The following is a 111,301-nucleotide window of genomic DNA, read 5'->3' as shown; positions in this document are numbered from 1 at the left end:
TCGGCTGGGCCTTCGGGAACCCCGCGCGGGAAAGTGACAGCGGCTACGTGGACGCACTGGAGCGCGAGGCCCTGGGGAATGCCCGGGAAACCGCCAAGGCCAAAGGCGTCAGCGTCCTGGCCGGTTCCGAGGTGTTCACCGTCCTCAGCGGCCACGATTCACTGGTGGAACTGGACAACGCCCCCGGCCAGCTCGTGGTCCGCTGCACCGTCCACGTTGAGGGCCCGGGAGCCGAGAAAATGCGGGCCGAAGGGCCCATGAACGGCTGAGGCATGTCCGACGGCGATTCCACCCTCAGCCAGGCAGCCGACGCCGTCGAAGACGCGTCCAACCACAAGGCCCTCGACGTCCTGGCCCGCACTGGATTCGCCGTCATGGCACTGCTCCATGTGATCGTAGGCGCCATCGTGATCGCCATCGCCTTCGGCCACCAAGGGGACGCCGAACCATCCGGCGCCATCGCCCGCCTGGCGGACAACCCCTTCGGCACCATCGTCATGTGGGCGTGCGTGGTGGCCTGCCTGGCACTGGCCCTCTGGCAGGCCAGCGAAGCCACCCTCCGCGCCCGGAGCCTCCCCCGCAAGGAGCGGCTGGCCAAGCTGGTGTCGTCGGGTTTCCTGGCCATCGCGTACGGCAGCGTGGGCCTCAGCTTTGCGGGGTTCGCGGTAGGGCAGCCCAGCGACTCGGGCGACAACACCAGGGATTTCAGTGCCGGCGTGATGGCGCACCCGGCGGGGCCTTGGATCCTGGTGGCCCTGGGCCTGACCGTCCTCGGCATTGGCATCTACTTCATCGCCAAAGGCCTCCGCCGCGGATTCAAGGAGGAATTGTTCCATTTTGAAGGCACCCGGCGGGGGCGGCTGGTCGACAGCCTGGGTGTCACCGGCCACGTGGCCAAGGGCATCGCGCTGGTCCTCACCGGGCTGCTGTTCGTGATGGCCGCCGCCAAGCACCGGCCCGATGAATCCACCGGACTGGACGGCAGCCTCAAGGCCCTGCAGGACCATCCGTTCGGTCCCGCCCTGCTGGTGGCGATTGGCGCCGGCTTCATCGCCTACGGGATTTTCGCATTGATCCGGGCCCGGTTCGGCCGCATGTAGTACCCGGTTTGGCCACGAAGAGAGAAGGAACCCATGTCCACCGTCTCGCAGCTGTTCAAGTGCCCCTCCGCCGATGTCTGGCGGGTCATTGCCGACGGCTGGCTGTATTCCGGCTGGGTGGTGGGCGCCTCCCGGATCAGGGACGTGGATGCTGAATGGCCAGGGCTCGGAGCCCGGCTCCACCACTCCGTGGGCGCCTGGCCGCTGGTGATCAATGACAGCAGCCGCGTCACCGCGGTGGAACCCGGCCGCTCCCTGGAACTCGTGGCGCGCGGCTGGCCGGTAGGCGAAGCCAAGGTGGACATCATGCTCGAGGACCGCGGCGGCCAGTGCCTGGTCACCATGGCGGAGGACGCCATCCGAGGGCCGGGAAAGCTGATGCCGAAATTCCTGCGGGATCCTGTCATCTCCGCCCGGAACCGCGAGACGCTCCGCCGGCTGGAACTCATGGCCATCGGCGGCGCGGGAAGATAGCGCAGCAGGGTTAAATGGCAGGAGCCGCGGAACGGTGGTTCCGCGGCTCCTGTTGCGCCCAAGTCCTAGACCTGGGCGGACACACCGTCACGGGAGATGGATACCATGTCCTCGCGCGGGACCACCTTGATGCGCTCACGCTTGACCTCGACGCCGTGCGAGCCGCCGGCCTCCGTGGCCGCCGCGCCGAGCGCAAGTTCGTGGGCGTCCAGGGCCAGCCAGCCCTCCCAGGACGTGAACTTCACGCCGCGCGCATCGAGGAGTTCGACGACGGCGTCCTCGGCGGGTGCCGCGGCAACGGGCAGGTTTTCGCGGTCCTCGAGGAGGTAGGTCACGGTCTCCAGGGCGTCGCCCTTGGTGTGCCCGATCAAGCCGACGGGGCCGCGCTTGATCCAGCCCGTGGCGTAGATCCCCGGCACGTGGGCGCCCGAAGCGTCCAGCACGCGGCCGCCGTCGTTCGGGATGACGCCCTTCTTGTGGTCGAACTCGATCTCCGGCAGGGCAGAGCCGAAGTAGCCGATGGCGCGGTACACGGCCTGGACCGGGTAGTCCACGTACTCGCCGGTGCCGCGGGCGTTGCCCGTGCCGTCCAGCTCGGTGCGCTCGAACTTGATGCCGGCCACCTTGCCCGGGGTCTCGGCGTCGTCGTAAATCTCCACCGGGCTGTGCAGGAAGTGCAGGTGCAGGCGGCGGGAAGCCTTGAGCTCGGAGAGGTCCTCCGGCTGCTCTGCAATCCAGTTGGTGAGCGTGCCCACCATGGTCTTGGTCTGGTTGTTGGTCTGGATCTGGCGGTCCGATTCCTCGTCGAACTCGAAGTCCTCCGGGTACAGGATGATGTCCACGTCCTTGGAGTGGGACAGCTCGCGGAGCTCAAGCGGGGTGAACTTGACCTGGGCGGGGCCGCGGCGGCCGAAGACGTGGACGTCCGTGACCGGCGAAGCCTTCAGGCCGGCGTAGACGTTGTCCGGGATTTCCGAAACCAGGAGGTCGTCGGCGTGCTTGGACAGGACACGGGCCACGTCAAGGGCCACGTTGCCGTTGCCGATCACGGCGATCTCCTTGGCTTCCAGCGGCCATTCACGGGGCACGTCCGGGTGGCCGTCGTACCAGGAGACGAAGTCGGCGCCGCCGTAGGAGCCGTCCAGTTCGATGCCGGGGATGTTAAGGTCCGCGTCCTTGATGGCGCCGGTGGCGAAGATGACGGCGTCGTAGTGGGTGCGCAGGTCCTCGATGGTGAGGTCTGTGCCGTAGTCCACGTTCCCGAAGAAGCGGATGTCGCCGCGGTCCAGGACCTTGTGCAGGGCGTTGACGATGCCCTTGATCCGGGGGTGGTCCGGGGCCACGCCGTAGCGGATCAGGCCGTAGGGTGCCGGGTAGCGGTCGAAGAGGTCGATGCTGACGGTCAGCTCGCCGCTCTTGACGGCCTCGCTCTTGGTGAGGATGTCGGCGGCGTAGACGCCGGCAGGGCCGGAGCCAACGACGGCGACGCGCAGCGGACGCGCAGCAGTTCCTACGGTGGTGCTGGATGACACGGCTGTGTTCCTTTTCTTCGTTCCGGCCCAACTGGCTCGCATTTGTTGTCGTTTTGACGGCTCAGAACGGCAACAACTGTCAGTCAGTTGGGTGGGTTTAGGTGGTGAGGACGGTCTTGCGGGGGCTGTTCGGGGTGGTGGTGCCGTAGTCGGCGGTTTTGAAGTGCAGCGGAGCGAACGGGCTCACGCGCACCACGTCACCGATGACGATCACGGCGGGGTTGGCAACACCGGCGGCTTGGGCCTGATCCGCAATGGAACCGAGCGTGCCGATGGTGACGCGCTGGTCCGGCAGGTAGCCGTTTTCCACGATACCAACAGGGGTGTCGGCCGGCATGCCTGCTTCGCCCAGCGCGGACGCGGATTCCCGCAGCTGGCCGACGCCCATCAGCAGGACGATCGTGTGGTCCGGGCGGGCAGGAACCTCGGAGAGTTCCTCGTGGCCGGTGACCACGCTGAAGCCCTTGGCCAGCCCGCGGTGCGTCACCGGGATGCCTGCGGCGGCGGGGACGGAGATGGCCGACGTGACACCGGAAACCACCTCAACTTCCACACCGTGCTGGCGGCAGTATTCGGCTTCCTCGCCGCCGCGGCCCAGCACGTACGGGTCCCCGCCCTTGAGCCGGACCACGCGGTGGCCTTGTTGTGCCTCCGCCACCAGGATCCGGTTGATCTCCGCCTGCGGCACGGGGTGGTGGCCGGGAGTCTTGCCCACCTCGATGAGGCGGACGTCCGGGGCCAGTTCGTTCAGGAGGCCGCGCGGGCCAAGGCGGTCAGCCACCACAACGTCGGCCTGGCCCAGCAGGCGGCGGCCGCGGACGGTGATGAGGCCGGTGTCGCCCGGGCCGCCGCCCACCAGGGCAACGGTTCCCCGGTGCGCGCGGCGGCGGCGCAGCGGAAGGTCGCCGGTTTCGAGGGCGGTGGCGACGGCGTCGCGGACGGCCATGGCGCGGCGCGGGTCTCCCCCGGCATTCACGGCGATCTTGACGTCATCCACTTCGGCGACGGCGGGCGTCCAGGCGGCGGAGGCTTCATGGTTGGAGGCGTTGACGCACCAGACCCGCTGCGCCTCGGCGTCGGCCGATACCTGCGCGTCCACCTCCGGGTCGCCGGTGGCGGTCTGGGCGAACCACACGCCGTCGACGTCGCTGGAAAGGTAGGGCCGCGCTTCCCAGGTGAGGAGGCCGGCGTCGGCCATGTCCTTCAGCGCGGGCGAGGCAACCGGGGCCACGACGGTGACCACTGCACCGGCGTCGAGCAGGCCCTTGGCGCGGCGCGCCGCAACGGGGCCGCCGCCCACCACCAGCACAGGGCGGCCGAGCAGCCGCAGCGCCGTGGGGTAAATGTCCTGAATTGCCATGGATCAACGGTAGGGCCGCGTCACATTCGCCAACAAAGGCCGAGCAACACCAGTTCACGCAAGGTAACGCTGCGTCACAAACGCTTCCTAGGTCCGCCCGGCGAGGAACCGGCCCCTGCGGATGATCAGGCGCTCCAGGTAGCGGGCCAGGACAAGCCGTTCGACGGCGGTTCCCAGGACTCCGAGCGGGGCGGTGACCTCCACCCGGTCCGTCATCACGCTGCCCGTTGCTGTTGCCGCGAAGTCATGGACATGCCGGAAGGCCTTGAAAGGGCCCATCACCTGTTCGTCGGTGAAGCTGCGCGGGTAATCCAAACGGGTAATGCGGCTGGTCATGCTGAGCGGGACGCCGAAGTGCCGCGCCCGCCATGTGACCTCCTGGCCCTCCCCGATCAGGCCGCTGGTGACGCCGGCTACCGCGCGCTCCCCGGATGCCTGCTGCGAGTCCACGTGCAGGTCGATGCTGCGCGCCCGGTCGAAGAGCTGCTCCACGGGGAGTGGGGACTCGGTGCGGCACACGAAGCTGGCTGTCATGGCGCCAGTCTGCCATCTGTTTCCGACCCGGATGGGCAGGACAGCAGAAAGCCCGACGGCGGGACTCGCCGTCGGGCTTTCTGCAATGGTTGGGTGCCGGCGCGGGCTAGCGGGTGCTGCCGGACAGGAGGCCCCGGCTGCGGAGGAGCCGCTTCTCGATGGGGCCGAAGACCAGCAGCTCGATCAGGATTCCCACCGCCAGGATCAGCAGGATGGCAGCCATGACCACGGCCATGTCCGAGAGGGTCCGGCCCTGGTCCAGCAGCGAACCCAGGCCGAAGCCGATGGTGCCGCCCACCGCGATGATCTCTGCGGCCATGAGGGAGCGCCAGGAGAAGGCCCAGCCCTGCTTCAGGCCGCCCAGGTAGCCCGGCAGTGCAGCCGGAAGGACAATCTGCAGTGCCATCTGGAGCCGGGAGGCGCCCAGCACGGTGCCCACCCTGCGGTACTGCGGCGGGATCTGGTCCACGCCGGAGATGAGCCCGTTGATGATGGAAGGGATGGCTCCCATGAACACCACGAAGTAGACAGTGGCATCGGTGAGGCCGAACCAGATGATGGCCGCGGGGACCCACGCCACCGAGGGCAGGACTTGCAGGCCGGAGATCAGGGGACCGAAGGCTCGCCGCAGCGGCGCCACCTGGGCCAGCAGCAGCCCCACCGGGGTTGCGACGGCCACCGAGATGAGGAAGCCCACCACGCCCCGCTGCAGTGACGTCCAGACGGACTCCTGCAGCTTGCCGTCGCTCCAGAGGACGCCCAGCTGGCCGAGGACGTCCAGCGGTCCGGGCACCAGGTCGCGGCGCTTGACGCCCAGCGAGACGTAGAACTGCCAGACCAGCACCAGGACCACCAGGGCGGCCACGGGAAGGAGGATCCGGCTCCAGTCGATCCGGTGCTTCCGGTCGGCGTCGGACTGCAGGGAATCCAGGCCGGACTCCAGCTCGCGGAGGTCCTCCTTGCCGGTGGAGGTGCGGGTCAAAGCGGCATGGACGTGCCGGGTTTCAGCAGCTGTGGTTTCGACAGGCTCAACCACCGGCTCCTCCTCAACCAGGGGTGGGTTACTTGGCATGGCGGCGAATCTCCTCCCGCAGCCGGGCGGTGATGACCCCGGTCAGCTGGCCGGCGAGCCCGGCGTCGGTTCGATGTTCCTCGGTGACGGACCATTCCTGGACCACCCGTCCGGGACGGGAGGACAGGAGCAGGACGCGCTGTCCCAGCCGGACGGCCTCGCGGACGTTGTGGGTGACGAACACGATGGTGCGGCCGGTTTCCTTCCAAATCCGCTCCAGCTCATCGTGCAGCAGGTCACGGGTGATGGCGTCCAGCGCGGCGAACGGCTCGTCCATGAGGAGCAGCTGGCGGTCTTGCGCCAGCGAGCGGGCCAGCGAGACGCGCTGCCGCATGCCGCCGGAGAGTTCGTGCGGCCGTTTGTCCCCGGCAGAGCCAAGGTGCACCAGTTCCAGGAGTTCCTGGGCCTTGGTGCGCCGCTCGGCCTTGCCCACGCCCCGGAGCTTCAGGGCCAGTTCGATATTCTCCCGGGCCGTGAGCCACGGGAAGAGCGCGGCGTCCTGGAACATGAAGGCGGCGCCGTCACTGGGCACTTCCAAGGCGCCCGACGTCGGCGCTTCCAGTCCCGCAATGATGTTCAGGAGGGTGGACTTGCCGCAGCCGGAGGCACCGAGGAGGGCAACGAACTCGCCCTGCTTGATGTTGGCGTTGACGTCGTCCAGTACCGGGGCGCCGTCGCCGAAGCGTTTGCCCAGGTGTTCCAGTACGACTGGCATGGTGCCGTCCTTAGGTAGTGGGTGGGTCAGTCCTGGCCGAGGCCGGCCGCGGAGATCTTGTCGGCGCCACCGGTGACCTGGTTGAGCGCACGGAGGTCGAAGAGCCCGTTGATGTCGGCCTTCTTGGTGGTTCCTGCATCCACGCCGTCCTGCAACAGCTTGGGGTAGCTGCCGGCCAGCGGGTCAAGGGTGAAGGTGATGTTTGCCAGCGACCTGGTGAGGACATCGTTGGGCAATGCTGCACCGGCGGATTCCTGCAGTGCGGCGTTGATGAGGTTCGCCTTCTCATCGGCAGGCGCGGAGTTGAGCCAGGCCACGGATTCGGCGTTGCCCTTGAGGAGGGCCTTGACGGTGTCCGGGTGGCTGGCCGCGTACTTCTGGTTGACGATCAGGATGGTGGTGGGAAACTCCCCCGGCTTGCCGGTCCCGGCGCCGTCCCACAGGTCTTTTTCATCCACCAGCACCTTGGCGCCGGCCTGGAGCACCAGGCGGGAGGCCCACGGCTCGGGCAGCCACGCGCCGTCGAGCTTTCCGTCCTGGAACAGCTTGAGCGTCTGCGCGTTCTCGGTGGGGTTGATGGCGACGTCGCCACTGCCGTCCACACTGGTCTTGTAGCCCTGCGATGAGAGCCAGGCGCGGAGTGCGACGTCCTGGGTGCCGCCCAGCTGGGGAGATGCGAGGGTCTTGCCCTTAAGGTCTGCGGCCGAGGTGATCTCCGGCTTGACCACCAGCTGGGCACCGCCCGCTGCCGCCCCGGCAATCACCCGGACGGACTCGCCCTGGCTCTTGACGAACGAGTTGATGGCCGGGTTGGGGCCGATGTAGGCGGCGTCGATGGCGCCCGCGTTCAGGGCTTCGATGGCGGCCGGGCCGGCGTTGAAGGTCTGGGTGCTGAGCTTGGTGCTGCCCAGGGCCTGCTGGAGGAATCCTTTTTTGACGCCCACCAGGGCCGGGGCGTGCGTGACGTTGCCGAAGTAGCCCAGCTTCAACTCGGCCGCGGGGCTCGTCTCTGCGGCCTGGGCCTCGGTGTTGCGGGAGACGTTTGAGGCCACAATGGCGCCGACGGCGATCAGGAGGACCAGCCCGATTGCCAGGGCAGCTTCGATGGCACGCTTGCGCTTGGGAACCGCGCTTTCGCCTGCCACGATGCGGGTCATCCCGGGCTTGGAACTTGTCATTGTTTCACCATAGGGAGTGGCCCAAACCCGTTCAATGACGCGGAAACGGGGGGTCACGCACGTTCATGTAGCGTCACATTCGGCCGCCCGGAGGCCCGGTTTCACAGATCCAGGCGCTGCGGCGTTGACCACCTGCCACGGCATGTGCTCCACCGTTCCGGGCCTTAACCACCAATTCGCCGGAAACCTGCGGGCTCGCCGTTCAGGAACGGCGAGCCCGGCAGTCTTCCGGCGAATCGAAAAAGGACTAGATGCTGTAGCGCTCGTCCTCGTGGTCGCCCGGGTGGTCCTTGACCAGGCCGGCGGCCAAGGTGTTGCCGTCCAGCGGGTCGATGACCAGGAACGCTCCGGTGCGGCGGTGGTGCAGGTAGTTCTCCAGCGGCAGCGGGGCAGCGAGCCGGAGTTGCGCGTGGCCGATGTCGTTGAGCTCCAGGTTCGAGGCGGCCTCCAGCTTGAAGGTGGCCAGGTCCAGCTTCCCGGAGACGTTGCGGACCATCGCCTGCACCGTGCGGGTGCCGTGCTTGACCAGCACCTTCTGGCCTTCGCGCAGCGGCTTCGGGGAGAGCCAGCAGAGGGCGGCGTACAGGTCGGCCGAGGCTTCCCGGACGGTCCCTGCAGCGGCGATGGTGTCACCGCGGGCGACGTCGAACTCGTCCGCCAGCCGGATGGCCACCGACTGCGGGGCAGCGGCTTCCTCCAGCGCGGCACCGGCGAAGTCGATGCCCGCCACGGTGGTGGTCCGCGGCGACTGGCCCGGCGTAAGCACGGAGACCTTGTCTCCCACCTTGACCGAGCCTTCGGTGATCTGGCCGGCGTAGGCGCGGTAGTCGCGGTAGGCCTCCACGTCCAGCCCGGCGGCGACGGCGTCGGGGGCCAGGGCACCCTGCGGCCGGATCACCAGCTGGACCGGGAAGCGGAAGCTTTCCAGGTGGCTCTCGAGCTCATCGGCTGCCGGGAGGGTTTCGAGGACCTCGAGCAGGGCGGGGCCGGTGTACCAGGGGGTACGCTCCGAGCGGTCCACCACGTTGTCGCCGTCGAGCGCCGAGACCGGGATGACCAGGAGGTCGCTGATGCCGTCCGAGCCGAGGCCCAGTTCGCGGCCCACCTGCTGCACGTCGGCTTCGATCCCGCGGAAGACGGATTCGCTGAAGTCCACCAGGTCGATCTTGTTCACGGCCACGATCACGTGCGCCACGCGCAGCAGCTGCAGAACGGACAGGTGCCGGCGGGTCTGCTCCAGCACACCCTTGCGGGCGTCAATGAGGACGACGACGGCATCCGCGGTGGACGCGCCGGTCACCGTGTTCTTGGTGTACTGGACGTGCCCGGGGCAGTCGGCCAGGATGAAGCTGCGCTGGTCGGTGGCGAAGTAGCGGTAGGCCACGTCGATGGTGATGCCCTGTTCGCGTTCGGCGCGCAGGCCGTCGGTCAGCAGGGCCAGGTCGATGCCGCCTTTGTCGCCGCCAAAGCCGCGGTCGGCTGAGGTGCGGGCGACCGCATCGAGCTGGTCAGCCAAAATGGCCTTGGAATCGTGAAGGAGGCGGCCCACCAAAGTGGATTTGCCGTCGTCGACCGATCCAGCGGTGGCGAAGCGGAAGAGCGTGGTGGGCAGGCTGTCGTTGATTGAGCCTGTCGAAATCTCGGAAATCGTGCTCATTAGAAGTACCCGTCCTTCTTGCGGTCTTCCATGGCGGCCTCGGAGATGCGGTCATCTGCGCGGGTGGCGCCACGTTCGGTGAGGGTGGAGGCGGCAACTTCCACCACGACGTCGGACACCGTGTAGGCGTTCGATTCCACGGCACCGGTGCAGGACATGTCCCCGACGGTCCGGTAGCGGACGGTCTTGGTGATGACTTCCTCATCGGGGCGAGGCTGGGACACCTCGCCGACGGCGCGCCACATGCCGTCGCGGGCGAACACCTCACGTTCGTGGGCGTAATACAGTCCGGGCAGCTCGATGTTCTCGCGCTCGATGTAGCGCCAGATGTCCAGTTCGGTCCAGTTGCTGATGGGGAACGCGCGGACGTGCTGGCCCACGGTGTGGCGGCCGTTGTAGAGGTTCCACAGCTCGGGGCGCTGGTTGCGCGGATCCCACTGGCCGAACTCGTCACGCAGGCTCAGGATGCGCTCCTTGGCGCGGGCCTTGTCCTCGTCGCGGCGGCCGCCGCCGAACACGGCGTCGAACTTGTTCTGCTGGATCGCGTCCAGCAGCGGGACGGTCTGCAGCGGGTTGCGGGTGCCATCGGCGCGTTCGGCCAGCTCGCCACGGTCGATGAACTCCTGCACGGAGCCGACCACCAGTTTCAGGCCCAGGCGCTCCACCGTGCGGTCGCGGAAGTCGATGACCTCAGGAAAGTTGTGGCCGGTGTCCACATGCAGCACGGGGAAGGGCACCTTGCCCGGCCAGAACGCCTTGGTGGCCAGGTGCAGCATCACCACGGAGTCCTTGCCGCCGGAGAACAGCAGCGCAGGCTTCTCGAACTCGGCAACAACCTCGCGGATGATGTGGATGGCCTCGGACTCCAGGGTGTCCAGGCTGGACAGGCGGGATGAGACGCCGAATGCCGCCCCCGCCCCTTCGCCGCGCGGCTGATCTTCGATCAGTCCAGCGCGCGGCTCCGACAGGCCCGATGCCACTCCCTGGGCGGCATTCGGCGTCTCAGTAGCGTCAGTTTCCAACACAGACAGCTCCAGATCCTCGTTGGTGGTTTGGGTGCTCATACGTGTAGTCCGCATTCTGTCTTGTCGGAACCAGCCCAGCGTCCGGCGCGGGGGTCCTCGCCGGGAGCCACCTTGCGGGTGCAGGGCTGGCAGCCGATGGAGGGGTAGCCCTGGGAAAGCAGCGGGTTGACGGGCAGGAGGTTGTCGTCGGAGTACTGGACCAGCTGGTCGAACGTCCAGGCGGCCATCGGGTTGACCTTGACCAGGCCGTTCTTCTCGTCCCAGCCGATCAGTGGTGTGTTGGTGCGGGTGGGGGCCTCGTCGCGGCGGACGCCGGTGAACCAGAGTTCGTAGCCGGCCAGGGTGCGCTGCAGCGGAGCCACCTTGCGGAGGGCACAGCACTGGGCGGCGTCGCGGGCAAAGAGGTCCTTGCCGAGCAGCCGGTCCTGCTGCTCCACGGTGTTCTCGGGGAGCACATCCACCACGTTGACACGGAGGTTCGCGGCTATTTCGTCGCGCGTGGCATAGGTTTCCGGGAAGTGGTAGCCGGTCTCCAGGAACAGGACGTCGACGCCGGGCATCTGGTCAGCGACAAGGGCCGGCAGGACGGCGTCGGCCATGGAGCAGGCAACAGCGACGGCGGGCAGGTCGAAGTTGCGCTCCACCCAGGCGATGACGTCGCGGGCGGGAGCGTCCCAGCCGAGTTCGGCGGCGCCGGCTTCGGCCAGGGCCTTCAGCTCATCCTTGGAACGGAGCTTGGGGGTTGAACTTGTCGAAACCGGCTCAACTGCGGGGGTTTCGGCAGGCTCAACCACCGGATCTACCCCTAGTGCGTGCTTGGGCCCACGGCCGCCGGGGTCCCCGGCCGAGCTTGCGAGGTTGGGGTGCGGTTGGGGACTCATTACTGGAGTGCCTCCTCGTCTGCTGCGTGGGCCCATTCGGCGAAGGTCTGGCCTTCAGTGCGGTCCGCGACGAACCGGCGCACCACGCGCTCCACGTAATCGGGCAGGTCGTCGACGTATACCTTCAGGCCGCGGACGGTCCGGCCCAGGCCGGCTTCCTCGCGGGTGTTGTTTGCCAGGCCGCCACCAAGGTGGACCTGGAAACCCGGGGAGGGGTCGCCGTCGGGCGTTGGCAGCATCATGCCCTTGAGGCCGATGTCCGCCGTCTGGATGCGGGCGCAGGAGTTGGGGCAGCCGTTGATGTGCAGGGACAGTGCCTGCGGCAGCTGGCCGGATTCGGCGAGGTCGGCCAGGCGGCGTTCCAGCTCGGCCACGGCGGTGGCGGCCGTCATCTTGGTTTCAACGATGGCCAGCTTGCAGTACTCGATGCCCGTGCAGGCGATGGTGCCGCGGCGGAACACCGACGGCCGTGCAGAGAGGCCCAGGGCGTCCAGTTCGGCCACCAACGGCTCCACCTGGTCCTTGTCGACGTCCAGGACCACGAGCTTCTGGTGCGGGGTGGTGCGCAGGCGGTAGGAGCCGCGGGCCTCGAGGGTGTCGGCGAGCTTGACCAGCGCCGAGCCGGACAGCCGGCCCGCCAGCGGCGTGGCACCGATGAAGAACTTGCCGTCTTTCTGCTCGTGCACGCCCACATGGTCGCCCGGGGTGGACGGCTTGGGGGCGGCGGGACCGTCGGCCAGCTTGTAACCGAGGTATTCGTCCTCGAGGATCCGGCGGAACTTCTCCGGACCCCAGTCGGCCATCAGGAACTTCAGGCGCGCCTTGGTGCGCATGCGGCGGTACCCATAGTCGCGGAAGATGCTGGTGACGCCGAGCCAGACGTCGGCGGCCTGCTCCGGCTTCACGAATGCGCCAAGGCGCTTGCCCAGCATGGGGTTGGTGGACAATGCGCCGCCGGCCCAGAGGTCGTAGCCGATGCCGAGTTCGGGGTGCCTGACACCCACGAGCGCGAAGTCGTTGATCTCGTGCACCACGTCCTGGCTGGGGTGGCCGGTGATGGCGGTCTTGTACTTGCGCGGCAGGTTGGACAGCAGCGGGTTGCCGATGAACCGCTCCCCCAACTCGGCGATGAGCGGGGTGGGGTCGATAATCTCGTCTTTGGCGATGCCGGCCACGGGCGAGCCCAGGATGACGCGGGGCACGTCGCCGCAGGCTTCGGTGGTGGACAGGCCCACGGACTCCAGGCGGTTCCAGATCTCGGGGATGTCCTCCACCTGGATCCAGTGCAGCTGGATGTTTTGGCGGTCCGTCAGGTCCGCGGAGTCGCGGGCGAAGTCCACGGAGATCCGGCCGATCACGCGCAGCTGCTCGGTGGTGAGCGCGCCGCCGTCGATCCGCACACGGAGCATGAAGTACTTGTCCTCAAGCTCGTGCGGCTCCAGCGTGGCGGTCTTGCCGCCGTCGATCCCCTGTTTGCGCTGGGTGTACAGGCCCCACCAGCGGAACCGGCCGTGCAGGTCCTGGCTCGGGATGGCGTCGAAGCCTTCCTTGGCGTAGATGGACTCGATACGCTCGCGGACGTTCAGGCCGTCGTCTTCCTGTTTCCAGGTTTCGTTGGCATTCAGCGGCGTCTTGCCGTCCACCTTCCACTGGCCGTGCGGCTTCGCGGCGGGTCGGGACGGGCGTGCGGGGCGCTTGGGGGCAGCGGAGTCCGCAGACGCTCCGGCTAGAGCTGTATCAGTCATGCATCGACTGTAGGTCGACCCCGATTTACGTCACAAAGGTCCGGAAATGCTGAGTCACCTAGGGAAATATTTCGTCACGAAACGCCGAACGGCCTTGAAGATGCCACCCTGCTGTGCATCGGCGGCCGCCCCGGACACTCCCGCCTCCGGCGCCGCCGGCGCGGATTCCGGGGCAGGTTCGGAGGGGGTTTCGTGCATCGTGGCGACGGCGGCGTCGTACCTGTCCAGCGCGATTTCCGCGAGCGTCGCGGACGGCAGCAAGGGTTCGGTGACGACGTCGGCCCCGGCCTTCGCGAGCTGGTCGTGGAAGAAGCCCGGCGCCAGCAGGTAGGAGGCAATCACCACCCGGCCACCGACGTCGACCGCTCCCGCGGACTCCCCCGCCCCGGCACCTCCTGCCAGCTCCTCCCGAAGCATGGCCACGGCGTCGGGCACGGAGGGCTTGGCCGAGGCACCATACGCGGCCACGATCCGGTTGGACCGGAGCTCCCGGAGCTGGCCCAGCAGCTCCTCGACGCTGACGGCGGCGTTGGGATTGGACGAGCCCGCGGCGGCAAGGACGACGACGTCGTTGTCCGTGGTGCCCGCCTCACGCAGCCGCTGGTCCAGCAGGGCGGCAAGCCGGGGGTCCGGCCCCAGGGGAGCGGCGGCGGCGCTGCCGGGGCGGCTCTTCACGGCCCGCGCAATGTCCACCTTCACGTGGTACCCAACACTGAGCAGCAGCGGGACCACTACAGCAGGCTCCTCCTCCGGCAGGCCAGCCACAACATCCACGAGGTCCGGCTGCTGGACGTCCACGTAGGCTTCCCGGACCTCCAGCCCGGGGCGCAGTTCCGCAATGGCTGCGCGCAGGGCGTTGACCTCCGCGGCTCCCTGTGTGTTGGACGTCCCATGGGCGCAGGCGATCATGATGGGGCTGTTCATAGGGGCTAGCGTAACGTTGGAGCCGCCCTGTCCGCCCTCTTTGAAATACCGGGACGCCCCATGACATTCGCCTTTGACAACTCCCCGGTATGGCTGGATCTGCTGGGTGTGTTCTTCTTCGCCGTCTCGGGGTCGCTGCTCGCCGCGCGGAAGCAAATCGACATTGTCGGCTCCCTATTGCTGGCCTCGCTGGTGGGCCTTGGCGGCGGGGTCATCCGTGACATCATCATCGCCGTGGTCCCGGCGGCCTTCACCAACCCGGCATACCTGTTCCCGCCGGTCTTCGCGACGGCGCTCGTGTATTTCCTGTTCTCCAGCGTCCAGCGCTACACGTCCCTGCTGGTCCTTTTCGACGCAGCCGGCCTGGCCCTGTTCTGCATGACCGGCACCCTCAAGGCCCTGGCCACCGGGCTGAACCCGGTGGCGTCCGTGCTGCTGGGCGTGACGACGGCGGTGGGCGGCGGCCTGCTGCGGGACATCACCGCCAACGAGGTGCCGGAATTGTTCAATCCCAAGGACATTTACGCGTTGCCGGCGTTCCTGGGCTCGTCCTTGACCGCTGTGCTGTGGGTGCTGGGTGTTTTCAACGTGCTGACGGCGGCGGCGATCGCGGCCCTGGTTTTCACGTTCCGGGTCCTGGCCTGGCGGCGGTCGTGGCAGGCGCCGCTTGCCGTACGCGGGTGGCACCGGCGGGCTGGCGATACAGGGCTGTAGTGGCTGTTCCGTGTCATTTTGGGGGGCCCGGGATTGGCTAGGATATGAGCATGACTGACATGTTCCTCGAGAAGTTCCGCGCGCTAGTTCCGAAGTATCTCGAGGATGAATGGCAGGAAGCAGACGGCCTGACCCCCGAGGAGCTGGACAGCGCCCTCGCCGAGCACCAGTTCGAGATCCCGTTGGTCCTGCGCGAGTTCTACCTGGCCCTGGGCGGCTGCGAGGACCTGATGGAGGCCTACCACTACTTCTGGGACCCCGAAGAGCTCGAAGTCGATGACGAGGGCTTCCTGATGTTCCTCGAAGACGAAGAGGAACAGTTCACCTGGGGATTCCGCGTGGGCGACCTCGGCGTCCCGGACCCCATTGTGTACCGGCGCAACAACGCCCGCGGCCAGTGGAAGTCCGAGGAAGGCACCTTCTCCGAGTTCGTGTTCGACATGTTCGAGTGGGCTTTCGAGGACGACGAAGAGGAAGAGTAGGGGTTTCCCGCTCTTTTGGCCGGGCTGCCCATGGCCGGCCCTCGCTGAATTTCCCCGCCTTTGAGGGGTGTCGACGGCGTGTTCCCCGGTTCTGACCGCGAGTCCCCGGCTTTGCGGCTGAAAGCCGGGGAATTTCAGCGGATTACCCTGCCCCTGAGCACCTGCCATACCTCGGCGAGCAGCTTCTGTGGGTTGTGGACGACGTCCGCGTATCCGTATCGCAGCACCGCATAGCCGTTGAGGGTGCTGGCATTGTTCCGTGAGCGGTCTTTCTTCACCTGTCGCGGCTCCAAGTGGCTGGCACCGTCGATCTCGATGATCAGGAACCCCTCCAGCAGGAAGTCGACGTAGCCGATTCCTGGCAATCCGACCTGGGTCTGGGTATGGATTCCCGCCGCGCGAAAGAGGATGCGGGCCACCACTTCAATTGGCGAGTCCGCGCTGCCGTCGACAAGGTCCAAGACTTTGCGGGCGGCTCCATTCCGGTTTCCCGGCAGCCGTTGACGCAGGTACGGCAACGTCGTCACGCCTTGCCGCACCGCGCTCTCCACCATCACAGCGGCCTCCACCCCGGGCCGGCAACGCAATGCGTGGATGAGGATGTCAGTCGTACTTGCGACCGGCTCCGCCGTACCGTGCGGGACCAGGGACCCGCGGTGCACCACGGCACGCGGCGGCCCCGCGTGCCGGCACAGCAGATGCACCTTCTCCGGCGGGTGCAGCAGCCACAGTCCGTGGTACGGAGCCCCTGAGGCGCAAGTAAGCAGTCCGTTGCCGAGCACAGCAGTCACAAAGTCCTGAGGGGCTGCACGGAGGGCCAGCACTCCGTGCCTGAGGCGGCAGAGTTCACCGGAGGCCGCCGCATTGCGGATGTCCCGGTCGGAGAACCCGGCCTTGAGGATTGTTGCTGTGCGGGCCACGGAACCGGCGTTGCGAAGGAACTGAGAAACATCCATGAGGCCAGCACAGCGGACGGACGCCCTCACCGAGGAGCCTGATTCGCGCTATGTGCGTAACCCGCGGGGCTGAAACTCCCCAAGTTCCGGCGGCCGTCCCGGCGCGCCGCCGCAACATGCCGATGCTGGTCATCCTCCGGCGCTGAAACGCGGGCAGACTCAGCGGAAAAACTTTTTGACACAGGCAGTTACACCGGACTTGCGTATTGTGACAAAGCTGTCATAAGCTATTCACGGATCCGCTAAACGCCTCCGGCGGGTCTGATGCGAACGGAGAGATAGCCCCGGTTCACAGCGGCTTCGGTTGTTGAGGACCGGGGCTATCCCGTTAACGCCAGGCAAAGGAAAAGCCCGGCACCTGCTGGCTGAACCAGAGGCACCGGGCTCCACGAGAGATCAGCTGGCGCGGTCAACCACGGCCAGCGCAAAGTTGGACAGCGACTCCTTGACCACGCCGTCGGGCAGCGGCGCCAGGGCCGCGATGGCTTCGTCGGCCCAGCGGCGTGCCACCACCCAGGACTCGGCCGTGACAGGGTGCTCCCGCAACCCGGCAACAGCGGCGGCAAGGGCTTCGTCCGAGGTCAGGTCGCCGTCAATCAGCGTCAGGAGCTCGACGGCGGACTGGTCGCCATCGGCGGCAGCCTTGCGCAGGAGCAGCACCGGCAGGGTGGGGACCCCTTCGCGGAGGTCCGTTCCGGGTGACTTGCCGGACTTGACCTTGACACCGGTGACATCGATGACGTCGTCGGCCAGCTGGAAGGCCACGCCCACCTTCTCGCCGTATTCCACCAAAATGTCCTCGAATGCCTCGTCGGCGCCGGAGAAGATGGCACCGAACTGGCCCGAAGCCGCCACCAGGGAACCGGTCTTGTCCGCGATCACGGACAGGTAGTGCTCCACCGGGTCCTCATCCGGACGCGGACCCACGGTCTCGTGCAACTGGCCCAGGCACAGGCGCTCAAACGTGCGGGCCTGGATTCCCAGCGCACGCCCACCCAGTTCAGACACCAGGATGGAGGCCCGGGCGAAGATCAGGTCGCCGGTGAGGACCGCCACCGAGTTGCCCCAGACTTCGTGGGCCGTGGGAGCGCCGCGGCGGAACGGAGCGGAGTCCATGACGTCGTCGTGGTACAGGGTGGCCAGGTGGGTCAGTTCAACCACGACGGCGGCCTGCACCACGGCGGGCAGCGATGCGTCGCCGAGGTGGGCGCAGAGCAGGGTCAGCAGCGGCCGGATGCGCTTGCCGCCGGCTTCCACCAGGTGGCGGGACGTGGCATCGGCCAGGGGGTCCGAGTTGGCGATGGCCTCGCGCAGCTTCTTCTCCACCTTGGCCAGGTTGTTGGTGATGGCCGGGCCCAGTTCGTCGTCGCCGGCGATGGCTGCAAAACCGGCAGGCAACTGAAGCCCCGTGGCAATGGCGGTGGTATTGAGGCTGGGTTCGGAGTCCGGCAGGCCGTGCCCGGCGTGCGTCCAGCTGTGGTCTGCGGATTTGGTCACGGGTTAACCCTAACTTTTTGTTGCGGATACCGCTGGTTCGTTGCTGGCGGGGCATTGGATGTGGCCGGAACCAGCGATTCCAGGACGCGGATCACCCGGTCCTCGAAGCCCTTGGCTGACGGGTCCGTGAGGTTGGCCAGAAGCCGGACCACGAACCGCATGAGCACCGGGATGGGCATGCCGGTCCGCAGCGCGAGCTTCATGACGGCGGGCTTGCCGATCAACGCGGCGAAGGCCCGGCCGAGCGTGAAGTGGGAGCCCCACTGGCCGCGCACGTAGTCCGCGTACCGGGACAGGTGCGCATCGGCGTCGTACGTTCCGCCCAAGGCAGCCGAACGGGAGGAGGCGTCGATGATGAACTCGGCCGCAAACCGTGCCGACTCCATCGCGTAGGAGATGCCCTCGCCGTTGAACGGGGACACCATGCCGCCGGCGTCGCCCAGGAGGAGCAGGCCCGGAGAGTAGTGCGGGGTGCGGTTGAAGCCCATGGGCAGCGCGGCCCCGCGGATTTCGCCCACCTGGTTCTCCGGCGTGAAGCCCCACTCTGCGGGCATGCCGGCGGTCCATTCTCGCAGCACCTGCTTGTAGTCCAGCTTGCCGAATTCCTTGGAGGAGTTCAGGATGCCCAGGCCCACGTTGGAGGTGCCGTCACCCACGCCGAACGCCCAGCCGTAGCCGGGCAGCAGTTTGCCGTCGCGGCCGGGGAGCTCCAGCCAGCCTTCCATCCAGTCGTCGTCGGTGCGCGGGGAGGTGAAATAGGTGCGGACGGCAACGCCCAAGGGCCGGTCGTCGCGCTTTTGGATTCCGAGGGACACGGCCGTGCGGGTGGAGTTGCCGTCGGCAGCGAGGACGACGTCGGCCGGAAAGTCACGCGTCTCCCCCGTCCTGCGTCCGTTCCCGTCGAGGAGCGCTGCGCGGACCCCGGTGACGCGGCCGGCGTCGTTCCGGACGGCGTCGGTGACGCTGTGCCGCTCAAGGATGGTGGCACCGGCAGCCTCAGCGTGCCGCGCGAGTTCCTCGTCAAAGCCGAGGCGGGTGCGGATCAGGCCGTACTGCGGGAAGTCGGACACTTCGGGCCAGGGCAACTCGATGGTGCGGCCGCCGGCGATCAGGCGCAGGCCCTTGTTCCTGCGCCAGCCGTCGTTCTCGGGGTGCGGCAGGCCAAGCTTCTGGATTTCGCGGACGGCGCGGGGCGTGAGCCCGTCCCCGCAAACCTTCTCGCGCGGGAACTGCGTTTTTTCCAGGACCGTGACCTCAAGGCCGGCCTTGGCGAGGTAGTACGCGGCGGTGGACCCGGCCGGACCTGCGCCGACAATCAGTACCTTCACAGGTCAGCGGACGATGTTGCGGCGCAGCTTGGCCACCGGGCCTTTGTGCGCGGCGATGGCGGCTGCGGTACCCTCGGGGCCGGCGGCAGGCTTGAAGGCCCGGTGCACCGCCACGATGCCGCCGGTGAGGTTGCGGTAGGTGACCTTTTCCCAGCCGCTGTCCTGCAGCCACGCGGCCAGGTGGTCCTGGTCCGGCCAGGCACGGATGGACTCGGCCAGGTAGACGTAGGCGTCCGGATTTGAGGCCACCTTGACCGCGATGGCCGGCAGGGCGCGCATTAGGTATTCGGTGTACATGGTGCGCCACAGCGGCACCACGGGCTGCGAGAACTCGGCGATGACCAGGCGGCCGCCGGGCTTGGTGACGCGCAGCATCTCGGCCAGCGCCTTCTTGGGCTCGTTCACATTGCGCAGGCCGAAGGAGATGGTGGTGGCATCAAACGTGTTGTCCGCAAAGGGAAGATTGGTGGCGTCACCGGCGATGAAGTCGATGTCCGGGCGGCGGCGCTTGCCCACCTTGAGCATGCCAAGGGAGAAGTCGCAGGCCACCACATCTATGCCGGCGTCGGCATATGGTTCGCTGGAGGTGCCCGTGCCGGCCGCAAGGTCAAGGACGCGCTGGCCCTTGGAGACTTCCATCGCGTCCACCACGATCTTCCGCCAACGGCGGGTCTGTCCCATGGACAGGACATCGTTGACGACGTCGTATTTCGGTGCGACGTCGTCAAACATCGTGGCTACTTCGTCCGGACGCTTATCCAAGGATGCTCGGTTCACCATGACATTGTCTCAAATGTTCGCGGCGGTCCGGACCAGCGGCTCCTTCTCCTTTTTGACCCTTCCTGCACCCGGAGATGGCCCCGGCCTACGCGGGAGTAGTGTTGTCTCATCATGACGAGCACGTTCCGCACCCTGACAGTCCCCCTGGATGGCAAAACATTCCCCGGGGGGCTGCCTTCGTTTCTGGTCAGGGACGACGTCCTGTGCTGGACCCGCCGCGAAGCCGGATTGGCCGGGTTTGGCGAGATTTCGCGCTTCACCGCCACGGGTCCGGACCGGTTCCTGGAGGCGGATATCTGGTGGCGGCACCTGGTCCTGGAGGCGGACGTCTCGGATGCCGTGGAGCTGCCCGGCACCGGCCCGGTGGCGTTCGGATCCTTCGCTTTCTCAAAGACCTCCCGGCACGAGTCGCGGCTGATCGTGCCGGAGATCGTGGTGGGCGTCCGGGACAACCAGGCGTGGCTCACCCAATTGACGTTCGACGACGGCCCGCTCACCGAAGAGACGGCGGCCGCCGCACTGGACCGCTGGCTCAGCAGCAGTTCCCCTGCCGGCGAAGGCACGACGGCCGCTCCGGTCCTGGCCGGGGACGGCACCCTTGATGAGGTGCCCGGCCCAGCCCGCGGCGCCGTCGTGCGTCCCCTCCCCCTTGCCGCCGGCGCAACACTGCATACCGGGTCCCTCAGCGAGGACGCCTGGATGGATGCCGTGGCCGCTGGCGTCGCCGAGATCCGCACCGGAGCGCTGGAGAAGCTGGTGCTGGCGCGGGACGTGGTGGCAACCATTCCTTCCGGCGTACATGCAGCCGATGTACTGCGCGAGCTTTCCGCCAGGTACCGCGAATGCTGGACCTACGGCGTGGATGGCCTGGTGGGCGCCACGCCGGAGATGCTGATCCAGGTGGAAGGGCGCACCGCCCAGGCCCGCGTGCTGGCCGGCACCCTTGACCGGCGGGACGCCCACGGTGAGGATGGCGCGCCGATGGATTACGCAACCCGGGTCCTGGCGGGTTCGGAGAAGCAGCGGCACGAGCATGAGATCGCGATCCAGTCGCTGACCAAGCAGCTTGCACCCTTTTCCGAGGCGATGAATGCCCATGACGAGCCGTTCATCCTGGAGCTGCCCAACGTCTGGCACCTGGCCTCGGACGTCAAGGCGGAGCTCACCGAGGTGGAAGGGCACGTACCCACGTGCCTGGCGCTGATCAACGCACTGCACCCTACGGCGGCCGTCTGCGGGACGCCCACGCTTGTGGCCGGCGAGCTGATCCGCAAGCTGGAGCACCTGGACCGTGGACCGTATGCCGGGCCGGTGGGCTGGCTGGACGCCGCGGGCAACGGAGAATGGGGCATCGCGTTGCGCGGCGCCGTCATTGAGGCTGCGGACACCGTCCGGTTGTATGCCGGGTGCGGAATCGTCGACGGCTCGCTGCCGGAGGCCGAATTGGCTGAAACGTGGGCCAAATTCCGGCCGATGCTGGAGTCCCTGGGCATCAACAGCTAGCGCCGGGCGGCCCACGAGTCTGGGATGACAGACAGGTCCTGCTCTGGAAGGCTTGATTTTGTCCCCCCAACAGTTATCCAATAGTGAAACTTAGTTGCGTGTGACGTACCTCTCTTGTTGAGCGTTACACTATAAGCCGCGTTAGTACCTCATAGCCCCTGCAACAAAAGGTAAGAAATGCAGACTCCCCGTACCCTCCTGGGCACCTCCAAGCTGACCGCTGCCACTATGATCGCCATCAGCGCCCTGGCCCTCTCAGCATGCACGAACGCCTCGGAAACGGGTCCCTCCAGCGCGGCCAGCTCGTCAGGCAGCGCCAGCGCCAGCTTTGATCCCACCACCGTCAAGAAGGACGACTCCCTGGCCGCCATGGTCCCGGACGCCATCAAGTCCAAGGGCACCATCACCGTGGGTTCTGACACCAGCTACGCCCCCGCCGAATTCCTCGGTCCGGACGGCCAGACTCCCGTGGGCTACGACGTGGACATCGCCAAGGCCATCGGCGCCACGCTGGGCCTCAAGGTCCAGGTCCAGACTGCCGAGTTCACCGGCATCCTCCCGGCCCTCGGCCCTAAGTACGATCTGGGCATCTCCTCGTTCACCATCAACCCGGAACGCCTGGGTGCCGTGAACATGGTCAGCTACTTCAACGCCGGCACCGCCTGGGCCGTGCAGAAGGGCAACCCCAAGAAGTTCTCCCTGGACGACGTCTGCGGCAAGTCCATCGGCGTGCAGACCGGCACCGTGCAGGAAGACCCGGACCTTGCCGACCGCAACAAGAAGTGCGCCGCCGACGGCAAGAAGCCCATTGACATCGTCACCCTGAAGAACCAGACGGACGTCACCACGCGCCTGGTCAACGGCAGCATCGACGCCATGGCCGCGGACTCCCCCATCATCGGCTACGCCCTGACCCAGACCAACGGACAGCTGGAGAAGCTGGGCGACGTCTACGACTCAGCTCCGCAGGGCATCGCCGTGGCCAAGGCGGACACCGCCTGGGCCGAGGTCATCCAGAAGGCAGTCGCCAAGCTGATGGCAGACGGCTCCTACAAGAAGATCCTGGAAGGCTGGGGCAACTCCGAGGGCGCCATCACCAAGTCCGAGGTCAACCCGGCGGTTAAGTCTTGAGTTTTCGCGTTACCGACGACAAGTCAGGTGTGCACATGGAACACCATCAACAAGGGGACGCACCGGTACTGAACAAGTCAGTGCCGGTGCGCCACCCCGGCCGGTGGATCAGCGCCGTCATCATCCTCCTCCTGGTGGCCGGGCTCGTGCAGAGCCTGTTCACCAACTCCAACTTCCGCTGGGACGTTGTGGGCACCTACATCCTGGACGTAAAGGTCGTCCAGGGCGTGGGGTGGACCCTGCTGCTGACGGTGGCGTCCATGGTCCTGGCCATCGTCCTGGCCATCCTGCTGGCAGTCATGCGGCAGTCCGATAACCCGGTCTTCCGCTGGTCCAGCTGGGTATGGGTGTGGTTCTTCCGCGGAACTCCGGTCTACACGCAGCTGGTGTTCTGGGGCCTGGTTACGGTCCTCTACCCGGCCTTCACGCTGGGGATCCCGTTTGGTCCCGAACTGTTCAGCTATGCCCTGTCCGATCCCAGCAAGGGCCTGATCCCCGCGATCCTCGGCCTCGGCCTGAACGAGTCGGCCTACCTGGCGGAAATCTTCCGGGCGGGCCTCAAGTCAGTGGACAGGGGCCAGCAGGAAGCCGCCGAGGCGCTTGGCATGTCCAAGGGCAAGATCATGTGGCGGATCATCCTGCCGCAGGCCATGCGGATTATCGTCCCGCCAACCGGCAACGAAACCATCGGCATGCTGAAGACCACCTCGCTGGTCCTGGCGGTCCCGTTCACGCTGGACCTGACCTTCGCCACCAATGCCCTGGCTAACCGCATCTACCTCCCGATTCCGCTGCTGATCGTTGCCGCGTTCTGGTACCTGCTCGTTACCAGCATCCTCATGGTGGGCCAGCACTACCTCGAGGCCTACTACGGCAAGGGCGTGGACAACCTCGCTCCCGCAGCCGTGAATCCGGCCGCCGCCAAGGCTGCCGGTGCGGGTGCCGACGCCCAGCGGTCGATGAAGACGGACTTCCCCGAGGAGAGTGCACGATGACGGTCACAGCAGAAAAACCGCTGGTTAAGATCGAGGGCCTGCACAAGTTCTACGGGCCCCACCATGTCCTCCGGGGCATCGACATGACGGTGCAGCAGGGCGAAGTGTCGGTGGTGATCGGGCCTTCGGGTTCGGGCAAGTCCACCATGCTGCGCTGCGTGAACCTGTTGGAATCCATCAGCGCCGGTCGGATCTCCGTGGGCGGACAGCTGATTGGCTACCGCGAGGTCAACGGCAAGCTCCACGACCTCAAGACCAAGGAAATCGCCGCCCAGCGCCGCGAAATCGGCATGGTGTTCCAGCGGTTCAACCTGTTCCCGCACAAGACCGCGCTGCAGAACGTGATGGAAGCACCGGTCCACGTCAAGGGTCAGTCCAAGGCTGCCGCCCAGAAGCGTGCGCTGGAGCTGCTGGACCGGGTGGGCCTCGGCGACCGCGCCGGCCACTACCCGTCCCAGCTCTCGGGCGGCCAGCAGCAGCGCGTTGCCATCGCCCGGGCCCTGGCAATGGACCCGGAACTCATGCTCTTCGACGAGCCCACCTCGGCGCTTGACCCGGAGCTGGTGGGCGATGTCCTGAACGTCATGAAGGACCTGGCAAAGTCGGGCATGACCATGATCGTGGTGACCCACGAGATCGGCTTTGCCCGCGAAGTGGGCGACACCCTGACCTTCATGGATGGCGGTGTGGTGGTGGAATCGGGCGATCCCCGGGAAATCATCGCCAACCCGCAGCACGCCCGGACCAAGGAGTTCCTGGGCCGCGTGCTCTGACGCTCCTGCATTTTCGCGATCCAGATTCCCTGGCGCTGCCGTTATTCCGGCAGCGCCAGGGAATTTTTGCGTCGCGGGCTGGTTCAGACGTCGAAAGGCATACCAACGTGACGGGCGGCGCCTACCGGCCCGCCAGCACCCCTGCTACTGCGGCGGACACGGCGTCCTTGATGCGGGCATGAAGCTGCCTGAGCTGCCGGCGGTCCGTGCGGACTTCCACGATGCTGCGCCCCTGCACGGGCTGGGCGAGCGCTTCGGCGAGTCCCGCCGTCGTACTGACCAATGAATGCCCGACGCCGTACGCCTTGGCGAGTGCCGCGATGTCCACGGAGTGCGGGGTGCCAAAGAGGCGCTCGACGGCGTCCCCGTAGCGTCCGGTTTCCTCCACTCCCCCGTGCTCCAGCAGGCTGAAGATGGCGCCGCCGGAATCGTTCAGGACCACGATCCGCAGGTCCGGCTGTTCCTCCCCCGCACCGAGGAGGAGGCCGCCGGCGTCGTGCAGGAACGTCACGTCGCCCAGCAGGACGGTGGTTTCCTGCCGGCCGCCCAGCGCGATGCCGGTGGCCGTGGAAATGGTGCCGTCGATCCCGGCCAGGCCCCGGTTGGCGTAGACGGTGGCGGCGGGATCCGGTGCCGGCAAACCGGCGAGGTCAACGTCCCGGATGCCGTTGGAGGATCCGAGCAGCAGTTGGCCGCGGGCGTTCCTCCACACCAGGGACGCGACGGACGGGCCGGTGGCGGCAGCCTCGTCGGAGACCACGTGGTCCAGCGCGTGCTGGGCGGCCGACCCGGCGAGGAGCCAGGTATCCAGCCAGGCGGAGGTCCCGCGGCCGGCGAATTCGGCCAGGTCCGCGAGGTTTTCCAGCGGCAGTTCGGTGCGGCGCCCGGGTTCGTACCAGGCCACAGGAACCGGCTGGTACAGGGCTGACTCAATGTCCGCGCGGGCAAGAAGCGAGGCTACGGGGCGGGAGAGCGTAGGCCGGCCGAACAGCACCACCCGCTCGATGGGCTGGATCGAGCCGGGCCCGAAGTGCTCCAGCAGCAGCCGGTAGGGGCCCAGCGCGTTGGGTCCGAACCTGGCGTTGGAGGAGGGCTCAGCCAGGAGGGGGAGGTTGTGGGCGCGGGCGAATGCTTCGGCGACGGGGCCGGCGTCGTGCCCGGCGAGCACCACGGTCCGCCGCTCGGGCAGCTCCTCCGGGGCGGGCGGCAGGTTCATGACCAGCGGCTCGAAGCCCACCCGGTAGCGTTGCCTCTCCACCGCCTCGGGCAACCCCTCCTGTGGTGACGGAACCAGCGGGTCCCGGAACGCGAGGTTGAGCTGGACCGGCCCCGGCGGCAGGTCCGGGAACGCCCCGGTGGCCGCTGACAACCCGGTTTCCACGGCGCGCTGCGGGCTGGTCCCGGCGGGAATGTCGGCGGCGAACCGGACCTGCTCGCCGAACAGGTCCGGCTGGACGGTGGTTTGGTTGGCGCCGGTCCCGCGCAGTTCCTCCGGGCGGTCCGCCGACAGGACGATCAGCGGCACGGCAGCGTGGTTTGCCTCCATCACGGCCGGCATCAGGTTCCCGACGGCGGTCCCGGACGTGGTGAGGACGGCCGCCGGCGTGCCGGTGGCGAGGGCAAGGCCCAGGGCCGTGAAGCCGGCAGACCGCTCGTCGATCCGCACCAGGAGGTCCACCCGGCCAGCCACGGACGCCTCTGCCAGGGCATAAGCCATGGGGGCCGACCGGGAACCTGGCGACACCACCACGTGCCGCACGCCGCCGTCGAGCAGGACGTCAACGGCGATCCGTGCCGCAGCAAGCGCGCTCAACCCGGGTGCGCCGCCGGCCGGTGCGGTGGCGTTCCCGGGAGCGGTTTCGGCGGAGGTGTCCGGGGCAGGTTCGTTCGGCAAAGTCACCCAACCAGTCTGCCACCCTCCAACCCCCGCTCACCTATTACAGCAAATCCCCCAACGCCCGCTCACCTATGACAGCTCAAAAGGAAACGCCCGCTCACCTTCTACGCCCAGGAAGGGCTAAAGGTGAGCGGGCGTCCCCAGAAAACCCGTCAAAAGTGAGCGGGCGTTGGGAAGGAGGTTAGCCGCGGAACACCTGGACCACTGCGGGACGGGGCGCGCGCACCTGGCCGGGAGCCGGCGTCGTACCTGCCGGGACGTAATCCGGGAAGAAGGAGTGCGGCGCCTCGAAGGTGCCTTCCTCGCCCGGGTGCTGCACGGAGACGAACACGGTGCGCTCGTCGTCGTGGATGACCGGTCCGCAGGTCTCGGCGTCGCGCGGAACCGAAAGGAACTGCTCCACCTTGCCCCGCTCTGCACCGTCCAGGGTGACCTTGAAGAGGCCATCGTTGTAGCCGATGCCGGAGGGGGCGCCGTCTGTGGAGATCCAGAGGTTGCCCACGGTGTCGAAGGCCACGTTGTCCGGGCAGGAGATGGGCGAGACCTTGTCCACCGGGTAGCCGGAGAAGTAGGTCACGTCGCCCTGGGCGGGATCGCCGCAGACCATCAGGAGGGTCCAGTTGAACCTGGTGGAGGTCTGGTCCCCGGATTCGGTGATTTCCACGATGTGCCCGTCGCGGTTCTGGGTGCGCGGATTGACCTCCGTGGCGCCTTCCTTGGTACCGGTGCCGCGGTCCGAGTTGTTGGTGCAGACCACGTAGACCTTGCCGGTGTGCAGGCTGGGCTGGACATCCTCGCAACGGTCCATCTTGGTGGGTCCCACTTTGTCCGCGGCCAGGCGGGTGTAGACCAGGACCTCCTCGACGGACATGCCGGGGACGGCGGACTTGCCGCCGACCACCAGGGGCAGCCATTCGCCGGTGCCGTCGAACGCGCCGTCGGAGGGAAGCGCTCCGTTGCCGGTGATCTCCGACGCGGGAGAGTTGCCGGTGAACTTGGCGACGTACAGGTCGCCCGCGGAGAGCAGGTCCATGTTGTGCCTGCGGTCGCCCTCACGGTATTTCTCTGCCGAGACGAACTTGTAGAGGTAGTCGAACTTCTCGTCGTCGCCCATATACGCCACCACGTGACCGGATTCGGCCACGATCACATTGGCGCCCTCGTGCTTAAAGCGGCCCATCGCGGAGCGCTTCTTGGGTGTGGAGGTGGGATCGAACGGGTCGACTTCGACGATCCAGCCGAACCGGTTGGTTTCGTTTTCGTAGCCGGCGTTGCGGGTGTCGAAGCGGGGGTCGTCCAGCTCCCACTTGCGCGCGGTGGGCTTGGCCGTGAGGCCGTAGCGCTTGTCGCTGGCGGAGGTGCCGCCGGCCACGAAGTAGCCGTTGAAGTTTTCCTCGCCGGAGAGGATGGTGCCCCAGGGCGTGGTGCCGCCGGAGCAGTTGCCGAACGTGCCCTTGATGGCACGCCCGGAGGGGTCGGCGACGGTCTTGACCAGGGGCGAGCCGGCAACCGGGCCGGTCAGTTCGTAGGTGGTGTCGGAGAGGTAGCGGCGGTTCAGCGGCGCGCCCTTAACGTAGGACCACGGCTTGGTGGTGTTCTTGCGCTCCAGTTCCACCACGGCAAGGCCATGGGCGGCGCGTCCGATGGCACGGGTTTCCTTGGCGTCGTAGCCGGCGGGGACCATGATGTTTTCGTTGGTGTATTCGTGGTTGGTGAACAGCACCGCGCGGCGGCCCTTACTGTCCGGGATCTCCACGATGTCCGTGTAGTCGTTGTTGTAGCCAAACTGCCGCGCCTGTGCTGCCGCGGTCTGGTTGTTCAGGTCGAAGTCCGGCGAATCGTTGAACAGCGGGTCACCCCAGCGGATGACGGGCTGCCAGGTGAATCCGTCCGGGACGGTAAAGGCATCTACGGCCCTGTCCACCGGCTTGATAGCGGTGAATTGCAGCTTGGACTGGCCGAAGCCTTCCTTGGCGGCCTTGGACAGGCCGGCGGCTGAGGCGGGTTCGGCGGAGGAGACGGCGGAACCGAGGGCGACGGCGAGCGCACCGGCGGCGCCCAGGCCCAGGGCGGCGCGGCGGGACAGGGTGGCGGAGGCAATGTCGCGGAAGTAGCTGTTGGAGCTGGTGTTGCAGACCTCGCCGGCGCAGGCGTTGTCGCATTTGAGTGCACATGTGACCGGGCTGCGCTTGCCCTTCGTATGGCCGAGCATGGGCAGCAGGGTGAACTTGCGGGCAGTTTCAGACATGGGGAACCTTTCGAAGGAATGTCTTTGGGGTGCCCGCTCACCCTTCCAGCCCGTTCGTACAGGAAACCGTCCATTCGATGAAGTTATGGTTAACCGCCCGTGACCTGCAGGAACGTTGGCAAAAGTGAGTGCGCGTTCCAGGAAGAACCGCCAAAAGTGAGCGGGCGTTCCAGAAAGAACCGCCAAAAGTGAGCGGGCGTTTCAGATAGAACCGCCAAAAGTGAGCGCGCGTGTCAGGAGGGGGTGAGGAGGGCGTGCACGCGGCGGACGCGGTCCAGCCACCACTCCCTGCGTTCGGCCGGAGCCGCGAACCGCTCCAGCAGCCCGGCGTCGGGAACGGCATCGCGGAGGCCGATCGCGCCGTCGTCGGCCACCAAGGGGTCCACCGTGATGTCCGATTCGAACAGCGACACCGTGCCCAGGCCGCAGGCGTAGGGCAGTTCCGGCAGGGCGGCGGCCAAGGCCAGGCCTGCGCGGATCCCCACCGAGGTGTCCAGCGCGGAGCTGACGACGGCGGGAAGTCCCGCCTGTGCCACGATGTCCAGGGCGCGCCGCACTCCCCCCAGCGGGGCCACTTTGACGACGATCAGGTCCGCCGCACCGGCCCTGGCGACGCGCAGGGGGTCCGTTTCCTTGCGCACGCTCTCGTCAGCCGCGATAAGCACCGGAGTGCCGGCGTCCCGCAGCCGGGAGCGGACCTCGGCCAACCCCTCGATGCTGGGTACCGGCTGCTCGGCGTACTCCAGGCCCACGTGAGCCAGCCGGGTCAGGGCCTCCACCGCCGCGGGCACGTCCCAGCCGCCGTTGGCGTCCACCCGGATGGCAGCCTCGGGCAGGGCCGCCCGGACGGCACGAAGCCGGGCGGCGTCGTCGTCCAAGGACTGTCCGCGCTCGGCAACCTTGACCTTGACGGCGTCCACCCGGCCGAACCGGGCCAGGGCCTCCGGCACCCGGTCCGCGGGCACGGCAGGCACGGTGGCGTTGACCGGCACGGACGCGCGCAGCGGCGCCGGAAAGCCCTGCCAGCCCGCTTCAATGGCGGCGGCCAGCCAGCGGGATGCCTCGGCGTCGCCGTATTCCGGGAACGGGCAGAACTCGCCCCACCCGGCCGGCCCGCGGAGCAGCAGTGACTCGCGTTCCATGATGCCGCGGAACTTCACCCGCATGGGCAGGCTGACCACGTGCGCTCCCGCGAGGAGTTCGTCCAGCGGGGGTATCGGGGCATCGCGGCGGGGCATGCGTTTCACTGTACCGGCGCCGGAGTCCTCCCGGATCTGCGCCACCGGCGGTGTGGAAAACCTAGATCCACTTGTTGTGCTTGAACGCGAGGTACAGGATGAGCCCGAGGAGCAGCATCAGTCCGATCGCGTACGGGTAGCCGTAGTCCCACTCGAGCTCGGGCATGATGCGGAAGTTCATCCCGTAGATGGATGCCACGAGCGTGGGGGCGAACAAGATGGCAGCCCAGGAGGAGATCCGCTTGACTTCCTCGTTTTGTGCGTAGCTGGAAACGGTCAGGTTCTTCATTTCGTCGTTTTGCCGCTGGGCCACAAGGGCGGCGTTGACCGCGAGCGCGTTCTGCAGCAGGGCCCGGAACGCCGCCACGCGTTCGTTGAGCCGGAGCACATGGTCCAGGACGTCCCGGTAGTGGTCCCGGAGTTCCGATGCCTGTTCGCGGTCCGGGGTTCCGGACATCAGGGCCTGCAGGATCCCGGCCAGCGGACTGGTGGCACGCTGGAACATGATGACCTGGCGGGACAATTCGTAGATGCGGCGGGATACGTCCGGGTCCGCGCCGAAGAGGTCGTTTTCGATCTCGTCGATGTCGTTTTCCAGCCCGGCGGCGACGGGTTCGTATTCGTCCACCACCTGGTCCAGGATGCCGTACAGCACCGCGTCCGGCCCGAGGGCCAGGAATTCCGGCATGGACTCCATCCGCCGCCTGACCCGGGCCAGGTCCGGGGACTCGGCGTGCCGGACGGTGACGACGTACTCTTCGCCGACAAAGACATGGATCTCGCCAAAGTCGACCTTCTCGACGTCGTCACGGTACCTGGCGGGCCGAAGCACCAGGAACAGGCACTCGCCGTAGTGTTCCAGCTTGGCGCGCTGATGGCCGGCGAGTGCGTCCTCCACGGCCAGGTGGTTGAGGTCGAATTCCTCGCCGACGGACTCCAGTTCCGCGGGATCCGGCCGGTAGAGCCCGATCCACGCCATCCCCTCGCGTTGCCGCAGCAGGAAATAGGTCTCGTCCAGGTCCTCCGGGTCCTCGGTCCGGACTCCATTGACGTACACCGCGTTGTCGATGATGGTCATGGCTGTGCCTCCCGCTCCTTTTCCCAGTCGTCCAGCAAGGCCGGCATCCTCGCTTTGAGGAAGCGGTAGAAGCGGGCCATCTCGGCCACCCGGGCCCGTGCCGCCGAGCCTTCCGGCAGGGCCTCGGCGGTGGCGTCCGTCAGGTCGGCGAGCTTCTCGTAGATGGGACTGTTCCGCATGGACACCACGTACCATTCGTCGTCGTGCAGTGCGTAGAGGTCGCGGCGGCTGCCTGGCTGCGATACCCGGTGCACGAAGCCGACGGTCTGCAGGTAGCGCACCGCCCCGGACACGGCGGCGGCGCTGGCCCCCAGCCGTTCCGCGAGCTCGGCAGCCGTAAGGCTCCCCTGCTCGGATGCCACCAGGGCCAGCAGCGTCCTGGCGGGCATCTTGGGAAACCCGGCGGCGGCGAACGCGGCAGCCGTCCTTTCGGCAGCGGCAGCTGCCAGCCCGGCGTCCCGGGCGGCAACCACCTCCGTCCCGGTGCTCATGCCGCCCCCACCTCCCGCCGCCGCATCGCCGCAACGGCCAGCGCGCCGGCGACGACGGCGATGGCCAGCATCCACCACGCCCCGCTCCAGTCGGTTGCGTTCCCGTGCGGGACCGGCGTGTGGGTAAACGGGGAGAGGTCGCGGACGCTTTGGTCCAGGCCCAGCATGCCGCCGAAGATCCCCAGGAACACCCCGAGCCCCAGCAAGGCCCAGCCAACGCCGATGGTAGCGGCGGGCCACAGGACGAACACCAAGGCGGGCACGGCGAGGTAGATCAGCGCCGCCGGCAGCTGCGCCACGGCGGTTTGCCAGAGCGCATCGGCGGGCATGGCCTGGTCGCCGGACCCCGTCAACGTGATCCACGTGCCCACCGCCGTCAGGCCAATCACCAGTACCACTGCCGTGGCACCGAGCACCAGGTAGCCGGCCAGCCAGCGCGTCCGCCCCACAGGAGCGGCTAGCAGCAGTTCAGCGGTCCCGGCGGCTTCTTCCTGCCTCAGCCTGATCACGGCCTGCAGCGCGCAGGCAGCGGCCAGGATCCCTGCCATCGAGAACAGGACCGAGACCATCAACTGGGTCAGGGAGGTGCCCTGCGACTGGAGGATCGACCTCAGGACGGCGGTGATATTGGTGTCCGGCGTGTCGACGGCGGCAATAGCCTTTCCCAGTGACCCCGCCAGCAGGCCGAGGGCCAGGCCACCGAGTGCCCAGCCGATGATCGAGTTGGCTTGGAGGCGCAGGGCGAGGGCCGCAGGGCTGCGCAGACCCGGCCGGGCGGTGAGGCGTCCGGGGCGGGCACCCCATACACTGGCGCCGCTGTCCCGGGTGCCCAGGATGACCCACGCGGCCCCCAGGCAGGCGGCGCCGAGCCCCAGCGGCAGCAGCAACGGCCAGGCCCGGTTGCCGGAGAAGGGGAACGTCTGCTGGCCCCACCCGATGGGCGAGAACCAGCTGGCGGCGCCTTCGGTCATGGACGTTCCGTCAGCGTGCGGGGTTCCGGTGGCGTCGCCGATCCCGCGCAGCACGTACGCCAGGACAACCAGGGCGGAGGAAACGCCGTTGGCGCCGCGCGAGGTGCTCATGAACTGGGCCACCAGGATGCCCATGCCAAGGAAGGCAAGGCCGACGGCGCCCGTGGCGGCGCCCGCGACCAGGCACCCTTGCAGGTCCAGGCCCTGGGCGGCAAGGCCGGCGCAGACGGCAACCGCCACCAGGACATTGGCTGCCGCACCATGCAGGAGGGTGGCAACCGTGGGCAACAGCCGCCCCGCGGGCGTGGCGGCCACCAGCTCGGCGCCCCCGGTTTCCTCGTCGGCACGGGTATGGCGAACGGCCAGGAAGGTGCTCATCAGTCCGGCCAGCAGGGCCAGGAAGGCGTAGACCAGGAAGAACGTGAAGGCGCCCTGGTCAGCGCCGCGGGGCAGGCCGCGCAGCATCAGGATGGCGGGGGTGGCGATCGCCACCTGCAGGATTTCGGCACGGCTGGCGGCGTTGCCGTAGGTCTGGGTCACGGCGGAGGCGGCGAACAGGGCGAAGGCGCCAATTCCCAGGATCCAGCTCAGCAGTTGCCAGCGGTCACGGCGCAGCCGCTGGCCCCAGAGGATCATGAGGACGGCCATGTCAGCCACGTCCCCGGGCGCCCAGCAGGTGCCGGCGTGCGCCGTGCCGGTGGTCCCCGTCGGCGTCCCGTGCCTCGGATTCGGCACCTGCCGCAGTGTCGCCGTAGTGCCGCAGGAACAGTTCCTCAAGCGAGGGCGGCGTGATGGTCAGCCCCTGCACTGACAGGGCGCCCAGGGCGGGCAGCACCTCCGCCACCCGGTCCGATTCCGCGCTGAACTTGACCCGGCCGGCGTCGAACGTCAGGTCATGCACGGCACCCAGCCGTGCCAGGGAGGCCGTGTCCAGGCCGTCCGCGGCGAACGAAATCTCGGTCCTGGTCAGGTGGCGCAGGGAGTCCAGCGTGCCGCCGTCCACAATCCGGCCGGCGCGGATGATGCTCACCCGGTGGCACAAGACCTCCACCTCGGTCAGGATGTGGCTGGAGAGGAGCACGGTGCCGCCGCGCCCGACGACATCTAGCAGTTCCCTGCGGAAGACCGCCTCCATGAGCGGGTCGAGGCCGCTGGTGGGCTCGTCGAGGAGGTAGAGCTCGGCGTCCGTGGCGAGGGCGGCGATCAGGGCCACCTTCTGCCGGTTGCCCTTGGAGTAGGCGCGCCCTTTCTTGACCGGATCAAAGTCGAAGGCCTCGCACAGCCGGTCCTTGCTGCGGCGGTACCCGGCGCCATCCGCCGTCCCGCCACGGAGCCGGGAGAGCAGATCGATGGTTTCGCCGCCGGAAAGGTTGGGCCACAGCCTGACATCGCCCGGGACGTAGGCCAGGCGCCGGTGGAGTTCAACAGCCTGGGTCCACGGGTCCATGCCAAGGACGGTGGCGGAACCGGATGTTGCCTTGGCCAGGCCCAGCAGGATGCGCAGGGTGGTGGACTTCCCGGCGCCGTTGGGCCCCAGGAAGCCGTGGATCTCCCCTGCCGTGACGTCGAGGTCCAGCCCGTCCAGCGCCCGGACCCTGCCGAAGTTCTTATGCAAGCCCACAGTTTGGATGACAGTGTTCATGGATTAATCTTCGGAGTTTTCACAAGTTTGTGAAGGTACTAAAGTCCCAATCATGAGCACTGAAGGCCAGGCCGCCCGCTCGTCCTCGGCGCCACTGTATGCAGCGGGGTTCGTCACAGCCTTCGGCGCCCACAGCATCGCTGCCGGGCTGGGCTCGCAAAGTGGAAACATCGGCCTGACGCTGCTGAACCTCGGAGTCCTCCTGGCCTTGTACGACGTTGCCGAGGTGTTCCTCAAACCCGTCTTCGGTGCGCTCAGCGACCGGATCGGTACCAAGCCCGTCGTCGTGGGCGGCCTGCTGGCCTTCGCCGCGCTGTCGCTGATCGGACTTGGCGCGGCCGATCCCGTGGTCCTTGCCCTGGCCCGGCTGGGACAGGGTGCTGCTGCGTCGGCCTTCTCACCGGCGTCGTCCGCGATGGTGGCCAGGATGGCCCGCGGCGGCAAGGCCGGCACCTACTTTGGCCGGTACGGCTCTTGGAAGAGCCTCGGCTACATCATCGGCCCGCCGCTGGGCGCGGGGCTGATCCTGGCGGGCGGTTTTCCGCTGCTGTTCGGCGCCCTGTCTGTCCTGGCCGCGGTCACGGCGCTGTGGGTGCTGGCGTCCGTCCCGCATTTGCCGCCGCTGCCCCGGAAGCGGTACACGGTGATGGACCTGGCCCGGCAGATTGGCGAGCGTCGATTCCTGGTCCCCACGCTGGTGCTGGCCGCGTCCACCGGCGCGCTGGGTGCCGCCGTCGGCTTCCTTCCGGCGCTGGCCGCCCGCCACGGCATGGACGCCTTCGCCGGCACGGCCGCGGTGAGCGTGGTGGCGCTCGGCTCGGTGCTGACCCAGCCCTGGATCGGCAGGCTGCGCGACCGGAACGCGGTCACAGACAACAGGGGCACCACCGCCGGGCTGCTGCTGATTGCCGCGGGCATCGCCCTGGTTGCGGCGGCCCCGGGCGTGGTGACCGTTTTCGTGGCCGCGGCGTGCATCGGGGCAGGGATCGGCGCCGCCACGCCCCTGGGCTTCGCGCACCTGGCGGACACCACGCCGCCCGAGCGGATGGGCAGGACCATGGGCTCGGCCGAACTCGGCCGCGAACTCGGTGATGCCGGCGGTCCCCTCCTGGTGGGCGGCATCGCCACGGCCACCGCGCTGCCGTTCGGCCTGGGCGTCCTCGCAGTGCTGGTGGCGGCGGCGAGCATTCCCCGGCTCGACCCCGTCACGCCGGATGCCACCGGCCCCTGAGCAGCCGTCCAGCTTTTTGTGTCACCCTTAAGCGCGATGACTTCTTCACGGCAACTACCCACCAGGACACCGTCCCGGCCCGCTCCGGGCTCGGCGTTCCTGTTCGTGCTGTCCACTGCCGCCTGCATAGCCGGGCTGGTTGCCACCTACTACTTCTTCGTCCAGACCGCCACGGGCCAGTTCATCGATGAGTCCGCGCTGGTGGAAGCCGTGGACATCCACGGACCCGCGGGCAAGGCCGCCACCCAGTTCCTGGACTGGCTGCCCACCATCTCCCTGGTGATGGCCGCCGTGGTGGTCCTGTTCGTCACAGTGATCCGGCGGCACTGGGCAGAAGCGGGAATCGCCGTGGCGGCGTGCATCGGCGCCAACGTGGCCACGCAGGTCCTCAAGGACCTGCTGCCGGCCCGTCCGGACAAAGGCGTGCTGACCCTTGAGCTCAACTCCCTGCCGTCCGGGCACACCACGCTGGCTGCGTCCGCCGCGGCCGCCGTGTTCCTGATGGCCTCCCCTCGCTGGCGCCCCATGGCCGGCTTCATCGGTGGTTCCTTTGCCATTGCCTCCGGTGCCTCCACGTTGATCAACCAGTGGCACCGGCCCGCGGACGTGGTGGCCGCGTTCCTCCTGGTGGGCGCCTTCATGATCCCGGCGGGCTGGCTGATCCTCCGCCGCGGTTCCTGGAACGAGTGGGACGGGTTCGGCCGGCATCCTGGCTCGGCCCGCATCTGGCTGACGCTTCCGGTGCTGATCGGGCTGGCGTCGGCAGGGGTGGCTTTTTACTCGCTGATCCGGATTGCGCCCAGCCCATGGCAGGAAACCAGCACCACCAACTACTTCTGGGCCGGGATCTCGCTGATTGTGATCGCGGGGTACCTGGCCACGGTGGCAACAACGTCCCTGTTCGCGTTCGCGGCACGGGGCCGGGACGCGGCCGGGCTGTAAAGGGTCACCGGGCGGGCGGCGGGCAGCCCATTTTACGGAGACTCCCGGACACCCAGCTTGCAACCGGAAACTCTTGACCGAACCTTGCGGAATTTGCTCCGGGTAACTTGAGCGCCGCCGTCGATAGTTGCTAGTGCCTGGCGGCGTCTTGAAGTGGGCGCCCCCAGGCACTCCATCGTCCGGGGCCGGCCCAGCTCAGGGTTCGAGCCGTTTGCGCAGGAGGCAGAACTCGTTGCCCTCCGGATCCTGCAGGACGTGCCATGGCTCCCCGCCCGCCTGCCCGACGTCGGCCGGCCGCGCACCCAGTGCCAGCAATCGTTCCAGTTCGGCCTCCTGGTCCCGGTCCACCGGGTTGATGTCGATGTGCAGCGGGAGCCGCCCCACGCGCGGGTTGCTGCTGGGGCTGAAGATGATGGTGGGCTGGAGTCCGCCGAACCCGGCGGCCGGCCCGATTTCGATCGAGCCTTCCTCCCGGTCCAGCTCGACGTAGCCAAGGACCCCGCACCAGAACCGCGCCAGCAGTTCGGGGTCGGCGCAATTCAGGACGAGTTCACTGATTCTGGATGACATGCCCGCAGTCTACCGACGCGCAGTCCCATTTCCGCGGCGGATTTTCCCTCGCGCGCCCGCCTTGCGGGGGCGTGCGGGCGGCGACGGGTCGCCAGGGAATGTGAGTGTCGCCAAGCCAGCTCGGCGGGAGGAGGTGCCACTGCGTGGGGGGTTGCAGCGGCACCTTCTTCCGCCGAGCTGGCGGATGGTCAGGCGCCTAGGACGTGGTGGACAGGCAGGTGACCTTGTTGCTGTTGTTTCCTTGCTCCAGGGACACCGTTGCCGTGGCGGTCGATTGAGATTGGTTCGCGTACGTCGCCGTCACACGGATGGTCAACGGAGTGGTGGTCCTGTTGGCCACGACGATCTGCGACGTGATGGTCAAGGTGACCGTGCTGGTCGTTCCCAGGCTCACCGACTCGGTGTAGGCCGGCCCGTAGGTGCCGTTCGGCTGGAGCGCGGCGTAGCTGAGTGCGGTTGGCGCCGTCGAGCCCACCGCTGAGAGGGTGGCGGTCTGACGCGGGTTGTCGTTGGTGCAGGTGAATCCCGCGAACTGGTTGGGCCAGGTGCCGGACGCCGTGACGGCCATGGTCGCCGTCGCGCTTTGCTGCCAGAGGGCCGAGGCCGTGCCGCCGCCAACGCCCAGCAGCACCGTGAGCACGAACGCCCCGACGGCGAGCGTGGCGCCTGGAGTGCTCCGGAGCCGCGGCACTTAGGCGGCCTCGGCAGCAGGGTTACCCTGCTTGCGGGGCTTGCGCACGGACTTGTAGACCGTGATGGAGCCATAACCGATCAGTGCCACGGCCGCGATGACCGTCCACATTTCCCGGTCCGAATTACCCAGGAAGTTGGCTACGAAACCAACGAACGGGACGGCGTAGAACAGCTTGCCCTTGACCTGGATGGCCCGGATGGGCTCGGGATCGTTGGCCCCGTTGTTGTCGCCCTTGGTGATGAGCGTCTTCTCGCCGGACTGGGTGGAACCAAACCCGACAATCCGGTGCGTTTCCACGTCGGGGCGGCCCGAGTACAGCTGGAAGGTGATGACGTCGCCGTACTTGAGTTCGTCGAACGGCACCGGTTTCATCACCATAAAGGTGCCGGGCGGGTAGTGCTGCGCCATGGACTTGGTCAGCACGGTGTAGGTCTGCGAGCCGGTCGCCACCGGCACCACGATGAGGACAAGGGCGGCGAACAACGCCACCAGCATCGCGGCCATGCTCAGGATGCGTCCGACGACGGCCCAGGCGCCTTTGCGCCCGCGTGCAGGCTGTGGCCCGGCTGCCGGAGTTTCGGGTTCGGTGTCTCCGCCAAGAAGGCGTTCGGTCAGGTCAGCAGCCACTGGGCACCCCGCAGAGTTGACGTGCGGTGAGTGGAAGGGAGATGGTCACTGCTTGTCCTTTCACTGTTGACGGGGCGCCGGAGGCGAGGCTGACCTGGAAGCAGAAGATGGTGGAACCGCTTTTGCCCACCGTGGGCGAGACGAGACCGCCGGTGCCGATCTGCGCATAGCCGGTGCTGGAGCTGCATTCCGTGGAGGAAGCGGCGCTCTTCGCGTTCACGACGATGTAGGAGGCCAGGGTTCCGCCGCCGGTGTTCGCCACCGTTGGCTGGCCCACCGTGATGGCGGTGTTGAACTGGCCACCGGCGTTGGTGTTGTTGGTGACCACCACTCCCCCGGAGACGGAGGTGCCTGGCCCGAGGGTCCCTGCGGGAGACAATGCCAGGTTCGCCGCAGCCCCGGTGGCCAGGGTCATGTTGGTGGTGGTGCCGGAGTTGACCGCCGTCAACGCCACATCGAACGAGGCCGCGGAGACGGTTCCGGGGGCGGCCACCGCGGAGGCGTTCCAGAGGGCAAACGTTCCCTGCACGGTGAACAGGCCCAGGACCACGGCCGCGGCGATCAACGCCGCTGCCTTCAGTGAGCGCGTGATGCGCATGTGGTTTCCTCCTGGTCCTGTTTCCTGGTGCTGCCGGCCGGGTGGCCCTGGGGCCACCCGGCCACGTCAGGCTAGGAAAGGCCGGACTGGGTGACCTGGGTCAGCTGGAAGGCCACATTGTTGAAGTTGTAGCTTGCGGTGGTGTCCGCGCGGCCAGTGGTGGTGGCCAGGAATTCGAAGGTGATGGTGGCGGTGACCGTCTGGTCCGCCCCCGTCTGCGTGGGCTTGAGCGGGTTGGCGACGGCCGCGCCGCCCACGGTGAGCGACGGAGAGCTCACCGAGACGTTGGCCGGGGTGAAGCCGTTGGTGGGGCTGATGCCGGTGGTGGCAACGTTGGCGGCCATCTTGTTGCCCACCAGGGTCACGGTCAGGTCCTGGGTGAACGTGAGCTTGTCGCCCGGGACAACCTTGTAGGTGCTGATGTCGACGGTGGCACCGTTGCGGTCCTTCCACACGCCGTTGACGGCCTTGACCACGTTCAGGTCACCGGAAACGATGGTGCCGGGAGCGGCGGTTGCTTCTGCGTTCCAGTTGGCCAGGGTTCCCCCGCCGCCCAGCAGCAGTGCGGCGCCAACGGCGATAGCGGCAGTTCCCTTGACCAGAGTGCTGTTCTTCATGATGTCCCCTCAGACTTTTTGGTGTTCTTTTGTCTAGCTGGGACCTACTTTGCAGGGCCAAGCTCAGGAAGTGAGGGGGTAAAGAGTCAACAAATGCTCAAGGTATTTGAAATTTCAACTAGGTCCTGACCTGCGATTATGTAGCAGCCCCGGCTCGGCCGGAGTTCTGCGGCAGCAACCGGCCGGTCCCGTGGGCAGTCAGGAAACCGTGTAGGAATTCAACGGCCGGCCGGTGGTGCCGTAGGTAAGGTCCAGGGCCAGGAGGCCTTTCCGTTCCAGCGTGCTCAGGTAGCGCTGGGCTGTTGGCCTGCTGACGCCGAGCTGCTCGGCAATTTCCGCAGCGTTGACGGGACCGCGGGCGGCCCGGACGGCGTCGAACACTTTCTGCATGGTGGGCTGCAGGCGCGGGGCCGGGGCGGCTGCCTTGATCCCTGCCAACCGCGCCTTGTAGAGGCTGTCAATGGTTGCCTGGCTCGCCGTCGATACGGATTCCAGTTCCTCGCGCCACTTCTTGTACGCCTCCAGCTGCGTGCGGAGCCGCTCGAACCCAAAGGGCTTGACCAGGTAGTAGATGGCTCCGCTGGTCATCGCGGACTTGACGGTGGCCAGGTCCTGCGCGGCAGTGATCACGATGCTGTCAATCTGGGTGCCGGCTGCTTGCAGGGACCGCAGGAGGGAGAGTCCGTCCTCGTCCGGCAGGTGGATATCCAGCAAGAGAAGATCCGGATTCAGCCTGACAATGGCATCCCGTGCGGCCGCGGCACTGTAGACCTGGCCAACGCACTCGAATCCGTCCACCCGCTCCACCCTGGCCGCATGGATGCCTGCCACCCGGAAATCGTCGTCCACGACGAGCGTCCTAATCAACTCCTGCACTCCTGTCCTCAACCGCTGCCTGCGTCTTTGCCGGAAGCCATACCTCAAAGTTACCGCCGGGACCCGGAAACACATCCAGTGTTCCCCCTGCCCTGCGGACGATCCTGCTCACCAGGGCCAGCCCGATGCCACGACGCATCCCTGGCCGCGGGTCCTTGGTTGAATAACCGTCCACCATGACCTGGTCAACCTTGTCGGCAGGGATGCCGGGCCCGTTGTCCCGGACGGCGATGAACACGCCGTCCGCGTCGTCGAGCTGGACCGTCACACGGCGGGGCCGCGGTGTATTCGCCAGCGCATCCACGGCGTTGTCGAGGAGGTTGCCAACAATGGTGACCAGCTCGGTGGGATCAGCCTCCGGATGTTCCAGCCTGGAGTCGGCGGTCACCTCCATCTGCACGTCCTGTTCGGCGGCCACCGCCACTTTTGCCAGCAGCAAGGCAGCGAGCTCCGGCGGGGAAATGGTGGCGCGCAGCCGTTCACCCAGGGACCTGGACATCGTTGATACCTGCGAGACATACCTCTTGGCCTGGTCCAGGTCCCCCATTTCCAACAGGCCGTCGACAATATGGAGCCGGTTTGCGTACTCATGCTCCAGGGCGCGCATGGCCTCCATCAAGCCCTGGATCGAGTGGAGATCGCGCACCAGGCCTTCAATTTCGGTCCGGTCCCTAAGCGTGACGACTGAACCAATGCTGCGGCCGGCGGTGGCCACGGGCATCCTGTTGACAACCAGCAGGGCGTCTTCGGTGAGCGCCACCTGGTCGGCGCCGGGGAGCCGGCCGGCCAGCAGGTCCCGGAGGCGGCCGTGCGGAAGCAGTTCGGCAATGGGTTTGCCCAAGGCCTCCCCTTCCAGGTGGAGCAACCGCCGGGCCTCCTCGTTGATCACCGTCACCTTGCCGGCATCGTCCAGGCCGACGACGGCCTCCCGGATTCCGTGAAGCAAGGCCTCACGTTCCTGCAGCAGGGAGGCGATCTCGGCTGGCTCCAGGTCGAACGTGACACGTTTGATGCGCCGGGAAAGGAGCAGCGAACCCGCGATGCCCAAGGCCAGGACCAGGGCAGAGAAGCCCGTGATCAGCCAGATGTTCTGCATCTGGTTGCTCAAGACCTGGGTATCCTCGATCCCCACCGAAACCTGGCCAACCACCGCGCCGTCGGCGCCGAAAATGGGGGCCTTGGCGTTCGCGGAGCGGCCCAGGCTTCCGGGGTCGAAACCTACATGGGTTTGGCCGTCCAGGACGGCCACCGGTTCCTCCAGCCGGTGGCCGATCAACGCCGGATCCGGGTGGGAGAACCGGATGCCTTCCCTGTCAGTTACGACGACATAGTCGGTCCGGGCGGCCGTCATTACCTGACGGGCAATGCCATTGATGGCGTGGTCGGGGTCACCGGAGGCCACTGCGGAGCGGATCTCCGACATCTGCGCCGTGGTGGTCGCAATGCCCAGCGCGCGCAGCTGGTACTGCTGGTCCAGCGTCTGGTTGCTGATCATCGAAAAAAGGAAGCCGCCCAGGGCCACGGTGAAGATCAGCAGCGACAGCGAGGCCAGCAGGATCTGGGCGGTCAGCGTTGTGAAGCGCCTGCCGGCCCGTGGCCTGTGCACCCAGGATTCCTTGCTCATCGCGGCTCCGGAGGCCCGGTTTTTACATGGCGGCAGAAAACGCACAAAACGTGCACTTTTGCGGCTAACGCACACATCTTACGGAAGTCTTTCTGGCCGGAATGATCACTTCCTAAGCTTCACACAGTTCCAGTGATCAACATCACGAACCCGGACTACATGGACAAAAGACAGCGAGGTCTTGCAATGAACAGCACCCCCACACCCAGGCCGCCGGGCCCTCCACAGAAGGCCGCCGAAGGGGCACGGATCGAGGTGTCCGGCCTGACGAAGCGCTACCTGACGCCGAAGGGCGAAACGTTCACCGCCATCCGTGATGTGACGGTGAGCGTCGAGGCCGGACAGTTCTGCTCCATCGTCGGACCCACGGGTTGCGGCAAGTCCACCACCCTGGCCCAGGTCTCCGGGCTGGAGCAGCCGAGTGCAGGCTCGGTCAGGGTGGGCGGGAACCTGGTGGAAGGCATCACCAACGGCGTGAGCTACATGTTCCAGGCGGACGCCCTGTTCCCCTGGAAGAGCGTGCTCAGCAACGTCATGATGGGGCCTATCCTGCTCGGAATGCCTAAGCGCCAGGCCACGGATCTTGCCCGGGACTGGCTGCGCCGGGTGGGCCTGGCCGGTTTCGAGGACCGGTACCCGCACCAGCTTTCGGGCGGTATGCGCAAGCGCGTTGCCATGGCGGCGGCACTTATCAACAATCCGCGAATCCTCCTCATGGACGAGCCGTTCGGGGCACTGGATGTGCAAACAAAGGCCATCATGCAGAACGAACTGCTCAAGCTTTGGGAGGAACTGCGGCCCTCGGTCCTGTTCATCACCCACGACCTGGACGAGGCGGTGGCGCTCTCGGACCGGGTGGTCATCATGACCAGCAGCCCCGGGTCGGTCAAGGACGTCTTCGACATCGATCTTCCCAGGCCCCGCGGCAACGTCCAGGAGATCCGGCACGAAGAGCGGTTCCTGGAACTCCAGGGCCGTATTTGGGAATCCCTCAAGGACGAAGTCACCCGCGCCTATGCCCTGACGGCAGGTGCGGCATGACGGCCGTCGCCCACCCCGAAACCCGCACAAGCGAGACGCCAGTGGAACCAGAGACAGCAGCGAAGAATGCCGGCCGGATCAAAGCCCGGCGCCGCACCACCTCCATCTGGATCGGCCGGGTGGTGCTGGCCGTCGCGGTGGTGGGCGGCTGGCAGTGGTTCACAACGGAAGGGTGGGTGGATAAATTCTTCTTCGGCCAGCCGTCCGAAATCTGGGACAGCCTGGTCAAGCTCTTCACCGAAGGTACGGCGTTCGGCACCATCTGGGAGAACCTGGGTGTCACCGCGCAGGAGGCATTCTTCGGGTTCCTGCTGGGAACATTCGTCGGCGTGATCCTGGGCATCCTCCTGGGATCCAACAAGTACCTGTCGGCCGTGGTCGGGCCCTACATCCGGATCGTGAATTCGATTCCGCGTATTGTGCTCGGCTCGATCTTCATCGTGGCGTTTGGCCTCGGTGTCTTCCCGAAAATCCTGCTCGCGGCCGTGCTGGTTTTCTTCGTGGTGTTCTTCAACGCATTCCAGGGCGTCCGTGAGGTGGACCAGAACCTGGTGGCGAACGTGCGGGTCCTCGGCGCGTCGCCCTACCAGGTGGCGATGCACGTGACCATTCCCTCCGCCATGACGTGGATCATCGCCAGCCTCCACACCGCGTTCGGCTTCGCCATCATCGGCGCCCTTGTGGCCGAGGTGCTCGGGGCGCAGAAAGGCATCGGCCTGATCATCAGCCAGGCGCAGGGGACCTTTGATCCGAATACGGTCTTCGCGTGCATGGTGATCATCGCCGTCGTCACCCTCTTTGCCGAATCCCTGATCAACCTCCTTGAGCACAGGCTGCTCAAATGGCGTCCGCCGAACCGTTCCGAGGCCCAGGCCATTTGAGCCCGGCTACCGCTTTCCACCCCCGCACCACCCGTAACCAAACACCCAAGTCCCCCGTTCGGGACAAACAAAAGGATGCGTAAACAATGATGATGAAGCGCCCTATCTTTGCCGCCGCAGCTGCCGGAGCCGTTGCCCTCAGCCTGGCAGCATGCGGCAACAGTTCCACCCCTGCAGCCAGCGGCAGTTCCGCGGGCGGCAGTGCGTCCGCCGACACCAGCTCGATGCCCACGGTGAAGATGATGGTGGGCGGCATCGACAAGCAGATCTACCTCCCGTATCAGCTGGCCCAGCAGCTCGGTTACTACGAGAAGTACGGGGTCAAGATGGAACTCTCCACCGAGCAGCAGGGGGGCGTGGGCGCCGAGGAGGCCATGGCATCCGGCCAGGTGGATATGGCCGGAGCGTGGTACATCCACACAGTGGACTTCCAGGCCAAGGGCAAGAAGGTCACCAACCTCATCCAGCTCTCCGGCGCCCCGGGCGAGCGCGTCATGTGCAGCCCCAAGGCCAACGTCCACTCCGGCGCAGACCTCAAGGGCAAGACTGTCGGCGTCACGGACCTCGGTTCGGGTACCGACGAACTCACCCAGTTCATCGCGTCCAAGGCCGGCCTGTCCAAGGGCGACTACCAGACCATTGCAGTCGGTGCCGGTGCCACCGCCATCGCCGCCATCCAGCGCGGCTCCGCGGACTGCGTCATGACCACCCAGCCGACAGTGGGCGCCCTGGAGGCCAAGAACCTTGCGGTTCCGGCCATTGACCTGGCGACGGCGGATGGCGCCAAAGCGGCCCTCGGCAGTTCGCTGCCGTCCGCCGGCCTGCTCGCCCAAACGGACTGGGTCAACAGCCACCAGGACGAAGCCCAGAAGGTGGTGGATGCGCTGGTGGACACCATGCACTGGATCAGCACCCACTCAGCCCAGGAGATCGCGGACAAGCTGCCCCCGGCCTTCGTCCAGAACAGCACCATCAGCAAGGACGATTACGTCAAGGCATTGGACCAGGACAAGGGCCAGTTCCTGCCAGATGGCATCATGCCTGCGGGCGGCCCCAAGACGGTTTTCGATGAGGAGAAGACCATTGGGGTTGATACCTCCAAGGTCAACATGGCGGACACGTTCGACCAGAAGTACGCCCAGGCGGCACTGAAGCTTGAGGGCTACACCGCGACCACCACCCCGGCCGGCTCGGACGGCTAGGAGCGTCCCGGCCACACCAGTTGCGCTCCTCCGGAAGTCCGCCAGGGCTTTCCGGAGGAGCGTTTCATTTAGCGGGGCGGCCGGAACCCGGCTCAGCGGGGGTTCTGCAGCAGCAGCCGGCACCACGCATCGCTCAGCCATCCGGCGAACCGTTCCGGATCCCACCCGCGCTGATCCACCAGCAGCCCCCAATACTCCGGCCCGTTCATGCTCCACACAGCGTCGGCGAGCTCCGCGGCCGGACGGTCCATGCGGAGCTCGCCCGTTGTGGCGAGGTCCTCGATAAATTTCCGCATGTTGGCCGCGCGCCGGTCCGAGATCTCCCGCCAGAGCGCGCCGCAGTCCGGATCGGTGCCGGCAGCATCACGGAGCGCCTCGTAAACCGGGGCCAGCCGGGGTTGGATTTGCGCCAGGGCCTGGGCGTACAGGGCGATCTTCTCGGCTGCCCGCGTCGCCTCGCGCACCCGGATCACGTAGCCACGCCGCTCCGCCGGGACGGCCTGGCCGGTCCCTGAGATCGCCGCCTCCACCACCCCGCGCAGGAGGTCCGGCTTCCGCCCGATCGTGGCGTAGATCGTGTCGACGGCGACGCCCGCCCGCCGGGCAATGGCCGCAACGGTGGCGGACCGGTACCCCTCGCCAACGAACAGGTCGCGGGCAGCGGACAGCACCGCGTCCCGGGTTGCCGCCGCCTGCTCCCGCCGCAACGGGGAGTTGTAGCGGCGTACCGGGGCATTGACTTCACTCATCGCCGGGCCTAGCCTTTATTCATCCGAATACCATTCGGATGAATTGTAGCAGGAAGCCCGGGACCGCAGCGGAGCGGCACGGACAGAAGGGCAGGACACCATGTCAGAGCACTTCAACACCGTGGTGATCGGCGGCGGCCAGGCAGGCCTGGCCATGGGCTACCATCTTGCCCGGCTCAACCGGCCGTTTGTGATCCTGGATGAAAATGCGGCATCCGGTGACAGCTGGCGCGCCCGCTGGGACTCCCTCCGGCTCTTTACCCCGGCCCGGTACGATGCCCTGCCCGGCAGCCGGTTCCCCGCACCACAGTGGTCCTTCCCGTCCCGCGAGGAATTCGCCGACTACCTGGCCAGCTATGTCGAAGAGTTCGGGTTGCCCGTCCGGCCCAGCGTCCGGGTCACCAGCCTCCGCCACAACAGCCGGGCTTTCGTCATCGACGCGGGCGGCCGGCGGTTCGAAGCCGACAACGTGGTGGTCGCGTCCGGCTGGGACCGGAAACCCCGGGTTCCCGGCTTCGCGGGGCAGCTCAGTCCCGCCATCCGGCAGCTGACAGCCGGGAGCTACCGGAGTTCCCGTGACCTCGCGCCGGGACCGGTCCTGGTGGTGGGCGCCGGCAATTCCGGTGCGGACATCGCCCTGGAACTTGCGTCCACCCGCACCACCTACCTGTCCGGCCGCCACCCGGGCGAAATCCCCTGGCGCGTCGACGCCGTCGCCGCCCGCCCACTGACGCTGGCCGTCTTCTTCGCCTTCTCCCATATCCTCACGCTCGGCACGCCCGCAGGCCGGAGGGCCCGCCCCCGGGTCCTCTCGCACAGCGGACCACTGGTCAGGGTGAAGAACCGGGACCTGGTGCGTGCCGGCGTCGTACGCGTTCCCAGGACGGAAGGCACCAAAGCCGGGCTGCCACTGTTGGCTGACGGCAGGACACTGGAGGTGGCCAACGTCATCTGGTGCACCGGATTCACGCCGGACCTGGGCTGGATCGACCTGCCCGTGCTGGGCGCGGACGGCCGGCCGGACCAGGACCGTGGCGTGGCCACCACGCAGCCCGGACTCTACTTCCTGGGCGCCACCTTCCAGCATTCGCTCGCCTCATCCATGGTCCACGGGGTAGGCCGCGACGCAGAATTCATCGCGGGCCGGATCGCAGCGGCAGCGGCAGCACCGGATGCGGTCAGGCCGGAAGGCTCAGCTGCTCCACGATGATCCTCGCGGTCCCGGGATCGCCAAGGATCCGGAAGTGCCCGGCCACCGGCAGCTCGATATTGGTGGCGCCGGGGAGCACGCTGCCCTCCGGGATGTGCGGATCGAACGGGCCGTAAAGGGACGTGATGCGGCTGTTGACGGCCTGCTCGCGCGCCAACTGCAGGGTCAGGGCGTTGCGCGGCGAGAAGATCCGCAGGCTGGGCAGCAGCATGTACCGGGCGTAGCGGGAACCTGAGAATGGTGCGCACACGGCGATCAGCCGGTCGATCCGGTGCTCGGGGTCCAGGGACAGCATGGTGTACTTGCCGATCAGCCCGCCCTTGCTGTGGGCCACCAGGATGGCGTTGTGGAGGCCGGCCTCCTCCAGGTGCTGGGCCACCAGCCTGGCGGCATCCGGCACCTTGAGTTTGTTGCGCTGCAGCACCGTGACCACGTGCACGGGGTGCCCGGCATCATGGATGGCCCGGATGAGCGGCATCATGAACTGCCAGTTTTCGTAAACGCCCGGGATGATCACCACGGGCTGCAGGGTGCCGGTTCGGAACGAGGCCGGCTGTACACGAGAGAGGAACCCCCGGACCTGCCAGCCCGTGGCATAGGCATAGTCCTGGGCCCACCACACGGCTTTGTGCAGGGGGCTGATGCGGGCGCTCACGCCGGGGTCGGTCATGTGTCGAGAATAGCCTGCCCTGGTCAGTAGTTGCGGCGGTGCTTGAGGCGGGGAAGGACGACGGCGAACACGGCCGCCGCGGCGAATCCCAGGATGCCCGTGGCTGAGATCCCCGGCCCCAGGGAGGCCAGGGCCGTCACCCCGGAGAGGAGCACCGGGCCGCCGGTGGAGCCGGCGTCCGCCATGAACCGCCAGAGGCCCAGGAACTGGCCGCGGCCGCGGTCCGGGGAGAAGTCGGCGCCCAGGGTCATCACCAGCCCGGAGCTGATGCCGTTGCCGAAGCCGATCAGCAGCGCGGCCAGCAGCAGGCCCGTGAAGGATCCGGTGAGCGGGATCAACAGCAGCGCGGTTCCCATGAGCAGCGTGGACGGGATGGCCACCCATTGCCGGCCTTTGCGGTCCATCAGTTTGCCGGCGGGATAGAACACCAGCATGTCGATCGCACCGGAGAGGCCGTAGACCAGGGACGCGGAGGTGGCGTCCATGCCCAGATGGTCGGACCAGAGCGGGATCACCACCTGCCGGGAGGACCGCAGCGCGCTGAGCAGCAGGATGCCCACGCCCAGCGAGAGGAACACGCCCGCGTGCGAGGCCGCGACGCTCCGGAGCGTGGGCTGGGCGGCCCCGTCCCCGCCCGAGGGAACGTCCGGCGCCGCCAGGTCCGGAATGGTGAGGGACAGGAGGGCTGCCGCTCCCATGGCAACCACGCCCACCCAGTACGCGCCGGCGATGCCGAAGAACTGCATCACGGCCGCGCCGGCGAACGGGCCGATAAACACCCCGATACGGTTCACGCCGCCCAACGTCGACAGGGACCTGGCACGGAAAGCTACGGGCACGGCCTCGGTGAGGTACTTCTGCCGGGCCAGGCCGAACACTGCACCGGACATCCCGACGACCGTCATCGCCACGGCGAGCAGCCACAGTCCGTTGGGGGCAAGGGCGGAAGTGGCGGCAGCTGCGAGGGCCAGGCCGGCGGCGACGGCGGCGCCCACGATGGACCAGCGCTCTCCGAAGCGGAGGGTCACCAGGGATGCAGGCAGGTTGAAGAACCAGGAGCCCAGGCCAATGAGGGTCACGATCAGGGCTGCCACGGCCACCGTTGCGCCCAGCTCGCGGGCCGACAATGCCACCACCGGGAGGATGGCACCCTGGCCGATTCCGAAGAGCAAGGTGGGACCGAACGCGGCGACGGCAATACTGCGCAGGCTGAAGGGCTGGGCATCATCCGGGGAAGTCATCAGATTTATCCTATGGCCGCCGCCGTCGCATTATTGTGCAGTGTGATGCGCAGGTCAACGCGTGGCAGGTCCCGGGACCCTAGCGCCTGCGGGGCCGGGGCTCGATCCCCGCCAACGCGCGGACCAGGTTGACCAGTTCCGCCACGGCCCCAATGACCGAGCCCACCGCGCCGATCACCAGGAGCACCCGCACCAGCACCGGCCAGCCGGGCCAGCCGCCCGTGAAGTCGAACGGGAAGACCTCCCAGACGCGGATGATGGCGGCCATGCCGAAGCCCAGCGCCACCAGGTTTCCCACGGCCAGAAGTGCCCGGGACCGGATCAGGACGCAGACCACGCCAACGACGATGCCGGCGATCAGGGATGCGTTGATGAGGTCCAGGACGCGGGCCATCCCGGCGGTGAGGAAGGGCAGCACCTCCCACCCCGGCCAGATGTTGATCCCATACAGGAGGAGGGCGTTGACAATGGCGGAGCCAATGTTGCCGCTCCCGCCGGTGGAAGTCCTGTCCGCCATGGCACCACCATCCCCCGGCCCAACCAAACGCCAAAAGTGCCGAAGGTCCCCCGCCGAAGTGCGTCCCGGCGGTAAAAATTCGGGGGTCACAAAAGGGCCCGCGAGGAGTAGCGTTCGCCTTATGGGGCGCTGATACGTGCCCACAGCCAAGGGGAGGTCATTTCATGGGTGAAGTGTGGGTTCGCACTCTGGGCAACGGGCTGGTCCGGGCAGACCGGGTCACCGAGATTGCGTCCACCAGGGGGTCCTTGCACGAGGACCGCGGGTATTCACTGAAGGTCATTGTGGACGGCAAGGGCCACGTGCTGATTGACGACGCCGGCCTGCAGGGTTCCCTGCCGGAGCGGTTGGAGTATGCCCGGCACATGGAGGACGCCCTGCTGCTGGCCATCGACGAGGCCCGCGACAACGACGCGTCGATGGTGATCTCCTACGAGCCCGAACGCGAGCGCTGGTCTGCCGCTCCGGTCTCTGTGTTAACCGGCAGGCTCCCCGAAGTGGTCTGACCCCCGGGGGCCCGCCGCTGGACTGCCCGTCAGTTGTGCGTCGGTTCCTCCACCAACGCAGTCGCGATGCTGGCTGCGTCCTCCAGCGCTGCCAGGAACCGTTCCGCGTCCAGGGCCGCCGCGCAGCCGGTGCCGGCCGCGGTGATGGCCTGCCGGTACCGGTGGTCAACGGCATCGCCGCAGGCGAAGACTCCGGAGAGGTTGGTGCAGGTGGTGGGGGCGTCCACCTTGATGTAGCCCTCCTCGTCCAGATCCACCTGGCCGGCCACGAGTTCGGTCCGCGGCAGGTGCCCGATGGCCACGAAGATGCCGGTGGCGTCCAGGTGCCGGGTCTCGCCGGTGCGGGTATCCGTGAGGGTCACGCCGGTGACCTTCCCCTCGCCGTGGATGGCGGTGACCGCGGAGTTCCAGGCGAAGCGGATCTTGGGGTTGTCCTTGGCCCGCTGCGCCATGATGCGGGAGGCCCGCAATTCACCCTTGCGGACCACGACCGTGACGGTCTTGCCGAAGCGGGTCAGGAAAGTCGCTTCCTCCATGGCGGAGTCGCCGCCGCCGACGACGATGATGTCCTGGTCGCGGAAGAAAAACCCGTCGCAGGTGGCGCACCAGGAGACGCCGTGGCCGCTGAACTTCTTCTCCTCCGGCAGGCCGAGTTCCTTGTACGCCGAGCCGGTGGCCAGGATGACTGCCGGGGCCTCGTACGTCTCCCCGCCGCCGGTGACCACGCGCTTGACGTGCCCTTTGAGCTCAACGGACGTGGCGTCGTCGTACTCAATCCGTGCGCCGAACTTTTCCGCCTGCTGCTGCAGCCCGTCCATCAACTCGGGGCCCTGGATGCCGCCCGGGAAGCCGGGGAAATTTTCCACCTCGGTGGTGTTCATCAGGGCGCCCCCGGCCGTAACGGAGCCGGCCAGGACCAGGGGGTTCAGCCCGGCGCGGGCGGCGTAGATGGCGGCGGTATAGCCGGACGGGCCGGAACCGATGATGATCAGCTGTTCTTTGCTCATGGGGTGTCCTTCGGAGGCGGTGCTACTGGGGCGTGCCTTGATCACATCACGGATCAGAGCGGGAGGGCCAACGTTCGCTTCGATGTCATAAAGGCCCTGGTGTTGCGCACATCACATTCAGTCCCTAATCTGGTTGAGGCTTAAGCAAACAGGCCAAGCAAGAAGCTGCAGCGTCGCAGCCAATGCCGGGGAAGGCTTTACAACGTGAACTCGAAGCTTCATATCGTGGTCCGGATTGACCTGGACCACAGCAGGGCCCAGGTGATTGCAAAGGGGCATATCACCATCCACAGCATCAACGCACTCTATGTCATAGCCAAACGTGCCAACTCCCTCAAAGGGGGCCTGGACCTGGAGCTTGATATCTCCAGTGCCTGGGTGGATGAGGATGCGCTGGAAATGCTCCGGTCCGCCGCGCGGGCCAAGCACCTGCCAGCCAAGATCGATCCCGGCCAGGCACCCTGCACCATCAGCGTGCTGGCTGACCGGCGGCATCGTTCCACAACGGCCCTCCGCCAGGCCGCATAGCGCGTTCCGGCCGCTCGCCGAGCCCCCATTCGGGCCAGAGCCGGCCGGCCATCTTCTTCTCCACCGCTTTAACCAACGAAGTGCAGCTGCACCCGAATAGACGGGTGGCTGCACTTCGTGACGTCGTGGCCAGCTTCCGGGAAGGGTGCCGAGCCATTCAGCAACCGGGCCAACAGCGTCCTTGACCTACAGCAACCGGCCGCTGCCGGCGAGGAACTCCCGGAGTTCCGGTTCGGTCAGGCCCGCCGCGTTGCCCAGGGCGTCCGGCGAGGCACCCAGCCGGGAAGCGCTGCGGACTGCATTAGCGAACCCCTCCTGCGCCGCATCCAGCTCCCACTGGATGCTTTCCACCCTCGCGGAGGCCAGCCGGACCGCTTCCAGCGGATCGCCGGCGGGTTCGCCATCCATCCTGTACCCGCAGGCGCACGTCCATTCGGAGGAGCCGAGCTCAAGTGGCGCCCAGCCGAGGGAAGCGATGGGGACAGGAGCGGCCGTCATCTCCATCCCACAGTGCATGGGGGCAGTGGGCGTTTGCAGGTCCAGCGCGGGGCTTTCCGCGGCCTGGACGGGAATTTCGGTGTCTATCGTCACCGGGATCGAATGCCCGGCCGCCTGAGGTTCAAGTACTGCAGTCATTCGATCCACCATCCGATAGTTCACTAACAATGTAGCTAGTCTAACTAGGATTACTTCGTTGTCTACCGTGATCCAACGTTCGGGGCCATGTTGACGGCGTCCACCGCCTCGCGCATGCGCATCAGGAAGTGCATCACCGCTTTGATTTCCTCGGCGGACAAGGATTCGGCGGCCTCGAGCATGCGCTTATGCATTTGGTTGAGGTTATGCCGGACTTCCTCATCGGCGCCGGGCGCGGGCCGGAGGATGATGGCGCGCCGGTCCGAAGGGTGCCGTTCGCGCGTCACGTGGCCGCTGGCAACGAGCCGGTCCACGAGCGTAGTCATGGAGGCCGAGGTAATTCCCAAACGGCCCGCCAGTTCCGTGGGGCGGACCCCCATACCGGCAGCCTCTGCGTCGAGGAGGTAGCGCAGGGCCAGGAGATCGGTCTCCCCCATGGCGGGCGACGAGCGGGTGCGCCGTCGCATGGCGGTTTCTGAGGTGCGGAACTCCCGGAGGGCGTTGATCACATCAACAGCCCTGGGCTCTGTATCTTCCAGGGTGGGGTACGAGTAGCCTTCGCTTGCACCATGCGGGTTCATGCGAATTCCTTCGATATCCTACTTGCTTGGCTGTCTAACGAATCTATCGTAGCCCATCCGCAGGTCCGGCCCCCCGAAGAGCCCGGGCAAGTACTCGCTGCGGCGGGCGGGAAAAGTAGAGTACCGGCTACTCGTGCACCCGCGCGGACGGCCCAATAAATTTCAAGGAAACCTGCGGCGGCCGATGCCACTGGGTACAGATTTGAAATGGGGGTGCAGGGTGGCGGTTGGCCCGGCGCACAACAGGGGACCCGAACGGAACGGGTTCCTGCTGGACCTGATAACAGGTACCGACGACGATGCAGGGTCCTTGCAGACACTCGCCGATGCAGGGGCCAGGTGGCTCAGTTCGACGGCCGGCTCCATGATTGAGTGCGGCGCCGTGCTGTACAGGCAGCGAACCTATGCCGCCGGTGCCGGGAGCACGCCGGCCGCAGCCCACTTCTCTGCAGCGGAGGAGGGACACGGTGACGGTCCCACGGCGCTGGGTGCGTCATTGTCAGGTCCCGTGCTGGTCAACCCCACCGGCTCGCCGTCGCGCTGGCAGGCATACCGGAGCCGGTTGCTGGATGGAGGATACGGGGCGGCACTGGTCCTCCCCCTCGAACTGCGGCCCGGCTCGTCGGGAGCCCTGGTGTTCCTCGCCCACGGCAACTACGCCTTCATCACCCGGATCACCAACGAGGCAGCCTGGTTTGCGGAGGTGGCCTCACAGAGCCTGAAGCTGGCGCTGGACGTCCACGGCGTCATCCGTTCCGGGGACAACCTGAAACAGGTCCTGGAGAGCAGGACCTCCATCGATGTGGCTTGCGGGGTGCTGATGGCGCAAAACCGCTGCTCCTATCCCGAGGCGTTCAGCAAGCTCGCGGGCGCGTCGCGGCACCGCAACCTCAAGGTCCGCAGCGTTGCGGACAGCATCCTCAGCACCATGCCCAGCGGCGCCGCAGGTACCCGGTTCGAACCCCCGGCGTTTGCCTGAAGACCGCCGCGGAAGCTTAGTGGCGCGCCCGCGCCCGGAGGGGTTTAGTGGCGCGCCCGCGCCCGGATGAGTCCGGCCGCGACAAGCCCGGCAGCGCCGAGTGAAGCCAACATGCCGCCGAGAGCCACGAAGTAATCGGTAATGGTCATTGCCCTGCGCTCCGTCCGTGCCACTGAAACTGCCTGATCAGCCCAAGCTACGCGCCGAATCTCAGCGTTTACTGAAGGATCGCCAGCAGGTTTGGTCAAGATCTGATGAAAATCAGCTGCGGGCATCCACATAGTTCAGTCCCCCGATCTTCCCTTTGGCGGGGCGTTCCGTATTATTCATGCATGTGGACAAAACAAAGCCAGAGCTACTGCCCCACGTGCGGCAGGGCCACTAAGCACGTCACCCATTTCCGCAAGGACGACGCCGGCTCGCTGGTTGCGGAGGTCCGTTGCAGTGAGTGCCCCGAGATTGAGAGTGCCGTCGCCTGAGTCCCGGCCGCGCCTCGTCAGGCCGGTTTAAGGCCGGCCGACGTGCGGACGGACGACGACGAAGATCACCAAGGCCACTGCCTGCACCACGGTGATGGTCACCGCCAAAACCGGAATTGATTGTTCGTAGAGCAGGCCGATAAGGAAGCTCCCCGCCAGCCAGGCAAGGCCGTAGCAGGCCGTGAACATCCCATACGCACTCCCCCGCCGGGTTGCGGGTGCCAACCCTGCGACGCCGGCCCGCATGGTGCTTTCCTGGACCCCCATGGCGGCTCCCCACACCAGCACCCCCGCCACCGCGAGCACTGTGTTGTTGCTGAAGCCCAGCCACGGGACCGCTGCGGCAAGCACCGGCAGGACCACGAGGACTTTCAGGCCCACCCGGTCATAGAGCCAGCCCGAGGCCAGGGCCGCCAGGGCGTCAACGCCCATGGCCACGGCGTAGAGGACCGGGATCAGCGCGGGCGGCAGCAGTCCGGACTTCACCACATGGAATGAGAGCAGCCCGAACGTGGCATAGCCGAACATGGTCAGGCTGCTGAACGCGGCATAGAGCCAATACTGGCGCGGCATTGGAGCAACGCGGCCCGAAGGTGCCGCATGGACTTGGGGGGCCGCACCGGCCTGCGGATTGGCGGGCTCCGCCGGCGGCCGGCCCGGGACGGTCTCGTACGCGGCCGGATCAGGCACCTTTTTCTTCAGCCAGAACAGCACCAGCATGGCCGCCAGCCCGGGAACGGCCAGCAGCAGGAATCCCGGCCCGTAACTTCCGGTCAGGGCGAGGGCCGCGCCCACGAGGAGCGGCCCCAGCAGCGCCCCCACCTGGTCCAGCGCTTCGTGCAGCGCAAAGGCCTTGCCCTGGCCCAGGGCGGAACCGGCCTCGGCCAGCATAGTGTCCTTGGCCGGGCTCCGCACGGCTTTGCCCAGCCGTTCGGCCAGGACAAGGAGGCAGGCGATCCACAGGGCATTGCTGATCCCGAGCAGGGGAACGGACAACGCGGTCAGGGCATAGCCGGAAAGGGCGAGCGCCCACCGGAGCGCGGGCCGGTCCGCCAGGCGCCCGAACAGCAGGCGAAGGACCAGGGCAACGGCTTCACCCGCCCCCGTGACCACGCTGACCAGGAGGGCCGACGCACCCAGGGCGCCCAGGTAGGGACCTGTGACGCTTCGCGCGCCCTCGTACACCATGTCCATCAGGGCGCTGACGATCCCGAAGGCCACAATGAAGCGGACGGCCGTCATCGGCCCTGCCGGAACAGCCCTCCCGGTGCTATCGCTGGTACTCGTGGTCCCTCACTCGCTTTGCCGGGGCGGCGGCTTTGGCCGGGGATTTGGTGTCCGGCTGTTCCGGCCGGGTCACGGCCAGGATGACCCCGATGCCGGCAAGGGAGGAAACCATGGCCGAGCCGCCGTAGGAGATGAACGGCAGCGGGACACCGATGACGGGCAGCAGCCCGCTCACCATGGCGATGTTGATCACCGCCTGGCCCAGGATCCAGGTGATCACGCTGCAGGCAACGATCCGGGCGAAGGTGTCCGTGGTGCGGGCGATGGTCTTGAAGACGGTGATGGCAAGGATCGCGAACAGTCCGAGGACCAGGAGGGTTCCGGCCAGCCCGAGTTCTTCGCCCAGGATGGAGAAGATGAAGTCGTTGTGGGCTTCCGGGATCCAGTTCCATTTCTGCCGGCTCTGCCCCAGGCCCACCCCGAACCAGCCGCCGGAGGCCAGGGCGTACGCGCCGTGCTGCGCCTGGTAGCCCATGCCCTGGGCGTCCTCGTCCGAACCCATCCCCAGCCAGGACGAAATCCGCCCCATCCGGTTGCCGCTGGTGGCGGCGAGGACCAGTGCGGCCACGACGCAGATCATGCCGGCCACGGAAAACACCTTCATCCGCACCCCGCCGTAGAACATGGTGGCGGCAAGGATCAACATGATGATCATGGTGGTACCGAGGTCGTGCCCCAGCGCCACGATGATCATGATCAGCCCGCCGGCGGGGCCCAGCGGAACCACGGCATGTTTCCAGTTCGCCAGCAGGGCCTGTTTCCGGTCCAGGATGGCCGCAGCCCAGACAATCAGCGCCAGCTTGGCGAACTCGGAGGGCTGGGCGGTGAATCCGCCCACGCTCAGCCAGTTCCGGTTGCCGTTCACGGACATGCCCAGCGGCGTGAACACCAGGACCAGCGCTATCAGTGACCCGATCAGCATGGGCCACCCCAGGCGCCGGATGCGCCGGACCGGCATCCGTGCCAGCAGCAGCATGAGCACCACGCCTGCCACGGTCCACATGGCCTGCTTGAGGGGGAGGTCGTACGGATTGTTTCCTGCCGCCACGGATTCCACGGACGACGCCGACGCCACCTCCACGAGTCCGATCGCCGAGAGCGTGAGGACCACCGCCAGGATCAGCGGGCGCAGGCGCCCCGGAGAGTCATCCTCCAGCCAGAGCGTGAGTTTTCCCCATGGGCGCCGGGCTGGGCGGGCCGCCCTGCGTTGTTTTTGACCTGTGTCCATCTGTCCGTTCCTCAGCCTGCACCCTGGGCTTCCTCCACGGCCGGGCCCATCTCCGGGGCGGGTACCGCCGAGAAAAAAGAGTACGCCCCCGCGGCCCGCGGACGGCACCGGCGCGGCCGAAAACCGGGCATTCCGGGGGAATTGCCAGCTTGGGCCTGTAGGGTAGCGGAAACCTGTCCCCTCCCGAAGGTCATTTCGTCGTGTTCGGTTCCAGAAAATCTCCCGGCCCGGAACAGGAAGGCTCCACACCGGCTGCCTATCCCGGCCAAGGCGAGCTGTACGCCTCCAGTTCCCGCCACAGCAGGCCGCGCCGCCGTGCCCCGCGCTGGGTCAAGGCTGTGGTCGCCGTCGTCTCGGTGCTCCTCCTCGGCGTGCTGGCGTTCGGCGGCTATTGGGCCTGGCGCCTGCAGTCCAACATCAGCACCGCGGCGCTGACCGCCGGCGGTGAGCGCACCGAAGCTGCGGTCAATGACAGCACGGACCGGATGCAGATCCTGGTCCTGGGCTCGGACACCAGGAGTGGAAACAACAGCGAGTACGGCAGTGCGGACGATTCTTCCGGCTATGGTCAATCGGACGTGATGATGCTGCTGGATATCTCGGCAGACAACAAGCACGTCAACGTGGTGAGCTTTCCCCGCGACCTCCTGGTGAACATTCCGGCCTGCACGGACGCGAAGACCGGCCAGAAGTATCCCGCGCAGCAGGGCGCCATGATCAACAGCGCCATGAAGCAGGCCGGAATCGGCTGCGCCGTGGACACCGTGAACAAGCTCACCGGGCTGGAGATCGACCACTTCATGATGGCCGATTTCAACGCGGTCAAGGAGCTGTCCAACGCGGTGGGCGGCGTGGACGTGTGCGTCAGCGACGCCGTGGACGATCCCGATTCCGGGCTGCACCTGCCCGCCGGCACCTCCCAGGTGCAGGGCGAACAGGCGCTGGCGTTCCTGCGCACCCGGCACGCCTTCGCCAACGGCGGGGACCTGGGCCGGATCAAGGCGCAGCAAGGTTTCCTGGCTTCCCTCAGCCGCAAGCTCAAGTCGGAGGGAACCCTGGCCAACCCGCAGAAGACGCTGACCATCGCCGATACGGTCACCAAGAACCTGACCGTGGATTCGGGCCTGTCCTCAGTGCCGTCGCTGCTGACCATTGCCAACCGGCTGAAGAACATCGATCCGGCGAGCGTCAACTTCATCACCACTCCCACCGTCCCGGCGCCGCAGGACCCCAACAGGCTGGTCCTGGACGAGCCGGCAGCGGCCAACTTCTTCGCTGCACTGCGCAGCAGCCCGGACCTGAGCCAGCCGGCTACCGCCGCCCCTACCCAGGCACCAGCAACACCCGCGGCCCCGGCCTATGACAAGGCGCTGCAGCCGGTTTCCGTTGCCAACGGCACGGGCGTGACGGGCCGCAGCACTGCCATCGCGGGTCTGTTGTCCGACGCCGGCTTCACCAAGGTGACCAAGCTCCAGGCCACCGTCCGCACCCAGACCATGGTCTACTACAGCGCCGGGTTCGAGGACGTGGCAGCGGACGTCGCCGCCCTGTTCGGACTGCCTGCCGGCAGCGTCCAGCAGGTGGCCAACATCCAGGGCGTGCAGCTCTCTGCCGGCACCGACTTCGTGGAGGGCACCAAGCCCGCCGCGCCGCCGTCGTCGGCTGATTCCGGAAGCGTCGTGGCGCAGACCGGAAGCGACCAGACCTGCCAGGCCACCAACACCTCCGGCTACTAGCAACCGGGGCCCATCAACGTCCCAAAGTACATAGTTGCCTGAATACAGCCAGCTATGTACTTTGGGACCATGCAGACCCTCACGCAGGCTCCCGTGCTGGCCCGGTTCGGCTACGCGGTGTCAGACCCCACCCGCGCCAGGGTCCTCCTGGCGCTCTCCGAGGCGGCGTCGTACCCCTCGGACCTGGCCGACAGCCTGGGGGTGTCTCGGCAGAGCATGTCCAACCATCTGGCGTGCCTGCGCGGCTGCGGCCTGGTGGTCGCCGTTCCGGACGGCAGGCGGACACGCTATGAGCTCGCGGATGCCCGGATCGGCCACGCCATCAGGGACCTGATCAACGTTGTGCTGGCGGTGGACCCCACCTGCTGCGGCCCCGACGGGGAGGTGGCTCGATGACAACAGCGCACCTGCCCGGCACGGAACGCCGGCGGACACTGAGCCGCCGGATCCGGCTCTTCGCGGCCGCCACCATCACCTACAACGTCATCGAGGCCGCCGTGGCGCTCTGGGCGGGCGGCGTGGCGGACTCCTCGGCTCTGATCGGCTTCGGCCTGGACTCGGTGATCGAGGTGGCGTCCGCACTGGCGTTGTCCTGGCAGTTCTCCGCCAAGGACCCGGAGCGGCGCGAGCACCTGACGTTGCGGATCATCGCCGTCTCCTTCTTCGCCCTCGCCGCCTTCGTGGCCATGGACGCCCTCCGCTCCCTGGCAGGCACGGGAGAAGCCCAGCACTCGGTTCCCGGCATCGTCATTGCGGCCTTGAGCCTGGCCATCATGCCCGTCCTGTCCTGGGCCCAGCGCCGCGCCGGCCGCGAACTGGGTTCCCGTACGGCGGTGGCCGATTCGAAGCAGACCCTGCTCTGCACCTACCTCTCCGCCGTGCTGCTGGCTGGGCTGGTCCTGAACAGCATCTTGGGCTGGTGGTGGGCGGATGCCGGCGCAGCCCTGGTCATTGCGGGAATCGCCATCCGTGAAGGCGTTGGCGCGTGGCGCGGAGACGCGTGCTGCGCGGTGCCGCACGCGGAGCAAGAGCAGGCCGGCGATGACTGCTGCGGACCAGCTCCGCAGCCGCTGGGCATGCCTGCCATAAGGAAGGGCTGACCCGTGGGCAGCGGACACAGCCACTCGCACGGCGGAACTGACCACCACGGCCAGCGCGGGAAACTGCTGCTGGTTTTCGGCATCACCTTCACCGTGATGCTGGCCGAGATCCTCGGTACAGTCCTGACCGGAAGCCTGGCCCTGCTGGCGGACGCCGGGCACATGTTCACCGATTCCGCCGGACTTCTCATTGCGGTGATTGCGGCGTCCCTGGCTCTGAAGCCTGCCACCCACACGCGCACCTGGGGCTACAAGCGCGCCGAAATCATCGCGGCGGCCGGGCAGGCCGCACTGCTGCTGGGCGTGGGCGGATTCGTCATTGTGGAGGGCATCCGCCGGCTGTTTGCCCCTCCGGAGGTTGGCGGCTCCCTCATGCTGTGGTTCGGGGTCATCGGCCTGGCCGGCAACGCGGTGGGGCTGCTGGTGCTCGCCTCCGGCCGGCACCACAACTTCAACATGAAGGCCGCGTTCCTCGAGGTGCTCAACGACGCCCTGGGTTCCATCGCGGTGATCGTGGCGGCGCTGGTCATTGCCCTGACCGGCTGGACCCGGGCGGACGCCGTCGTCTCCCTGCTGATCGGTGCGCTGATCATCCCCCGCACCCTCAGCCTCCTCCGGGACACCGTGAACGTCCTGATGGAAAGTACTCCCCCGGGCCTTGACCTGGCTGAAGTCCGGAAACACATCCTGGCCCTGCCGCACGTCATCGACGTCCACGACCTGCACGCTTCCCTGGTGGCCTCAGGAGTTCCGGTCTTGTCCGCCCACGTCACCGTGCAGGATCAATGCATGCGCGACGGGCACTCCGCGAGCATCCTGGCAGACCTGCAGCGCTGCGTGGCCAAGGACTTCGACGTCAGCATCGAGCACTCCACCTTCCAGATCGAACCCGCTGCGCACCGCGACCAGGAAAGCATCCAGCACTGACCGCGCAGGCCGCCCGCTGACCAGCCGTGACGCCGGCCGGCGAGCGGGGATCGCCCGGATCAGGCGGCCACCGGCTCCTTGGCGCGTTCCCGCGGTGTTGGTTCGACGGCGGGTTCCAGCTTTGTGTTGGCCCACTGCCGGAGCGGCCGCTCGACAAAGCGGAACGACGCGTACGCCACCATCACGGTGAGGACCGCGGTCAGTGCGATGCGGAGGGGCAACGCCGGAACCAGCCGCATCAGCAACAGGTAAATCGGCAAGTGCCAGAGATACATCGCATACGACAGGTCGCGGCCGGGCTTGGCGAGCCACGGGTGGCTCAGGATCCGTGCCAGGAACCCGGCCGGCTGGAGCACCAGGGCACCTATCAGCACCGCGGAGAGCAGGGCGAGCACCGCGGGACCGACAGCCCAGAACGCCGTGAACCATGCACCGGGTGTGTCCGGTTCCTTGAACAGGAACAGGGCGGCCGCCAGGGTGATGGCTGCCAGCGGGGCTCCCCAACGGGCCATGGACACCAGCGCGCCGTGCAGCCGCGAGCCGGTCCGTACGGACGTGAAGAGCAGGGCGAGTGCGCAGCCAATCAGCAGCTCGTCGGCCCGGGTGTCCGGACCGTTGTAGATCCGGGCCAGCGGCTGGCCCGCGGTGACCAGCAGGAACCGGTTCAGGAGGAACGCGCCGGCCACTGCCAGCGTGGCCAAGGCGACGGTGCGGACCTTCCAGAACCGGAGCATCACCAGCAGCAGGAGGGGCCACACCAGGTAGAACTGCTCCTCGACGGCCAGGGTCCAGGTGGGGCCCAGGGTTTCCCCGGCGATGGAGTCGCCGAACACGCCAAAGTGCGCCAGGTTCATCACGTAGGCTGCGGCCGGCAGGACGAACCCCGCCTGGCCGCCCCAGCCCGAGGCAGGGAACAGGAAACCGGCCACGAGGATCACCGCGCAGAGCGCCAGCAGCGCAGGCCAGAGCCGGGCCAAACGCTTGGCGTAGAACATGCCCAGGTGGAGCCGGCCGGCGGTGCTCCACTCCTTCATGATCAGCAGCGTGATCACGAAGCCGCTGAGCGTGAAGAAGACGTCGACGCCGATGGATCCCCCGGGGACCAGATCGGTGGCCGTGTGAAAGAAGAACACTCCTGCCACGGCGATGGTGCGGAGCCCGTCCAAGGCATGCTTGCGCCCGGCGATGAGCCCTGTTCCGGGCACTGCCGGGCGTTCCGCGGCTGACAAAATTCCACTGCTTGACCTAAAAACCACTAAGCAAGCATATATAACGTTTCCATAACTGCCCTGAGTGGAAGCTGGGCGGAGGCTGAAAACGGGGCTCCACATCGTGGCTTGTGGCCGGACGCCGCGCCTTCTACATTGAACACATGGTGGACCAGGACATGGCAGAAGATTTCGAGCGGCTCGTCGACCTGATCGGCGGCACGGAGGACATCAAATCCGTGTTGGACGCCATTACGGCATTTGCGGCGGCCACCATGACAGACACCACCGGCATATCCGTTGAATGCGCCGTCACGCTGCGCCGGCGCAAGCACACGGCCACCATTGGCGGCAGCAGCAGCAGTGCGGTGGTGCTGGACAGGATTGAACAATCCTTGGGAGACGGGCCGTGCGTGGATGCCTTGGAGACCGGCGTTCCCGTACTCCTTGGTGACGTGGATTCCGACCCGCGGTGGCCGGAGTACCGCGCGGCCCTTTCGGCGGCGGGCATCGCCAGCGCGCTGGGGGTCCCCATGAAACTGCAGGACGACGCCGGGGCCGTCCTGGATTTCTTTGCTCCCGACAGCGGAGTATTCAGTGAGCGGGCGGTGTCAGAGGCGGTACGGTTTGCGGACATGGCGGGCATGGCCCTGCGCCTGGCCCTCCGGATAGCGTCCGCGGACCAGCGCGCCGAGAACCTGAAGGCCGCGATGGATACCAGGACCGCCATTGACGTGGCCTGCGGGATCATCATGGCGCAAAACCAGTGCAGCAAAGACCAGGCGTTCGAAGTGCTCCGCCGCGCCTCCAACACGAGGAACCAGAAGCTCAACGATCTTGCCCAATCGCTGGTGGACCGGTTCACGGGCGCCCAGCCCACGGCCGCCTACTTCGAGGACTGAGGTGTGAACGCCGGCGGTAATTCCCGGTGACCCGGGAGCCAGCCACGCTGCTGACTCCCGGAGTGTACGGCGTGGATGTGGCCCACCCCCGAACCGTGGATTTCCCTGGGCCACATCCGCGCCAGCTATGTGGGTGGCGGATGCACGCCGGGAAGCGGCTCGTGTGTTGTGGGGAGAGCGGTCATGGATATCCTCAGACGGTGCATCGCTGGCCGTCTGCCTGACCTTGGGCCAGCCTACAAGGGCCCGGCGCCGGGCGACAATGTTTACGCGCGCAATTTTGGGTCAAGATCAGGCAAGGATTCAGCGCCCAGCACCAAACCACTCCGCCAGCGCTTCCGGCAGGCCCGAAGCCGAGTGCTCGCCGGCCCAGGCCACATAGCCATCCGGACGCACCAGCACTGCCGTGGGTGCAGGGACCACGCCCAGCACCGGAAGCTCCCACGCGCCGTCGTACGTTCCGGAAACATGCCGCACCCGCCCAGCCCACGCACCCGCGTCCAGGGCGGGGCCGCCCAGTTCCAGCAGCACGGGCAATGCCTGGTGCAACAGCTCAAAAACCCGCACGGATCCCTCAACGGCGGCGATCTCCAGGTCCGGCATCCGGCGCCCCACAAGCGGGTGGCCCGTCCCAGGCCCGTAGGCGACGTCGAGGCCGGTGACCAACGCCGTCACCGGATCCCCGGCGCCCTTACGGCGGAGGACCTCGTCCAGCAGGTCCCGCAACGCCTCCTGCCGCGGATCGGCCTTCTGGAACAGGGACTGCGCCATGGTGTATTTGAGCGCCCGGGCGCCTGCCGGGTGGCGTTCGGCGTGGTAGGTGTCCAGCAGGTGGTCCCCCGATATTCCGCGGACCACCTGCGCCAGCTTCCAGCCGAGGTTCACGGCATCCTGGAGGCCCAGGCCAATACCCTGCCCGCCGGTTGGGGAATGCACGTGGGCTGCGTCGCCCGCCAGCAGGACACGGCCCTTCCGGTAGGACTCCGCCTGCCGGGTGGCGTCAGTGAAACGCGAGAGCCAGGCAGGGCTGTGCACGCCGAAATCCGTGCCGAACACATCGGTCAGGGCGCGGCGCAGGTCCGCCAGGGTGGGCTCGGTGGCAGGGCCGAGTTCCGCTTCGGTCACCACCACCCGGACCATGCCGTCCCCCATCGGGTACAGCCCGTGGATGCCGCGGGCGTCCACTTTGCCCTGCTGCACGGGCTCGCCGGCCACCTTCACCTCGGCGATCAGGCTGCTGCGGGTGGCGTCCGGTCCGGGAAAGCTGATCCCCGCCGAGCGCCGCACCACGCTGCGTCCGCCGTCGGCGCCCACCACGAACCTGGCCCGCACGGGTCCGCCGGCGGCGAGCCGGACGTCGGCGCCGTCGTCGTCCGCTGCTACCCCGGTGACCTCCACGCCGCGCCGGACCTGTACGCCCAGCTCCTCGACCCAGCCCAGCAGCAGCCGCTCGATGTGGTTCTGGAACAGGGCCAGCGTGTACGGGTGGCGCGTGGGAAGGCTGCCCAGGTCCAGCTGCGTGGCGCCAAACGTTGCCGACTGCATGGTCTTGCCCTCGGCGAGGAACCGCTCCGCGATGCCGCGCTGGTCCAGCAGTTCAATGGTTCGCGCATGGATTCCTCCGCCGCGGGAGCCGGCCAGCTCCTGGGACGGCCGCCGCTCCAGCACCAGCGCGTCCACGCCCGCCAGCCGCAACTCCCCCGCGAGCATCAGCCCCGTAGGCCCGCTGCCCACAACCACCACATCATGCATGTTGTCCCCACTCTGTGCCTGCATCCGCCCGCCGGTATGCGGCACCCAGTATGCGCCGGCCCGGGGGCCTTGCGGCAAGCCCCCCCCGTGGCGGGGTACCTTGGAAATACAGGGAAGTCTGCCTCTTAAGGCAGGCGTGCCGCCTTCTCGAGGTTGGGGGTCCCTGAGAAGGCGGCACTGCATCCAAAGTACTGGCTCTCCGCTGCGGTCCAGCCCGGTAGCCGCCCTTCCGGCCGAAACTTTAACGATTCCTTTACGCCCGGCGGAACGCACCTGATAAAGACGGCGGCCGCATAAACCCCGCCGCCCGGGCGGTTTCTTGAGTAGCGTTGTCGATCCGGGGTTCCCCTGCGCGTCGTATGGGTAGGGGTTCCACCAGCGGGCCCTTTTTGACAAGCGAAGGGAGTTAAAAATGTCCAAGTATCTGATCCTGATTTACCAGGATGAAGCGGTGACCAGGCAGGCTGAAGGCGAATCGATCAGCGCCAACTACCAGGAGTTCATGGAACGCCGCGGAGCTTCGCTGATCAGCGGTGCCGCCCTCCATCCGTCCTCGACCGCGACATCCCTCCGGCGTGACGGGGCCGGTGGGTTCCTGGTGACGGATGGCCCGTTCGCCGAGTCGAAGGAGACCCTGGGCGGTTACTACCTGGTGGAGGCGGCGGACCTCGACGAGGCGCTGCAGATCGGCAAGGAGGTGCCCGCGGGCGTCGGGGTTGAGGTGTGGCCGGTCCGGGTGGTCAGCTGATGGCGCGGGCCGCCGGCTCGGAGGTTGCTGCCGCGGTTGCCGATGCGCACCGCCGGGAGTGGGCGTTCGTGCTGGCGGCCACGGTGCGGGTTGCCGGCGACATCGACGCCGCTGAGGAGGCCGTCCAGGACGCGTACGCCAGCGCCTTGTCCACGTGGGGCGGGAACGGCATCCCGCGCAATCCCGGGGCTTGGCTGACGGTGACGGCACGACGACGGGCCCTGGATATGCGGCGCCGCGCGGCAACGGCGCAACGGGCGCTGCCCAAGCTCCTTGGCCGCGAGGACGACGACGGCGGGGGCCCAGAGGGTGATGACATACCGGATGACCGGCTGAGGTTGATCTTTACCTGCTGCCACCCGGCCCTGCCCTTTGAGGCACGGGTGGCCCTGACGCTGCGGCTGCTGTGCGGACTGTCCACTGCCGAGGTGGCGCGGGCGTTCCTGGTCCCCGAGGCAACCATGGCGGCACGCATCACCCGGGCGAAGAAGAAGATTACGGCCGCGCACATCCCCTACCGGGTGCCGTCGTCGGATGAGCTGCACGAGCGCGTGGACGGGGTCCTGTCGGTGGTGTACCTCGTGTACACCACCGGGCACACGGCGCCGTCAGGAGCTGACCTGATGCGCCGGGACCTTGCGGAGCGCGGCGTGGAGCTTGCCAGGCTGCTGCGTGCGCTGCTTCCTGCCGACCCGGATGTGGCCGGACTCCTGGCCCTGGTCCTGCTCACCGAAGCGCGCCGGGATGCCCGGGTGGATGGGAACCAGGACCTCGTCCTGCTGGAGAACCAGGACCGGTCCGCGTGGGACCGGCACGCCGTCACGGAGGGGGTGGCGCTCCTACGCGAGGCCCTGGCATCCCGCCCTCCCGGCCGCTTTGCCCTCATGGCAGCGATCGCCGCCGTGCATGACGAGAGCGGGTCCTGGTCCGGCACCGACTGGCAGGAAATCCTGGGCCTTTACGACCTGCTGATGGAGCGGTGGCCCTCCCCGGTGGTCCGGCTCAACCGGGCCATCGCGCTGGGCTTCGCGGTGGGGCCGGCCGAGGGGCTGGCAGAACTGGATGCGCTTGGTGCCGAGCCGCAGCTGGCCCGGTACCCTTACCTGGCCGCGGCCCGCGGTGATTTCCTGGTCCGGCTGGGCCGTCCGGCTGAGGCGCGGGTGGCGTTCGAAGAGGCATTGATCCTGACGGACAACGAAGCGGAACAGCGTTTCCTCCGGTCGCGCCTGGGCGGGGTGGGCGGGGTGGGCGGCGTGGGCGGCTGACGACGCCGGTAGCCGGTCCGCCTTGGCCCGGGGCAAAGGGAAAGCCCCTCCTAGGAGGGGCTTTCAACGTAGTGGTTGTCATTTGGCTTCCGATGTTGGTCGGTGTTGATGCACTCCCCCTTCCCGGACGCCCCCGGGCGCCCATCCGGACTATGACCTAAATCACTTTAGTGACCTTCGGCAAGGGCGTAAAGACCCTCTTCGAAAAAAGGAGGACGCTCGACGTCGGCGCGCGGCCGCCGTCGTCCGCTACGACTTTGCCCAGATGGCCACCCAGTCAACCAGGACATGGCCGCTGGTTTCAGGCAGTGGGCACATTGGCGAGCACGACTCGGTCTGCATGATGTAATGCATCGGCTTATCCGGCGTGAATCGCCGAGAAACACCAATCGACTGTCCATCGAGGAAGAACTCGATTTGCCCCGGGCTCCACTCCGTGGTGGCAATGTGCCAGGACCCGAATGGTTCGTTTGGACGAAGGACCTCATCTTTGTGGATACCGCCCTCGACGCCATGCACTGCAGCGTAGATGACCTTGGACAGGTCCCCCTCCGGAAAATCGATCTCGCCATCCTGCGGCCACTGCTTGCTGTCGGGCCACAGCAGCCATGCCAATTTGAAGCCCGGCAGGACATCGGCCTTGAACCGCACCGAGTATCGCCCGTACACCTGGCTGTTGTAGGGGCGCTGGCTGGCTCCACTAAATTTTGGGGATGGAGCCGCTCCCCTGGCTACACCCTCTTCCGAGTGCAGAAACATGTCCAGAACACCATCATGGACACTCAAGACTTTCGACGGGTAATACCCGGACGTTCTTTCGCCCTTCTTTTGCTGTTGCGCGGCCGTGTCCGGCGTGCCGTCAACGTAGTTCTCGCTCCACCTCGTGCCGTAGACCGGGCCTGGGAACTCGCCAATGCCGACATTTCCTTCGCTGAAGTCTTCTGCGAAGACCTGCCTCCACCCAGGCAGGTCGCCCACCGGCATGGCTTCGGAGGCGGCAGAGGGGTCAGAAGCCCGGGAGGGGTCGGCGGACGGGGACGGGCCGCCCGTCACCTCCTCTGCGGGAACTGACGGCACCGTCGTTTCGTCTGCGGTTGGCTGCGCAGAACCGGAAACCGCGCTGCCCGGGTCAGCTCCTGGGGAAGGCGCTGAACCCGGGGAACCACGCATGTCGCCACAGGCAACGGCCGATATACCCGTCAGCATTGAGACGACGGCAAGGCAAGTCCACGCACGATATTGAATCCTCTTCAAAGGTTTCGCTCCTTCCAGAAGATTTGCGCGGGAGTCTTTTCTCCTGATCGGTTTCAGCCTATGGACGAGTCATGCGGCGGGTCACGAGTAGCGGGTACTCACTTTTCCGGTCCTTGCCCCGTGCGGCTACCCGTTAATGGGGCGGCGGACTTTTCGGATCGGTTGCCTCGGCACCGACGACGGCGGCACGCGGCCGCCGTCGAACGCCCGGTGCCCAGGCCGGGGACGCAGCATTATGCTTCTGAAGGAGGGCAGAACTGTGAACAAAAACCGGCTTGAGGCATTCAGCGATGGCGTGCTGGCAATCATCATCACCATCATGGTGCTCGAGCTACGCGCACCGGAGCAGCCCACCTGGCATGGGATTGCGGGGGTCCTGCCCACGTTGCTCAGCTACCTGCTCAGCTTCGTCTATGTGGGAATCTACTGGAACAACCACCACCACCTGATCCAGCTCGCAGACCGGGTCAACGGCGCCATCCTCTGGGCCAACCTGCACCTGTTGTTCTGGCTCTCCCTCTTCCCCTTCACCACCCGGTGGATGGATGAGTCCGCGTTCGTGGAAGTTCCGGTGCTGGTCTACGGCATCAACCTTCTCTGCGCCGCCATCGCTTTCTACATCCTGGAGCAGGCACTCATCCGCGAACAGGGCAGGACCGGGGCTGTCGCCCAGGCCCTGGGGAGGGACTGGAAGGGCAAGGCATCGCCACTGATCTACCTGCTGGGCATTGCGCTGGCACTCGCCGTGCCGCTCCTGGGAATCGCCGTCTACACGGTGGTGGCGCTGATCTGGCTGGTCCCCGACCGCCGGGTGGAGCACTTCGTGTACCGCGCCCACCAGCCCGGCGGCGCCAACGGCCAGGACGTTTCCGGCCCCACCACGTCCTAGGTTTCCTCCGGGCTCAGATGTCCGCCAGCAGGGAGGTGGGGTTTTCGATGGCGTCCGCGACGAAGCGGAGGAAGCCCCCTGCCGTACCGCCGTCGCACACCCGGTGGTCGAAGGTGAGGGTGAGCTCGGTGACCTTGCGGACAGCGAGTTCGCCGTTGACCACCCAGGGCTTGTCGATGATGCGGCCCACCCCGAGGATGCCCACCTCCGGGTGGTTGATGATCGCCGCGGATCCGTCCACGCCGAACACGCCGTAGTTGTTCAAAGTGAAAGTGCCGCTGCCGAGCTCGGAAGGTGTCGCCTTGCCGTCCCGGGCCACCTGCGTGAGCCGGCGGATTTCCGCGTCCAGTTCCCGGGCACTGAGTTTCTCGGCGCCGCGGACGGAAGGCACCACCAGGCCGCGTTCGGTCTGGGCGGCGAAGCCGAGGTTGATCCCGTCGAACGAGACGATCTCCTGCGAGCCGTCCTCCGCCGTTTCGATCCGCGTGTTCAGTTCCGGGTACTTCTTCAGGCCGGCTGTGACGAACCGGGCGATGAAGGCGAGCAGGCCCGGCACTTCCCCACCGTTGGCCTTGAGCCCTTCCCGCAACTCCATCAGCGCGGTGGCATCCACATCCACCCACACAGTCGCTTCCGGGATTTCCGAGCGGCTGCGCGTCATGTTCGCCGCCACCGCCTTCCGGACACCACGGACAGGAGTGCGGGCGGAGACCGCGAGTCCCGTGCGCGGGTCTGCGGTTTTGGTTTCGACAGGCTCGGTTTCGACAGGCGTGGTTTCGACAGGCTTGGTTTCGACAGGCTCAACCGCCGGGGTGGAGATGGCTGCTTCAACGTCGCGGCGCATGATCAGGCCACTGTCGCCGGAGCCCTGGAGGCCGCCGAGGTCGACGCCGTGCTCCCGGGCCATGCGCCTGACCAGCGGCGAGATCACGGCGCCCAGCCTTCCGGGTACGCGGGTGCGCAGGAGGCTCAGGTCATCCTCGGTGGGTTCGGCAGGCTTGGTTTCGACAGGCTCAACCACCGCGACAGAAGACTTCGGGGCACGGGTGCGCCGGGCAACGCCATGGCCACCGGGAGTGCCGTAACCAATCAGGACATTCCCGGAGCCAGCCTTCTCCTCTTCACGGTAGGTCTCGGCTGCAGCATCGGGGGCGGCATCATCCGCGGCGCGCACGGTGATAAGAGGGCGGCCCACGTCCAGGGTCTCCCCCGGCTTCCCGTGCAGCTCGGACACGATCCCTGCATAAGGAGACGGCACCTCGACGGCGGACTTGGCGGTTTCCACCTCGGCGATCGGCTGGTCAACAACAATCGTGTCCCCCACCGAAACGTGCCAGGCAACGAGTTCGGCTTCCGTGAGGCCCTCGCCCAGGTCGGGCAGCAAAAACACGCGTGGTTCGCTCATGGTCAGTTCTCCCACTGAAGGTCGTCGACGGCGTCGAGGATACGGTCCACGCCGGGCAGGTAGTACTTCTCGAGTTTGGGCGCCGGGTACGGGACGTCGAACCCGGTGACCCGGCGGATGGGGGCGGCCAGGTAGTGGAAGCAGCGTTCCTGGACCCGGGCCACGATCTCGGAGGACACGGACGCGAAGCCATGCGCCTCGGCGATCACCACGGCCCGGCCGGTCTTCCGGACGGACTCACAAACCGTGGCATCGTCGAACGGCACGATGGTCCGCACGTCGATGACCTCCAGCGAGCGGCCTTCCAGCGCAGCCGCTTCGGCGGCGGCGAGCGCTGTGGGGACGGACGGACCGTAGGCAATCAGCGTGGCGTCCGTGCCGGGACGGGCGACGGCGGCCCGGCCTTCGGAGGTGTGTCCCGTCGTCGTGCCTTCCGCGTGTTGGCGGCGCAGCTCACCCAAGTCCACCTGGTCCTTGGTCCAGTACATCTTCTTGGGTTCCATGAAGATAACGGGGTCGTCGGAGTCGATCGCTTCGCGGAGCATCCGGTAGCCGTCCGCCACGGTGGCGGGGGTGTAGACCTTCAGGCCTGCCGTGTGCGCGTAGTAGGACTCGGAGGAATCGCAGTGGTGTTCCACTCCGCCGATGCCTCCGCCGTACGGGATGCGGATGACCAGGGGCAGCTTCACGGCCCCCTTGGTGCGGTTGTGCATCTTGGCCACGTGGCTGACGATCTGCTCGAACGCCGGGTAGGCGAACGCGTCGAACTGCATCTCGATCACCGGGCGCATGCCGTTGATGGCCATGCCCACGGCCATGCCCACGATGCCGGATTCGGCCAGCGGGGTGTCGAAGCAGCGCTGCTCGCCGAACGTGGCCGTGAGCCCGTCGGTGATGCGGAAGACGCCGCCCAGCATGCCAACGTCCTCGCCGAAGACCAGGACGGAGGAATCGGCGTGCATGGCGTCGGCCAGGGCTGTGTTCAGGGCCTTGGCCATGGTGACCGGCTGCGGTCCGGCGGCTTCGGCGGACGCGGCGGCGGAGGCTGCTGCCCGGGCGGTGGCGGCGGAGACGTTGCCGTTTGCCTCGGACGATGTGGTGATGGTGGGGCTCACTTGCCGGCCTCCTGTGAATCGGTAGCTGCTGCGTCGCGGGCGAGTTCGTCGGCGAGCATGTCGGATTCTTCCGTCAGCTGCGGCGTCTGCCGGTCGAAGACGTGGCGGAACAGCTCCTGCGGGTCAACTGGGACATCCTCGCTGAGGCCTTCGCGGAGCTGAGCGGCAACGGCCTCAGCGTGTTCACGGATGCGGGCCTCGCCGTCGTCATCCAACAACCCGCGGTCCGTGAGGTACGTGCGCATCCTGTTGACCGGGTCCTTGGCCCGCCACTCTGCAACCTCGCTGTTTTCGCGGTAGCGGGTGTCGTCGTCGGCGTTCGTATGGGCCTGCATCCGGTACGTGTTGGCTTCCACCAGCAGCGGGCCTGAACCTTCGCGGGCGAGCTTGACGGCGCGGTCCAGGACGGCGAGGAGCGCAACGACGTCGTTCCCGTCCACGCGTTCGCCCGCCATGCCGTAACCCACCGCCTTGTGCGCGAGCGACGGCGCCACGGACTGGTGTGCCAGCGGCACCGAGATGGCGTACTTGTTGTTTTGGACGAAGAAGATCACCGGCAGGTGGAAGACGGCGGCGAAGTTGAGCGCCTCGTGGAAGTCGCCTTCGCTGGTGGCGCCGTCGCCGCACATGGCCAGGACCACGGTGTCCTCGCCGCGGAGCTTGGCGGCGTGGGCCACTCCGACGGCGTGCAGCAGCTGGGTGGTCAGCGGGGTGCACTGGATGCCCACCTTGTTTTCGACGGGGTCGTAGCCGCCGTGCCAGTCGCCGCGGAAGATGGTCATCACCTGCACCGGGTCCACGCCGCGGGTCATCACGGCCACGGCGTCGCGGTAGGTGGGGAACATCCAGTCGTGGTCGGAGAGGCACAGGGCTGCGGCAACCTGGCAGGCTTCCTGCCCGTGGCTGGAAGGGTAGACGGCCATGCGGCCCTGCCGGACCAGGGCGGAGTTCTGGTCGTTGACGCGGCGGCCGACGACGAGTTGCTCGTAGGCTGCCAGCAGTTCCTTGTCGCCGGGCACGGGGTATTCGTGGCCGGGCTGGGTGCCCTGCTCGCCTTCGGGGATGAGCCGGCCGTCCGGGTCCACCATCTGGATCTGGTGCCGGGCGGGGAGCATGTAGTCCTCCACCGTGATGCCGAACTTCTTGACAGCATCGTTCAGCGCGTTTCCTGCTGGCTCGGTGCTGGTGGTGTCCGGCGCGGTGTGGTCTGCGGAGATCGTCATTGGTCCGTCCTTCGGTTGCCACTATTCGCTCCCAGTATGGTCCTGCAGCAGGTTTCGTATCTACCGGGCGGCCAAATCGTGGAGAAGCTGCTCAGAAGTGCCTAATATGGGAGACGATTTGTAACTGTGACGTGGATTACCGACGGGAGCCGTGGACAAAATGCCGGGCAAGGACGCTGCAGCCGAGGTCCCGCTGGACGACATCGACCGGCGGATTATCAGTGAGCTCACCCGGGACGGCCGGATGTCCGTGACCCAGGTGGCGGAAAACGTCCACATCTCCCGGGCGCACGCCTACTCCCGGATCGCCAGGCTGACCGGCGACGGCGTGTTGACCCGGTTCACGGCGCTGGTGGACCCCATCAAGGCGGGGCTGAAGTCCTCGGCCTACGTGACGCTGAAACTTCGGCAGGACGCCTGGCGTGAACTCCGTGACCAGCTGGGCGCTATCCCGGAGGTGCACCACATCGCCCTGGTGGGCGGCGACTTCGACGTCATCCTCCTGGTCCGGGCCGTGGACAACATCGACCTGCGGCGGGTCATTTTCGACCAGCTGCAGACCATGCCCGGGGTGCTGGATACGCAGACATTCCTGGTGTTCGAGGACGTGGATACGCGGTAGGAGCTGGCTAAGTCGCCGCACACCCTCGCCGCCGACGCCGATATTTGACGCGCAGGTCGGGGGGATCGCCCACCCGTGTGAGTACTCGCCCACGGATCCAAGTAGCCGTAAAGTCCATTCGCTGGAAATTCGGGTACCACTACGTGTTGTTGCGCCCTTTTGCGTTCGCAAATATTGGGTCATCGATCCACCGGAAGGCACCTCGATGGAGCCACCTATGGGGGAACGGGTTCTCAATCACACACACAAGGAGTCTTTCCATGCGCCCAATGACCAAGAAGAACAAGATCGCCGCAGTCGCCCTGTCCGCAGCACTGGTGGCTGTTGGTGGCGGCGCCGCGTACGCCTACTGGAGCACCACGGGTTCGGGTGGCGGTTCGGCTGCGGCAGCCGCTACCACGTCGAATGTCACCATCACAGCTTCCTTCGCTCCGGGTATCACTCCGAGCGGAAATGGCGGAGCCGCCACTGCAAAGACCATCACCTATACGGCTGCTAACCCAAATACCAGCAGCACCCCCGTGACCCTGATCAATCCCGTTGTCACCACGTCGGTTGCCCAAGGAGTGGCAGGCGTCTGTGACGCTTCGTGGTTCAAGGCGACGGTGCCTGCCGGTCCGACGACAGTTGCTGCAGGTGCAACCGCGGATTCCCTTGGTACCGGACAGCTCACCTTCACCGATGACCCTACCGTCGACCAAAATGCCTGCAAGGGCGCGACCATCACCGTTAGCGTCGACAGCAAGTAGATCCTGAGCCAGCCGGGGGCGGCGCAATCCGCCCCCGGTTTGCCGTCATTTGCACCAAAAACAAGGGGGCACAGGGTGCACAAGCAGGACGGGCCATCGCGGCACGGCAAACGGATCGGCATCAAGGCAGTGCTGGCAGCGCTGCTGTTGCTGCTGGCAAGTGCGGGGGCGCTGATCGCGGCATCAAACAATCCAAAGCCGGGCATTACGGTGCAGGTCTCCCCTGCCAGCCAGTCCGTCCAGCAGGGCCAGGCGGCCGCCTACACGGTGACGTTGACGTCCACCGGGGGCTTCAGCGGAGCCGTCAGCCTGGCCACCGCGGGACTCCCGGCCGGCGCGGCAGGCGCCTTCACGCCGTCGTCCGTCACCCTGAACTCCGGCAGCACCGCAACCGCAACATTCAACGCCACCACCAGCGCCACCACCCCGGCCGGCACCAGCACCGTGCCCATCACGGGAACCAGCGGCAAGGTGTCCGGCAGCGTCGACGCCAGCCTCACAGTGAACTACAAGATGTCCACGGCGTTCTCGGTGGCCGCCACACCGGATTCCGTCACCGTCCCACCCGGGGCAACCGCCGTCTACACGCTGCAGCTGACCCGCAGCAACTTCCCCGCCGCCGTCTCCTTCAGCGTCCTGGGCGGGCTGCCCGCCGGCGCAACGGCAACGTTCTCTCCCACCCCGACCACCGGCAACTCGAGCACGCTCCAGGTGGCCACCACGGCCGCGTCGGCGACCGGCAGCTACAACCTGTACCTGGTGGGGACCGGGAAGGACTCGGCCGGGAAGTCGCAGTACGCCTATGCGAACGTCCAGCTGGTCCTGGATTCAACCATCAAGCAGTTCACCCTCTCCGGGAACGTGCCCGGGACGTTGTCACCGGGTACCTCGGCTGGACTGGACCTGCAGATCAGCAACCCGAACAACAAGTCCGTTTCCCTGACCAACCTGTCCGTAGCTATCGCGGGGGTTACCAGGAGCGCGGATGCCGTGGCGAAGAACCTGGCCTGCACGGCGGCCGACTTCACCCTCACCCAGTACAGCGGCCCGTACCCCCTGGTGGCGCCGGCCGGCAGCAGTTCACTGTCCGGACTCCGCGTGGCACAGTCCGCCTGGCCGCGGGTGGGGATGCTGGACAGCTCCAGGAACCAGGACGGTTGCAAGGGCGCAACCCTCCAGCTCACCTACTCGGGATCAGGACAGGGGAACTGAGATGACCAGCATTCACAGGCGTCGCGGCCTCCAGGCCGCCGCCCTCGCCGGCCTCCTGGCCACGGCGGGCGCCGGAACCGCCTACGCCTACTGGTCCGCGGCAGGAGGAGGCTCCGGGTCCGCCGCGGCCGGCACCATGCAGGCAGTCACCGTTGACGCCCTGGTAGCCGGCGATAACCCGAAGACGGCCCTCATCCCCGGCGGCAGCGCCGACGTCGTGCTCCGCCTGACCAATCCCAACCCCTATTCGGTGCAGGTTTACGGCGTCACCGCCAACGGCCCCGCTGCCGCTGATGCCGCACACCCGGGCTGCACCACCACCGGAGTGCGCTTCGCCGGTGCCGCGCCGCTCTCCCCCGCAACGTACGTTGCCGCGAACTCGTCAGCACTCATTACCCTCCCCGGAGCGGCCACCATGGACACCACTTCCCTCGCCGCCTGCCAAGGCGCAACCTTCAACGTCCCCGTGACGGCGGAGGTGCGGAAATGAGCTTCCGCCTGCTCCGCCGCCCGTCCCGCCGGCTGCCCTGGATCGTCACCGCCCTGTTGCTCCTGTTGGGAACGGGCACCGCCGCCTACGCCTTTTGGGCCTCCAGCACCAGCAGCAGCAACGCAGCCGCCGCGGCAGACGCGCTCTCGCCGGGCTCAAAGCCTGCGGTCACCGCCGCCGGCTCCGCGTTGACGGTCACCTGGGCCGGCGGCACCACCGTGAACGGCCGGGCCGCGACCGGCTACACCGTGGCACGCTACCCGGCGGCTACGGGAGGCACGGCCACTCCCGCCACCGGCGGGTGCGCCGGGACCGTCACCACACTTACCTGCACGGAACAGTCTGTGCCCGGCGGCGTCTGGTACTACACGGTGACGCCTGCGATCGCCCTGTGGACCGGTGCCGAGAGCCCGCGGAGCAACGGCACCAGCAGTGATTCCACCCCACCCACAGCCACCGTTTCCGGGATCTCGCCCATGCCCAACGCGGCCGGGTGGAACAACACAAGCCCCGTCAGCGTGACAGTCACGGCGGATGATGGGACGGCCGGGTCCGGCGTCGCCTCCATTTCCTACGTGCTCGACGGCGGCGCGCAGCAGACGGTCAGCGGCGCGGTGGCCGTGGTCCCCGTCAGCGGCGACGGAACCCACACGCTCACCTACTTCGCCACGGACAAGGTGGGCAATGCCGGGTCCGCGCAGAGCCAGACGGTGCGGATCGACACCCAGGCGCCGGCCGCGCCTGGGCTAAGCGTTCCGGCGTACGTCTATTCGGGGAACGTTTCCTCGGCGCCGGTCAGCGGCACCGCCGAGGCTGGGGCCAAGGTCACCCTTGTTGCCAGCGACGCAGGTTCCGCCCATTCCGTTCCGGCGACGGTTACGGCATCCGGAACGGGGACCTGGTCTGCCACTGTGGACTTGACCAGCCTGAACCAGGGCACCGTTACCTACTCGGCCACGGCCACGGACGTTGCAGGCAATACCGGGCCTGCCAGGACTGCTACTTCCACGAAGGATACGGTGGCTCCGGCCGCAGCGCAGGGCCTGAGCGTGCCGGCGTACGTGAACAGTGCCGGGGCTGGTGGGGTTCCGGTTTCCGGTACGGCTGAAGCCGGCGCCGGCGTGACGGTATCAGCCACGAGTCCGGGTTCGGCGGCAGCGGTCACCGGGACGGCGACGGCCTCCGCTTCCGGCTGGGCGGTGAACCTGAACCTCATGACCCTCAAGGACGGGATAGTCACCTACACGGTCACGGTGAAGGACGCCGCAGGCAACACCAGCACCCCGGCCACCACGACTGACACGAAGGACACCGTGGCGCCCGTCTTGACCATCACGGCGCCGAACGTACTCAAGGGAAATGTCACCAGTTACCCGGTCAGCGGGACCAACGATTCCGGTCTACCTGTAAATGTCACTGTCAGCGACTCCTCTACGAGCATCCCGGCAACGGCGTCCGGATCCAGCTGGACTACGGGCAACCTGAACTTGTCAACTCTTCAAGAGAGCAGCCCCTTGAACGTCCCGAGCATCACCATCGTGGCCACAACCGCTGACGCGGCGGGCAACACAACCACGGTCACGACCAAGGTCATCAAGGACACCGCGGCGCCGACAGTTACCGGGGTGACGCTGGCCAACGGGGGTCCGAAGCAGAACTCCGCGGACAAGGGCGACTCGGTCGTCATCCAGTTCCTTGAGGCCTTGGACCCGGCTAGATTCTGCTCCAGTGCGAGCAGTGCAACGACTTTCAACGGAACGGTGACTTTGTCCGATGTCGGGTCTAACGACACACTGAGCTTCTCCACCGGCGACTGCACGGGGTTCAACATAGGCACAGTTTCGCTGGGAGGAAATTATGTTTCGGCGACGGCCACATTCGGCCCCAACGGTAATGGTTCCGGAGGTTCTTCGACCCTCATTTGGGACTCTTCAAACAAGACGTTGACGATCAAACTTGGAAACTCGGCAACGGGGAACACGCTGCAATCGGTGACCGCAGGAAAGCCCTCCTACACGCCGTCGTCGAACCTAACCGACCTGGCCGGCAATCCCTTCGCAACACCGATTATCAGCTTCCCCTCCGCCTCGGTCACGGGGTTCTGAGCAGCCAAACGCAACGCCACGGCTCCCCATCGATTCGTCGTCGGGGAGCCGTGGCACGTTTTCGACACAGATGTTCCGCTGCGCCGCCCAAATATCGGACGCGTCAGGGGATATGGACCGCGTGGATCTGTCCGTCATGGCGCCTGTAGCGGCTGCCGGGTCACTGCGCGAAGTGCACAGACAATAGGTCCGTTGTCCGCGTACGCATCGCGGCTAGAGCAGGGGGTCGAGACGTTATGGACCTACGCCGCGGACAGACTGTTCGGTCCACCTTCACCCTCCTATTACAGTAAGCCGCGGCTGTGCAAGTACGCCCGGATGAAGTGACCCGGGCTTTGATCTTCTGCCCCGAAAACTTGCCACGCGATGGGTCCGAATGTTCCACCGAAGGCGAGCACTCCCTTCAGGAACGGCGAGATTCGGCGCCTCCACAAAGTGATGGGCTCCGGATCGGCAACGTCCCTAAACTCGTGCAGGGTCCACTTACGCAACACGGTCTCATAAGCCGCAATCTGGAGGATCTCGATTGCGCGGAGCCGGCCCGGACGACCCTTGTCCCACAGCAGTTCCTCTGCTTTGGCAACATACGCCGCAACCTTTCGACGGGCGTTCCGCTCATTTCGTCTGCTGATCCGTGACCCATGGTCGCGCCCGGGCCGTCGGGTCGCATCCAGAATGTGGGCCGCCCGGCCAATTCTCTTGGTGATCTTGTGCCTGTCAGATTTGTCTTGGTCAGTGCGGGGGGCGGCAAAGATTGCCTCATGATCCTGCTCCAGCAGTAGCCAGGCTTGCTGGAGATTGCTTACCGCGTAGGAGAAGGGTGCGAACGACCTGAAAATCAGGCCCGTAAAATACTGGGCCAAGGACCAGATGCATGCAACGAGCAACGCGTCGGCTGCCGCCGCCAAAAGGGACATGATTGCCGCGTACCACCCGTTAGAAGTCATTTCGAAGAAACCGAAAATGATCAGCACTGTCATAAATGAAAGCAGGAAGCCGAGGATACCGGCGACGATCGACAGGGGGCCGCCTATGACGTAGTCGAAAAAGATTTGCGCCCGCCGCGCCCTCTGCAGCCCTTCCACGATCTGGCTGGCCTGGACTTCGTGTTGCTCCCACTCGGCCACGAGACGCTGGAGCCGCATCTCAGTGGATTCGCTGGCACCTTGGGGGTTGGAATTCGGAGGCTGTGCTCGAAGGACACGCTCTTCAGCGAGCCAGACCCGCAAGCGGTGAGCCGTGATGCCATGTTGCTTGCAAACAGAAACCTGGGTCATTCCGTTGTCCAGCACTGCCGAGACAGCTTTGCGACGCTGTTCTTCGTCCCCCACCAAGCACTCCTAACTCATAGTGCCCCCGGCTAAACCCACTATGCACCCGCAGCGGGCGTCGGAGCTAGATGCAAGTCTTGAATTCAGGGTCTACCAGGATGAAGCGGAACGAACGCCACTGACCAGCAGAGGCGCAATCCTGGAGCTGGGTCCAAGGCGCAGAACATTCGTCAAGCTCAGCAAATGCGCCGCCATTGTTCGGCCGGGGAAGACAGACAGAATGAAGGGCCTTTCCGAGGGCGACGCCCAAAAGGTCAAAGAGGCGCTGAACATCAAGACCGTCAAGGACTTGAGCACCAACAAGTTCTTTCTCTGTACCTAGGCCGCCGCCAAGCCCGCGGAGTAGCGGGCCCCGGAGCAGCAACCAAACGAAGCCCCTGGCGCACAAGGGCCAGGGGCTTCCTGCTGTCAGGGGCCCAAACACCAACGCGCGGCGGCCCAAAATTTGCACAGCGGCTGCACAGCGGAGCCCTACACCGGGAACAGCCGGGGCCCGGATGCTTGAGTCATCCCCCTCCAGCGGAGGGCCAACCCCAGAAGGAGCCCCACATGAAGACCACCATGAAATCAGCGATCGCCAGCCTCGCCCTCGCAGCTGCGATCGGCGGCGGCGCCCTGGCCAGTGCCGCGTTGCCGGCCAATGCCGCTACCACGGATTCGAGCACCAGCCAGTCCGCCACCCAGGCGCCGCGTGATGAATCCAAGGGCGGCCACCAGGCCAACGGCATCACGGAGACGCTCCTGACCGGCGACACCGCGACCAAGGTGACGGACGCGGCCTTGGCGGCGAATCCCGGTGCCACCATCCAGCGCGTGGAGAACGACGCCGAAGGTGCCACGTACGAGGCCCACATCATCAAGTCGGACGGAACGCGCGCCACCGCCTACCTGGACGCCTCCTTCACCGTAACCTCCACGGAAACCGGTAGCCCCGGCGGCGGCCCGCAGGGCTGACCCCCAACGGCAGGGGCGAGGCAGCGTGTCAGGCTAATACCGGGCGCGCTGCTTCTGTTTGCCGTGATGCCGGCCCTCGCGCAGCTGCCGGGAACGCTCAAGGCGGCCAACCGGCGCCGGCGGCGTCAGCCCGTCGGCGCTTCCCGTTCGTCGGAACTGCGTTGGATCGCCTCGGCCATCCGCTTGATACGCTGCAGCCTGGCGTCCCAGGCAGCTCCCACGGAGGAAAGCTGCTCCACGGCACGTTCAAGCTGCGCCTGGCTCACCTCGTAAATGCGCTCCCGGCCGGACGGCCTGACTTCCACCATGCCCGCCCTGTGCAGCACCTCAAGGTGCTTGGCCACTGCTTGACGGGTAACCGGCAGGCCCCTGCTCAGGGTGGTTGCAGTGCCGCCGCCCGCGGCAAGAAGAAGGTCGAGCATCCTCCTGCGGGTGGGGTCACCCACCGCTGACCAAAGCTCGTCGTCGACCGCGACGCTCATCGCACCGAGACCGTCCTTGCCGCATAGGCGACCAGCCGAGGCAGGAAAAAGTCCCAGCCCCGCTCGTGGTCCCGGTAGTTCTGTTCGAGGACGGCCGCCTCCCAGCCTTTCTCCCGGAAGCCGGTCTCCGTGAAACGCAGCAGCGTACCGGTGCCTGATGGCGTCAGGTCAAAGGTCACCAGGAGGGAATTCTCGGGTGTAGCCGGATCGTTTTCGTAAACCCATCGGAAGGAGAAGCGCCATGACGGATCGGCTTCCACAACCGTTAGTGCCACCACCTTCGCGTCCGGCGTGGACCTGTCACCGAAGGCGATTTCACCGCGTGAACCCGGAATCGGTTGAAAGTCGGCCTCGTCGGGCCACCACTGGCATAGATGCTGAGGGTCGCTGACCACCTGGTAAACCACTTCGGGCGAAGCGTCGATGTGAATTTCCCGCTCAATAATGCCGTGTTCCATGATTTTCCCGATCTATTAGCAACCAATGGTTGCCAATAGATTACGGGCTGCTACCGCGCAACGCAACCTTTGGTTGCTCAATTCGGGGGGTCGACACGCCACGCGGGGCTGGCTCCCGATGATCCATGAGGCCAGGAGCCAGCACCTTCGGCAGCGTCCGGGCTGGGAACATCGCTCTGGCGTGCCCGTCCTATTTCTGCTCCGGTATCCAGAATGGAGCGGCCACCCCCGCGCCGGTGAGGTTGTCACAGCGGACCAACTGGGTGCCGATGCGCTCCAACGGGCAGTCGGCGTAAACGGCGAGGGCATCTTCATCGAGTGCCGTCGCGGTTTGGGCAGGCCCTGCCGGGATAAAGAGTGCAGGGAAAAGGGCGGCAATGATCGGGAAAGAGCGCTTGTGCATGGTTGTCTCCTTGGCAATGACCACAACAACGGAAGGGTGGCCGGCCCGAGACCCGGGCGGGCAGAACGGGGTCCCCCAACTGATTCCCAAAATACGGAACCTCTCAGCGCCGGAAGCGCCGACGGGTGCCAGCGTACCGGGCGCCCCGCACCTGCCGTAAGGGTGGCCCGTCCCCCTTCCGTTGAATCCACCTACCCGAATCAGGGCCAGGGTCCCCCCAACTGCCTGCCCCTAGCCCCCATCAGCCCGCGCTGGACGTCGGCAGGGGTGCCGGGGTCTCCCCCATGCCGGGATCAGCCGTGGGTGCCGGCGTCGCATAGTCAACGGACGACGTCGGCTGCCCGCCTTCCACGTACTGGCCCGCCGGTGCCGTGGCCGTCGCGGTCCCTGCCGGGGCAGGTGCGACCGTTTCGCCGGGTGCCGTCGCGGGAACCGCAGCCGGGCCGCCGGGTACCGCCGAGGCGGTGGGACCCGGGGTAGTGCCACCGCCCGGGCCCGCGGACGCCGGGGACGTTGCCACCGAGGTCCCTCCGGCCACGGAATTGCCCTTGACGATGGACGTGATCTGGTCCTTGTATCCGGACAGCGTGGCTTGGATCTCAGAGAGGGGCACGTCCTGGATGTGCCTCCCGTAGTCGGCGATCTGCGCCCACAAGGCTTCGAGCTGCTGCTTGGCGGCCGCATCCAGCGGACCGTCGAGCGTGAGGACCAGCTGGCTGGCCAGCGCGTAGGTCAGGCAGTCCAGGCAGTTGTAATTGGCAGCAGCGGAGAGGTTCTGCGGCACGATGACATTGGCCTGGCCCACCACCAGCACCACCTGGAACCCCACGGCCACGGCCGCGCACCCGGTGCAGTTGGCAAAGGCGTAGGCCTCATTGGTGCTGGTCACGGGCTCTCCGTCCTCGGCCCAGACCAGCGCGAAAGCCACGCTGTAGGCCACGGAGCCGTCGGTGGTGTTGACGGCGAGCGCCTGGTTTCCGTCGGCCGCCGGGGCGGCAGGCCGGTCGAACGGGAAGACCCAGGACGGCGCAGCCACGGAACCGCCGGACGAAGCGCTGGGAGCGGTGCCGGAAGATGCACCGGGCGAGGACGCGGCAACGGGTACCAGCACCATGCTCAGCTGCGGGTTGTCCCGGGTCGGCTTGGCGGCTCCCGCCGGCCACAACGCCACGGTCCGTCCGGCACCGCCCTGCCGCAACGCCCCGCCGTCGCGGACGGGAAGGATGGCCCGGGTGGCATCGCCGAGCGTCCCGCGTTCGTACGCCTGCACCGGACGGTACGTCCCGCCGTCGGGCCACCATGCCCAGGCCAGCCCGGCAAGCAGGACGGCGACGCCCGCCATGGCGACGGTCCGCTGGACCAGCCTGCCGCGGGTCTTCCGCCACAGGCCTGTCACCAGCTGCCGCAGCAGCCGGACCACGATGTACAGCACGCCCAGCACCGGCACGGCCACCACCACCATGGCCAGCGCCCGCACCGCAACGCCCAGGAAGTCCCCGCTGGACAGGCTGGCGGCGAGCTCTTCCTGCTGCTTCCCCACGCTGGCCCAGCCCGTGGCCAGCAGCCGCGGCAGGGACAGCACCATCATCACCATGCTGAAGAGCAGCACCGGCACGGTGACCAGGACCCAGGCGGTGACGACCGCCCGCGCCCACGGCTTGAGCACCTTGCTTTCCGGGTTCCCCCACCGCCACGGCAGGATCCCCAGGAGGGTGGGTTTGATCCGTTGGAAGAGGTCGGGCACGCCGGTGGCGTCTGCCAGGATGTGGTAGCCGTCGTACTTCACCAGCGGGATCAGCTGGCGGACCATCTGCAGGATCTGGGTGACCACCACCAGCAGGAGCGCGTCGAAGCCGGTGGCCCACCACAGGGCCACGATGGCTACCGCCACGATCGCGTTGAAGTACAGCCCGCCAAGGTCGGTGCGGATCCTGCCGCCGCGGCCCAGCCGGTAGGAGTCGGTGACGTCGGTGAAGAATGCCGGCCACAAGAGGTACAGCCCGGCGCCCATGGCTCCGGGGGTTGCGCCGCCCTTGCGGGTGGCGGCGGCGTGGCCGAATTCGTGGAAGCCGGCGGAGAGGATGGTGACGGCGAGGATCAGCAAGAGGAGGGCGGGTTGGGCAAACGCCTCGTGGGTGGCCGAGCCGAGGCCCTTGACCATGAGCACCCACCAGCATGCGGCAAGGAACGCCGCGGTCACAGCCACCACGATCAGTGGGTTGAACAGCACGGCGAACGGTGCCGTGATCCTGCGGGTCCGTTCGGGATCCGTCACGATGTAGCGGAAGCGCAGGCCCAGCAGCGGGTTGGCCTTCTTGACCTCGGGCTGGGTGCCGTCGGCAAGCCGGAGCAGGCCCATCGGGAGCAGCTGGGAATCCATCAGGGTGCGGACGTTCTCCGCGCTGACCAGCCGCCCGGACCCCTCGCTGGCGTGCCGGGCGATTCCTTCAAGGTCCCGCGTCCCGTCCGCCGCTTCCAGCACCAGGTACAGCAGCCGGGTCAGCTGGAGGGTCTGGCCGTCGCCGCGTCGCACCAGGGCGGGCGGCTCCCGGTAGCCGGAACCCTCGGCGGGGCCAAGCAGCTGCACGCCGTCGGCCAGGGCCGGAAGGTGGGCTCCCGCCGTCGTACCGCTTTGGCCCGGCGGTTCCTGGGCGAGGGAAACGCGTGACGACGGCGGGCCCGCCTCGGGAGGCGGGCCGCCGTGGGTTTGGGTCATCTTGGTTTACTGCTGCAGGTTGGACGTCTGGCCGGCTGTGGCGTTGGCCGCGCCGTCAATGTGCTGCGAGATGGTGGCGCTCTGGTCCGAGATGGCGTAGGCCTGGCTGTCGATGGAGCCGATATTCGCGGCAACGGCTGCGTCGATGGGGGCGGCAACGTTGGCGTTCGCGGCCACGGCACCGTTGATCGGTGCGGCGATGGCGGCGTCGGCGTCCAGGTTCACATCCACGTTCAACAGGTTGCCGTTCAGCGCGCCCGCGGCATCAGTGACGCCACCGGTACTTGTGGGGGCGGGCGCTGTTCCGGTGGTTCCATCCGTGCTGCCGGTGGTGCCGGGGTCGGTGGTGCCGGTGCCCGCGTCGGTGGTGCCGTCGCCCTGGCCGATCACGCTGTCCTGGGCGGAGTTGGCATTGGCGTCGGCCACGATGCCCTGGTCAATCGCAGCATCCTGGTGCGAGAGTGCTTGCGCGTCAGAGCCGAAGGAGAGGATGTTGGCCGAGGCTGCAGCGTCGATGGGGGCCGCCACGTTCGCATTGGCCGCTACCGCCAGGTCGATCGGAGCTGCTGCGTTGATGCCCAGGTCCAGGTCCGCGTTCAGGTCCAGGACGGATGCCACTTCCTTGTCCGGCAAGGCGGTGGCCTGCTCAGACATCAGTTCTTCATTGGTGAGGGGACGCAGTTCGTTGTCCATGCTTGAGAGACCTCCGGTGCGGCGCGGGTGCTCTGCCCCCAGCGGGCAGCCCGCGCCCCACAATAGTAAGCATGGTTAGCAGTTTTGCGAAGCACTGCCAGGGTCCCGGCGGCGGGGGCCGACCTCGGCGGCTTCGTGGCCTACTTCTGCTCGGGGATCCAGGCAGGTGCTTCCGCTCCAGTGCCCGTGAGATTGTCGCAGCGCACGAGCTGGGACCCGATCCTTTCCAGCGGGCAGTCCACGTATGCAGTCAGTGGGTTGTCCCCGGAATCGGATGAATCGGCAGTTCCTCCTCCGGTGAGGAATAGCGCAGGGAAAAGGGCGGCAACGACTAAGTTGTGTTGTGCGATCATGGCTGTCTCCAAGTACGGCACGAACTGCAATGGGTGGCCAGCCCAAGAGAGTGGCGGGAAATGCCGGCGATTGAAGCACTTCGCCGCCACCTTGTTGCGCTGGCCCGGTGACTGCCGTGTGGCGTCCTGTGGCGTTGCTAGCCCAGCGCAGCGCAGACGTCCACGGCTTGCCCTGAGGTGCGGGCCAACGTGAACACGCCAGTGGCGGGATCGACCGTGTAAACGATGGTCCCGATGTACTGGGTGGTGGTTGGGCCAGCCGGAACGTCGGTGGGGAAGAGAATCAATCCGTTATGGCCACTTGCGCTGACGGTAAAGGAACCGTCAGCGTTGTACGTGGTCTTCGATACCGAGCCGCTCGTGTTGAAAGAAATGGACCGCTGGTTCGCCAGGTTTGTATAGGTGAGCAGGACGCCCTTTCCCGCCGCAATGGTACGGACCTTGCTTCCGTCCCTGTCGTAGAAGTCTTTTGTCTGCAAATTACCTCCGGAGCTCTGGAGTTGCAGGTCAAAGTTTGCACAACCCAAACCTGCAGGCAGGATGAGGGAATCGTCCGCGCGGGCTGGTTGGGCCGAGGCCACCGCGGTGGCCGTCAGCAGCGCAACGAGCGCAAAGGGCTTGGCTCCATTTTTCATGATTCTTCTCTATTCAAAATTGGGTGCTGGTGCGATGTGTCTTCCCGGAAATGGAGTGTGCCTGCGCGCTGCCGGGCAAGCCGTGCGACCGGACCTGGATCGCAGCCTTCCCGTGGATGCAGGCGGCTCCAGTTCAATGGATGCAGGACAGTGAGGTTAGTTTCTGTGCCCGCTATGTCCAGCTTAGAAAAGTTTTCGGGCTGTTTCCCTAAGCAGTTCTACGTACTGGAAGGAACACCAAACAGGGGCTTAAAGGGGTAGCATCGCGGCTGTTGCTGAGCGCCGCCTGGATCTAAGATTCTCGCGTGGTTCGCAATGACGCGCTTTACAAATTGTGGCTGGAGTTCTTGGGAGACGTCTTTCAGGGGCCACCGGCCGCGTCCACGCATTACGAGGCACAGCTTCTTAAGCTCATGTCCGAGTCGTTCAACGGTTCGTTTGCATCGCGGAACCACGTAAGCCCGGCGTGGGAAAACCATATCCTTTCCTGTTGGCCGCGCGACTACATTCCGAACGACCCTCCAGGCGGGTACGACTTCAGGCAACAACCGCTGCTTCGCTGGTTTGTGTTCACTGGGCAGACCGCGCCGCAGTCCTACGGCCGGGTCCCCACCGCGTTGGCCAGCGACCACCAGAAAGGGGTTTGGGAAGACTTGTCCCGCCCCTGGGGCGTTAACCATCAGCTCTCCATACCGCTGCGACTCGGTGGCCCCGACCATAGCGCCTACCTTGTCTCCCGGCCTGACAGGGACTTCACTGAACAGGAGATGGCGCTGGCCGGACTGCTGCAACCCGTACTCACCGGGCTGTCCCTCCAACTGAGTGTTGCCGCGGCGCAGGCCAACCTGGTCCCGAAGAGCTCAGCACATGATTTGACGGTTCGTGAGCTGACTATCCTGACGCTCCTGAGTGAGGGTCTAACGGCAGAAGCACTCGCCAGGCGGCTCACCATATCGCCACGCACTGCAACCAAACACCTTGAGCATATTTACCGCAAACTGGACGTGCGTGACCGGCTCATGGCAGTCCAAAAAGCACGCCTGTTGGGCATCTTGGCACCAACACCTGAGATCCCCGCCATTCGCTCAGGGTTGGTTGCGGGCTCTCCGGGATAATTTCATGACGAATGGCGTTTAGAGAAGGTAGCGGAGACCATACACCCGCCCCCTGACGGCGCGGCCGTCGGGGTTTCACGCGAGGCAGCCGGCCAGGTCAGGCCAGGTCCTCGAAGCTGTCCTCGCCCGGGCGCCAGACCATCCACGCGCCATCCTCGAATCCGTTGAGTTCCGCGATTTCCACGAAGACCTCGTCCTTGGCCGGGTGGATATGGATCGCGCCCTGGTCGAGGCCGATGCGGAGGCCGTCAGCGGTGGCCTCGGCGGTTGACACCACAGTGCCGGGTGTCAGCCGCCTCAGCGCATCGGCATAACCGAGGTCCGGTTCATGCCAGAGACGGCCGGCGTGCTGAACCACGGGCCACACGTAGGAGTTCAGTGTCACGGGTCCGGAGCCGGGAGCGCCGTCGAAGCGCAGCTGCACGTAGTCGTTGAGGACGAACTCCACCGAGTACAGCCGGTCCCCCACCAGCCGTGACAGCAATTCATTCGGCACGTAGGGCTTCCCCTCCATGGCCTCATACCCCTTTCACTGTGCCCGAAAGACGACTCTAGCCAATGGAGCGTGAATGTGGGTTTGAGCAGCGTGAAGATGGGTGACCAGCACAAATGTGGGTACGGCCCAGGCATGGGGGAATACGTCACGCGGTTTAGCGACCCACCAGGAAGGGACCCCGGATTGGAATCACTGCCCGTTGCAGTCCTCCTGCTCATCTTTGCCGCCGCTGCGGCCGTGATCTGGGTGGCCGGGATCCAGCTGTCCAAACAGACGGATATCCTCGATGACCGCCTGCACCTGGGCTCCGCGCTGGGCGGCCTCATCCTGCTGGCCATCGCCACCAACCTGCCCGAAATCGCCATCACCGTCTCCGCGGCCCTGGCCAACAACATTGGCGTGGCCGTGGGCAACATCCTGGGCGGCATTGCCATCCAGACGGTGGTGCTGGTGGTCCTGGATGCCCTGGGCACCAAAGGCGGCCACCCGCTGAGCTACCGCGCGGCATCCCTGACGCTGGTGATCGAGGCGGTCACCGTCGTCGCCGTCCTGGGCGTGGTGATCGCCGGCAGCCAGATGCCCGGCAACCTGGTGGCGTTCCGGCTCACGCCCGCCGCGGTCCTCATTGCGGTGTTCTGGATTGTTGGCCTGATCCTGGTGCAGCGCTCCCAGAAGGACCTGCCCTGGCACCAGCAAGGGGACGCCCCCGGGGCGCAGGACAAACCCAGGGGGCACTCCAAGAAGCAGGGCGCCGAGAAGAACAAGCACCTGCGCACCGGCACCTCTGTGCTGGTCTTCAGCGTCGCCGCGCTTGCCACCCTGGGCGCCGGTGTGGTGCTGGAACGCAGCGGTGATGCGATCGCCGGAAACATCGGACTCTCCGGGGTGCTGTTCGGTGCCACGTTCCTCGCACTGGCAACCTCGCTGCCGGAGATCTCGACCGGGCTTACGTCCGTGAAGCAGGGGGACTACAAACTCGCGTTCAGCGACATCTTCGGCGGCAATGCCTTCCTTCCGGTGCTGTTCCTGGTGGCGGTGCTGATCACGGGCAAGCCGGTACTCCCCCAAGCCCAGTCAACGGACATCTACCTCACCGCGCTGGCCATCCTGCTCACCCTCGTCTACCTGCTGGGGATCCTCTTCCGGCCGCAAAAGAAGCTGCTGGGCATGGGCGTGGACTCCCTGCTGGTCCTGGTGTTGTACCTGCTCGGCGTTGCCGGGCTGTTCGCTGTCGCGGCTTCCTAGAGCGGGCCGCTATTCGTTGTCCCGGATTTCGTCTCGTGGGCGCTTATTGCTTGGCCGGCATCTTGTTGACCTTGTCCTGGATGGCCTTGGCTTCCTTCTGGATCTTGTCCCCGTAGCCGCCGTTGAGGGCGGTGTCCTTGATCTTGGCGGCGACGGCGTCACGGTCTGAGGCTGCGGCCGCCTCCAGGGTCTTCAGGTCCGCCTGCAGGTTGGCCGGCAGCTTGCCGAAGGCCTGGGCGCGGTGGATCAGGGCGTAGGCGATCACGTGAGCCTTGTCCCCAAATCCGTCGCCGCCCTTGATGTCCACGCGGAGCTCGTTGCGCAGCGAACGGACGAACGGGTGGGCGGCGTGCTTGGCGTTGCCGGAGCCGGACCCGGAACCGGCGGACGGGGAGGCCGACGGCGCCGGGCTCTGGCCGTCCGCGAATGCGGCCGTGGCCCCAAAGACGGCTGCGCCCACCAGGACAACGCCTGCCGCGACGGCGCTTCCGCGGACTGCCCAAAAACGTGCGGTACGGTCGCGGGACGTGCTGGGTGTGGTGTTCATGGTGTTCTCCTCGGCGTTTCATGCCCGGGACGTTCCGGGCGCTGCAGGTTGTGCGTCTCCAACTGTGGCGCGCGCACATCCGGCGCGTGTTCGGGGAATGTAAGGGGAACGTAAAGTCGCGCGTCCGTGTCCGTGGGCCGGTGCTGCCGGAGCGTTCAATAGATACATGGAACAACCAACAGCCGCCGGCGCCCCGCCGTCCCGCGGCCTGGTGCTGATCGTTGAAGACGAGCGCGCCATCGCCGACGTGCAGCGGATCTACCTGAGCCGGGCAGGGTATGGCGTGCACGTGGAAACCACCGGCCAAGGGGGCCTGGACCGGGTCCGGGGCCTGCGCCCGGTGGCGGTGGTGCTGGATGTTGGCCTGCCGGACATCGACGGAATTGAGGTGTGCCGGCGGCTGCGTGCGCGAAACGATTGGACGCCCATCATTTTTGTCACCGCCCGCGATGACGAGGTGGACATGCTGCTGGGGCTGGAGCTGGGCGCGGACGATTACATGACCAAACCGTTTTCGCCTCGTGAACTGGTGACCCGGCTCAAGACGGTCCTGCGGCGCAGCGCCGGGATTCCGCGCCCGGGCGTCCTCCGCGCAGGGCCGGTAACCCTGGACCCGGAGGCCCGCACCGTGGGCGTGGACGGCGCGCCGGTCGAGCTGACCGCGCGGGAATTCGATGTGCTCGCCTACCTGATGGCAAGCCCGGGCCGGGTGTTCAGCCGGGAGCAGCTGCTCTCCGCGGTGTGGGGGCAGGCGGACTATTCGTCGGGGCGCACGGTGGACGTCCACATCGCCCAGCTGCGTTCCAAGCTGGGCCCCGGGAACCCGTTGCGCACCCTGCGGGGCGTGGGCTATTCCGCGGACGCGGAGGGATCGTGAGTGTCCCTACAGGTACGACGGCGGCGCAGGAGCAGCAGCCACGCCGGGCGCGGGCTCCCTGGCTGCGTTCCCTCGCGGGCCGCACCACCCTGGTGACCGCCGTCGTCGCGGTTTTGGCAGCCCTGGTCACCGGCAGCGTGGCCTTCCCGCTGATCCGTTCCGCGGCCGTGACCCAGGCCCGGGAGCAGCTGTCCCGCCAGGCCGATGCGTTCAGCGCGGCCCCGGTGGCGTCCCAGGCGCTGGACCTGCGGGAACGCCACCTGCTGGGCCCGGACAATTACGACCTTGCCAGCATCACCCCGTCCGGCATGGTCAACGGCGCGGCCGGCCGGATCCTGGGCGCGGACGAGGTGCAGGCGGTGCGCTCCGGGCAGAAGATCTCCCGCACCATCACCCGCGGCGGCACCCAATACCTGGTGGAGGCCAGGCCGCTGGCCAAGGGCGGCGGGATTGCCCTGATCCGGCCCCTGGCGGACGTCAACGCCGCCTCCGCCCGGCTCCTCCAGCCCATGCTGCTGGCTTTGGCCGCGGGGCTGCTCATCGCGGTGCTGGCGGGCACGCTGCTGGCGCGGTGGCTCTCCGGCCCGCTGGTCCGGACGGCGGCGGCGGCGCGGCGGATGGCCCGGGGCGAGCGGACCGTGCAGCTCAGCCCTGCGGGGGTCACCGAGGTCCGGGCCGTCGGCGAGGCCATCAACACGCTGGACCACGCGCTGCTGGCCAGTGAAAGCAGGCAACGGGAGTTCCTGCTGTCCATTTCGCATGAGATCCGCACCCCGCTGACGGCCCTGCGCGGCTACGCCGAAGCCCTCCAGGACGGCCTGATCCCGCCCGAGGACACGGCTCGCGTTGGGCAGACCCTCGCCGCCGAAACCGGCCGGCTGGACGGCTTTGTCCGCGACCTGCTGGCCCTGGCCCGGCTGGAGGCGGACGACTTCTCCCTGGACATCCAGCCCGTTGACGTTGCCGCCGTCCTTGAACAAGGCCAACGTGCCTGGCACCCGGCCGCGGCGCAGGCGGGCGTGGACCTGGTGCTGGACGTGCCCGCCGCGGACCCCGCCGGACCGTTGCTGGCCACCACGGACGCACAACGGCTCCGCCAGATCGTTGATGGGCTGATCGGCAACGCCCTGCGCGTCACCCCGGCGGGGAAGCCGCTAATCCTGCAGGCCCGGACAGAAGGCGCCGTTCTCTCCCCCGGCCCGGCACCCGGGGAGGGCCAGCTGGCAGGGCCGCCGGGCGTCGTCGCCATCCTGGTCCGTGACAGCGGCCCGGGCCTGACGCCGGAGGACGCCGCCGTCGCCTTTGACCGCGGTGTCCTGGCGCGCCGCTACGACGGCCAGCGTCCCACCGGCACCGGCCTGGGCCTGTCCATCGCCGCCCGGCTGGCGCAGCGCATGAACCTCCGGCTCACCGTGGAACCGGCCACCCCGGAGCACCCGGGGGCCTGCTTCTGCATCCGGCTGCCCCGCGCAACCACGGCGTAGGCCCGTGTAGGCCCCTGCGGCGGGGCGTCGAAGTTCCCGTGATCGAAAAGGCCCACCACGCCCTGCACCGCCCAGCGCTAGGTTTGCCGGGCTGTGGGCGGGCGCGGCGGCATCCCACCGGAGCTGCCGCCCTTGGGTAAGGTCGGATCATGATCCAGGCCGCGGCCGTGTCCGCACTGACGTCTTATCACTGGTTGGGGATCCCCATCGCCGCAGCCGGCGCGGTCCTGCTCGCCCTCGGAACACTGTTCCAGCACCGGGCCGTGGAGGACCAGCCGGCCGCGTCCGGGCGTGCGGCCGGCAGCATGGGCGGCGGACGCCTTCAGGCCCTGATCCGCCGGCCGGCATGGCTGGCCGGGACGGGGATGCTGGGCGCGGCGATCCTCCTCCAGCTGACCAGCCTCCGGTTCTCTCCCCTGATCGTGGTGCAGCCCATCGGCGCCGTGGCACTGGTGGTCACCACTCTCGCTACCGCCCGGATGAACCGCAGGCCGCCCGGGCGCCGGGCCCTCACCGCCGTCGCCCTCTGCGTCGGCGGGGTGGGTATGTTCGTCGCCGTGGCGGCGTTCTCGGCGGAGGACGTGGCCATCAGCGACCGGCACCTGGTCACCATCCTGATCGTTCTCGCCGTCGTCCTCGCGTGCGTGGCGGTAGCGTATGCCCTGTGGCGCCACCGTTCGGGCGCGGTGGTGTTCACCGCAGGTGCCGGCATTTTGTTCGGGTTCGTCGCAGCCTTGGCCAAGACCGTCATCGCCAGGCTGTTCCAGGGCGATTTCGAGTGGCTGTCCCTGACGTGCCTGGCGGGGCTGCTCATTGCGGCACTGGCGGGCAGCTTCCTGGTCCAGAATGCCCACACCAGGGGAACTCCCGAACTGGTGGTCGCCGGCCTGACGGTCATCGACCCGCTGGTTGCGGTCGCCATCGGCGTCACCATCCTCGGCGAAGCGGCCGCAGCACCCCCGCTGGCAGTTGTCCTGTTCCTGCTCTCCGGAGCCACCGCCGTCGCCGGCGTGATCCTGCTGGCGACCGTCAAAAAACACGTCCAGCCGGCAATCAAACCATGACCTGACCGCTAGGTGGTCAGCTACCTGTCCTCGTGGTTGTGCCGGTCCGCGGGCTTCACGAACGGCAGCGAACTCACCACCGTCTTCACCCCGATCACGGGCAGCAGTACAGCCGCGGCCGCCACGGACAACGCCGTGAAACCAACGAGCTCCAGCGTCTCGCGCCTCGGCAGGCGGCGACGGCTGCGCCCACCATCCATGAGATCCATCATGTTGACGAGGCTACGAGCGTGCCGGGGCGATTTCCCCGGTACCGGCTACCTGTCTTTCGCACCGGGCACTACTCAGGCCGGTTTTCCGGGGCCACCCCCGGCCCTGGCATGGTAACTGTCGTAGCAGTCACGGGAGCAAAATGCCGCAACGGGAGAGGGTGGCAACACCACGCCGCAATACCCGCATTTTGGCTTGGGTCGAAGAGTCCGAAGCACAGTTTTCAGCATGGAAGAAGGATATTTATTCGGTTGGCAGATTTGATCAGTAACGGATACCTGAATCCGCCGGACGGGGTACCTGCCCCGCCTGAATGTCAACCCTTACCGGTACCCGTCCACGATCGCTGCGGCGATTTCCTTGTAGGCCCGCCGCGTTTCCGGCTTGAGCACGTCCAGGGTGACCAGGTCGCCGTCGGCCACGCCGCGGTCGTGCGGCACGGCGATCAGTTCGCGGCAGATCCCGGACAGGTGTTCCTCGATGGCGTCCTTGTCCACCCGGGACGACACCTCGTCCTTGTCCGTGATGACCACGATCGCGTTCCGGGCCAGGTCCTCGTACCCGTGGCTGGCCAGCCAGTGCAGGGTGCTGCGGGCCCGTTTGGCACCGGAGACGGCGTAGCCTGCGGCAATCACCAGGTTGTCTGCCGACTGCAGGATCCCGCTCATCGCGTTGTGGGTGACGCCGGTGCCGCAGTCGGTCAGGGCCACCGAGTAGTAGCTGGAGATGAGCTTGCGGATCCGCAGGTACTCCTCGGCCGTGAGCGAGTCCGAGACCTCCGGGTCCTGCTCCCCCGCGATCAGGTGCAGCCGGCCGGCATGGTGCATGTACCGGGCCAGGGCGGTGAGGGAGTCGATGGATTCGATGTTTTCCAGCAGGTCCGTGATGGTCCGCGGGCTGGACTGCTGGTAGATGCCTTCGCCCAAGGCGCGTTCCACGAGGTCGCCGGAGTCAGGGTTGGCGTCGATGGCGCAGGGGGCGTCGCCGCGGTATTCGGCCAGGGTCAGGCCCACGCCCACGGTGGTGGAGGTCTTGCCGATGCCGCCCTTGAGGCTCAGGACGGCGGTGTTGTAGCTGCCCTGGAGCTGCCGCGAAATCCGGCGGCCCAGCTCGTCCTCCTGGCGCTGCTTGGGGCCGGGGCCCAGGTTCCAGGCGCCGCCGGTCAGGTTGTACAGCGCACCGCGGAAACCGCCCACCGGCCGCGGCTTCTGCTCCTTGACGAACAGGCCGGGCGAGCTGATGAAGTCCGGCATGGGGCTTTCGGCGATCGCGTCGGCCACGGTGGGCCGGCTGCGGCGGAATGACGGAGCGTCCGACGGCGGCGCCGCGGCTTCCGGAGCACCCCCGCCTGTGCGGCCAGCGGGCACAGCCGTGGCAGGCTCCTCAGTTCCCGCCGGGGAAGCGCCGGGCACGGAGGCGATGGGTTCGGCGGGCCGCGACACCGGCGCAGCGGGCGGGGCCGCTGGTGCCGGGGACGGCGTGCGGGTGGGGGCCGGGGCGCGGGACGGCTTGGTGGCATCGGCTGCGGCGGCCGCCTCGGCCCAGGACGTGCGGCGGGTCACCGGCTGCCCGGCGTCGTTATGGCTGGAAGGGGAAGGGGTTACTGCTGGCATGGTTCCTGTCCAGGCATCGTCCACTGAACCGTCGGCACGACGAAGGTCGCGGCGTCGGCGCAGTTGCGGCTGCCCTGCATCCTCTGCTGGGGCGCCTGCATTCTGATCCGCCGGTTGTGGCATGTCTGTCCCCCCGGACGATCGGCAAACTGTTATGCAGCACTAGTTCAAAGAGTAAGTCTACGGGCTATGCCGGGAGCATCCGGCCCTGGGCCGCGGGAGCCTGTTCCTTTTGGCACTGTTGCACGCAGGGTCCAGGCGCATCATGTTCACATGAGAAGGATCATCTGGTGCGTGGCCGCAGCCATCATTTCCACCTTCGCTTTTGGCAGCATCTACGTCGCGTTCCAACAAACCGGACGCCATGGGGCCAACACGGCTCCGGCGGCGGCAGCTGCGGCGCGGCTTCAGCAGGAGGGCCCCGATACGGCAGCTGGGCCGTGGCTGGAACTGGCACCCGACAGCGGCGTCTTCCTCATCGTTTACGGCGATGACAACAGCCCGCTCTCCAGTACGGTCACACTGCACGGGACCATTCCGGTGGTACCCGCCGGCGTGCTTGAGGCGGCGCGGGCGCTGGGTACGGACGCGGTGACGTGGCAGCCGGAGACCGGCCTGCGGATGGCCGTTGTTGCAAGGAAGGCGGCCGGCAAGGTGGTGGTGGCCGGTCAGTCGCTGGCGCCGGTGGAGGCCAGTGACCGGGTGACCTTGTTGATCCTTGCCGGTGGATGGCTGGGCAGCATGTTCGTCATCGGAGGCGCCCTGGGCGCGTCAGTGCTGCTGGACCGCAGCCCAGGCACGGTCCCTTGGCGCCGCGGACGGGAGTCAGCCGGGCAATGAGGAACTGTAAAAAAATCTTCCGGGGGCTGCATCCGGGCGGCGCATCCGGCCGGTAGTAGGGGTGTAAGCAGAACCTCAGCCCCATCGGGGCCCCTTCAAAGGAGTTGGAAATGCGCAAGACACTCTCTGCAGCCGCGGGAGCAATGACGCTGCTGGCAGCACTGGCCCTCGCCGCGCCTGCCCAGGCGTCCGACTGGCACCACAGCCACAACGGGACGGCGAAACTCTCCGTCCTCCACGGCGTCCCGGATTTGGTGGTGGACGTCTGGGTGGACGGCAAGCTCACCCTGGACAACTTCACGCCGGGTACCCTGGCCGGGCCGCTGGACGTTCCGGACGGTGACCACAAAATTGCCATCACGGGCTCCGAAGCGACCAGCGCGGACAATCCTGTGATCGGCCCCGTCGACGTGGACCTCAAGGCCGGAGGGGACTACACGGCGGTCGCGCACCTGGCCGCGGACGGGACCCCCACCGCCACGCTCTTCACGAACAACACCAAGCCCAGCCCTGACGGCAAGGGGAAGCTGACCGTCCGGCACGTCGCGGCCGCCCCCGCCGTCGATATCCTGGCCGGAGGGAAGGCCGTCATCAAGGGCCTCACCAACCCCGACGAGCAGACCCTCACCCTCAAGGAAGGAACCATCTCGGCCTCGGTGGCGGCAGCGGGAACCACCACGCCCCTCATCGGCCCCGCCAACGTGAACATCGCCGAGGACAAGAACACGATCGTTTATGCCTGGGGCAGCCTGGCAGATAACAGCCTGGGACTGGCCGTCCAGGTGGTGGGCACCGCGTCACGCGGACAAGATTGCGACGACGACTAACCGCCGAAGCCCTTCCGGTCAGTGGTTCCCCAACCGGTCCCCGGCGACGCCCGCACCACGGCGCCGCCGGGGACACGGAGGGGAAATGTCAGCCAGTGCCATGAGCCTATAGCGGACCGGCCCGGGCAGCGGCATAATGGGCTCCACTCAGGCCCGTTGCCGCCCAAGGAGCACCCGATGGAGGCTGCCGCCACCCGCGATTGGGACCCCGGCCTCGACCAGGCGTTTGCCGGCGGGGACGAGAACGCCCTCGCGGAGGCCTACCGGAGGCTGAGCCCGCTGGTTTACACGCTGGCCCTCCGATCCCTGGGCGAGAGGAGCGGCGCGGACGATGTCACCCAGGAGGTCTTCATTCGGGCCTGGAAATCACGGACCACGTACCGGCCGGAGGTGGGACGGCTACCGGCTTGGCTGGTGGGGATCACCCGGAACGCCATCAACGACGCCCTCTCCGCCCGCGCCCGGCAACGCCACGTGGAAGAAGCCGTCAGCCAACTTCTCCCGGACCCTGCCGCCTCACCGGCCGACGGCAGCGTGGAGGCCGTGGCCGACCGGCTGATCCTTGACGATGAACTTGAACACTTGGGAGACCCCCAACAGGCGATACTCAGGCTGGCGTTCTACGATGACTTGACCCACGATCAGATCTCGTCACGGCTGAACCTGCCGCTCGGAACCGTCAAAAGCCATATCCGGCGCAGCCTGACCCGGCTGCGCACCCGCTTGGAGGTGGAGCATGGAACACCTTGACGCGGAACTGTTGAGCCTCATGGCCCTGGGCGAGACACCCGGCACGGACGCCGACGCAGACCACCTCGCCACGTGCCCGGAATGCGCCGCAACCCTGCGGGGCTTCCAACGGGTCGCGGACATCGCCACCCTGGAGCCCGCGGGCATCACGCTCGGCCAACCCAGCGGACGGACCTGGACGGCCATCCATCAGGCACTCGGGCTTTCACCGGCCGTCGCTGCCGATCCCCTGGCCGGGCCCGGGAGTCCTGCTGACAAGCCGGCCGCGCCGCCGGCTGGGGTGGAGACACAGTCAAAGCCCGACGACGGCAAGGTGTCCGCACCCATCCCGCTGCGGCCAGGGGGCAAAGACCAGCGCCGCTCCAGGCTGTGGATGGCTGCCGCTGCCGCCGGGATCGTCCTCGGCACGGCTGCCGGGTGGACCGCTGCGGGGGTTCTGGGCCAAGGGGGCACGCCGTCGCCGGCCCCTGCCCAGTCAAGTCCGGTTGCACGAGTCCTGGCCGAAACGCCGCTGACTCCCCTGGCCGCGCATACAGGCAGCGGCGAGGCCCAGGTGGAGCAACTCCCCGACGGGACCCGCCAACTGACCATCCGGCTCTCCGCCGAGCAGACCACGGGGTACCGGCAGGTGTGGGTGGCCACGGGCGATCTCTCCGGGATGGTCAGCCTTGGCGTCCTCGCCGGCGAGACCGGCACCTACACGGTGCCAGCCGGGGTGGACCTGGCCCAATATCCGGTCATCGACATCTCAAACCAGGCGTACAACGGAAACCCGGCACATTCAGACGACAGCGTTGCCCGGGGAATGCTCAGCCCCAAGACCTGACGCCCGGGGCGGTACTGCACCGACCGGGGATTTCTGCTCTTAGTGGTGTGTAAGCGCTGCCGCTACCACGGCGACGGTGAGGAGCAGGAGGACGCTCAGGACGGTGTAACCCACCCACCGGGGACGGCCTTTGTGGGGGTTGATATCGACATACGGCATGTCAGCGCTGGTTACCTCGGGGTGCGGGACGGGCGGGGATCCGGAGGGCACGGCGCTTGAGCCGCAACATCTGGTAGAGGACTGCAAAGGGGATCAACAAGGTGCCGAGCAGTGCGCAGAGCGCAAGTGCATAGTCAGAAAAAGCCACATCGGTCTCCATTGGTGATAGTGAGCCCCCGTATAGACCCAACCAGAAGACGGCGAAATTGACAAATTGAGTCAAAAACTCAAGGTTTCCTCAAGATGCGGCCTTGAGGTTCACAGGTGAAGGTCACGGATTACCAGACAAGACACGCCGGAGTTCCGAAGTCGGGTCGCTGCCATCCGTCGGTTGCCGTGCTTCGTGGCTGGAGGCATGAGAACAAGCACGACAACGGTGCTGCTAGAGGTGCTGTTTGTTGCGGTTCCGGAACCCGTGGAGGGCGCTGGCGCACCTGTTGCAGAAAATCCAGTAAGCAATCCCGGCAGCCAGTGACGCAGCCACCGCGAGGGGGCGGTTAAGGTCGGCCAGGGGCGGGTACACGAGCCAGTGAACCAGGTAGATGTGCAACGAGGCGCCAGCCAGCAGGGCGGCTGGCCGGGTCAGGAAACGCGGCACGGGGAGGACGGGCAGCCAGGTGAGCAGTAGGATCCCGGCCATCATGGTGGATTCGCGGGCGACGTCGTCGAAGAAGCCCGGAACGGTCAGGACCGTCAGCTTGGAGACCACGCCCCGCTGCAGGAAGTTGCGGGAGCGTGCAACGGCCCAGCCCAGTGCGAAGAGCCACAGTGCCGGGATGGTGTGGGGTATGCCCGGTTCAACGAGTTCGTAGCGGGTGAGCAACCCGGCACCGAACAGTATCAGCGGGTAGAGGAACGGGAAGCGGCGTTCGGTGCGGTGGATCCAGGGAACGGCGAGCAGCGCGGTCATGGCCAGGAGGATGTAGACAACGTCTTCAACGAACCAGAAATGCCATTGGGTGGTGACTTCCACCGGGCCGAGAACGGCGTTGAGAAGTACGATGTTGGCCAGGCTGTAGCGGTCGGTGACCAGGTATGCGAAGGCGATGAACGCCATTGCGGGCAGTGCGATCCGGCCGATGCTGACGAGCTGGCGTCGAAGGCGGGGCATTCGTTGGCCGGAGAGCTGGAAGCGGGCGAAGTTGTACCCTGCGGCCGCGATCAGGACATGGGCCATGCCCTGCCAGTCAAAGAGCCCGATGTGCGTGCTGACGATGAAGATGATGCCGACAGCGCGAAGGAGGATGCTCGTATCGATCGGTGCCAGCGTTCGCTTCAGGGCCGATGCGCCGGACGGGCCGTTGAGTTGCGGCCCGGGCTCGAGCGCCCTGACCGGTGTGACATGCCAGTCAGGGGGCAGGTGGCCCAGTACCTGTTCCAACCGGACAGAGGCGGCCACGAAGGAAAGGGAGTCTCCTCCGAGCGAGACGAACGTGGCGGTGTCCTCGACCTCGGCGACCTCAAGGGCGTCCTTGAATATCTGCGCCACCGTGACGGTGCCGGCAGTGCTGCCCAGCGTGTCGTCAGACGGTTCTCTTGATGCCGTCCCGTTGGTTTCTGCCAGGGCTGCCGCGGGGGCGGGAGTACCGGTGAAGGTTCCGGCCGCTTGGGTCCTGTCAGCGGCGAGGGCGGCGACGGCAGGGTAGTCAAGTTTACCGCTGCCCAGGCGGGGTAATTCCTGGACGGCGTAGAGGGTCAGGGCGGTGCGCGGCATTCCTACGCCCTGTGCGAGGACCTTGGACAGAAGCTGGGTGTCATGGTTGCCCTCGACGGCCACAACCAGGCGGTCGTCGGTGCCGGTGCTGGCCGCGGCCACGCCGAGGTCCGCGAGGATGCGTTCGACCTGTCCGAGGTCAACACGCAGGCCTACGATCTTGACGAAGCGGCTGCGCCGGCCCACCAATTCGTACAGGCCAGCGCCGTTCTTCCGCGCCAGGTCGCCGGTGCGCAGCTCTGTGATAGTCCGGCCCTGGGACAGGTCCTCCGGGGTTTCTGCATAACCGAGCATCACGTTCGGCCCGCTGTACACCAGCTCGCCGCCGTCGTGCAGGCCCTCGAGGGGGTCGATGCGGAACGTACCTCCGGGCACGGGCCGCCCGATGGCTTCCGGATGGTCTGCAGCAAGGTGTGGGGGCAGGTAAGCCATCCGCGCTGTAGCCTCCGTTTGCCCGTACATGACAAACAGTTCCCAGCCCCGCAGGGCACCCAATTGTGCGTAGCGGCGCACCCGGTCCGGGCCCAGGCGCCCTCCGGCCTGGGTGATGTAACGCAGGTGCGGCAGATCCATATCGTCGAAACCCACCCGTTCAAGAAGCTCAAACGTGTAGGGAACGGCGGCGAACGATGTGCAACGCTGCTGCCGGAACAGCTCCCAGAAACAGGGATCGACGACGGACAGTCCGGTCAACACCAAGGTGGCGCCGCGCGATAAATGACTGTTGATCACCGAGAGCCCGTAGCAGTAGGACATCGGCAACGTGGTCGAGGCCCTGTCCCCTGCAGTAATACCGAGGTAGGAGGCAATGGATTCGGCGTTCGCTTGAAGGTTGCCATGGGAAAGACGCACCAGCTTCGGCGAACCTGTCGAACCTGACGTGCTTAGGAGCAGGGCAAGGTCCGGGTGCAGCTCATGACGGCTGCCCTGGCGCCGCTCCACCAGGGAAATTTGGCCATTGTCAGGGCGGATGACGACGTCCGGGTCGTACGCTGTCACGAGTGCGTCCAGGGCTGAGGGCTTGTCTTCCGGAAGAAGGATGAGCGGATGCCCGCCCACCAGGGCAGCCAGGTACGCCACGAGCGACTCGACATCATTGGACGCCGCGAGGGCCACCAACCGTCGTCCCGTGCCCAGCTCCCGGGCAAAAGCGTCAACCCGTTCTGCCAACTCCCGGTAGGTAACGGTCATCTGGTCGGTAATGATCGCAGGGGTATCTCCGTAGTCCGCCAGCCCCCAAGCGAAAGGTACCCCCGCAAGTTCAAGCTGCGTGGTCATCTGGCCGATTTTATTAGCCAAGCCTTACCTAAGTAAAATCCGCGTTAAGAAGAGCAAGACCGCAGTGGCTCTGAGGTCTCATAGACGGTCGGTACCTTCGGTCCGTCGTTTACGGACGGGGGCGGGTCAAAGCCCCCGGGGCGGCCCGGGACGCGGCCGCCTGCGATGAAGGAGGGTGAACCGTGGAAGTTCAGGGTCTGCGCTTGTTCGTCGCTGGTGAGCTCAAGCACCCGGATGTCCTCCCTGAATCTCAGTCCGTACTCCCCATGTTTAAGTGTCTCAGCCTGCATTGCGGGGCGCGAACATGATGATGGCCACTCCGAGCAGGCAGACCCCTGACCCTGCAATGTCCCAGCGGTCCGGCCGGAAGCCGTCAAAGGCAATGCCCCACAGGAGCGATCCGGCGACAAACACTCCGCCATAGGCGGCAAGTATCCGGCCAAAATGCGCATCAGGCTGCAGCGTCGCTGCGAACCCGTAGATACCCAGGGCGATGACGCCCAGTCCGGCCCACCACCATTCCTTTCCTTCCCTCACGGACTGCCAGACCAGCCAGGCACCGCCGATCTCAGCGGCGGCAGCCAACATGAACAGAAGGATTGTCTTCGCAAGAGTCACATCACCCATCATGGCAGGCAGCCAAGCGGCAGTACTGCTGCGGGCAGAGGGCCTCGCGGACCTGGCCAAGGACGAAGCGGGCACCCGCATCCTGTGGGCAGTCCGCGGCGCTCCTGCCCACAGCAGCTTCGGCATTGCCTCCCTCAAGATCCTTGACTATGGCGTCACGTCGATGCCGTTGACGGCCGCGCGATCGAAGCTGCGGCCCGGGTCTGCGACAAGCGCGCCAATTGCCGCTGGGGTTCACAAGGCGGCCCCTCTCAGTCAACCGACGCCGAATCGAAACGACATTTAGGATGGGAGATAAATCCGCAGGCCACCAGGGGGTTCCGCTTTGCCTGAAGAGCAGTCCACGGACAATTTCGTGCGCCGCCGCGAGGCCATGGCGGACAGGTTCAAGTCCTGGGCCCTCCCCGTGGCGGCGGCGGTACTGGCCCTGGGGTTCGGGGTGGCGAGCATCTCCAACGGGCTGGCTGACCGGAACCGGGACACCCCGGCGTCGGACCAAAGCGCAGCGGGCCAAGCCTCCACGGACCAAAGCCTGCCCGTCTGTGAGGTGGCCGGCCGCGGCAGCCTGGTGCCGTCGTCGGGAGCCCTGTTTGGGGTGAACCTGGACCTGGCGGCCAAGCCGCTGGCCCAATACGCCACGGACCTGGGGCACAAGCCCGCCGTGAGCGTCTCCTATATGGACTTCCCCTACACGGACCAGGACCGGACCAACCTGCAGCAGGCCGCGGCCCAGATCCGTAAAGACGGGCAGCTGATGCTGCTGACCCTCGAACCCAAGAACGGCTTGTCCGCAGTTACCCCCGACGCCATCGCCGGCCTGGTCAAGGACCTTGCAGCCATCAACGGCCAGGGCGTGCCGGTGATCGTCCGCTTTGGGCACGAGATGAACGGCTTCTGGTTCCCGTGGTCGCAGCAGCCGGTTGAGTATCGCGCGGCCTTCACCAGGCTGGCCGACGCCGTCCATGCCGGGGCGCCCGGCTCGGCCATGATGTGGGCGCCGTCCTACGCCGGCGGCTACGCCTACCCCGGCCGCCTCAATGACGCGCAGCCCGGGACGCCGGACTTCGTGGCCCTGGATACAAATTACGACGGCGTCCTCACCATCGCGGATGACCCTTACGCCCCGTATTACCCCGGGGATGCCGCGGTGGACTGGGTGGGCCTGTCCCTCTTCCACTGGGGCGCCACGTACCCGTGGGGCGCGAACGCGGTGCCTGAGGCCAACAAGTTCGCGGACCAGCTCACCGGCAACTACAACGGCACCAACGGGGACGAGCGGTCCCTGCCGGACTTCTACGGCGAGTACGCGGTGAACCACAACAAGCCGGTGGCCATCCCGGGAACGGCCGCCCTGTACAACCCGGCAGCTGGCGGACCGGCTGAGGCCGACATCAAGCGCGCCTGGTGGGAACAGGTGTTCAGCGCCCAGACCCACACCCGGTTCCCCCAGCTGAAGATGATCACCTGGTTCGAGTGGGACAAGGACGAGTCCGAAGTGAATGGCCGGATCGACTGGACCGTCACCACCACCCCGGCCATCCGGGACGCCTTCACGGCGGCACTGCCGGACTGGCTGCACTACGGGTCCGGGACCGCCTGCCGCCCGGCAGGATCGTAGCCGTGGGGGACACTCCTGCCCGGGACGATGAGTCCAGGAAAGAGAACAGGGCCGAATTGCGCCGGGCGTTCGTGTTGCCCGTTCTGATCGGACTGGTGGCTCTGGGTTTTGCCGGATGGAACTTCGCCAACGATCTCACCCAGCGGCAATCCCAGTCATCCCCGGCGGCGTCCACCTGCAAGGTGGAGCCCCGCGCTTCACTTGCTCCGGCCGATGGTGCCCTGTTGGGCGTGAACCTGGACTTCCACACCAAGCCGCTGGCCACGTTCGCCACGGACCTGGGCCACAAACCGGCAGTCAGCGTGTCCTTCACCGGCTTCCCGCTTACAGCCAAGGATGAGGATGACCTTGCCAAGGCGGTGGACCAGATCCGCGCCGACGGCCACATGATGCTCCTGACCCTGGAGCCGGCCGACGGGTTGTCCACAATTACCGACGCCACTGCCACGGCCCTGGCAAAGGACCTGGACCGGTTCAACAAAAACGGCGTCCCGGTGATCGTCCGGTTCGCCCACGAAATGAACGGCTCCTGGTACGCCTGGTCCCAGCAGCCGCAGGAATACGTGGCAGCCTTCAAAACCCTCGCCACTGCGGTGCACACCAACGCGCCGGGGTCCGCCATGATGTGGGCACCAAACTATGGCGGCGGCTACCCGTTCGCCGGCGGAAAATATGAGGCCAAGCCGGGCACCGCGGATTTCGCCGCCCTGGATACCAACCACGACGGCGTGATCACCATGGCGGATGACGCCTACGCCCCGTACTACCCGGGTGACGATGCGGTGGACTGGGTGGGAATGTCGCTCTACCACTGGGGCGCGAAGTACCCGTGGGGCGAGAACGAGATCCCGGAGGCCAAGAAGTTCGCGGACCAGTTGACCGGCAACTACAACGGCGCCAACGGCGATGACAGCCTGCTGCCTGATTTCTACGGCGTGTACGGCGAGGACCACAACAAGCCCGTTGCCATCCCGGAAACCGCGGCCCTGTACAACCCGGCGGTGGGTGGCGCTTCCGAGGCGGAGATCAAGCGCGCCTGGTGGGAGCAGGTGTTCGGCGCCCAGACGCACGCACAGTTCCCCAACCTCAAAATGATCAACTGGTTCGAGTGGGACAAGAACGAGACGGAGGTCAACGGCCGGATCGACTGGACCATCACCAACACCCCGGCCATCAGGGACGCCTTCACCGCGGCCCTGCCGGACTGGCTGCAGTATGGGTCCGGGCCCGACTGCCGCCCGGCCGGGTCCTAGCCGCTTCTTGGCAGGGGTTCGGGGAGGGACCCGTCCTGCCGTGGTCTGGCAGGTCCTGTTTCGCCGCCGCCGATGCCCGTACCGTCAAAGGAACGGACAAGACCGGCCTGAAAGAAGGACCCCATGGAGTACACCCGGCTCGGCACCACAGGACTGAAGATCAGCAGGCTCGCCCTGGGCTGCATGAGCTACGGGGACCCCACCACCCCGAACGCGCACGTGTGGGCGTTGACCGAGGAGGACGCCGCCCCGTTCTTCCGGCAGGCGGTGGAGCTGGGCATCACGTTCTGGGACACCGCCAACGTGTACCAGGCGGGGACGTCGGAGGAGGTGGTGGGCAGGGCCATCACCAGGTTCTCGCGGCGTGAGGACATTGTGCTGGCCACCAAGGTCCGCGGCAGGATGCACGACGGCCCGGGCGGCGAGGGACTCTCCCGCAAGGCCATCATGGAACAGATCGACGCCTCGCTGGCCCGGCTGGGCACGGATTACGTGGACCTGTACCAGATCCACCGCTTTGACGATGCGACGCCGGTGGAGGAAACCATGGAGGCCCTCCACGACGTCATCAAGGCCGGGAAGGTCCGCTACATCGGCGCTTCCTCGATGCATGCCTGGCAGTTCGCGAAGCTCCAGCACGCGGCGGACCTGGGCGGCTGGACCCGGCTTGTGTCCATGCAGAACCAGTACAACCTGCTGCGCCGGCAGGACGAACCCGAGCTCATGGCCATGTGCGCGGACATGGGGGTGGGCCTGGTGCCGTACTCCCCCAACGGCAAAGGCCGGCTGGCCCGCCCGGCCGGCGTACAGAGCACCCGCTCCAGCACGGACAAGGTGGTCCAGGCGTTCGACAACGATTACGACGGGCCCGTGATCAACGCGGTGCAGGCCGTGGCCGAGGCCCGCGGCGTGACCATGGCCCAAATCGCGCTGGCGTGGGTCCTGCGCCACCCGAACGTCTCGGCCCCCATTGTGGGCGCCACCAAGCAGCACCATCTCCAGCAGGCCGTCGAGGCGCTGTCCCTGCACCTGGGCGACGAGGAGGTCAGCACGCTCGAAGCCCCGTACGTGAACTACGGCCCGGCATGGTACTGACGGGTCCCGGCAGCACCGGCGGCGGCAGGCCTACCCTTGGACCTATGGATTCCCGGTCCGAGATCAGCAGCTTCCTCACTACCCGGCGCGCCAGGCTCACCCCGGAGCAGGCAGGGGTCCCGCTCTACAGCGGAGCCCGCCGGGTCCCCGGGCTGCGCCGCGAGGAAGTGGCCCACCTTGCCGGCGTCAGCGTGGACTACTACGCGCGGCTGGAACGCGGGAAGGTCTCCGGCGCGTCCCGCGAAGTGATGGAAGCGATCGCCCGGGCACTGCAGCTCGACGACGACGAACGGAACCACCTGCTGGACCTCGCCAGGATCACCCAGCGGCGCGCCCCGCGGCGGCAACCCGCCAACCGCACCACGGTAAGGCCCGGGATCCAGAGCGTCCTGGACTCGATCGATGCCCCCGCGTTCGTGCAGAACGCCCGCCTGGACCGCCTGGCCTCCAACAGGATCGGCCGGGCGCTCTACTCGCTCCCGGCTGACGGCTCCGGCGACAGGTTCAATTACGCGCACTACCTGTTCCTGGACGCGCGCGCCCCGCACTTCCACCGCGACTTCGGTACCGCCAAGCACAACGTGGTGGCACTCCTGCGCGCCGCCACCGCCCGTGACCCGTATGACCGGGAACTGATCGACATCGTCGGCAGGCTCTCCACCCAAAGCGAGGAATTCCGCACCCTCTGGGCCTCCCACGACGTGTTCCGGTACCGGTCGGGGCAGAAGATGCTCACCCATTCGGCCGTGGGAGACCTCGAATTCGGTTACGAGTCCTTCGAGCTCTCCACCGACCCGGGCCTGGTGATGCTGGTGTACACCGTGGAACCCGGATCCGCCACGGCGGACGCCATGCGGATCCTGGCCAGCTGGACCGCCCCGGCCCTCCGGTCCTGACACTCCGGCCCTGACACCCGCGTGGCCCGCACGAACCAGCGAACACAGGTCAGGGGTGTAGCAGGCCGTTGACGACGGCGGCACCCACCTTCCGGGCGGCAGCGACGCTCTTTTCTATGGCGCCGTTCTTCAAGTGCGGGTGGGGCAGTGACAACGAGGGGCACTGACTGCTACTTATACCCCAGCAACCGACCACCTGCGTGCACCCGCGCCCCACCCTGGGGAACGGGGCGGGCGCTAGAGGCTAGCCCAGTATGGCGCGGCCAAGAACTGGCGCCAGCTTCGCAGAGAAAGCCGGCGATAGGTGCTCCCCCTCCACGGAGACGGGAGTGTTACCAACGAATGAGGGGCAGACACCCTCCTGGGAGCAGAACCAAGCTGAGGTCGATACGTAGCGCACGCCGGGCACCGCAGCTGCAGCGTCCTTGTCGGCCTGAAGTACGGGTTTGAACGGGCCGCCATCAGTCGCGCAATCCGACGGCTTGCTGATTCTGGTAGCGCACTCCTCAAGGTTCTTGCCATTAGGCGGCGGGGACAAGAGCACTACCTGCGCGTTGGATAGCCCCCGGATCTTCGTGAGCGTCTTCGTGGTCGCGTCACGCCACATGTCAAACCTGTTGGGATTGCCTCTCCCCCCCACCATTCGATCTGGTGTCGCGAGGGTACTTGATACGATGACCATTTGCGGCTGAATCTGGCGCACCTTCTCGAATTCCCACTGCTGGTGGGCGCTGCAAGTCTCTGCGAAGGCTGGGTCATTGGGCCGGGTCATCGGTACTTCGATCGCAGGGCACTGGCCCAGCGTCAAAACCTGGATCTTCCACCCCTGCTTACCAAGGGACTCACGCAAGCCTGGCATCCAGCTGATGGCGGCAGAGTCTCCCACCAGGACAGCCGTCTTCGTAGCTGTCCCGTCCCCATACACGCACCTGTCGACATTCTCGTCGTTCGTGTCCAGGCACTTGTCATCCTTCCACTCCGGAACGAAGTTGCCATTGAGGGAGTCAGTACTTGGCTGCAAGTCGGGCCAACTATCGGCGGCGACGGCCGCTTTGACTTGCGCAGCCAGGGCTTGCTCGGGTGTGGCTGCGGCATCAGCTGACAGTGCCGAGGTGCCGGCACCGGATGACGATTTCGGAACAGCAAGAGCTGCGGCTGTGGTGGCAAAGATCAGTAGAGCGAGCACGCCGACCGCGACCAACTTGACCCTGCGATCGACGGGCTGGCGTTGACGGCTCCTCCAGCCTGGTTCGAGCCAGGATGATTTCCGTACCTTGTCCTCCACCAAATGATATGAAGCGGCCGAAATCGCGAACATAGCGGCAAGGAAGATCAGGTCAACGGCTCTGCGGGTGCGGGGCAAAAGCGCAGCACCGACGATGATGATCGGAAAGTGCCAGAGGTACAGAGAATAAGAAATGTCCCCCACGTAGACGGCCACCCGATTCATAAGCGGGTACAGGAAGTTGCTGCCGCCGGTGCCGGACGCGATAACCATTGCCGTGGCAGCTACCGGGAGCGCCGCTCCGGGTGCGGGGAACGGGGTCTCCGATGTGATGACGAAAAGGCTGGCAATGATTCCGCCGAGTCCGGCATAGCCAAGGACTGGCCGGGCAGCGGCTGGTATTCGCTGGAGCACCGGGACCATCAAAGCCAGCAGCGCGCCGGTGCCCAGCTCCCACACGCGAGACGTTGTCGAGAAATAGGCGATCGTTGGAGCGCTGGCGGTTTGGGCGACCGAAATCAGGAAGCTGCCTGCGACGATGACCACCATTGACAACGTCAGAACCCGGCGTGCCCTTGCGAAATCCCAGCCCATGCGGTGTACGAGAAATCCGAGGACTCCCACGATGATGAGCGGCCAGGCCACGTAGAACTGTTCCTCCACTGCCAACGACCAGAAGTGCTGCAGCGGCGACACCGGGCCAGCGGCCTGCATGTAGTCAGTACCGGCGATGACGAACCGCCAGTTCGCTCCGAATATCAGGGCGAACAAGCCGTCCCAGCTAACCTCTTTTGCGTGCCCCCTGGGGAACAAAGCCCAGACAGCAGCGATCGTCACGGCTAGAACCAGCAGCGCGGCGGGGAGGATCCGGCGGGCACGCTTGCGGTAAAAATCGGCAAAGGAAATGCGCCCCTGCTTTTCATAGGACCGCAAGAGAATGCCCGAGATTAGGAAGCCTGAGATGACGAAGAATACGTCAACGCCAACGAACCCGCCGGTTGGCCACTTGAATAAGTGATTTGCGACGACGGAAAGAACGGCCAGTGCGCGAAGGCCTTGGATGTCGAGACGAATCTTGCTGCTTTTTTGTGCCTTGGCCGCTGCTAGATTTGTGGCATGACGAGGTGTCGTTTGAATCGACATGGAATTCCCCTCAACTTGAGACCTCCAGAGATTCTAGCCGATGCCGCCACCTGCCCCGTCCCCTTCAGCCACCCGTGGGTGGCTCCTCAGGCCGCGTGGCCCGCACGAACCAGCGAACCCAGTCAGGGGTGCAAGAGCCCGTTGACGACGGCGGCGCCGGCCTTCCGGACGGCGGCGACGGCGGGTGCCAGGACCTCGAGCAAGGGTTCCGCGGCTGCCCAGTCGCCCCGGCAGACCAGCGACTCCATGGTTTCGGCGAGCGCCGCCAGCTGCAGGGCGCCCACCATGGTGGAGGTGACCTTGAGGCTGAGCGCCCGGTCCATGGCGGCCTCTTCGTCACCCGTGGACACGGCATTGCTGACCCGCACAAGCCGGTCCGGCAGCAGCTCCAGGTAGGCGCCCAGGAACGCGTGCGCGCCGGCGGGGCCGTCCAGCTCCTCCCCCAGGTCACGGACGCACTGCGGGTCCAGCACGGGAAGGGTCAGCGGGTCCAGCACGGAAAGGTGCGTGCTCACGCGGACCACCGCCCGTCGTCGTGGTATTCCTCGTCCAGGCCGTGCGGGGTTTTCTCCCATTTGTGCGGGCTGGAGAGCATCTGCCAGGCCGCCCGCCAGGCGGCCACGGCGTGCAGCACCCAGTATGCCGGGTTGAGCAGCGCGAAGATGGCGATCCGCCAGCCGTGCCGCCGCCAGGTGGCGATGCCGGACACCAGGATCATCATGGCGTTGCCGAACAGCATGGACACCACCCCGCCCAGCAGCAGCCATTCGGGCAGGACCAGGCCCACGAAGTTGTAGCCCACATAGGTGACGATGGTGAAACCCAGCACCAGCGGGTAGGCCAGGAACGCCAGCGGGGTGCCCAGGATCAGGCCCAGGAAGCCGACGGCGCCGGCCACCCCGGTGCGCTTGACGTACCGGACGGTGTTGCGCGTGTTCACGGCCGCGGTGACCATGTACCCCTTGATCCAGCGGGTGCGCTGCTTGATCCAGGCGGGCACCTGCGAGCAGGCTTCCTCCCAGGTGGTGGAGTTGATGACGCCCACCCGGTAGCCTTCGACGGCGGCGCGGAGCCCCAGGTCCGCGTCTTCGGTGACGTTCCACGGGTCCCAGGCGCCCACGAGCCGCAGCAGCCGGGTGTCGAAGTGGTTGGAGGTGCCGCCCAGCGGCAGCGGGATGCCGGAGCGGTCCAGGCCCGGGAGCATGGAGTCGAACCAGTGCGTGTATTCGATGGCGAAGAGCCGGGTGAGCACGTTCTGGTCCGCGTTGAAGTAGTTCAGGGCGGCCTGCACGCAGATCAGCGGACGCCGGTCCGGGGCCAAATACCGGCGTTCGAAGGCGTCCTGCCGGAACGCGTCAATGGCCGCGCGGAGCTGGCCCGGGTCCGGCCGGTCCTCGGCGTCGTAAATCACCACGTACTCGCCGCGCGCGAAGGTGAGGCCGTAGTTGCAGGCCCGGGGCTTGGTCTGCGGATCGCCGCGGGGCACCACCAGGATCCGCACGTACTCGGGCGGCCGGGAGCGCTTGGCGGCCTCGATGGTTTCGGTGTCGTCCTCTTCCAGCAGCACCAGCACGTCCAGCTTGGAGCGCGGATAGTCCAGCTGGCCCAGGTTGGCCAGCAGCTTGTTGATGATGTTGGCCTCGCGGAACACCGGGACCAGGATGGTGTACACGGGCAGTTCGCCGTCCTGGATCCGCCCGGCCAGCCCGGACGGATCACCCAGGGCTCCGGTCCCCACGCCGCGCCGCTCCAGTTCCCGGGCCCGTGCCGTGGCGGCGGCCCTGTCATGCAGCGCGTCGAACGGCTGGCGGAGGCTGGCCACGGTCTTGAAGCCGATGCTCACCAGGAACACCACGTTTACGGCGGTGAGCAGCACGATCACAGTGAGTTGCGCCTCGAGGAGCAGCCCGGCCAGCAGGCAGCTGAGCAGCACGGCGGGCAGGAGCCGCTGCCACAGGTTCAGGGCGGTTCGGGCGGACCCGTCCGGTTGTTCCTCGGCCAGGCGTTCGGCGGATTCGTAGAGCAGGTGGTTGCGGAAGGCGCGCTGAATGGAGTGGTTGATGTCCCAGTCGGTGGTGGTGCGGAACACCACCTGTTCGGCCCCGGGGATACGGAGGGCGGCGCGCCGGATCTCCTCGCTGGGTTTGACGGCGGTGGCCACGGTGAGGACGCCGTCTTCCAGGTGCCAGGGCAGCCAGCCGGGCTCGGACACCTCGGTGAAGCTCAGCTGCTCCAGCAGGGCATCGTCCGAGGGGTGGTGCACCAGGTCCACCAGAGGCGCGTCCCATTGCTCGGCGAGGACCTGGTAGACGTGCCGGCGGTTCAGCCCGGTTTCCAGGATGATGTGCCGGCCCAGCAGGCCGCCTTCGGTGTTGGCACGCTCCAGGGCGCGGTCCAGCTGCTCCGGGGTGATCAGCCCTGCCAGGAGCAGGGATTGGCCCAGCGCCACGGACTGCACGCCCACGCCGTCGTCGTAGGAACCGGCGGGACCGGCGGGGCGGGCGGTGGAGAGGACCGGGGCATGCTCTGCCATCAGTTGACGGTCCTTTCGTAGATCCGGTGCGTGGGGCTGGAGAACACCACGGCGTAGCGGGCGTTGAACGTGGGGCTGGCGCTGATGGCCTGGTGCACCAGGTCCGTGAACCCCGAATCCAGGGGGGCGTCCTCGCCTTCGACGTTCACCAGCACCCACTTGGCGTACTTGGCCGGGTCCTGCAGGGCGGGGCCAAAGTGGTCGCCGGCGGCCCGGTTGTAGATGTTGGCGAGCGGGATGCCCATCATGGGGAGCACGGCGTTCCCGCGGGCGCTTTCGTCCAGGAGGATCCCGCCGCCGTCGTAATGCTGTTTCAGCCAGCGGGCCGCGGCGAAGGAGTAGGTGTTGGCGTCGTGGGACATGCGGCCCTCGGCCAGGATGGCCATCCTGCCGGCGGGGTCCTGCAGCCACCACGCGTTTTGCCCGGCCAGGGCGAGCAGGAGGAACGCCACAACCCAGGAGCGGGTACGACGGCGGCGGGTCACCTGGTGCACGAACGCCGCCACCAGCACCGCGGCCAGGGGCAGCGCGGTGAGGGCGAAGCGGTTGTTCCACCAGGTGCTGGGGAGGGAGTGATCGTTGTTGATGGCGGTCTGGCCCAGGTAGAGGCTGAGCAGGGCGAAGGCGTAGGCGCTGCCGGTGACGGCCACCAGCAGGGTGCTGGTGGCCAGCCCGCGCCGGTACACCACCACCAGAG

The 111,301-nt window shown here is 66.9% G+C and carries 107 protein-coding genes (2 of these 107 only partly in view); 45 read left to right on the top strand and 62 right to left on the bottom strand.

The features are described 5' to 3' along the window. The 3 genes in view from ACFVVC_RS08230 to ACFVVC_RS08220 are tightly spaced (at most 33 nt apart) and all read left to right on the top strand, a layout consistent with a single transcriptional unit that may run on beyond the window. Positions 1 to 269, top strand: partial view of a hypothetical protein gene (locus tag ACFVVC_RS08230; RefSeq protein WP_308930182.1) — the 3' portion only. The gene continues 22 nt to the left of window position 1, outside the view; the window shows 269 of its 291 coding nt (coding positions 23-291); its start codon lies beyond the left edge, outside the window; the stop codon is at positions 267 to 269. Positions 270 to 272: 3 nt separating this feature from the next. Continuing rightward, the gene (locus tag ACFVVC_RS08225; RefSeq protein WP_387451121.1) at positions 273 to 1,100 is read left to right on the top strand and encodes a DUF1206 domain-containing protein; all 828 of its coding nucleotides are present in this window, start codon (positions 273 to 275) and stop codon (positions 1,098 to 1,100) included. A 33-nt stretch (positions 1,101 to 1,133) separates the two neighbouring features. Further along, the gene (locus ACFVVC_RS08220) at positions 1,134 to 1,574 is read left to right on the top strand and encodes an SRPBCC family protein (protein WP_387451118.1); all 441 of its coding nucleotides are present in this window, start codon (positions 1,134 to 1,136) and stop codon (positions 1,572 to 1,574) included. A 65-nt stretch (positions 1,575 to 1,639) separates the two neighbouring features. Here the strand turns inward: ACFVVC_RS08220 and ACFVVC_RS08215 are convergent, their stop codons facing one another. The 11 genes from ACFVVC_RS08215 to ACFVVC_RS08165 all read right to left on the bottom strand — a co-directional run bounded on the left by ACFVVC_RS08215 (position 1,640) and on the right by ACFVVC_RS08165 (position 14,197). Then, complete coding sequence (locus ACFVVC_RS08215) at positions 1,640 to 3,106, bottom strand: FAD-dependent oxidoreductase (protein ID WP_387451115.1); 1,467 nt, start codon at positions 3,104 to 3,106, stop codon at positions 1,640 to 1,642. Between the two features lie 97 nt (positions 3,107 to 3,203). Further along, positions 3,204 to 4,466, bottom strand: coding sequence for a uroporphyrinogen-III C-methyltransferase (gene cobA / locus ACFVVC_RS08210; protein ID WP_387451112.1), 1,263 nt, complete (start codon positions 4,464 to 4,466; stop codon positions 3,204 to 3,206). Positions 4,467 to 4,553: 87 nt separating this feature from the next. Beyond that, positions 4,554 to 5,000, bottom strand: coding sequence for an SRPBCC family protein (locus tag ACFVVC_RS08205; protein WP_387451109.1), 447 nt, complete (start codon positions 4,998 to 5,000; stop codon positions 4,554 to 4,556). Positions 5,001 to 5,106: 106 nt separating this feature from the next. Beyond that, positions 5,107 to 6,072 carry an ABC transporter permease gene (locus ACFVVC_RS08200; protein ID WP_387451107.1) on the bottom strand — a complete coding sequence of 322 codons (966 nt, stop codon included), beginning with the start codon at positions 6,070 to 6,072 and terminating at the stop codon, positions 5,107 to 5,109. After that, positions 6,062 to 6,787 (bottom strand): ABC transporter ATP-binding protein, encoded by a 726-nt coding sequence (locus ACFVVC_RS08195; protein ID WP_387451104.1) that lies wholly within the window; start codon positions 6,785 to 6,787, stop codon positions 6,062 to 6,064. The genes ACFVVC_RS08200 and ACFVVC_RS08195 overlap by 11 nt, the downstream gene beginning before the upstream one ends. 26 nt (positions 6,788 to 6,813) lie before the next feature. Beyond that, the gene (locus ACFVVC_RS08190; RefSeq protein ID WP_387451164.1) at positions 6,814 to 7,944 is read right to left on the bottom strand and encodes an ABC transporter substrate-binding protein; all 1,131 of its coding nucleotides are present in this window, start codon (positions 7,942 to 7,944) and stop codon (positions 6,814 to 6,816) included. A gap of 268 nt (positions 7,945 to 8,212) precedes the next feature. Further along, positions 8,213 to 9,622 (bottom strand): sulfate adenylyltransferase subunit 1, encoded by a 1,410-nt coding sequence (locus ACFVVC_RS08185; RefSeq protein WP_387451101.1) that lies wholly within the window; start codon positions 9,620 to 9,622, stop codon positions 8,213 to 8,215. Further along, positions 9,622 to 10,686: a sulfate adenylyltransferase subunit CysD gene (gene cysD, locus ACFVVC_RS08180; RefSeq protein WP_387451098.1), complete on the bottom strand. Its 1,065-nt coding sequence runs from the start codon at positions 10,684 to 10,686 to the stop codon at positions 9,622 to 9,624. Before cysD ends, ACFVVC_RS08185 begins: the two co-directional genes overlap by 1 nt. Then, positions 10,683 to 11,528: a phosphoadenylyl-sulfate reductase gene (locus ACFVVC_RS08175; RefSeq protein WP_387451095.1), complete on the bottom strand. Its 846-nt coding sequence runs from the start codon at positions 11,526 to 11,528 to the stop codon at positions 10,683 to 10,685. Before ACFVVC_RS08175 ends, cysD begins: the two co-directional genes overlap by 4 nt. Continuing rightward, the gene (locus tag ACFVVC_RS08170) at positions 11,528 to 13,273 is read right to left on the bottom strand and encodes a nitrite/sulfite reductase (RefSeq protein ID WP_387451092.1); all 1,746 of its coding nucleotides are present in this window, start codon (positions 13,271 to 13,273) and stop codon (positions 11,528 to 11,530) included. Before ACFVVC_RS08170 ends, ACFVVC_RS08175 begins: the two co-directional genes overlap by 1 nt. A gap of 54 nt (positions 13,274 to 13,327) precedes the next feature. Next, positions 13,328 to 14,197, bottom strand: a complete 870-nt coding sequence (locus ACFVVC_RS08165) for a sirohydrochlorin chelatase (RefSeq protein WP_387451089.1) — start codon at positions 14,195 to 14,197, stop codon at positions 13,328 to 13,330. Positions 14,198 to 14,257: 60 nt separating this feature from the next. Here ACFVVC_RS08165 and ACFVVC_RS08160 point away from each other — a divergent pair, with 60 nt between their 5' ends. Continuing rightward, positions 14,258 to 14,911: a trimeric intracellular cation channel family protein gene (locus ACFVVC_RS08160; protein WP_018760578.1), complete on the top strand. Its 654-nt coding sequence runs from the start codon at positions 14,258 to 14,260 to the stop codon at positions 14,909 to 14,911. A 50-nt stretch (positions 14,912 to 14,961) separates the two neighbouring features. After that, a complete protein-coding gene (locus ACFVVC_RS08155; RefSeq protein WP_018760579.1) occupies positions 14,962 to 15,393 on the top strand; it encodes a hypothetical protein in 432 nt (143 codons plus the stop codon). Positions 15,394 to 15,527: 134 nt separating this feature from the next. Here ACFVVC_RS08155 and ACFVVC_RS08150 read toward each other — a convergent pair whose 3' ends face one another. The 4 genes from ACFVVC_RS08150 to ACFVVC_RS08135 form a co-directional block, all read right to left on the bottom strand. Further along, a complete protein-coding gene (locus ACFVVC_RS08150) occupies positions 15,528 to 16,349 on the bottom strand; it encodes a DUF559 domain-containing protein (protein ID WP_387451085.1) in 822 nt (273 codons plus the stop codon). Between the two features lie 396 nt (positions 16,350 to 16,745). After that, the gene (locus ACFVVC_RS08145) at positions 16,746 to 17,846 is read right to left on the bottom strand and encodes a polyprenyl synthetase family protein (protein WP_387451083.1); all 1,101 of its coding nucleotides are present in this window, start codon (positions 17,844 to 17,846) and stop codon (positions 16,746 to 16,748) included. Further along, positions 17,843 to 19,174, bottom strand: coding sequence for a geranylgeranyl reductase family protein (locus ACFVVC_RS08140; RefSeq protein WP_387451080.1), 1,332 nt, complete (start codon positions 19,172 to 19,174; stop codon positions 17,843 to 17,845). The genes ACFVVC_RS08145 and ACFVVC_RS08140 overlap by 4 nt, the downstream gene beginning before the upstream one ends. Before the next feature lie 3 nt (positions 19,175 to 19,177). After that, positions 19,178 to 19,951 (bottom strand): demethylmenaquinone methyltransferase, encoded by a 774-nt coding sequence (locus ACFVVC_RS08135; RefSeq protein ID WP_387451078.1) that lies wholly within the window; start codon positions 19,949 to 19,951, stop codon positions 19,178 to 19,180. Between the two features lie 114 nt (positions 19,952 to 20,065). Between ACFVVC_RS08135 and ACFVVC_RS08130 the strand changes: the two genes are divergently transcribed. The 4 genes from ACFVVC_RS08130 (at position 20,066) to ACFVVC_RS08115 (ending at position 24,356) form a co-directional block, all read left to right on the top strand. Continuing rightward, on the top strand, positions 20,066 to 21,457 hold the full coding sequence (locus tag ACFVVC_RS08130; protein ID WP_387451075.1) for an isochorismate synthase MenF: 1,392 nt from the start codon (positions 20,066 to 20,068) through the stop codon (positions 21,455 to 21,457). Positions 21,458 to 21,634: 177 nt separating this feature from the next. Beyond that, positions 21,635 to 22,588: an ABC transporter substrate-binding protein gene (locus ACFVVC_RS08125; RefSeq protein ID WP_387451072.1), complete on the top strand. Its 954-nt coding sequence runs from the start codon at positions 21,635 to 21,637 to the stop codon at positions 22,586 to 22,588. Between the two features lie 35 nt (positions 22,589 to 22,623). Next, positions 22,624 to 23,583, top strand: a complete 960-nt coding sequence (locus tag ACFVVC_RS08120; RefSeq protein WP_387451069.1) for an amino acid ABC transporter permease — start codon at positions 22,624 to 22,626, stop codon at positions 23,581 to 23,583. Beyond that, entirely contained in the window at positions 23,580 to 24,356 is a 777-nt protein-coding gene (locus ACFVVC_RS08115) for an amino acid ABC transporter ATP-binding protein (RefSeq protein ID WP_308930159.1), read from the top strand. The genes ACFVVC_RS08120 and ACFVVC_RS08115 overlap by 4 nt, the downstream gene beginning before the upstream one ends. Before the next feature lie 121 nt (positions 24,357 to 24,477). Here the strand turns inward: ACFVVC_RS08115 and menD are convergent, their stop codons facing one another. The 7 genes from menD to ACFVVC_RS08080 form a co-directional block, all read right to left on the bottom strand. Continuing rightward, positions 24,478 to 26,256, bottom strand: coding sequence for a 2-succinyl-5-enolpyruvyl-6-hydroxy-3-cyclohexene-1-carboxylic-acid synthase (gene menD, locus ACFVVC_RS08110; protein WP_387451066.1), 1,779 nt, complete (start codon positions 26,254 to 26,256; stop codon positions 24,478 to 24,480). A gap of 178 nt (positions 26,257 to 26,434) precedes the next feature. Further along, positions 26,435 to 28,501: a PhoX family protein gene (locus ACFVVC_RS08105; protein ID WP_387451063.1), complete on the bottom strand. Its 2,067-nt coding sequence runs from the start codon at positions 28,499 to 28,501 to the stop codon at positions 26,435 to 26,437. A gap of 233 nt (positions 28,502 to 28,734) precedes the next feature. Then, entirely contained in the window at positions 28,735 to 29,739 is a 1,005-nt protein-coding gene (locus ACFVVC_RS08100; protein WP_387451060.1) for an o-succinylbenzoate synthase, read from the bottom strand. Positions 29,740 to 29,800: 61 nt separating this feature from the next. Then, positions 29,801 to 30,817 (bottom strand): magnesium/cobalt transporter CorA, encoded by a 1,017-nt coding sequence (gene corA / locus ACFVVC_RS08095; protein WP_387451057.1) that lies wholly within the window; start codon positions 30,815 to 30,817, stop codon positions 29,801 to 29,803. Next, positions 30,814 to 31,308: a GbsR/MarR family transcriptional regulator gene (locus ACFVVC_RS08090; RefSeq protein ID WP_387451054.1), complete on the bottom strand. Its 495-nt coding sequence runs from the start codon at positions 31,306 to 31,308 to the stop codon at positions 30,814 to 30,816. Before ACFVVC_RS08090 ends, corA begins: the two co-directional genes overlap by 4 nt. Then, positions 31,305 to 33,014 carry an ABC transporter permease gene (locus ACFVVC_RS08085; RefSeq protein ID WP_387451051.1) on the bottom strand — a complete coding sequence of 570 codons (1,710 nt, stop codon included), beginning with the start codon at positions 33,012 to 33,014 and terminating at the stop codon, positions 31,305 to 31,307. The genes ACFVVC_RS08090 and ACFVVC_RS08085 overlap by 4 nt, the downstream gene beginning before the upstream one ends. After that, positions 32,929 to 33,921, bottom strand: a complete 993-nt coding sequence (locus tag ACFVVC_RS08080) for an ATP-binding cassette domain-containing protein (protein WP_387451048.1) — start codon at positions 33,919 to 33,921, stop codon at positions 32,929 to 32,931. Before ACFVVC_RS08080 ends, ACFVVC_RS08085 begins: the two co-directional genes overlap by 86 nt. A gap of 52 nt (positions 33,922 to 33,973) precedes the next feature. On the opposite strand from ACFVVC_RS08080, the gene ACFVVC_RS08075 reads away from it, so the two are divergent. Together ACFVVC_RS08075 and ACFVVC_RS08070 are read left to right on the top strand one after the other, a co-directional pair. Then, positions 33,974 to 35,152, top strand: a complete 1,179-nt coding sequence (locus ACFVVC_RS08075) for an MFS transporter (RefSeq protein ID WP_387451046.1) — start codon at positions 33,974 to 33,976, stop codon at positions 35,150 to 35,152. 36 nt (positions 35,153 to 35,188) lie between these two features. Next, positions 35,189 to 36,094, top strand: a complete 906-nt coding sequence (locus ACFVVC_RS08070) for a phosphatase PAP2 family protein (RefSeq protein ID WP_387451043.1) — start codon at positions 35,189 to 35,191, stop codon at positions 36,092 to 36,094. A 195-nt stretch (positions 36,095 to 36,289) separates the two neighbouring features. On the opposite strand, the gene ACFVVC_RS08065 is transcribed toward ACFVVC_RS08070, so the two are convergent. From ACFVVC_RS08065 to ACFVVC_RS08035, 7 genes are all read right to left on the bottom strand, one after another. Next, positions 36,290 to 36,664 carry a VOC family protein gene (locus ACFVVC_RS08065; RefSeq protein ID WP_387451040.1) on the bottom strand — a complete coding sequence of 125 codons (375 nt, stop codon included), beginning with the start codon at positions 36,662 to 36,664 and terminating at the stop codon, positions 36,290 to 36,292. A gap of 196 nt (positions 36,665 to 36,860) precedes the next feature. Then, a complete protein-coding gene (locus ACFVVC_RS08060) occupies positions 36,861 to 37,355 on the bottom strand; it encodes a hypothetical protein (protein WP_387451037.1) in 495 nt (164 codons plus the stop codon). Then, positions 37,356 to 37,985, bottom strand: a complete 630-nt coding sequence (locus tag ACFVVC_RS08055; RefSeq protein WP_387451034.1) for a signal peptidase I — start codon at positions 37,983 to 37,985, stop codon at positions 37,356 to 37,358. Then, positions 37,975 to 38,583, bottom strand: coding sequence for a hypothetical protein (locus ACFVVC_RS08050; RefSeq protein WP_387451031.1), 609 nt, complete (start codon positions 38,581 to 38,583; stop codon positions 37,975 to 37,977). Before ACFVVC_RS08050 ends, ACFVVC_RS08055 begins: the two co-directional genes overlap by 11 nt. A 71-nt stretch (positions 38,584 to 38,654) precedes the next feature. After that, positions 38,655 to 39,200, bottom strand: a complete 546-nt coding sequence (locus tag ACFVVC_RS08045; protein ID WP_387451028.1) for an alternate-type signal peptide domain-containing protein — start codon at positions 39,198 to 39,200, stop codon at positions 38,655 to 38,657. 198 nt (positions 39,201 to 39,398) lie between these two features. Next, positions 39,399 to 40,076, bottom strand: coding sequence for a response regulator (locus ACFVVC_RS08040; protein ID WP_387451025.1), 678 nt, complete (start codon positions 40,074 to 40,076; stop codon positions 39,399 to 39,401). Beyond that, a complete protein-coding gene (locus ACFVVC_RS08035; protein ID WP_387451022.1) occupies positions 40,060 to 41,700 on the bottom strand; it encodes an ATP-binding protein in 1,641 nt (546 codons plus the stop codon). The genes ACFVVC_RS08040 and ACFVVC_RS08035 overlap by 17 nt, the downstream gene beginning before the upstream one ends. A gap of 186 nt (positions 41,701 to 41,886) precedes the next feature. Here ACFVVC_RS08035 and ACFVVC_RS08030 point away from each other — a divergent pair, with 186 nt between their 5' ends. The 3 genes from ACFVVC_RS08030 (at position 41,887) to ACFVVC_RS08020 (ending at position 44,824) form a co-directional block, all read left to right on the top strand. Further along, positions 41,887 to 42,741 (top strand): ABC transporter ATP-binding protein, encoded by an 855-nt coding sequence (locus ACFVVC_RS08030; protein ID WP_387451019.1) that lies wholly within the window; start codon positions 41,887 to 41,889, stop codon positions 42,739 to 42,741. Continuing rightward, on the top strand, positions 42,738 to 43,622 hold the full coding sequence (locus ACFVVC_RS08025; RefSeq protein ID WP_387451016.1) for an ABC transporter permease: 885 nt from the start codon (positions 42,738 to 42,740) through the stop codon (positions 43,620 to 43,622). Before ACFVVC_RS08030 ends, ACFVVC_RS08025 begins: the two co-directional genes overlap by 4 nt. Positions 43,623 to 43,708: 86 nt before the next feature. Further along, positions 43,709 to 44,824: an ABC transporter substrate-binding protein gene (locus ACFVVC_RS08020; protein ID WP_387451013.1), complete on the top strand. Its 1,116-nt coding sequence runs from the start codon at positions 43,709 to 43,711 to the stop codon at positions 44,822 to 44,824. Positions 44,825 to 44,916: 92 nt separating this feature from the next. Here ACFVVC_RS08020 and ACFVVC_RS08015 read toward each other — a convergent pair whose 3' ends face one another. Continuing rightward, on the bottom strand, positions 44,917 to 45,573 hold the full coding sequence (locus ACFVVC_RS08015; protein ID WP_387451010.1) for a TetR/AcrR family transcriptional regulator: 657 nt from the start codon (positions 45,571 to 45,573) through the stop codon (positions 44,917 to 44,919). A gap of 100 nt (positions 45,574 to 45,673) precedes the next feature. Between ACFVVC_RS08015 and ACFVVC_RS08010 the strand changes: the two genes are divergently transcribed. Further along, on the top strand, positions 45,674 to 46,783 hold the full coding sequence (locus ACFVVC_RS08010; RefSeq protein WP_387451007.1) for a flavin-containing monooxygenase: 1,110 nt from the start codon (positions 45,674 to 45,676) through the stop codon (positions 46,781 to 46,783). Here ACFVVC_RS08010 and ACFVVC_RS08005 read toward each other — a convergent pair. From ACFVVC_RS08005 to ACFVVC_RS07995, 3 genes are all read right to left on the bottom strand, one after another. Continuing rightward, positions 46,752 to 47,453, bottom strand: coding sequence for an esterase/lipase family protein (locus ACFVVC_RS08005; protein ID WP_387451004.1), 702 nt, complete (start codon positions 47,451 to 47,453; stop codon positions 46,752 to 46,754). The genes ACFVVC_RS08010 and ACFVVC_RS08005 overlap by 32 nt on opposite strands. Before the next feature lie 23 nt (positions 47,454 to 47,476). Next, on the bottom strand, positions 47,477 to 48,694 hold the full coding sequence (locus ACFVVC_RS08000; RefSeq protein WP_387451001.1) for an MFS transporter: 1,218 nt from the start codon (positions 48,692 to 48,694) through the stop codon (positions 47,477 to 47,479). A gap of 79 nt (positions 48,695 to 48,773) precedes the next feature. Further along, positions 48,774 to 49,211 carry a hypothetical protein gene (locus tag ACFVVC_RS07995; RefSeq protein WP_387450998.1) on the bottom strand — a complete coding sequence of 146 codons (438 nt, stop codon included), beginning with the start codon at positions 49,209 to 49,211 and terminating at the stop codon, positions 48,774 to 48,776. 164 nt (positions 49,212 to 49,375) lie between these two features. Here ACFVVC_RS07995 and ACFVVC_RS07990 point away from each other — a divergent pair, with 164 nt between their 5' ends. Then, the gene (locus ACFVVC_RS07990) at positions 49,376 to 49,717 is read left to right on the top strand and encodes a hypothetical protein (protein WP_387450995.1); all 342 of its coding nucleotides are present in this window, start codon (positions 49,376 to 49,378) and stop codon (positions 49,715 to 49,717) included. 29 nt (positions 49,718 to 49,746) lie between these two features. Here ACFVVC_RS07990 and trxB read toward each other — a convergent pair whose 3' ends face one another. Next, the gene (trxB, locus tag ACFVVC_RS07985; RefSeq protein ID WP_387450992.1) at positions 49,747 to 50,724 is read right to left on the bottom strand and encodes a thioredoxin-disulfide reductase; all 978 of its coding nucleotides are present in this window, start codon (positions 50,722 to 50,724) and stop codon (positions 49,747 to 49,749) included. A 204-nt stretch (positions 50,725 to 50,928) separates the two neighbouring features. On the opposite strand from trxB, the gene ACFVVC_RS07980 reads away from it, so the two are divergent. Then, positions 50,929 to 51,252 carry a hypothetical protein gene (locus ACFVVC_RS07980; RefSeq protein WP_387450989.1) on the top strand — a complete coding sequence of 108 codons (324 nt, stop codon included), beginning with the start codon at positions 50,929 to 50,931 and terminating at the stop codon, positions 51,250 to 51,252. A gap of 186 nt (positions 51,253 to 51,438) precedes the next feature. On the opposite strand, the gene ACFVVC_RS07975 is transcribed toward ACFVVC_RS07980, so the two are convergent. Both ACFVVC_RS07975 and ACFVVC_RS07970 read right to left on the bottom strand, forming a co-directional pair. Beyond that, positions 51,439 to 51,888, bottom strand: a complete 450-nt coding sequence (locus tag ACFVVC_RS07975) for a hypothetical protein (protein WP_387450986.1) — start codon at positions 51,886 to 51,888, stop codon at positions 51,439 to 51,441. Between the two features lie 62 nt (positions 51,889 to 51,950). Beyond that, entirely contained in the window at positions 51,951 to 52,469 is a 519-nt protein-coding gene (locus ACFVVC_RS07970) for a MarR family winged helix-turn-helix transcriptional regulator (protein WP_387450983.1), read from the bottom strand. 184 nt (positions 52,470 to 52,653) lie between these two features. Between ACFVVC_RS07970 and ACFVVC_RS07965 the strand changes: the two genes are divergently transcribed. Then, entirely contained in the window at positions 52,654 to 53,448 is a 795-nt protein-coding gene (locus tag ACFVVC_RS07965) for an ANTAR domain-containing protein (protein WP_387450980.1), read from the top strand. 506 nt (positions 53,449 to 53,954) lie between these two features. On the opposite strand, the gene ACFVVC_RS07960 is transcribed toward ACFVVC_RS07965, so the two are convergent. After that, on the bottom strand, positions 53,955 to 55,169 hold the full coding sequence (locus tag ACFVVC_RS07960; protein ID WP_387450977.1) for an MFS transporter: 1,215 nt from the start codon (positions 55,167 to 55,169) through the stop codon (positions 53,955 to 53,957). 28 nt (positions 55,170 to 55,197) lie between these two features. Continuing rightward, positions 55,198 to 56,442 carry a putative lipid II flippase FtsW gene (ftsW, locus tag ACFVVC_RS07955; protein WP_387450974.1) on the bottom strand — a complete coding sequence of 415 codons (1,245 nt, stop codon included), beginning with the start codon at positions 56,440 to 56,442 and terminating at the stop codon, positions 55,198 to 55,200. Between the two features lie 200 nt (positions 56,443 to 56,642). Here ftsW and ACFVVC_RS07950 point away from each other — a divergent pair, with 200 nt between their 5' ends. The 4 genes from ACFVVC_RS07950 to ACFVVC_RS07935 all read left to right on the top strand — a co-directional run bounded on the left by ACFVVC_RS07950 (position 56,643) and on the right by ACFVVC_RS07935 (position 60,205). Next, on the top strand, positions 56,643 to 58,178 hold the full coding sequence (locus ACFVVC_RS07950; RefSeq protein WP_387450971.1) for an LCP family protein: 1,536 nt from the start codon (positions 56,643 to 56,645) through the stop codon (positions 58,176 to 58,178). Between the two features lie 69 nt (positions 58,179 to 58,247). Then, positions 58,248 to 58,574 (top strand): ArsR/SmtB family transcription factor, encoded by a 327-nt coding sequence (locus ACFVVC_RS07945; RefSeq protein WP_387450969.1) that lies wholly within the window; start codon positions 58,248 to 58,250, stop codon positions 58,572 to 58,574. Further along, positions 58,571 to 59,278 (top strand): cation diffusion facilitator family transporter, encoded by a 708-nt coding sequence (locus ACFVVC_RS07940; RefSeq protein WP_387450966.1) that lies wholly within the window; start codon positions 58,571 to 58,573, stop codon positions 59,276 to 59,278. The genes ACFVVC_RS07945 and ACFVVC_RS07940 overlap by 4 nt, the downstream gene beginning before the upstream one ends. Before the next feature lie 3 nt (positions 59,279 to 59,281). After that, entirely contained in the window at positions 59,282 to 60,205 is a 924-nt protein-coding gene (locus ACFVVC_RS07935; RefSeq protein ID WP_387450963.1) for a cation diffusion facilitator family transporter, read from the top strand. 59 nt (positions 60,206 to 60,264) lie between these two features. Here ACFVVC_RS07935 and ACFVVC_RS07930 read toward each other — a convergent pair whose 3' ends face one another. Next, the gene (locus tag ACFVVC_RS07930; protein ID WP_387450960.1) at positions 60,265 to 61,434 is read right to left on the bottom strand and encodes an acyltransferase family protein; all 1,170 of its coding nucleotides are present in this window, start codon (positions 61,432 to 61,434) and stop codon (positions 60,265 to 60,267) included. Between the two features lie 143 nt (positions 61,435 to 61,577). Here ACFVVC_RS07930 and ACFVVC_RS07925 point away from each other — a divergent pair, with 143 nt between their 5' ends. Continuing rightward, entirely contained in the window at positions 61,578 to 62,315 is a 738-nt protein-coding gene (locus ACFVVC_RS07925) for an ANTAR domain-containing protein (RefSeq protein ID WP_387450957.1), read from the top strand. 303 nt (positions 62,316 to 62,618) lie between these two features. Here ACFVVC_RS07925 and ACFVVC_RS07920 read toward each other — a convergent pair whose 3' ends face one another. Continuing rightward, positions 62,619 to 64,091: an FAD-dependent monooxygenase gene (locus ACFVVC_RS07920; protein ID WP_387450954.1), complete on the bottom strand. Its 1,473-nt coding sequence runs from the start codon at positions 64,089 to 64,091 to the stop codon at positions 62,619 to 62,621. Positions 64,092 to 64,479: 388 nt separating this feature from the next. On the opposite strand from ACFVVC_RS07920, the gene ACFVVC_RS07915 reads away from it, so the two are divergent. Both ACFVVC_RS07915 and ACFVVC_RS07910 read left to right on the top strand, forming a co-directional pair. Continuing rightward, positions 64,480 to 64,815: a YciI family protein gene (locus ACFVVC_RS07915; protein ID WP_387450951.1), complete on the top strand. Its 336-nt coding sequence runs from the start codon at positions 64,480 to 64,482 to the stop codon at positions 64,813 to 64,815. Further along, positions 64,815 to 66,080 carry an RNA polymerase sigma factor gene (locus ACFVVC_RS07910; RefSeq protein WP_387450948.1) on the top strand — a complete coding sequence of 422 codons (1,266 nt, stop codon included), beginning with the start codon at positions 64,815 to 64,817 and terminating at the stop codon, positions 66,078 to 66,080. Before ACFVVC_RS07915 ends, ACFVVC_RS07910 begins: the two co-directional genes overlap by 1 nt. Before the next feature lie 249 nt (positions 66,081 to 66,329). On the opposite strand, the gene ACFVVC_RS07905 is transcribed toward ACFVVC_RS07910, so the two are convergent. Next, positions 66,330 to 67,064 carry a glycoside hydrolase family 16 protein gene (locus tag ACFVVC_RS07905; RefSeq protein WP_387451161.1) on the bottom strand — a complete coding sequence of 245 codons (735 nt, stop codon included), beginning with the start codon at positions 67,062 to 67,064 and terminating at the stop codon, positions 66,330 to 66,332. A gap of 529 nt (positions 67,065 to 67,593) precedes the next feature. Between ACFVVC_RS07905 and ACFVVC_RS07900 the strand changes: the two genes are divergently transcribed. Then, positions 67,594 to 68,223: a TMEM175 family protein gene (locus tag ACFVVC_RS07900; RefSeq protein ID WP_387450945.1), complete on the top strand. Its 630-nt coding sequence runs from the start codon at positions 67,594 to 67,596 to the stop codon at positions 68,221 to 68,223. Between the two features lie 13 nt (positions 68,224 to 68,236). Here ACFVVC_RS07900 and ACFVVC_RS07895 read toward each other — a convergent pair whose 3' ends face one another. From ACFVVC_RS07895 to pdhA, 3 genes are read right to left on the bottom strand one after another with little or no spacing between them, the layout of a single operon-like run. Further along, positions 68,237 to 69,628: a dihydrolipoamide acetyltransferase family protein gene (locus ACFVVC_RS07895; protein ID WP_387450942.1), complete on the bottom strand. Its 1,392-nt coding sequence runs from the start codon at positions 69,626 to 69,628 to the stop codon at positions 68,237 to 68,239. Positions 69,629 to 69,630: 2 nt separating this feature from the next. After that, positions 69,631 to 70,743, bottom strand: a complete 1,113-nt coding sequence (locus ACFVVC_RS07890; RefSeq protein ID WP_387450939.1) for an alpha-ketoacid dehydrogenase subunit beta — start codon at positions 70,741 to 70,743, stop codon at positions 69,631 to 69,633. After that, complete coding sequence (gene pdhA, locus ACFVVC_RS07885; RefSeq protein ID WP_387450937.1) at positions 70,740 to 71,966, bottom strand: pyruvate dehydrogenase (acetyl-transferring) E1 component subunit alpha; 1,227 nt, start codon at positions 71,964 to 71,966, stop codon at positions 70,740 to 70,742. Before pdhA ends, ACFVVC_RS07890 begins: the two co-directional genes overlap by 4 nt. A 160-nt stretch (positions 71,967 to 72,126) precedes the next feature. On the opposite strand from pdhA, the gene ACFVVC_RS07880 reads away from it, so the two are divergent. The 5 genes from ACFVVC_RS07880 to ACFVVC_RS07860 all read left to right on the top strand — a co-directional run bounded on the left by ACFVVC_RS07880 (position 72,127) and on the right by ACFVVC_RS07860 (position 77,144). Continuing rightward, on the top strand, positions 72,127 to 72,588 hold the full coding sequence (locus ACFVVC_RS07880) for an Lrp/AsnC family transcriptional regulator (RefSeq protein ID WP_285248866.1): 462 nt from the start codon (positions 72,127 to 72,129) through the stop codon (positions 72,586 to 72,588). Between the two features lie 260 nt (positions 72,589 to 72,848). Then, on the top strand, positions 72,849 to 73,337 hold the full coding sequence (locus tag ACFVVC_RS07875) for a hypothetical protein (RefSeq protein WP_387450934.1): 489 nt from the start codon (positions 72,849 to 72,851) through the stop codon (positions 73,335 to 73,337). 75 nt (positions 73,338 to 73,412) lie between these two features. Next, a complete protein-coding gene (locus ACFVVC_RS07870) occupies positions 73,413 to 74,549 on the top strand; it encodes a hypothetical protein (RefSeq protein ID WP_387450931.1) in 1,137 nt (378 codons plus the stop codon). Between the two features lies 1 nt (position 74,550). Further along, positions 74,551 to 75,039, top strand: a complete 489-nt coding sequence (locus tag ACFVVC_RS07865; protein WP_387450928.1) for a hypothetical protein — start codon at positions 74,551 to 74,553, stop codon at positions 75,037 to 75,039. After that, positions 75,036 to 77,144, top strand: coding sequence for a beta strand repeat-containing protein (locus tag ACFVVC_RS07860; protein ID WP_387450925.1), 2,109 nt, complete (start codon positions 75,036 to 75,038; stop codon positions 77,142 to 77,144). The genes ACFVVC_RS07865 and ACFVVC_RS07860 overlap by 4 nt, the downstream gene beginning before the upstream one ends. A gap of 284 nt (positions 77,145 to 77,428) precedes the next feature. Here the strand turns inward: ACFVVC_RS07860 and ACFVVC_RS07855 are convergent, their stop codons facing one another. Next, positions 77,429 to 78,475, bottom strand: a complete 1,047-nt coding sequence (locus ACFVVC_RS07855) for a transposase (RefSeq protein WP_387450922.1) — start codon at positions 78,473 to 78,475, stop codon at positions 77,429 to 77,431. 549 nt (positions 78,476 to 79,024) lie between these two features. On the opposite strand from ACFVVC_RS07855, the gene ACFVVC_RS07850 reads away from it, so the two are divergent. Beyond that, entirely contained in the window at positions 79,025 to 79,429 is a 405-nt protein-coding gene (locus ACFVVC_RS07850; RefSeq protein ID WP_387450919.1) for a hypothetical protein, read from the top strand. A gap of 125 nt (positions 79,430 to 79,554) precedes the next feature. Here ACFVVC_RS07850 and ACFVVC_RS07845 read toward each other — a convergent pair whose 3' ends face one another. The 6 genes from ACFVVC_RS07845 to ACFVVC_RS07820 all read right to left on the bottom strand — a co-directional run bounded on the left by ACFVVC_RS07845 (position 79,555) and on the right by ACFVVC_RS07820 (position 85,169). Beyond that, positions 79,555 to 79,911, bottom strand: a complete 357-nt coding sequence (locus ACFVVC_RS07845; protein ID WP_387450916.1) for an ArsR/SmtB family transcription factor — start codon at positions 79,909 to 79,911, stop codon at positions 79,555 to 79,557. Beyond that, positions 79,908 to 80,369: an SRPBCC family protein gene (locus tag ACFVVC_RS07840; protein WP_387450914.1), complete on the bottom strand. Its 462-nt coding sequence runs from the start codon at positions 80,367 to 80,369 to the stop codon at positions 79,908 to 79,910. The genes ACFVVC_RS07845 and ACFVVC_RS07840 overlap by 4 nt, the downstream gene beginning before the upstream one ends. 190 nt (positions 80,370 to 80,559) lie before the next feature. Beyond that, a complete protein-coding gene (locus tag ACFVVC_RS07835; protein ID WP_387450911.1) occupies positions 80,560 to 80,772 on the bottom strand; it encodes a hypothetical protein in 213 nt (70 codons plus the stop codon). A gap of 241 nt (positions 80,773 to 81,013) precedes the next feature. Then, the gene (locus ACFVVC_RS07830; RefSeq protein ID WP_387450908.1) at positions 81,014 to 83,488 is read right to left on the bottom strand and encodes a hypothetical protein; all 2,475 of its coding nucleotides are present in this window, start codon (positions 83,486 to 83,488) and stop codon (positions 81,014 to 81,016) included. Positions 83,489 to 83,494: 6 nt separating this feature from the next. Further along, positions 83,495 to 84,181, bottom strand: a complete 687-nt coding sequence (locus tag ACFVVC_RS07825) for a peptidoglycan-binding protein (RefSeq protein WP_387450905.1) — start codon at positions 84,179 to 84,181, stop codon at positions 83,495 to 83,497. Between the two features lie 490 nt (positions 84,182 to 84,671). Further along, positions 84,672 to 85,169, bottom strand: coding sequence for a hypothetical protein (locus tag ACFVVC_RS07820; protein ID WP_387450902.1), 498 nt, complete (start codon positions 85,167 to 85,169; stop codon positions 84,672 to 84,674). A 305-nt stretch (positions 85,170 to 85,474) separates the two neighbouring features. On the opposite strand from ACFVVC_RS07820, the gene ACFVVC_RS07815 reads away from it, so the two are divergent. After that, complete coding sequence (locus ACFVVC_RS07815) at positions 85,475 to 86,284, top strand: response regulator transcription factor (RefSeq protein WP_387450900.1); 810 nt, start codon at positions 85,475 to 85,477, stop codon at positions 86,282 to 86,284. A 97-nt stretch (positions 86,285 to 86,381) separates the two neighbouring features. Here the strand turns inward: ACFVVC_RS07815 and ACFVVC_RS07810 are convergent, their stop codons facing one another. Beyond that, positions 86,382 to 86,798, bottom strand: a complete 417-nt coding sequence (locus ACFVVC_RS07810; RefSeq protein WP_387450897.1) for a hypothetical protein — start codon at positions 86,796 to 86,798, stop codon at positions 86,382 to 86,384. Between the two features lie 165 nt (positions 86,799 to 86,963). Here ACFVVC_RS07810 and ACFVVC_RS07805 point away from each other — a divergent pair, with 165 nt between their 5' ends. Next, positions 86,964 to 88,025: a sodium:calcium antiporter gene (locus tag ACFVVC_RS07805; RefSeq protein ID WP_387450894.1), complete on the top strand. Its 1,062-nt coding sequence runs from the start codon at positions 86,964 to 86,966 to the stop codon at positions 88,023 to 88,025. 43 nt (positions 88,026 to 88,068) lie between these two features. On the opposite strand, the gene ACFVVC_RS07800 is transcribed toward ACFVVC_RS07805, so the two are convergent. Beyond that, positions 88,069 to 88,572 carry a hypothetical protein gene (locus tag ACFVVC_RS07800; protein ID WP_387450891.1) on the bottom strand — a complete coding sequence of 168 codons (504 nt, stop codon included), beginning with the start codon at positions 88,570 to 88,572 and terminating at the stop codon, positions 88,069 to 88,071. A gap of 166 nt (positions 88,573 to 88,738) precedes the next feature. Between ACFVVC_RS07800 and ACFVVC_RS07795 the strand changes: the two genes are divergently transcribed. From ACFVVC_RS07795 to ACFVVC_RS07785, 3 genes are all read left to right on the top strand, one after another. Then, entirely contained in the window at positions 88,739 to 89,449 is a 711-nt protein-coding gene (locus ACFVVC_RS07795; protein WP_387450888.1) for a response regulator transcription factor, read from the top strand. Then, a complete protein-coding gene (locus tag ACFVVC_RS07790; RefSeq protein WP_387450885.1) occupies positions 89,446 to 90,933 on the top strand; it encodes a sensor histidine kinase in 1,488 nt (495 codons plus the stop codon). Before ACFVVC_RS07795 ends, ACFVVC_RS07790 begins: the two co-directional genes overlap by 4 nt. A gap of 149 nt (positions 90,934 to 91,082) precedes the next feature. Continuing rightward, positions 91,083 to 91,997, top strand: coding sequence for a multidrug DMT transporter permease (locus tag ACFVVC_RS07785; RefSeq protein ID WP_387450882.1), 915 nt, complete (start codon positions 91,083 to 91,085; stop codon positions 91,995 to 91,997). 20 nt (positions 91,998 to 92,017) lie between these two features. On the opposite strand, the gene ACFVVC_RS07780 is transcribed toward ACFVVC_RS07785, so the two are convergent. Further along, positions 92,018 to 92,209, bottom strand: coding sequence for a hypothetical protein (locus ACFVVC_RS07780; protein ID WP_387450879.1), 192 nt, complete (start codon positions 92,207 to 92,209; stop codon positions 92,018 to 92,020). 321 nt (positions 92,210 to 92,530) lie between these two features. Continuing rightward, the gene (locus ACFVVC_RS07775; RefSeq protein WP_387450876.1) at positions 92,531 to 93,820 is read right to left on the bottom strand and encodes a MinD/ParA family protein; all 1,290 of its coding nucleotides are present in this window, start codon (positions 93,818 to 93,820) and stop codon (positions 92,531 to 92,533) included. A gap of 273 nt (positions 93,821 to 94,093) precedes the next feature. On the opposite strand from ACFVVC_RS07775, the gene ACFVVC_RS07770 reads away from it, so the two are divergent. From ACFVVC_RS07770 to ACFVVC_RS07755, 4 genes are all read left to right on the top strand, one after another. Beyond that, complete coding sequence (locus ACFVVC_RS07770) at positions 94,094 to 94,660, top strand: hypothetical protein (protein WP_387450873.1); 567 nt, start codon at positions 94,094 to 94,096, stop codon at positions 94,658 to 94,660. 110 nt (positions 94,661 to 94,770) lie between these two features. Beyond that, entirely contained in the window at positions 94,771 to 95,487 is a 717-nt protein-coding gene (locus tag ACFVVC_RS07765; protein ID WP_387450870.1) for a DUF4397 domain-containing protein, read from the top strand. 177 nt (positions 95,488 to 95,664) lie between these two features. Next, positions 95,665 to 96,237, top strand: a complete 573-nt coding sequence (locus tag ACFVVC_RS07760) for an RNA polymerase sigma factor (RefSeq protein ID WP_387450867.1) — start codon at positions 95,665 to 95,667, stop codon at positions 96,235 to 96,237. After that, positions 96,224 to 97,063, top strand: a complete 840-nt coding sequence (locus ACFVVC_RS07755) for a hypothetical protein (RefSeq protein WP_387450865.1) — start codon at positions 96,224 to 96,226, stop codon at positions 97,061 to 97,063. Before ACFVVC_RS07760 ends, ACFVVC_RS07755 begins: the two co-directional genes overlap by 14 nt. A gap of 160 nt (positions 97,064 to 97,223) precedes the next feature. Here ACFVVC_RS07755 and ACFVVC_RS07750 read toward each other — a convergent pair whose 3' ends face one another. From ACFVVC_RS07750 to ACFVVC_RS07740, 3 genes are all read right to left on the bottom strand, one after another. After that, positions 97,224 to 97,370, bottom strand: a complete 147-nt coding sequence (locus ACFVVC_RS07750) for a hypothetical protein (RefSeq protein WP_387450863.1) — start codon at positions 97,368 to 97,370, stop codon at positions 97,224 to 97,226. A 234-nt stretch (positions 97,371 to 97,604) separates the two neighbouring features. After that, positions 97,605 to 100,214, bottom strand: coding sequence for an AMP-binding protein (locus ACFVVC_RS07745; RefSeq protein WP_387450860.1), 2,610 nt, complete (start codon positions 100,212 to 100,214; stop codon positions 97,605 to 97,607). A 279-nt stretch (positions 100,215 to 100,493) separates the two neighbouring features. Continuing rightward, on the bottom strand, positions 100,494 to 100,832 hold the full coding sequence (locus ACFVVC_RS07740) for a YnfA family protein (RefSeq protein WP_387450857.1): 339 nt from the start codon (positions 100,830 to 100,832) through the stop codon (positions 100,494 to 100,496). Positions 100,833 to 101,166: 334 nt separating this feature from the next. On the opposite strand from ACFVVC_RS07740, the gene ACFVVC_RS07735 reads away from it, so the two are divergent. From ACFVVC_RS07735 to ACFVVC_RS07720, 4 genes are all read left to right on the top strand, one after another. Beyond that, positions 101,167 to 102,459: a glycoside hydrolase family 26 protein gene (locus ACFVVC_RS07735; RefSeq protein ID WP_387450854.1), complete on the top strand. Its 1,293-nt coding sequence runs from the start codon at positions 101,167 to 101,169 to the stop codon at positions 102,457 to 102,459. Positions 102,460 to 102,461: 2 nt separating this feature from the next. Next, positions 102,462 to 103,712 carry a glycoside hydrolase family 26 protein gene (locus ACFVVC_RS07730; RefSeq protein ID WP_387450851.1) on the top strand — a complete coding sequence of 417 codons (1,251 nt, stop codon included), beginning with the start codon at positions 102,462 to 102,464 and terminating at the stop codon, positions 103,710 to 103,712. A gap of 123 nt (positions 103,713 to 103,835) precedes the next feature. Next, positions 103,836 to 104,807 (top strand): aldo/keto reductase, encoded by a 972-nt coding sequence (locus tag ACFVVC_RS07725; RefSeq protein ID WP_387450849.1) that lies wholly within the window; start codon positions 103,836 to 103,838, stop codon positions 104,805 to 104,807. Between the two features lie 44 nt (positions 104,808 to 104,851). Continuing rightward, positions 104,852 to 105,703: a helix-turn-helix transcriptional regulator gene (locus tag ACFVVC_RS07720; protein ID WP_387450846.1), complete on the top strand. Its 852-nt coding sequence runs from the start codon at positions 104,852 to 104,854 to the stop codon at positions 105,701 to 105,703. A 244-nt stretch (positions 105,704 to 105,947) separates the two neighbouring features. Here ACFVVC_RS07720 and ACFVVC_RS07715 read toward each other — a convergent pair whose 3' ends face one another. From ACFVVC_RS07715 to ACFVVC_RS07700, 4 genes are all read right to left on the bottom strand, one after another. Further along, entirely contained in the window at positions 105,948 to 108,071 is a 2,124-nt protein-coding gene (locus tag ACFVVC_RS07715) for an acyltransferase family protein (RefSeq protein WP_387450843.1), read from the bottom strand. A 122-nt stretch (positions 108,072 to 108,193) separates the two neighbouring features. Further along, positions 108,194 to 108,586, bottom strand: a complete 393-nt coding sequence (locus ACFVVC_RS07710; protein WP_387450840.1) for an Hpt domain-containing protein — start codon at positions 108,584 to 108,586, stop codon at positions 108,194 to 108,196. Next, positions 108,583 to 110,604, bottom strand: coding sequence for a glycosyltransferase (locus tag ACFVVC_RS07705; RefSeq protein ID WP_387450837.1), 2,022 nt, complete (start codon positions 110,602 to 110,604; stop codon positions 108,583 to 108,585). Before ACFVVC_RS07705 ends, ACFVVC_RS07710 begins: the two co-directional genes overlap by 4 nt. Continuing rightward, positions 110,604 to 111,301, bottom strand: partial view of a glycosyltransferase family 39 protein gene (locus tag ACFVVC_RS07700; RefSeq protein WP_387450834.1) — the final stretch only. The gene runs 1,009 nt beyond the window's last position; 698 of the gene's 1,707 nt are visible here — the last part of the coding sequence; its start codon lies off the right edge, out of view; it ends in the stop codon at positions 110,604 to 110,606. The genes ACFVVC_RS07705 and ACFVVC_RS07700 overlap by 1 nt, the downstream gene beginning before the upstream one ends.

The sequence above is a fragment of the Pseudarthrobacter sp. NPDC058196 genome, assembly GCF_042882685.1.
Classification (GTDB): domain Bacteria; phylum Actinomycetota; class Actinomycetes; order Actinomycetales; family Micrococcaceae; genus Arthrobacter.
The sequence above is the reverse complement of the archived record's forward strand: the minus strand, read 5'-3'. Positions and strand labels throughout refer to the sequence as shown.

What these genes read in the sequence shown, in the direction of transcription:
- ACFVVC_RS08225 (WP_387451121.1), top strand. Translation starts at nt 273, where the DNA reads ATGTCCGACGGCGATTCCACCCTCAGCCAGGCAGCCGACGCCGTCGAA.
- ACFVVC_RS08220 (WP_387451118.1), top strand. Translation starts at nt 1,134, where the DNA reads ATGTCCACCGTCTCGCAGCTGTTCAAGTGCCCCTCCGCCGATGTCTGG.
- cobA (WP_387451112.1), bottom strand. Translation starts at nt 4,466, where the DNA reads ATGGCAATTCAGGACATTTACCCCACGGCGCTGCGGCTGCTCGGCCGC.
- ACFVVC_RS08205 (WP_387451109.1), bottom strand. Translation starts at nt 5,000, where the DNA reads ATGACAGCCAGCTTCGTGTGCCGCACCGAGTCCCCACTCCCCGTGGAG.
- ACFVVC_RS08200 (WP_387451107.1), bottom strand. Translation starts at nt 6,072, where the DNA reads ATGCCAAGTAACCCACCCCTGGTTGAGGAGGAGCCGGTGGTTGAGCCT.
- ACFVVC_RS08195 (WP_387451104.1), bottom strand. Translation starts at nt 6,787, where the DNA reads ATGCCAGTCGTACTGGAACACCTGGGCAAACGCTTCGGCGACGGCGCC.
- ACFVVC_RS08190 (WP_387451164.1), bottom strand. Translation starts at nt 7,944, where the DNA reads ATGACCCGCATCGTGGCAGGCGAAAGCGCGGTTCCCAAGCGCAAGCGT.
- ACFVVC_RS08185 (WP_387451101.1), bottom strand. Translation starts at nt 9,622, where the DNA reads ATGAGCACGATTTCCGAGATTTCGACAGGCTCAATCAACGACAGCCTG.
- cysD (WP_387451098.1), bottom strand. Translation starts at nt 10,686, where the DNA reads ATGAGCACCCAAACCACCAACGAGGATCTGGAGCTGTCTGTGTTGGAA.
- ACFVVC_RS08175 (WP_387451095.1), bottom strand. Translation starts at nt 11,528, where the DNA reads ATGAGTCCCCAACCGCACCCCAACCTCGCAAGCTCGGCCGGGGACCCC.
- ACFVVC_RS08170 (WP_387451092.1), bottom strand. Translation starts at nt 13,273, where the DNA reads ATGACTGATACAGCTCTAGCCGGAGCGTCTGCGGACTCCGCTGCCCCC.
- ACFVVC_RS08165 (WP_387451089.1), bottom strand. Translation starts at nt 14,197, where the DNA reads ATGAACAGCCCCATCATGATCGCCTGCGCCCATGGGACGTCCAACACA.
- ACFVVC_RS08160 (WP_018760578.1), top strand. Translation starts at nt 14,258, where the DNA reads ATGACATTCGCCTTTGACAACTCCCCGGTATGGCTGGATCTGCTGGGT.
- ACFVVC_RS08155 (WP_018760579.1), top strand. Translation starts at nt 14,962, where the DNA reads ATGACTGACATGTTCCTCGAGAAGTTCCGCGCGCTAGTTCCGAAGTAT.
- ACFVVC_RS08150 (WP_387451085.1), bottom strand. Translation starts at nt 16,349, where the DNA reads ATGGATGTTTCTCAGTTCCTTCGCAACGCCGGTTCCGTGGCCCGCACA.
- ACFVVC_RS08130 (WP_387451075.1), top strand. Translation starts at nt 20,066, where the DNA reads ATGACGAGCACGTTCCGCACCCTGACAGTCCCCCTGGATGGCAAAACA.
- ACFVVC_RS08125 (WP_387451072.1), top strand. Translation starts at nt 21,635, where the DNA reads ATGCAGACTCCCCGTACCCTCCTGGGCACCTCCAAGCTGACCGCTGCC.
- ACFVVC_RS08120 (WP_387451069.1), top strand. Translation starts at nt 22,624, where the DNA reads ATGGAACACCATCAACAAGGGGACGCACCGGTACTGAACAAGTCAGTG.
- ACFVVC_RS08115 (WP_308930159.1), top strand. Translation starts at nt 23,580, where the DNA reads ATGACGGTCACAGCAGAAAAACCGCTGGTTAAGATCGAGGGCCTGCAC.
- ACFVVC_RS08105 (WP_387451063.1), bottom strand. Translation starts at nt 28,501, where the DNA reads ATGTCTGAAACTGCCCGCAAGTTCACCCTGCTGCCCATGCTCGGCCAT.
- ACFVVC_RS08100 (WP_387451060.1), bottom strand. Translation starts at nt 29,739, where the DNA reads ATGCCCCGCCGCGATGCCCCGATACCCCCGCTGGACGAACTCCTCGCG.
- corA (WP_387451057.1), bottom strand. Translation starts at nt 30,817, where the DNA reads ATGACCATCATCGACAACGCGGTGTACGTCAATGGAGTCCGGACCGAG.
- ACFVVC_RS08090 (WP_387451054.1), bottom strand. Translation starts at nt 31,308, where the DNA reads ATGAGCACCGGGACGGAGGTGGTTGCCGCCCGGGACGCCGGGCTGGCA.
- ACFVVC_RS08080 (WP_387451048.1), bottom strand. Translation starts at nt 33,921, where the DNA reads ATGAACACTGTCATCCAAACTGTGGGCTTGCATAAGAACTTCGGCAGG.
- ACFVVC_RS08075 (WP_387451046.1), top strand. Translation starts at nt 33,974, where the DNA reads ATGAGCACTGAAGGCCAGGCCGCCCGCTCGTCCTCGGCGCCACTGTAT.
- ACFVVC_RS08070 (WP_387451043.1), top strand. Translation starts at nt 35,189, where the DNA reads ATGACTTCTTCACGGCAACTACCCACCAGGACACCGTCCCGGCCCGCT.
- ACFVVC_RS08065 (WP_387451040.1), bottom strand. Translation starts at nt 36,664, where the DNA reads ATGTCATCCAGAATCAGTGAACTCGTCCTGAATTGCGCCGACCCCGAA.
- ACFVVC_RS08050 (WP_387451031.1), bottom strand. Translation starts at nt 38,583, where the DNA reads ATGCGCATCACGCGCTCACTGAAGGCAGCGGCGTTGATCGCCGCGGCC.
- ACFVVC_RS08045 (WP_387451028.1), bottom strand. Translation starts at nt 39,200, where the DNA reads ATGAAGAACAGCACTCTGGTCAAGGGAACTGCCGCTATCGCCGTTGGC.
- ACFVVC_RS08035 (WP_387451022.1), bottom strand. Translation starts at nt 41,700, where the DNA reads ATGAGCAAGGAATCCTGGGTGCACAGGCCACGGGCCGGCAGGCGCTTC.
- ACFVVC_RS08030 (WP_387451019.1), top strand. Translation starts at nt 41,887, where the DNA reads ATGAACAGCACCCCCACACCCAGGCCGCCGGGCCCTCCACAGAAGGCC.
- ACFVVC_RS08025 (WP_387451016.1), top strand. Translation starts at nt 42,738, where the DNA reads ATGACGGCCGTCGCCCACCCCGAAACCCGCACAAGCGAGACGCCAGTG.
- ACFVVC_RS08020 (WP_387451013.1), top strand. Translation starts at nt 43,709, where the DNA reads ATGATGATGAAGCGCCCTATCTTTGCCGCCGCAGCTGCCGGAGCCGTT.
- ACFVVC_RS08015 (WP_387451010.1), bottom strand. Translation starts at nt 45,573, where the DNA reads ATGAGTGAAGTCAATGCCCCGGTACGCCGCTACAACTCCCCGTTGCGG.
- ACFVVC_RS08010 (WP_387451007.1), top strand. Translation starts at nt 45,674, where the DNA reads ATGTCAGAGCACTTCAACACCGTGGTGATCGGCGGCGGCCAGGCAGGC.
- ACFVVC_RS08005 (WP_387451004.1), bottom strand. Translation starts at nt 47,453, where the DNA reads ATGACCGACCCCGGCGTGAGCGCCCGCATCAGCCCCCTGCACAAAGCC.
- ACFVVC_RS08000 (WP_387451001.1), bottom strand. Translation starts at nt 48,694, where the DNA reads ATGACTTCCCCGGATGATGCCCAGCCCTTCAGCCTGCGCAGTATTGCC.
- ACFVVC_RS07995 (WP_387450998.1), bottom strand. Translation starts at nt 49,211, where the DNA reads ATGGCGGACAGGACTTCCACCGGCGGGAGCGGCAACATTGGCTCCGCC.
- ACFVVC_RS07990 (WP_387450995.1), top strand. Translation starts at nt 49,376, where the DNA reads ATGGGTGAAGTGTGGGTTCGCACTCTGGGCAACGGGCTGGTCCGGGCA.
- trxB (WP_387450992.1), bottom strand. Translation starts at nt 50,724, where the DNA reads ATGAGCAAAGAACAGCTGATCATCATCGGTTCCGGCCCGTCCGGCTAT.
- ACFVVC_RS07975 (WP_387450986.1), bottom strand. Translation starts at nt 51,888, where the DNA reads ATGACTGCAGTACTTGAACCTCAGGCGGCCGGGCATTCGATCCCGGTG.
- ACFVVC_RS07970 (WP_387450983.1), bottom strand. Translation starts at nt 52,469, where the DNA reads ATGAACCCGCATGGTGCAAGCGAAGGCTACTCGTACCCCACCCTGGAA.
- ACFVVC_RS07965 (WP_387450980.1), top strand. Translation starts at nt 52,654, where the DNA reads ATGCCACTGGGTACAGATTTGAAATGGGGGTGCAGGGTGGCGGTTGGC.
- ACFVVC_RS07960 (WP_387450977.1), bottom strand. Translation starts at nt 55,169, where the DNA reads ATGACGGCCGTCCGCTTCATTGTGGCCTTCGGGATCGTCAGCGCCCTG.
- ftsW (WP_387450974.1), bottom strand. Translation starts at nt 56,442, where the DNA reads ATGGACACAGGTCAAAAACAACGCAGGGCGGCCCGCCCAGCCCGGCGC.
- ACFVVC_RS07945 (WP_387450969.1), top strand. Translation starts at nt 58,248, where the DNA reads ATGCAGACCCTCACGCAGGCTCCCGTGCTGGCCCGGTTCGGCTACGCG.
- ACFVVC_RS07940 (WP_387450966.1), top strand. Translation starts at nt 58,571, where the DNA reads ATGACAACAGCGCACCTGCCCGGCACGGAACGCCGGCGGACACTGAGC.
- ACFVVC_RS07925 (WP_387450957.1), top strand. Translation starts at nt 61,578, where the DNA reads ATGGTGGACCAGGACATGGCAGAAGATTTCGAGCGGCTCGTCGACCTG.
- ACFVVC_RS07920 (WP_387450954.1), bottom strand. Translation starts at nt 64,091, where the DNA reads ATGCAGGCACAGAGTGGGGACAACATGCATGATGTGGTGGTTGTGGGC.
- ACFVVC_RS07915 (WP_387450951.1), top strand. Translation starts at nt 64,480, where the DNA reads ATGTCCAAGTATCTGATCCTGATTTACCAGGATGAAGCGGTGACCAGG.
- ACFVVC_RS07910 (WP_387450948.1), top strand. Translation starts at nt 64,815, where the DNA reads ATGGCGCGGGCCGCCGGCTCGGAGGTTGCTGCCGCGGTTGCCGATGCG.
- ACFVVC_RS07905 (WP_387451161.1), bottom strand. Translation starts at nt 67,064, where the DNA reads ATGCCGGTGGGCGACCTGCCTGGGTGGAGGCAGGTCTTCGCAGAAGAC.
- ACFVVC_RS07895 (WP_387450942.1), bottom strand. Translation starts at nt 69,628, where the DNA reads ATGAGCGAACCACGCGTGTTTTTGCTGCCCGACCTGGGCGAGGGCCTC.
- pdhA (WP_387450937.1), bottom strand. Translation starts at nt 71,966, where the DNA reads ATGACGATCTCCGCAGACCACACCGCGCCGGACACCACCAGCACCGAG.
- ACFVVC_RS07880 (WP_285248866.1), top strand. Translation starts at nt 72,127, where the DNA reads ATGCCGGGCAAGGACGCTGCAGCCGAGGTCCCGCTGGACGACATCGAC.
- ACFVVC_RS07875 (WP_387450934.1), top strand. Translation starts at nt 72,849, where the DNA reads ATGCGCCCAATGACCAAGAAGAACAAGATCGCCGCAGTCGCCCTGTCC.
- ACFVVC_RS07865 (WP_387450928.1), top strand. Translation starts at nt 74,551, where the DNA reads ATGACCAGCATTCACAGGCGTCGCGGCCTCCAGGCCGCCGCCCTCGCC.
- ACFVVC_RS07860 (WP_387450925.1), top strand. Translation starts at nt 75,036, where the DNA reads ATGAGCTTCCGCCTGCTCCGCCGCCCGTCCCGCCGGCTGCCCTGGATC.
- ACFVVC_RS07850 (WP_387450919.1), top strand. Translation starts at nt 79,025, where the DNA reads ATGAAGACCACCATGAAATCAGCGATCGCCAGCCTCGCCCTCGCAGCT.
- ACFVVC_RS07845 (WP_387450916.1), bottom strand. Translation starts at nt 79,911, where the DNA reads ATGAGCGTCGCGGTCGACGACGAGCTTTGGTCAGCGGTGGGTGACCCC.
- ACFVVC_RS07840 (WP_387450914.1), bottom strand. Translation starts at nt 80,369, where the DNA reads ATGGAACACGGCATTATTGAGCGGGAAATTCACATCGACGCTTCGCCC.
- ACFVVC_RS07835 (WP_387450911.1), bottom strand. Translation starts at nt 80,772, where the DNA reads ATGCACAAGCGCTCTTTCCCGATCATTGCCGCCCTTTTCCCTGCACTC.
- ACFVVC_RS07830 (WP_387450908.1), bottom strand. Translation starts at nt 83,488, where the DNA reads ATGACCCAAACCCACGGCGGCCCGCCTCCCGAGGCGGGCCCGCCGTCG.
- ACFVVC_RS07825 (WP_387450905.1), bottom strand. Translation starts at nt 84,181, where the DNA reads ATGGACAACGAACTGCGTCCCCTCACCAATGAAGAACTGATGTCTGAG.
- ACFVVC_RS07820 (WP_387450902.1), bottom strand. Translation starts at nt 85,169, where the DNA reads ATGAAAAATGGAGCCAAGCCCTTTGCGCTCGTTGCGCTGCTGACGGCC.
- ACFVVC_RS07810 (WP_387450897.1), bottom strand. Translation starts at nt 86,798, where the DNA reads ATGGAGGGGAAGCCCTACGTGCCGAATGAATTGCTGTCACGGCTGGTG.
- ACFVVC_RS07800 (WP_387450891.1), bottom strand. Translation starts at nt 88,572, where the DNA reads ATGAACACCACACCCAGCACGTCCCGCGACCGTACCGCACGTTTTTGG.
- ACFVVC_RS07795 (WP_387450888.1), top strand. Translation starts at nt 88,739, where the DNA reads ATGGAACAACCAACAGCCGCCGGCGCCCCGCCGTCCCGCGGCCTGGTG.
- ACFVVC_RS07785 (WP_387450882.1), top strand. Translation starts at nt 91,083, where the DNA reads ATGATCCAGGCCGCGGCCGTGTCCGCACTGACGTCTTATCACTGGTTG.
- ACFVVC_RS07780 (WP_387450879.1), bottom strand. Translation starts at nt 92,209, where the DNA reads ATGATGGATCTCATGGATGGTGGGCGCAGCCGTCGCCGCCTGCCGAGG.
- ACFVVC_RS07775 (WP_387450876.1), bottom strand. Translation starts at nt 93,820, where the DNA reads ATGCCAGCAGTAACCCCTTCCCCTTCCAGCCATAACGACGCCGGGCAG.
- ACFVVC_RS07770 (WP_387450873.1), top strand. Translation starts at nt 94,094, where the DNA reads ATGAGAAGGATCATCTGGTGCGTGGCCGCAGCCATCATTTCCACCTTC.
- ACFVVC_RS07765 (WP_387450870.1), top strand. Translation starts at nt 94,771, where the DNA reads ATGCGCAAGACACTCTCTGCAGCCGCGGGAGCAATGACGCTGCTGGCA.
- ACFVVC_RS07760 (WP_387450867.1), top strand. Translation starts at nt 95,665, where the DNA reads ATGGAGGCTGCCGCCACCCGCGATTGGGACCCCGGCCTCGACCAGGCG.
- ACFVVC_RS07755 (WP_387450865.1), top strand. Translation starts at nt 96,224, where the DNA reads ATGGAACACCTTGACGCGGAACTGTTGAGCCTCATGGCCCTGGGCGAG.
- ACFVVC_RS07745 (WP_387450860.1), bottom strand. Translation starts at nt 100,214, where the DNA reads ATGACCACGCAGCTTGAACTTGCGGGGGTACCTTTCGCTTGGGGGCTG.
- ACFVVC_RS07725 (WP_387450849.1), top strand. Translation starts at nt 103,836, where the DNA reads ATGGAGTACACCCGGCTCGGCACCACAGGACTGAAGATCAGCAGGCTC.
- ACFVVC_RS07720 (WP_387450846.1), top strand. Translation starts at nt 104,852, where the DNA reads ATGGATTCCCGGTCCGAGATCAGCAGCTTCCTCACTACCCGGCGCGCC.
- ACFVVC_RS07715 (WP_387450843.1), bottom strand. Translation starts at nt 108,071, where the DNA reads ATGTCGATTCAAACGACACCTCGTCATGCCACAAATCTAGCAGCGGCC.
- ACFVVC_RS07705 (WP_387450837.1), bottom strand. Translation starts at nt 110,604, where the DNA reads ATGGCAGAGCATGCCCCGGTCCTCTCCACCGCCCGCCCCGCCGGTCCC.